General features: G+C 57.0%; 116 protein-coding genes and 2 pseudogenes (2 of these 118 only partly in view). 39 read left to right on the plus strand and 79 right to left on the minus strand.

Features of this window, described 5'->3' with window-relative positions:
- Both uvrD and NH398_RS11485 read left to right on the plus strand, forming a co-directional pair.
- A protein-coding gene (gene uvrD / locus NH398_RS11480; RefSeq protein WP_253018663.1) for a DNA helicase II crosses the window boundary here: on the plus strand, positions 1-75 show its final stretch. It extends 2,124 nt beyond the left edge of the window; only the last 75 of its 2,199 coding nucleotides appear in the window; its start codon lies beyond the left edge, outside the window; its stop codon occupies positions 73-75.
- Positions 76-220: 145 nt separating this feature from the next.
- Positions 221-1,309, plus strand: a complete 1,089-nt coding sequence (locus NH398_RS11485; RefSeq protein WP_253018665.1) for a TRAP transporter substrate-binding protein — start codon at positions 221-223, stop codon at positions 1,307-1,309.
- A 70-nt stretch (positions 1,310-1,379) separates the two neighbouring features.
- On the opposite strand, the gene NH398_RS11490 is transcribed toward NH398_RS11485, so the two are convergent.
- Positions 1,380-1,793, minus strand: coding sequence for an acyl-CoA thioesterase (locus NH398_RS11490; RefSeq protein WP_159343590.1), 414 nt, complete (start codon positions 1,791-1,793; stop codon positions 1,380-1,382).
- A gap of 131 nt (positions 1,794-1,924) precedes the next feature.
- Between NH398_RS11490 and NH398_RS11495 the strand changes: the two genes are divergently transcribed.
- From NH398_RS11495 to cysZ, 6 genes are all read left to right on the plus strand, one after another.
- Entirely contained in the window at positions 1,925-2,872 is a 948-nt protein-coding gene (locus NH398_RS11495; RefSeq protein WP_253018667.1) for a PstS family phosphate ABC transporter substrate-binding protein, read from the plus strand.
- A 95-nt stretch (positions 2,873-2,967) separates the two neighbouring features.
- Complete coding sequence (locus tag NH398_RS11500; RefSeq protein WP_253018669.1) at positions 2,968-4,086, plus strand: ABC transporter permease subunit; 1,119 nt, start codon at positions 2,968-2,970, stop codon at positions 4,084-4,086.
- Positions 4,086-5,498 carry a phosphate ABC transporter permease PstA gene (gene pstA / locus NH398_RS11505; protein WP_253018671.1) on the plus strand — a complete coding sequence of 471 codons (1,413 nt, stop codon included), beginning with the start codon at positions 4,086-4,088 and terminating at the stop codon, positions 5,496-5,498. The genes NH398_RS11500 and pstA overlap by 1 nt, the downstream gene beginning before the upstream one ends.
- Positions 5,492-6,304: a phosphate ABC transporter ATP-binding protein PstB gene (gene pstB, locus NH398_RS11510; protein ID WP_159343593.1), complete on the plus strand. Its 813-nt coding sequence runs from the start codon at positions 5,492-5,494 to the stop codon at positions 6,302-6,304. The genes pstA and pstB overlap by 7 nt, the downstream gene beginning before the upstream one ends.
- A 30-nt stretch (positions 6,305-6,334) precedes the next feature.
- The gene (gene phoU, locus NH398_RS11515; protein WP_159343594.1) at positions 6,335-7,060 is read left to right on the plus strand and encodes a phosphate signaling complex protein PhoU; all 726 of its coding nucleotides are present in this window, start codon (positions 6,335-6,337) and stop codon (positions 7,058-7,060) included.
- Positions 7,061-7,129: 69 nt separating this feature from the next.
- Positions 7,130-7,861 (plus strand): sulfate transporter CysZ, encoded by a 732-nt coding sequence (cysZ, locus tag NH398_RS11520; protein ID WP_159343595.1) that lies wholly within the window; start codon positions 7,130-7,132, stop codon positions 7,859-7,861.
- Positions 7,862-7,934: 73 nt separating this feature from the next.
- On the opposite strand, the gene NH398_RS11525 is transcribed toward cysZ, so the two are convergent.
- From NH398_RS11525 to NH398_RS11550, 6 genes are all read right to left on the minus strand, one after another.
- On the minus strand, positions 7,935-8,255 hold the full coding sequence (locus NH398_RS11525; RefSeq protein WP_159343596.1) for a hypothetical protein: 321 nt from the start codon (positions 8,253-8,255) through the stop codon (positions 7,935-7,937).
- A gap of 566 nt (positions 8,256-8,821) precedes the next feature.
- Positions 8,822-9,118, minus strand: a complete 297-nt coding sequence (locus tag NH398_RS11530; protein WP_253018792.1) for a hypothetical protein — start codon at positions 9,116-9,118, stop codon at positions 8,822-8,824.
- 353 nt (positions 9,119-9,471) lie between these two features.
- Entirely contained in the window at positions 9,472-10,764 is a 1,293-nt protein-coding gene (phoR, locus tag NH398_RS11535) for a phosphate regulon sensor histidine kinase PhoR (protein ID WP_159343597.1), read from the minus strand.
- A 2-nt stretch (positions 10,765-10,766) separates the two neighbouring features.
- Positions 10,767-11,456 carry a phosphate regulon transcriptional regulator PhoB gene (gene phoB, locus NH398_RS11540; RefSeq protein WP_253018673.1) on the minus strand — a complete coding sequence of 230 codons (690 nt, stop codon included), beginning with the start codon at positions 11,454-11,456 and terminating at the stop codon, positions 10,767-10,769.
- A 111-nt stretch (positions 11,457-11,567) separates the two neighbouring features.
- Positions 11,568-12,458 (minus strand): 4-hydroxybenzoate octaprenyltransferase, encoded by an 891-nt coding sequence (ubiA, locus tag NH398_RS11545; RefSeq protein ID WP_253018793.1) that lies wholly within the window; start codon positions 12,456-12,458, stop codon positions 11,568-11,570.
- A gap of 38 nt (positions 12,459-12,496) precedes the next feature.
- On the minus strand, positions 12,497-13,069 hold the full coding sequence (locus NH398_RS11550; protein ID WP_253018675.1) for a chorismate lyase: 573 nt from the start codon (positions 13,067-13,069) through the stop codon (positions 12,497-12,499).
- 87 nt (positions 13,070-13,156) lie between these two features.
- On the opposite strand from NH398_RS11550, the gene NH398_RS11555 reads away from it, so the two are divergent.
- From NH398_RS11555 to NH398_RS11565, 3 genes are all read left to right on the plus strand, one after another.
- Positions 13,157-14,353, plus strand: coding sequence for an FAD-dependent oxidoreductase (locus NH398_RS11555; RefSeq protein ID WP_253018677.1), 1,197 nt, complete (start codon positions 13,157-13,159; stop codon positions 14,351-14,353).
- A gap of 101 nt (positions 14,354-14,454) precedes the next feature.
- Positions 14,455-14,727: an HU family DNA-binding protein gene (locus tag NH398_RS11560; RefSeq protein WP_018918476.1), complete on the plus strand. Its 273-nt coding sequence runs from the start codon at positions 14,455-14,457 to the stop codon at positions 14,725-14,727.
- On the plus strand, positions 14,727-15,083 hold the full coding sequence (locus tag NH398_RS11565) for a hypothetical protein (protein ID WP_253018679.1): 357 nt from the start codon (positions 14,727-14,729) through the stop codon (positions 15,081-15,083). Before NH398_RS11560 ends, NH398_RS11565 begins: the two co-directional genes overlap by 1 nt.
- Positions 15,084-15,154: 71 nt before the next feature.
- On the opposite strand, the gene NH398_RS11570 is transcribed toward NH398_RS11565, so the two are convergent.
- Positions 15,155-16,378: an MFS transporter gene (locus tag NH398_RS11570; protein WP_253018680.1), complete on the minus strand. Its 1,224-nt coding sequence runs from the start codon at positions 16,376-16,378 to the stop codon at positions 15,155-15,157.
- A 159-nt stretch (positions 16,379-16,537) separates the two neighbouring features.
- Here NH398_RS11570 and yccS point away from each other — a divergent pair, with 159 nt between their 5' ends.
- Entirely contained in the window at positions 16,538-18,745 is a 2,208-nt protein-coding gene (gene yccS / locus NH398_RS11575; protein WP_253018681.1) for a YccS family putative transporter, read from the plus strand.
- Between the two features lie 27 nt (positions 18,746-18,772).
- On the opposite strand, the gene recG is transcribed toward yccS, so the two are convergent.
- Both recG and NH398_RS11585 read right to left on the minus strand, forming a co-directional pair.
- A complete protein-coding gene (gene recG, locus NH398_RS11580) occupies positions 18,773-20,851 on the minus strand; it encodes an ATP-dependent DNA helicase RecG (RefSeq protein WP_253018682.1) in 2,079 nt (692 codons plus the stop codon).
- Positions 20,848-21,777 carry a hydrogen peroxide-inducible genes activator gene (locus NH398_RS11585; RefSeq protein WP_159343604.1) on the minus strand — a complete coding sequence of 310 codons (930 nt, stop codon included), beginning with the start codon at positions 21,775-21,777 and terminating at the stop codon, positions 20,848-20,850. Before NH398_RS11585 ends, recG begins: the two co-directional genes overlap by 4 nt.
- A gap of 144 nt (positions 21,778-21,921) precedes the next feature.
- Between NH398_RS11585 and NH398_RS11590 the strand changes: the two genes are divergently transcribed.
- Positions 21,922-22,803 (plus strand): SDR family oxidoreductase, encoded by an 882-nt coding sequence (locus NH398_RS11590; protein ID WP_253018683.1) that lies wholly within the window; start codon positions 21,922-21,924, stop codon positions 22,801-22,803.
- Positions 22,804-22,900: 97 nt separating this feature from the next.
- Here NH398_RS11590 and NH398_RS11595 read toward each other — a convergent pair whose 3' ends face one another.
- From NH398_RS11595 to gmk, 4 genes are all read right to left on the minus strand, one after another.
- Entirely contained in the window at positions 22,901-23,290 is a 390-nt protein-coding gene (locus tag NH398_RS11595) for a RidA family protein (protein ID WP_159343606.1), read from the minus strand.
- Between the two features lie 94 nt (positions 23,291-23,384).
- Complete coding sequence (locus tag NH398_RS11600; RefSeq protein WP_159343607.1) at positions 23,385-25,517, minus strand: RelA/SpoT family protein; 2,133 nt, start codon at positions 25,515-25,517, stop codon at positions 23,385-23,387.
- A gap of 26 nt (positions 25,518-25,543) precedes the next feature.
- A complete protein-coding gene (gene rpoZ / locus NH398_RS11605; RefSeq protein ID WP_159343608.1) occupies positions 25,544-25,804 on the minus strand; it encodes a DNA-directed RNA polymerase subunit omega in 261 nt (86 codons plus the stop codon).
- Between the two features lie 88 nt (positions 25,805-25,892).
- Positions 25,893-26,525 carry a guanylate kinase gene (gene gmk / locus NH398_RS11610; RefSeq protein WP_253018684.1) on the minus strand — a complete coding sequence of 211 codons (633 nt, stop codon included), beginning with the start codon at positions 26,523-26,525 and terminating at the stop codon, positions 25,893-25,895.
- Positions 26,526-26,660: 135 nt separating this feature from the next.
- Between gmk and NH398_RS11615 the strand changes: the two genes are divergently transcribed.
- The gene (locus NH398_RS11615) at positions 26,661-27,356 is read left to right on the plus strand and encodes an extensin family protein (RefSeq protein WP_253018685.1); all 696 of its coding nucleotides are present in this window, start codon (positions 26,661-26,663) and stop codon (positions 27,354-27,356) included.
- Between the two features lie 9 nt (positions 27,357-27,365).
- Here NH398_RS11615 and NH398_RS11620 read toward each other — a convergent pair whose 3' ends face one another.
- A complete protein-coding gene (locus NH398_RS11620) occupies positions 27,366-27,617 on the minus strand; it encodes a hypothetical protein (protein WP_159343611.1) in 252 nt (83 codons plus the stop codon).
- A 75-nt stretch (positions 27,618-27,692) separates the two neighbouring features.
- Entirely contained in the window at positions 27,693-28,898 is a 1,206-nt protein-coding gene (locus NH398_RS11625; protein ID WP_253018686.1) for an MFS transporter, read from the minus strand.
- A gap of 207 nt (positions 28,899-29,105) precedes the next feature.
- Between NH398_RS11625 and NH398_RS11630 the strand changes: the two genes are divergently transcribed.
- Complete coding sequence (locus NH398_RS11630; RefSeq protein WP_253018687.1) at positions 29,106-29,717, plus strand: DNA-3-methyladenine glycosylase 2 family protein; 612 nt, start codon at positions 29,106-29,108, stop codon at positions 29,715-29,717.
- Between the two features lie 6 nt (positions 29,718-29,723).
- Here the strand turns inward: NH398_RS11630 and NH398_RS11635 are convergent, their stop codons facing one another.
- The 3 genes from NH398_RS11635 to NH398_RS11645 form a co-directional block, all read right to left on the minus strand.
- Positions 29,724-30,599 carry a pirin family protein gene (locus NH398_RS11635; protein ID WP_253018688.1) on the minus strand — a complete coding sequence of 292 codons (876 nt, stop codon included), beginning with the start codon at positions 30,597-30,599 and terminating at the stop codon, positions 29,724-29,726.
- Between the two features lie 98 nt (positions 30,600-30,697).
- Positions 30,698-31,273, minus strand: coding sequence for a histidine phosphatase family protein (locus tag NH398_RS11640; RefSeq protein ID WP_253018689.1), 576 nt, complete (start codon positions 31,271-31,273; stop codon positions 30,698-30,700).
- 39 nt (positions 31,274-31,312) lie between these two features.
- A complete protein-coding gene (locus NH398_RS11645) occupies positions 31,313-32,353 on the minus strand; it encodes a zinc-dependent alcohol dehydrogenase family protein (RefSeq protein WP_253018690.1) in 1,041 nt (346 codons plus the stop codon).
- Positions 32,354-32,500: 147 nt separating this feature from the next.
- On the opposite strand from NH398_RS11645, the gene NH398_RS11650 reads away from it, so the two are divergent.
- Complete coding sequence (locus NH398_RS11650; RefSeq protein WP_159343616.1) at positions 32,501-32,980, plus strand: Lrp/AsnC family transcriptional regulator; 480 nt, start codon at positions 32,501-32,503, stop codon at positions 32,978-32,980.
- A gap of 302 nt (positions 32,981-33,282) precedes the next feature.
- Here NH398_RS11650 and NH398_RS11655 read toward each other — a convergent pair whose 3' ends face one another.
- Positions 33,283-34,032 (minus strand): hypothetical protein, encoded by a 750-nt coding sequence (locus tag NH398_RS11655; protein WP_253018691.1) that lies wholly within the window; start codon positions 34,030-34,032, stop codon positions 33,283-33,285.
- 89 nt (positions 34,033-34,121) lie between these two features.
- Between NH398_RS11655 and NH398_RS11660 the strand changes: the two genes are divergently transcribed.
- The 3 genes from NH398_RS11660 to NH398_RS16820 all read left to right on the plus strand — a co-directional run bounded on the left by NH398_RS11660 (position 34,122) and on the right by NH398_RS16820 (position 37,064).
- Positions 34,122-35,834, plus strand: coding sequence for a hypothetical protein (locus tag NH398_RS11660; protein WP_253018693.1), 1,713 nt, complete (start codon positions 34,122-34,124; stop codon positions 35,832-35,834).
- Positions 35,835-35,903: 69 nt separating this feature from the next.
- Positions 35,904-36,104 (plus strand): AlpA family transcriptional regulator, encoded by a 201-nt coding sequence (locus NH398_RS11665; protein ID WP_253018695.1) that lies wholly within the window; start codon positions 35,904-35,906, stop codon positions 36,102-36,104.
- 426 nt (positions 36,105-36,530) lie between these two features.
- Positions 36,531-37,064, plus strand: coding sequence for an inovirus Gp2 family protein (locus NH398_RS16820; RefSeq protein WP_366070523.1), 534 nt, complete (start codon positions 36,531-36,533; stop codon positions 37,062-37,064).
- A gap of 502 nt (positions 37,065-37,566) precedes the next feature.
- Here NH398_RS16820 and NH398_RS11670 read toward each other — a convergent pair.
- The 4 genes from NH398_RS11670 to NH398_RS11685 all read right to left on the minus strand — a co-directional run bounded on the left by NH398_RS11670 (position 37,567) and on the right by NH398_RS11685 (position 41,837).
- Positions 37,567-38,607, minus strand: a complete 1,041-nt coding sequence (locus tag NH398_RS11670) for a L,D-transpeptidase family protein (RefSeq protein ID WP_081195058.1) — start codon at positions 38,605-38,607, stop codon at positions 37,567-37,569.
- Positions 38,604-39,434, minus strand: coding sequence for a prolipoprotein diacylglyceryl transferase (lgt, locus tag NH398_RS11675; RefSeq protein WP_253018697.1), 831 nt, complete (start codon positions 39,432-39,434; stop codon positions 38,604-38,606). The genes NH398_RS11670 and lgt overlap by 4 nt, the downstream gene beginning before the upstream one ends.
- Before the next feature lie 18 nt (positions 39,435-39,452).
- On the minus strand, positions 39,453-40,313 hold the full coding sequence (locus tag NH398_RS11680) for a F510_1955 family glycosylhydrolase (protein WP_253018699.1): 861 nt from the start codon (positions 40,311-40,313) through the stop codon (positions 39,453-39,455).
- Positions 40,314-40,409: 96 nt separating this feature from the next.
- Positions 40,410-41,837 (minus strand): multicopper oxidase family protein, encoded by a 1,428-nt coding sequence (locus tag NH398_RS11685; RefSeq protein ID WP_253018701.1) that lies wholly within the window; start codon positions 41,835-41,837, stop codon positions 40,410-40,412.
- A gap of 496 nt (positions 41,838-42,333) precedes the next feature.
- Between NH398_RS11685 and NH398_RS11690 the strand changes: the two genes are divergently transcribed.
- From NH398_RS11690 to NH398_RS11710, 5 genes and pseudogenes are all read left to right on the plus strand, one after another.
- Positions 42,334-42,531 (plus strand): hypothetical protein, encoded by a 198-nt coding sequence (locus tag NH398_RS11690; RefSeq protein ID WP_253018703.1) that lies wholly within the window; start codon positions 42,334-42,336, stop codon positions 42,529-42,531.
- Between the two features lie 148 nt (positions 42,532-42,679).
- Positions 42,680-43,249: a Spy/CpxP family protein refolding chaperone gene (locus NH398_RS11695; protein WP_096921764.1), complete on the plus strand. Its 570-nt coding sequence runs from the start codon at positions 42,680-42,682 to the stop codon at positions 43,247-43,249.
- Between the two features lie 79 nt (positions 43,250-43,328).
- Positions 43,329-45,608 (plus strand): heavy metal translocating P-type ATPase, encoded by a 2,280-nt coding sequence (locus NH398_RS11700; protein ID WP_096921765.1) that lies wholly within the window; start codon positions 43,329-43,331, stop codon positions 45,606-45,608.
- Positions 45,605-45,799 carry a DUF2933 domain-containing protein gene (locus NH398_RS11705; protein WP_253018705.1) on the plus strand — a complete coding sequence of 65 codons (195 nt, stop codon included), beginning with the start codon at positions 45,605-45,607 and terminating at the stop codon, positions 45,797-45,799. Before NH398_RS11700 ends, NH398_RS11705 begins: the two co-directional genes overlap by 4 nt.
- A 231-nt stretch (positions 45,800-46,030) precedes the next feature.
- Positions 46,031-47,332, plus strand: a pseudogene (locus tag NH398_RS11710) (IS1380 family transposase).
- 263 nt (positions 47,333-47,595) lie between these two features.
- Here NH398_RS11710 and NH398_RS11715 read toward each other — a convergent pair.
- From NH398_RS11715 to NH398_RS11740, 6 genes are all read right to left on the minus strand, one after another.
- Positions 47,596-48,012, minus strand: a complete 417-nt coding sequence (locus NH398_RS11715; RefSeq protein WP_253018707.1) for a hypothetical protein — start codon at positions 48,010-48,012, stop codon at positions 47,596-47,598.
- Positions 48,013-48,142: 130 nt separating this feature from the next.
- The gene (locus NH398_RS11720; RefSeq protein ID WP_253018794.1) at positions 48,143-48,868 is read right to left on the minus strand and encodes a copper resistance protein B; all 726 of its coding nucleotides are present in this window, start codon (positions 48,866-48,868) and stop codon (positions 48,143-48,145) included.
- A 54-nt stretch (positions 48,869-48,922) separates the two neighbouring features.
- Complete coding sequence (locus NH398_RS11725) at positions 48,923-50,803, minus strand: copper resistance system multicopper oxidase (protein ID WP_253018709.1); 1,881 nt, start codon at positions 50,801-50,803, stop codon at positions 48,923-48,925.
- A 68-nt stretch (positions 50,804-50,871) separates the two neighbouring features.
- Entirely contained in the window at positions 50,872-52,206 is a 1,335-nt protein-coding gene (locus NH398_RS11730) for an ATP-binding protein (RefSeq protein WP_253018711.1), read from the minus strand.
- The gene (locus NH398_RS11735; RefSeq protein ID WP_159341611.1) at positions 52,193-52,858 is read right to left on the minus strand and encodes a response regulator transcription factor; all 666 of its coding nucleotides are present in this window, start codon (positions 52,856-52,858) and stop codon (positions 52,193-52,195) included. The genes NH398_RS11730 and NH398_RS11735 overlap by 14 nt, the downstream gene beginning before the upstream one ends.
- 14 nt (positions 52,859-52,872) lie before the next feature.
- Positions 52,873-53,373, minus strand: a complete 501-nt coding sequence (locus tag NH398_RS11740; protein ID WP_016915529.1) for a plastocyanin/azurin family copper-binding protein — start codon at positions 53,371-53,373, stop codon at positions 52,873-52,875.
- A 196-nt stretch (positions 53,374-53,569) separates the two neighbouring features.
- Here NH398_RS11740 and NH398_RS11745 point away from each other — a divergent pair, with 196 nt between their 5' ends.
- The 3 genes from NH398_RS11745 (at position 53,570) to NH398_RS11755 (ending at position 55,497) form a co-directional block, all read left to right on the plus strand.
- Positions 53,570-53,719: a hypothetical protein gene (locus NH398_RS11745; protein ID WP_253018713.1), complete on the plus strand. Its 150-nt coding sequence runs from the start codon at positions 53,570-53,572 to the stop codon at positions 53,717-53,719.
- Positions 53,716-54,153: a DUF411 domain-containing protein gene (locus NH398_RS11750; RefSeq protein ID WP_253018715.1), complete on the plus strand. Its 438-nt coding sequence runs from the start codon at positions 53,716-53,718 to the stop codon at positions 54,151-54,153. The genes NH398_RS11745 and NH398_RS11750 overlap by 4 nt, the downstream gene beginning before the upstream one ends.
- A gap of 87 nt (positions 54,154-54,240) precedes the next feature.
- A complete protein-coding gene (locus NH398_RS11755; protein WP_159341613.1) occupies positions 54,241-55,497 on the plus strand; it encodes an ISL3 family transposase in 1,257 nt (418 codons plus the stop codon).
- Positions 55,498-55,519: 22 nt separating this feature from the next.
- Here NH398_RS11755 and NH398_RS11760 read toward each other — a convergent pair whose 3' ends face one another.
- The 15 genes and pseudogenes from NH398_RS11760 to NH398_RS11830 all read right to left on the minus strand — a co-directional run bounded on the left by NH398_RS11760 (position 55,520) and on the right by NH398_RS11830 (position 67,885).
- Complete coding sequence (locus NH398_RS11760) at positions 55,520-57,832, minus strand: heavy metal translocating P-type ATPase (protein WP_290441470.1); 2,313 nt, start codon at positions 57,830-57,832, stop codon at positions 55,520-55,522.
- Positions 57,825-58,283, minus strand: a complete 459-nt coding sequence (locus NH398_RS11765; RefSeq protein WP_044630612.1) for a hypothetical protein — start codon at positions 58,281-58,283, stop codon at positions 57,825-57,827. Before NH398_RS11765 ends, NH398_RS11760 begins: the two co-directional genes overlap by 8 nt.
- Before the next feature lie 27 nt (positions 58,284-58,310).
- Complete coding sequence (locus NH398_RS11770; RefSeq protein ID WP_008958468.1) at positions 58,311-59,648, minus strand: APC family permease; 1,338 nt, start codon at positions 59,646-59,648, stop codon at positions 58,311-58,313.
- 220 nt (positions 59,649-59,868) lie between these two features.
- Positions 59,869-60,213 (minus strand): hypothetical protein, encoded by a 345-nt coding sequence (locus NH398_RS11775; RefSeq protein WP_022522184.1) that lies wholly within the window; start codon positions 60,211-60,213, stop codon positions 59,869-59,871.
- Positions 60,214-60,253: 40 nt separating this feature from the next.
- Positions 60,254-60,430: a DUF2933 domain-containing protein gene (locus NH398_RS11780; RefSeq protein ID WP_008958470.1), complete on the minus strand. Its 177-nt coding sequence runs from the start codon at positions 60,428-60,430 to the stop codon at positions 60,254-60,256.
- A 201-nt stretch (positions 60,431-60,631) separates the two neighbouring features.
- Positions 60,632-60,824, minus strand: a pseudogene (locus tag NH398_RS11785) (glutaredoxin); the annotation flags it as partial.
- Between the two features lie 111 nt (positions 60,825-60,935).
- Complete coding sequence (radC, locus tag NH398_RS11790) at positions 60,936-61,433, minus strand: DNA repair protein RadC (RefSeq protein ID WP_159341616.1); 498 nt, start codon at positions 61,431-61,433, stop codon at positions 60,936-60,938.
- 89 nt (positions 61,434-61,522) lie between these two features.
- Positions 61,523-62,134: a lambda exonuclease family protein gene (locus NH398_RS11795; protein ID WP_159341617.1), complete on the minus strand. Its 612-nt coding sequence runs from the start codon at positions 62,132-62,134 to the stop codon at positions 61,523-61,525.
- Positions 62,135-62,171: 37 nt separating this feature from the next.
- Positions 62,172-62,921 (minus strand): ERF family protein, encoded by a 750-nt coding sequence (locus tag NH398_RS11800; RefSeq protein WP_159341618.1) that lies wholly within the window; start codon positions 62,919-62,921, stop codon positions 62,172-62,174.
- 22 nt (positions 62,922-62,943) lie between these two features.
- The gene (locus NH398_RS11805; RefSeq protein WP_159341619.1) at positions 62,944-63,114 is read right to left on the minus strand and encodes a hypothetical protein; all 171 of its coding nucleotides are present in this window, start codon (positions 63,112-63,114) and stop codon (positions 62,944-62,946) included.
- A gap of 119 nt (positions 63,115-63,233) precedes the next feature.
- The gene (locus NH398_RS11810; protein WP_253018717.1) at positions 63,234-64,202 is read right to left on the minus strand and encodes a DUF932 domain-containing protein; all 969 of its coding nucleotides are present in this window, start codon (positions 64,200-64,202) and stop codon (positions 63,234-63,236) included.
- 98 nt (positions 64,203-64,300) lie between these two features.
- On the minus strand, positions 64,301-64,639 hold the full coding sequence (locus NH398_RS11815; RefSeq protein ID WP_253018719.1) for a hypothetical protein: 339 nt from the start codon (positions 64,637-64,639) through the stop codon (positions 64,301-64,303).
- Positions 64,640-64,847: 208 nt separating this feature from the next.
- Positions 64,848-65,168: a hypothetical protein gene (locus tag NH398_RS11820; RefSeq protein WP_253018721.1), complete on the minus strand. Its 321-nt coding sequence runs from the start codon at positions 65,166-65,168 to the stop codon at positions 64,848-64,850.
- A 336-nt stretch (positions 65,169-65,504) separates the two neighbouring features.
- A complete protein-coding gene (locus NH398_RS11825) occupies positions 65,505-66,755 on the minus strand; it encodes a site-specific integrase (RefSeq protein ID WP_253018722.1) in 1,251 nt (416 codons plus the stop codon).
- Between the two features lie 251 nt (positions 66,756-67,006).
- On the minus strand, positions 67,007-67,885 hold the full coding sequence (locus NH398_RS11830; RefSeq protein WP_253018723.1) for a YicC/YloC family endoribonuclease: 879 nt from the start codon (positions 67,883-67,885) through the stop codon (positions 67,007-67,009).
- A 119-nt stretch (positions 67,886-68,004) separates the two neighbouring features.
- On the opposite strand from NH398_RS11830, the gene rph reads away from it, so the two are divergent.
- The gene (rph, locus tag NH398_RS11835) at positions 68,005-68,742 is read left to right on the plus strand and encodes a ribonuclease PH (protein WP_253018724.1); all 738 of its coding nucleotides are present in this window, start codon (positions 68,005-68,007) and stop codon (positions 68,740-68,742) included.
- 88 nt (positions 68,743-68,830) lie between these two features.
- Here the strand turns inward: rph and NH398_RS11840 are convergent, their stop codons facing one another.
- On the minus strand, positions 68,831-69,598 hold the full coding sequence (locus NH398_RS11840; RefSeq protein ID WP_054640729.1) for an exodeoxyribonuclease III: 768 nt from the start codon (positions 69,596-69,598) through the stop codon (positions 68,831-68,833).
- Positions 69,599-69,739: 141 nt separating this feature from the next.
- Between NH398_RS11840 and pyrE the strand changes: the two genes are divergently transcribed.
- Positions 69,740-70,405, plus strand: coding sequence for an orotate phosphoribosyltransferase (gene pyrE / locus NH398_RS11845; protein WP_253018725.1), 666 nt, complete (start codon positions 69,740-69,742; stop codon positions 70,403-70,405).
- Positions 70,406-70,407: 2 nt separating this feature from the next.
- Here the strand turns inward: pyrE and NH398_RS11850 are convergent, their stop codons facing one another.
- Entirely contained in the window at positions 70,408-70,878 is a 471-nt protein-coding gene (locus NH398_RS11850) for a tRNA (cytidine(34)-2'-O)-methyltransferase (RefSeq protein WP_253018726.1), read from the minus strand.
- Positions 70,879-70,986: 108 nt separating this feature from the next.
- Between NH398_RS11850 and rep the strand changes: the two genes are divergently transcribed.
- A complete protein-coding gene (gene rep / locus NH398_RS11855; RefSeq protein WP_253018727.1) occupies positions 70,987-73,056 on the plus strand; it encodes a DNA helicase Rep in 2,070 nt (689 codons plus the stop codon).
- Between the two features lie 119 nt (positions 73,057-73,175).
- Here the strand turns inward: rep and NH398_RS11860 are convergent, their stop codons facing one another.
- Positions 73,176-74,009 (minus strand): c-type cytochrome, encoded by an 834-nt coding sequence (locus NH398_RS11860; RefSeq protein ID WP_253018728.1) that lies wholly within the window; start codon positions 74,007-74,009, stop codon positions 73,176-73,178.
- Between the two features lie 268 nt (positions 74,010-74,277).
- Positions 74,278-75,168: a GNAT family N-acetyltransferase gene (locus NH398_RS11865; protein WP_253018729.1), complete on the minus strand. Its 891-nt coding sequence runs from the start codon at positions 75,166-75,168 to the stop codon at positions 74,278-74,280.
- Between the two features lie 60 nt (positions 75,169-75,228).
- Here NH398_RS11865 and NH398_RS11870 point away from each other — a divergent pair, with 60 nt between their 5' ends.
- From NH398_RS11870 to NH398_RS11880, 3 genes are all read left to right on the plus strand, one after another.
- Positions 75,229-75,903: a response regulator transcription factor gene (locus tag NH398_RS11870; protein ID WP_159343628.1), complete on the plus strand. Its 675-nt coding sequence runs from the start codon at positions 75,229-75,231 to the stop codon at positions 75,901-75,903.
- Positions 75,900-77,300, plus strand: coding sequence for an ATP-binding protein (locus tag NH398_RS11875; protein WP_253018730.1), 1,401 nt, complete (start codon positions 75,900-75,902; stop codon positions 77,298-77,300). The genes NH398_RS11870 and NH398_RS11875 overlap by 4 nt, the downstream gene beginning before the upstream one ends.
- A 120-nt stretch (positions 77,301-77,420) precedes the next feature.
- On the plus strand, positions 77,421-78,038 hold the full coding sequence (locus tag NH398_RS11880; RefSeq protein WP_159343630.1) for a CBS domain-containing protein: 618 nt from the start codon (positions 77,421-77,423) through the stop codon (positions 78,036-78,038).
- Positions 78,039-78,158: 120 nt separating this feature from the next.
- Here NH398_RS11880 and nhaD read toward each other — a convergent pair whose 3' ends face one another.
- The 5 genes from nhaD to NH398_RS11905 all read right to left on the minus strand — a co-directional run bounded on the left by nhaD (position 78,159) and on the right by NH398_RS11905 (position 84,976).
- On the minus strand, positions 78,159-79,625 hold the full coding sequence (gene nhaD / locus NH398_RS11885) for a sodium:proton antiporter NhaD (RefSeq protein WP_159343631.1): 1,467 nt from the start codon (positions 79,623-79,625) through the stop codon (positions 78,159-78,161).
- A 155-nt stretch (positions 79,626-79,780) separates the two neighbouring features.
- Positions 79,781-81,607, minus strand: coding sequence for a glutamine--fructose-6-phosphate transaminase (isomerizing) (gene glmS, locus NH398_RS11890; RefSeq protein ID WP_253018731.1), 1,827 nt, complete (start codon positions 81,605-81,607; stop codon positions 79,781-79,783).
- A 53-nt stretch (positions 81,608-81,660) separates the two neighbouring features.
- Positions 81,661-83,028, minus strand: a complete 1,368-nt coding sequence (glmU, locus tag NH398_RS11895; protein WP_253018732.1) for a bifunctional UDP-N-acetylglucosamine diphosphorylase/glucosamine-1-phosphate N-acetyltransferase GlmU — start codon at positions 83,026-83,028, stop codon at positions 81,661-81,663.
- A gap of 1 nt (position 83,029) precedes the next feature.
- Positions 83,030-84,148 carry an FAD:protein FMN transferase gene (locus tag NH398_RS11900; protein ID WP_253018733.1) on the minus strand — a complete coding sequence of 373 codons (1,119 nt, stop codon included), beginning with the start codon at positions 84,146-84,148 and terminating at the stop codon, positions 83,030-83,032.
- 27 nt (positions 84,149-84,175) lie between these two features.
- Entirely contained in the window at positions 84,176-84,976 is an 801-nt protein-coding gene (locus tag NH398_RS11905; RefSeq protein ID WP_253018734.1) for an undecaprenyl-diphosphate phosphatase, read from the minus strand.
- Between the two features lie 201 nt (positions 84,977-85,177).
- Here NH398_RS11905 and NH398_RS11910 point away from each other — a divergent pair, with 201 nt between their 5' ends.
- Positions 85,178-86,371: a cation diffusion facilitator family transporter gene (locus NH398_RS11910; RefSeq protein WP_253018735.1), complete on the plus strand. Its 1,194-nt coding sequence runs from the start codon at positions 85,178-85,180 to the stop codon at positions 86,369-86,371.
- Between the two features lie 6 nt (positions 86,372-86,377).
- On the opposite strand, the gene mgtE is transcribed toward NH398_RS11910, so the two are convergent.
- From mgtE to argC, 19 genes are all read right to left on the minus strand, one after another.
- On the minus strand, positions 86,378-87,760 hold the full coding sequence (gene mgtE, locus NH398_RS11915; RefSeq protein ID WP_253018736.1) for a magnesium transporter: 1,383 nt from the start codon (positions 87,758-87,760) through the stop codon (positions 86,378-86,380).
- A 125-nt stretch (positions 87,761-87,885) separates the two neighbouring features.
- Positions 87,886-88,314: a F0F1 ATP synthase subunit epsilon gene (locus tag NH398_RS11920; protein ID WP_044628606.1), complete on the minus strand. Its 429-nt coding sequence runs from the start codon at positions 88,312-88,314 to the stop codon at positions 87,886-87,888.
- 24 nt (positions 88,315-88,338) lie between these two features.
- Entirely contained in the window at positions 88,339-89,718 is a 1,380-nt protein-coding gene (gene atpD, locus NH398_RS11925) for a F0F1 ATP synthase subunit beta (RefSeq protein WP_044628605.1), read from the minus strand.
- A gap of 76 nt (positions 89,719-89,794) precedes the next feature.
- Entirely contained in the window at positions 89,795-90,682 is an 888-nt protein-coding gene (gene atpG, locus NH398_RS11930; protein WP_159343638.1) for a F0F1 ATP synthase subunit gamma, read from the minus strand.
- Positions 90,683-90,747: 65 nt separating this feature from the next.
- Positions 90,748-92,292, minus strand: coding sequence for a F0F1 ATP synthase subunit alpha (gene atpA / locus NH398_RS11935; RefSeq protein ID WP_253018737.1), 1,545 nt, complete (start codon positions 92,290-92,292; stop codon positions 90,748-90,750).
- Between the two features lie 16 nt (positions 92,293-92,308).
- On the minus strand, positions 92,309-92,842 hold the full coding sequence (locus tag NH398_RS11940; RefSeq protein ID WP_253018738.1) for a F0F1 ATP synthase subunit delta: 534 nt from the start codon (positions 92,840-92,842) through the stop codon (positions 92,309-92,311).
- 11 nt (positions 92,843-92,853) lie between these two features.
- Positions 92,854-93,324 carry a F0F1 ATP synthase subunit B gene (locus NH398_RS11945; protein ID WP_044628601.1) on the minus strand — a complete coding sequence of 157 codons (471 nt, stop codon included), beginning with the start codon at positions 93,322-93,324 and terminating at the stop codon, positions 92,854-92,856.
- A 76-nt stretch (positions 93,325-93,400) separates the two neighbouring features.
- The gene (gene atpE / locus NH398_RS11950; RefSeq protein ID WP_007112217.1) at positions 93,401-93,628 is read right to left on the minus strand and encodes a F0F1 ATP synthase subunit C; all 228 of its coding nucleotides are present in this window, start codon (positions 93,626-93,628) and stop codon (positions 93,401-93,403) included.
- 65 nt (positions 93,629-93,693) lie between these two features.
- Positions 93,694-94,521 (minus strand): F0F1 ATP synthase subunit A, encoded by an 828-nt coding sequence (gene atpB / locus NH398_RS11955; RefSeq protein WP_058577370.1) that lies wholly within the window; start codon positions 94,519-94,521, stop codon positions 93,694-93,696.
- Between the two features lie 16 nt (positions 94,522-94,537).
- Positions 94,538-94,930 carry an ATP synthase subunit I gene (locus NH398_RS11960; RefSeq protein ID WP_159343641.1) on the minus strand — a complete coding sequence of 131 codons (393 nt, stop codon included), beginning with the start codon at positions 94,928-94,930 and terminating at the stop codon, positions 94,538-94,540.
- Between the two features lie 220 nt (positions 94,931-95,150).
- Positions 95,151-96,080, minus strand: coding sequence for a ParB/RepB/Spo0J family partition protein (locus tag NH398_RS11965; protein WP_159343642.1), 930 nt, complete (start codon positions 96,078-96,080; stop codon positions 95,151-95,153).
- A 54-nt stretch (positions 96,081-96,134) separates the two neighbouring features.
- Positions 96,135-96,902 (minus strand): ParA family protein, encoded by a 768-nt coding sequence (locus NH398_RS11970; protein WP_159343643.1) that lies wholly within the window; start codon positions 96,900-96,902, stop codon positions 96,135-96,137.
- Positions 96,902-97,567, minus strand: coding sequence for a 16S rRNA (guanine(527)-N(7))-methyltransferase RsmG (gene rsmG, locus NH398_RS11975; protein WP_253018739.1), 666 nt, complete (start codon positions 97,565-97,567; stop codon positions 96,902-96,904). Before rsmG ends, NH398_RS11970 begins: the two co-directional genes overlap by 1 nt.
- On the minus strand, positions 97,564-99,468 hold the full coding sequence (gene mnmG / locus NH398_RS11980; protein WP_253018740.1) for a tRNA uridine-5-carboxymethylaminomethyl(34) synthesis enzyme MnmG: 1,905 nt from the start codon (positions 99,466-99,468) through the stop codon (positions 97,564-97,566). Before mnmG ends, rsmG begins: the two co-directional genes overlap by 4 nt.
- 577 nt (positions 99,469-100,045) lie before the next feature.
- Positions 100,046-100,804: an amino acid ABC transporter ATP-binding protein gene (locus tag NH398_RS11985; RefSeq protein ID WP_159343646.1), complete on the minus strand. Its 759-nt coding sequence runs from the start codon at positions 100,802-100,804 to the stop codon at positions 100,046-100,048.
- A gap of 10 nt (positions 100,805-100,814) precedes the next feature.
- Positions 100,815-101,486 carry an amino acid ABC transporter permease gene (locus NH398_RS11990; RefSeq protein WP_213262497.1) on the minus strand — a complete coding sequence of 224 codons (672 nt, stop codon included), beginning with the start codon at positions 101,484-101,486 and terminating at the stop codon, positions 100,815-100,817.
- A gap of 105 nt (positions 101,487-101,591) precedes the next feature.
- Positions 101,592-102,359, minus strand: coding sequence for a transporter substrate-binding domain-containing protein (locus tag NH398_RS11995; protein ID WP_253018741.1), 768 nt, complete (start codon positions 102,357-102,359; stop codon positions 101,592-101,594).
- Positions 102,360-102,508: 149 nt separating this feature from the next.
- Positions 102,509-102,862, minus strand: coding sequence for an iron-sulfur cluster insertion protein ErpA (gene erpA / locus NH398_RS12000; protein ID WP_083025782.1), 354 nt, complete (start codon positions 102,860-102,862; stop codon positions 102,509-102,511).
- 102 nt (positions 102,863-102,964) lie between these two features.
- Positions 102,965-103,999, minus strand: a complete 1,035-nt coding sequence (argC, locus tag NH398_RS12005; protein ID WP_253018742.1) for an N-acetyl-gamma-glutamyl-phosphate reductase — start codon at positions 103,997-103,999, stop codon at positions 102,965-102,967.
- 170 nt (positions 104,000-104,169) lie between these two features.
- On the opposite strand from argC, the gene NH398_RS12010 reads away from it, so the two are divergent.
- From NH398_RS12010 to NH398_RS12030, 5 genes are all read left to right on the plus strand, one after another.
- On the plus strand, positions 104,170-105,969 hold the full coding sequence (locus tag NH398_RS12010; protein ID WP_253018743.1) for a chloride channel protein: 1,800 nt from the start codon (positions 104,170-104,172) through the stop codon (positions 105,967-105,969).
- Positions 105,970-105,997: 28 nt separating this feature from the next.
- Positions 105,998-106,429, plus strand: a complete 432-nt coding sequence (gene hemJ / locus NH398_RS12015) for a protoporphyrinogen oxidase HemJ (RefSeq protein ID WP_159343651.1) — start codon at positions 105,998-106,000, stop codon at positions 106,427-106,429.
- Entirely contained in the window at positions 106,429-107,238 is an 810-nt protein-coding gene (locus NH398_RS12020) for a hydroxymethylpyrimidine/phosphomethylpyrimidine kinase (protein WP_253018744.1), read from the plus strand. The genes hemJ and NH398_RS12020 overlap by 1 nt, the downstream gene beginning before the upstream one ends.
- A gap of 36 nt (positions 107,239-107,274) precedes the next feature.
- Positions 107,275-108,555 carry a glutamate-1-semialdehyde 2,1-aminomutase gene (hemL, locus tag NH398_RS12025; RefSeq protein ID WP_058577319.1) on the plus strand — a complete coding sequence of 427 codons (1,281 nt, stop codon included), beginning with the start codon at positions 107,275-107,277 and terminating at the stop codon, positions 108,553-108,555.
- Positions 108,556-108,642: 87 nt separating this feature from the next.
- Positions 108,643-109,020: a hypothetical protein gene (locus NH398_RS12030; protein WP_253018745.1), complete on the plus strand. Its 378-nt coding sequence runs from the start codon at positions 108,643-108,645 to the stop codon at positions 109,018-109,020.
- A 50-nt stretch (positions 109,021-109,070) separates the two neighbouring features.
- On the opposite strand, the gene NH398_RS12035 is transcribed toward NH398_RS12030, so the two are convergent.
- From NH398_RS12035 to NH398_RS12060, 6 genes are all read right to left on the minus strand, one after another.
- Positions 109,071-109,829, minus strand: coding sequence for a hypothetical protein (locus tag NH398_RS12035; protein ID WP_253018746.1), 759 nt, complete (start codon positions 109,827-109,829; stop codon positions 109,071-109,073).
- A 58-nt stretch (positions 109,830-109,887) separates the two neighbouring features.
- Entirely contained in the window at positions 109,888-110,388 is a 501-nt protein-coding gene (locus NH398_RS12040) for a hypothetical protein (RefSeq protein WP_253018747.1), read from the minus strand.
- 273 nt (positions 110,389-110,661) lie between these two features.
- Complete coding sequence (locus NH398_RS12045) at positions 110,662-111,492, minus strand: CsgG/HfaB family protein (protein ID WP_253018748.1); 831 nt, start codon at positions 111,490-111,492, stop codon at positions 110,662-110,664.
- A 73-nt stretch (positions 111,493-111,565) separates the two neighbouring features.
- On the minus strand, positions 111,566-111,979 hold the full coding sequence (locus NH398_RS12050; RefSeq protein ID WP_253018749.1) for a curli assembly protein CsgF: 414 nt from the start codon (positions 111,977-111,979) through the stop codon (positions 111,566-111,568).
- Positions 111,979-112,488 carry a curli production assembly/transport protein CsgE gene (locus NH398_RS12055; RefSeq protein WP_253018750.1) on the minus strand — a complete coding sequence of 170 codons (510 nt, stop codon included), beginning with the start codon at positions 112,486-112,488 and terminating at the stop codon, positions 111,979-111,981. The genes NH398_RS12050 and NH398_RS12055 overlap by 1 nt, the downstream gene beginning before the upstream one ends.
- A gap of 19 nt (positions 112,489-112,507) precedes the next feature.
- Positions 112,508-112,830: the end of a LuxR C-terminal-related transcriptional regulator gene (locus NH398_RS12060; RefSeq protein WP_253018751.1), read on the minus strand. The gene runs 370 nt beyond the window's last position; 323 of the gene's 693 nt are visible here — the last part of the coding sequence; its start codon lies beyond the right edge, outside the window; it ends in the stop codon at positions 112,508-112,510.

The raw sequence follows: 112,830 nt of genomic DNA on the forward strand, positions 1-112,830 counted from the left end.
CGGGTACAAGTCAGCTTCGATGGCGAGGGCGTGAAGTGGCTCGTACTGGGGTTTGCCAAACTAACGCCGCGTTGAACCGACCGCCCCGATCAACCCAAAAAAAGGGCAAGGCAAGACAGAGACTTGCCCTATAAAAGCGGCTTAGCGCATACTGGCGGGCGGACACTGCGCTCACTGCGCTTATAAAAAAACAGCCTATAATTTCGGAGTCATGCCCGCCATGCAACGCCGCCAATTTTTGAAAACCGCCGGCCTGGGTGCCGCCGGTGTCGCTGCTGCCCCTTTCGTTTCTACCGCTAGCGCTAACGAAACCTACACCTGGGACATGGTCACCTCCTGGCCGAAGAATTTCCCCGCCCTCGGGACCGGCGCCAACGACTTTGCGCGTCGTGTGGAGCAACTCTCCAACGGCCGTATGCGCATTCGTGTACACGGTGCGGGCGAGCTGGTACCGGCACTGGAAGTGTTTGATGCCGTCGCCGCTGGCACGGCTGAAATGGGTCACTCCGCATCTTACTACTGGCGCGGCAAAGTGGCTGCGTCCCAGTTCTTTACCGCCGTGCCGTTTGGCATGACCACCACCGAAATGAACGCGTGGCTGTACCACGGCGGTGGCCAGGAGCTGTGGGACGAGATCTACGCCAACCACAATCTCAAGCCATTTGCCGTAGGCAACACCGGCACCCAGATGGCGGGCTGGTTCAAAAAAGAGATCAACTCCCTCGAAGACATGCAGGGCCTGAAGCTGCGCTTGCCGGGGCTTGCCGGGGAAGCCATGAACGGCATCGGTGTGAGCACCGTGAACATGGCCGGTTCTGAGATCTTCACCTCGCTGCAAACCGGTGCGCTTGACGCGGCGGACTGGGTGGGCCCCTACAACGACCTGGCCTTTGGCCTGCACCAAGTGGCGGACTACTACTACACGTCCGTGTGGAACGAGCCCTCTGCCGTCCTCGAAGGCACCATCAACCTGGATGCGTGGAACGCGCTGCCGGCGGATCTGCAGGACGTGATCCGTGAAGCGGCACGCGCCTCTAACCTCGCAATGATCAGCGAGTTTGCCTACCGCAACGCCCAGGCCCTGGAAACACTGGTGGAAGAGCACGGCGTGCAGCTACGCACGTTTCCGGAAGACGTTATGGCCGCGCTGTACGAATCCTCCAAGCAGGCGATTCAGCGTCAGGTAGAGAGCGATGAAGAGTCTCGCCGCGTTTACGAATCCTACTCGGCCTTCCAGAAAGTGGTGCGCCCGTTTAGCGACGCGGGTGAGTACGCTTACCTGAAGAGCCGCGACAACGTCGGCGCCTAACCTACCGGCCAACGTCAAAGGGCGCCTCGGCGCCCTTTTTGCTGCTGTGAATGGCTAAGGCGAGGGCGTACTAGCCATGCACGGCGCGGATACGGCCATTGTCATCCAGCGCCACCATGACAAAACGCGCTTCGGTGACTTTCTGGCGCTCCTCGATGTGGCGGCCATGGGGTGGGCGTACCCACACCTCGACATCGATTTTGATCGAGCTGTGGCCAATCTCCTGCACTTGGGTATAGACGCTCACCATGGACCCTACTCGCACCGGACTCAAAAAGTCCATGGCTTCGATGGCGACCGTCGCGGTGCGGCCACCCGCTTCACGCCCGGCTGCCAGCTCCGCCGCCTGATCCATATGATTGACCAACCAGCCGCCAGGAATATCGCCGTAGAGATTGGTATCTTGCCGAGAAGCCAGTAACTTTAAAGTGAGCTGCCCTTTAGGGGCCGGTACGTCGTCCAAGTCGGTGTCCAGCGGTGTCATAAGGTGGTCGCTTTGTAAGGTTATTGTTGTGGTGAAGGTCGGTCGGTGGCACGGAGGAGCGTAGCGTTGCTGCATCGCAACAGGTTGGGGATAGTTAATCATAAGAGGGGTAACGTTTGAAGGGCAATCGTTTGACGCGCCATTGTGGGCGGATTCAGCGGTGTTATCGCCTCTTGGTGGCGATCGCCTGGCTGCTTTGCTGCACGGTTGCCGTGGGGCAGCCAACGTCGGTCAGTGGCACCTTGGGCGCCGTTGGCTCCGATACCATGGCCGGACTGATGCTCCGCTGGGGGGAAGCGCTCGATCACCGCTATCCCGACATTAACCTGCAGTTTCAAGCGGGCGGCTCCGCCAGCGCGCCCACCGCGTTGGTCGCGGGGACGACACGCTTTGGCCCTATGTCGCGCCCTATGTCCGACACCGAACGCCAGCAATTCATCGAGCGATATGGATACCCGCCCCGAGAGTTGAAGGTGGCCCGAGATGCGCTGCTGCTAGTGGTGCATCGCCATAATCCGCTGGCATCGCTCACCCGCGAGCAGGCCGACGCGATTTTCTCCACCTCGTTAGATTGCGGTGGGCTGCGCCCCATCCGGCGCTGGGAACAACTGCTGCCCAGCGACCAGTGGCCCTACGGCAAGATTGCGCTGCATGGTCGCAACCTGGCCTCCGGCACGCACGGGCTGTTTCAAGACCGCGCCCTGTGCAATGGCCAATTTCGCCGCGATATCAGCGAACACCCCGGTTCTTCGGCGGTGATTGCCGCCGTGGGTGAGTCACCCAACGCCATGGGCTATGCCGGCTATAACCACCTGAACCCCATGGTCCGCGCGCTACCATTGATCGACGACACGGGCCACGCCATCCGTCCAAGCGTCGCGACGATTCAGGACGATACCTATCCACTATCGAGAGATCTCTACCTATACGTTAACCTCCCGCCCGGCGACACGCTGCCCCCGGCCGAGCAGGCGTTCATTGAACTGATCTTCTCTGAGGAGGGTCAGCAAATCGTTCAAGCGGCGGGATTCGTGCCGTTGCCCCAAGCTCAGCGCCAGCCGCCGCTACTGGCTCCCTGAGCTGTCACTTAACTGTCATAAACATACCGTAGGGTGGGACGCTTCGGCCATGTACGTACTTTTTGCCACGGCACTCGTTTCTTTATGATGTCGACATGACTCCCCCACGGCTACCTCTTTCGCGTCAGCCGCTGCGCCTCATTCACGACCGTATCGCTACCGGATTGATTACCGCCGGTGGCATCGGCGTTCTGTTGGCCATTCTTGCCATTGGCGTGTTCCTCGTGTGGGAAACGCTGCCACTGCTGACGTTTGGCGACGCCTTATCACTCAATACCTTATCGCCCCTGGCCTGGGGCACACTCAAAGCGGCACTTGCCGCCATGCTGTTCGCCACGCCTATCGCGCTAGGTGCCGCCATGTACTCGGCGCTATTCATGTCGGCTCGGCTGCGTGGCCGTATCAAACCTATGCTGGAGCTAATGGAAGCCATTCCCGGCGTAGTAGTAGGTTTCATTGCCGGACTACTGTTAGCCCCCTGGGTGGAACAACACTTGGCCAGCACCCTACTGGTGCTGGTGTGGCTGCCGCTAAGCGCGGGCTTGGCCGGTATTCTCTGGTATGTTGCCAGCGCCAAGGTGCGCCAGTGGCTGCCGCTCTCTTGGGCGGGCGTGTGGCTAATGCCGTGGCTCGCCATCATGATCACACTCGCACTATGGCTAGCCCCGCTCTTGGAGCACGCATGGTTTGGCGGCGACCTGCGCCGCATGCTCGACCAGCAGTACGGCCTGGACTACGCCACCCGCAACGCGCTGATCGTGGGGATCGCCATGGGGTTTGCGGTGATTCCCAGCATCTACTCGCTGGCAGAGGATGCCCTCGCCGATGTGCCCGCCAACTTGATGGAAGGTGCCCAAGCGCTCGGCGCGAGCCGCTGGCAGGCGCTCTGGAAGGTGGCCCTTCCTACGGCCGGGCCAGGGGTCTTCTCGGCGGTCATGATCGGTGCCGGGCGCGCCGTGGGCGAAACCATGATCGTTTTGATGGCCAGCGGTAACACGGCGCTCTTTAGCGCTAGCCCCTTTGAGGGACTGCGCTCCCTATCGGCGTCGATTGCCATCGAGCTGCCGGAAGCCTCCCCCGGTGGCATGACCTACCACCTGCTGATTTTTGCTGCTCTAGCGCTGTTTTTGTTCACCTTTTTAGTCAACACGCTCGCCGAGGTGGTTCGCCAGCGGCTGCGTCAGCGCTATCAACGACTAGGGGGTAACCGCTAATGCGTTGGCTCCCACGTCCGCCCCGCCTCACGGCCATGGGCAGCCTGCTATGGCCATGGCTATGCGCGGCCAGCGTTGCATTATCGCTGTTGATGTTGGCGACCCTGCTGACGCTGCTGGCCGCCCGTGGCCTTGGCCACTTTTGGCCCGCCACGCTGGAAGAAGTCACTCTACGCTCCGGCGAGACGGTGATCGGCCAGGCGGTGCGGGAGGCCCCACTGCCCAATGCGGCGGGCACAGAGCGGCTCTACTTTACCGGCAACCGCGATATCGACGGTAATAGCTGGCGCTGGGTGGCCTTGGACGACATCGCCACCGTCGCCGTACCCAACGACCTCATCCGCCTAGAACGGGCCCCCTGGGGCGACTTCATTGGCCGCCTGGAAACCGTCGAGAGCGATGGCCAGCGTTTCGAGGGAGATGCCGCCTGGGCATTTGTCGCCCAGGCCATGGCGCTTCCCGAGAGCCAGCGCCCCGTCGCCCAGCTACGGCTCACCGCTGCCGATGGCCATCGCGTGACCCAACCGTTGGCGGGCGTCATGCGCTTCCAAGCGCCCAACGCCATGTCCTGGGGGCAGAAAGTCGTCGTCTGGAGTGAGCGCATTTGGCAATTCCTCAGCGAAGGCCCGCGTGCAGCCAATACCGGTGGCGGCGTTTGGCCCGCTATTTTCGGGACGGTGCTGATGGTGATCCTGATGTCGGTCATCGTGACACCGTTCGGCGTGCTGGCCGCCATTTATCTCAACGAGATCGCGCATCAAAACCGCCTGACCCGCTTGGTCCGTATCGGCGTACGCAACCTTGCTGGCGTGCCGTCGATCGTATATGGGGTATTTGGCTTGGGGGTCTTCGTTTACGGTATCGGGGGCTCCATCGATAGCTGGTTTTTCGAAGATGCGCTGCCGTCGCCCACGTTTGGCACGGGCGGCCTGCTCTGGGCATCGTTGACCCTGGCGCTGCTGACGCTGCCCGTCGTCATCGTCGCCACCGAAGAGGGACTGGCGCGCATTCCTGACGCTCAGCGAGAGGGGGCGGTGGCGCTAGGCGCGACCCGCTTAGAAATGCTGACCCGCGTGGTACTGCCCATGGCGACTCCAGCGATGCTCACCGGGGTCATCTTGGCCGTGGCCCGGGCCGCCGGAGAAGTGGCGCCGCTGATGCTGGTCGGCGTGGCGAAACTGGCCCCACAAATGCCCGTCGATGACGAATTTCCCTATTTGCACCTAGAGCGCAAATTCATGCACCTCGGCTATCATTTATTTGATACCGCGTTTCACGGCGAAGACGTTCAAGCCGCCATCCCACTGGTGTTTGCCACCGCCCTGCTGCTCGTGCTGATCGTGCTAGTGCTTAACTTAACTGCCATATTTCTGCGTCATTATCTAAGGCGTCAACGAGGGAACGAATGCTAGCGTTATCGTCCGCCCACCCGACTCAAACACCGGTGACTCGCTTTACTGCCGAAACCTGCTGTTTGAGCATCAACCAGTTTCACCTCGCGTATGCGGGGAAAACGGCGTTGCGCGACCTAACGCTCGATGTGCCTCGCCATCGGGTCACCGCCTTCATCGGCCCGTCGGGCTGTGGCAAGTCGACCCTGCTGCGTGCCATCAACCGGCTGCACGATCTCAACGAGTCGGTGACGCATCAAGGCCAGATTCAGCTGGAGGGCCAGGACATTCACGCCCCACAGATGAACGTCACCGAACTGCGCCGCCGCGTGGGCATGGTGTTTCAAACGCCCAATCCGTTCCCGATGTCCATTTATGAAAACGTTGCCTTTGGGCTGCGTTTACAAGGGCGCATGCCCAAGCGCAAACGGGATGACATCATCGAGTGGGCGCTAACGTCTGCCGCCTTGTGGGATGAGGTGAAAGACCGCCTTCATCGCTCGGCGTGGCAGTTATCCGGCGGACAGCAGCAGCGTTTGGTGATTGCCCGAACGCTCGCCGTCCAACCCGACGTCCTGCTGCTGGACGAGCCCGCCTCGGCGCTGGATCCGATCTCGACGCTGAAAATCGAAGAGTTGATTCGTAACCTGAAATCCCAGCTCACGCTGGTACTGGTTACCCACAATATGCAGCAAGCCGCACGGGTATCCGACTACACGGCTTTTTTGCAGCAAGGTGAACTCGTTGAATACGGGCCAACGGATCAAGTGTTCACCAACCCGCGTTTACAACGCACCGAAAACTACATCACCGGCCGCATGACCTAGGCCCAACCGACGTTACGTCAGGAGTGCTCAATGGATATTACGAGCGATACCCACAGCCAGCATATCTCTCGCCAGTTCAACCAGGAGCTGGAAGAGCTGAAAACCCACCTGATGGCCATGGGCGGTCTGGTGGAAAAACAGGTACAAGACGCCGTTCACGCTCTGCTGGAAGGCGACAGCCGCCTGGCCGAAAAAGTGCGTGACAACGACCGCCAGGTCAACGACCTGCAGCTTCAGATCGATGACGAGTGTACCCGCGTCCTGGCACGTCGCCAGCCGGCCGCCTCTGACCTGCGCTTGGTACTTGCCGTCATTCGCGCCACCTCGGATCTCGAGCGGATCGGTGACGAAGCCAGCAAAATCGCCCGTAACGCGCTGCTGCTGAGTGAAAGCAGCAGCGGTATTCGCGGTTTGGTGGAAGTGCGCCATATCAGCGAACACGTGCGGAAGATGCTGCGCGATGCGCTGACGGCCTTTGCCCGCTTCGATACCGAGCTGGCCATGCAGGTCGTGCGGGAAGACGAGTCCGTGGACGACGAGTATGGCAGCGCCATGCGCTCTCTAATGACGTTCATGATGGAAGACTCGCGCTCAATCAGCTCAGTGCTCAGCATCATGTGGGTACTGCGGGCACTGGAGCGCGTCGGCGACCACGCCAACAACTTGGCGGAGTATGTGGTCTACCTGGTGAAAGGCTTGGATATTCGCCACAGCGATCCCGACACCCTAGATCAGAAGGTACTGAAAAAGTCTTGACCTAGCAGGCCATTCCTCCTGCAATACGCCCAGATGATTCATCTGGGCGTTTTTTTTAAAGGAGTAAGCATGGTGGATGCCATCACGGCGTTGAGCCAAGGCACGCGCTTGGTGTACCAAAAAGGGCTGCGGCGCTATATTTTCCTACCGATCCTGGTCAACCTCATCGTCTACGCCAGTATGCTCAGCGTCGTCTTTCAGCGCTTTTCAGGCTGGTTGGATAGCGCCATGACCATGGTACCCGGTTGGTTGGAGTGGCTCTCCTGGCTGATCTGGCCGCTCTTCTTCGTTAGTCTGCTGGTGGTGATCTTTTTCACCTTCACCCTCGTGACTCACCTGATTGCCGCACCGTTTTACGGCTTTCTTGCCGCAAAAGTCGAGCGACAAGCCACCGGGCGAGAACCGCTGGATGATCGCGGACTGGCTAAAACGGCCGTCGACGCGCTGGGTCGCGAACTGGTCAAGCTCGGCTATATTCTGCCGCGCATGGCGGCACTGTTCATTCTCAGCTGGATACCCGGCCTCAATCTGTTGGCACCGATCTTGTGGGCCCTGTTTTCTGCCTGGGTGATGGCCATCACTTACCTTGATTATCCGATGGATAACAACAAGGTCACGTTTCGCGATATGCGCAACCGTCTCTCACGACGCTGGTGGCCCAGCCTCACCTACGGTGGGCTGATCATGCTGGTCACCTGGATTCCCCTGGCCAATCTGTTCTTGATTCCCGGCGCCGTCGCAGGGGCGGTGCTCATGTGGGATGGTCATTACCGCGGCACGCACGATGTGGCTACCCCTTAACGACGCGACAGGCAGAGGCATCGCCACAAAAAACCCCGCCTAGGCGGGGTTTTTTAGGGATATAGCGCTGAGCTTACCAACGGATACCGTCACCTTCGTCGCGGTTCAGCTCATTGGCGTCATAGCCCGTTTTGCTGGTCGCTGTGTCGGTTGAATCGTTGGCGCTGCTAGACGTGGAGTAATCCAGCGTGTCGCCTTCGTCATGGGTCAGGTCGCTAGTGGAGTACTGGGCAGGGCCTGACGTATTGTGCGAGCTTGGCTCGATGATGTCGTGACCTGCAGAGCGGTCTTTATTCAATTCAATGGACGTGTGGGCAAAGGCCATTGGGCTTGCAACCAAACCGAACGCAACGCCTAGAACAGCCGTCTTTTTCGCTAACTCGTTGAATAACATTGATACGTACTCCTTTAACATGGAGCCAATCGGCGTAGGCGAGAACCAATGAGCGTCTACGACTAATGGCTAACTTTACACCTAGCTTTTGCATGCAGGATGCCATTTTTCCAAAAAAAAAATAAAAAACCAATAAAAACAAATATTTATTAAATTTAAATAGTGCACAATATAATGTTGCAGCGTCAAAAATACCTCAAAAATATTGTGCAACAATGACACATGCGCCTTCTAAGTGACGCAAAATGACTCACTTTCCCAGAACGCCTCCACAGTCCTTTCATGCTGACGTGCCTCGTAGAGCACTTCGCGTATGTCGTAGGCACAAAAAATTAGACCCCGCAGGGCGGGGTCTTGATCACTCTTACTTGTGAACGATACCGACGTCTGGCTTCCTGTCCTTTTGCGGGATTCCAACCTTGGAGTTCACCCTAACCGGCGTATTGATCGTTGTATGATTCATTCCTTGAATCTTCGAGCATCCTTGCTGTGAGACATCCTTGCCTCTTAAATGCTCAACCTTAAGCGTAAGAGTTTTTTACAGCTTTGCAAATAAATGTTAAGAGTTACATGCCGCTATTTTCTTCCGGCAGCTCCTCGGTGCTGTCATACGTCGCATCCGAGTCGTCGCTCATGGAATTCGGCTCCATGTCGCTGGCATGATCGCCCTCGTCATGGGTTAAATCCTGGTTGTCATGATCAGATGACATGGCCGAGCCGCTGGATTGAGATTCAACCGGTTGCTCATCTGGAGAGATGTTATCGGCCGGGTCGGCAGGCTCTTGGGCAAAAGCCAGTGGGCTCGCTACCAAACCAAACGTTACACCTAAAATACCAGCTTTCTTGAGTAGTTCCTTGGACATCATATTCCGCCTCCTCGATCGCTGTGAAATACCGCTTTAAAAGGAAGAGTGACTTCGTGTCTTACCAGTTCCTGCGGTAATCTTCCTTACTCATAACGTTGCAGCCGATATGCCAACAATCCGCGCATCAAAAAAAAGACATTAAAATACAAATACTTATGAAAAATATCACCGTGCCAAAAGTAGGCTTAGCATGGAATCGAAAGCGAATACGGTGGCTACATATGGCACATGCGCGTTGTTTGACCATGCTTACATGCCAATATGGCACACTTATACATAGATTATGCAAACCAGAGAGAGGGCAGTAACGCGTAGGTGAGGAGAGAGGCGCAGGTGGCCCGATCGACGCGTTAGTCGTGGACTACCCGCGTAGCCGGGAACACGCAGCGGAACAGCGCTCCCTCACCGGGCAATGACTCCACTTGGAGCTGCGCGTCGTGGCGTAGTAGAACGTGTTTCACAATGGCAAGGCCCAGCCCAGTGCCGCCGGTGGCCGTACTGCGCCCCTTATCGACACGGTAGAAGCGCTCGGTGAGGCGCGGAATATGGACAGGATCGATCCCTTCACCGTCGTCGTCCACTTCGATGCAGGCACTGCCATTGGGCAGCGCCGCCCAGCGGAGGGTGATCTGGCTTCCCGCTGGCGTGTAGCGCACCGCGTTGAACGCCAAGTTGGAGATCGCACTGCGCAGCTCCTGCTCGCTGCCGACTAGGCGCGCTTCGCAATCGAGCACGACCTGCACGCTGTGTTGCTGGTGAGACAGCGCCAGCGCATCGCGGCGAATACTCTCTAGCATCGGCCCTACGGCAAGCGGCTGGTGATCTTCTCCCCCTCGGTCGATTTCGAGCCGAGAGAGTAGTAGCAGGTCGTTGACCAAGTTCTGCATGCGCTTGGTCTGCTCTTCCATCTGACCGATACCTTTGCCCAATCGAGGCGGCAATAGCTCTTTCAAATCGCCGTACGTTTCCAGGTAGCCCGAAAGGACGGTCAGTGGTGTGCGCAGCTCGTGAGACACGTTGGCCACGAAGTCGCGACGCATCTGTTCCAGGCGATGCAGGCGCGTAATGTCCCGGGCCATGACCAAGCGCTCGTCATCACCATAGAGCGTGATTTGATACTGTAAAATGCGTCGCTCGTCGATGGGCGAGGTGAGGGTCAGCGGCTCGCTGTATTCACGGGCATTAAAGTAGCTGATAAAACGCGGGTCGCGCAGCAAGTTGGTAATGTGCTGACCGCGGTCATGGGCCGTTTGCAGGCCGAGCATGTCGGTGGCGGCACTGTTCCACCACTCTAAATCTCCGTGGCGATCCAGCATCACGACGCTATCACGCATCGCCTCAGAGGACTCTTGAATACGCGCGAGGGTGGCTCGCAGGCGGCTTTGCGTTATGCGCTGGCTTTTTTGGTAACGATAAAGGCGGTCGAAGAGTTCGCCCCACATGCCAGTGGCCGCAGGTGGCTCATCGTGGGGGTTCAGCGTAAGCCATTTGAACAGGGCTCTAAGCTGACGAAGTTGATAGACTAAACAGAGCGTCAGACCTGCCGCCAAGCCGAAACCGGGGTAGCCCAGCAACCATCCCAGGCACATCCCTAGGAAAGCCAGCCAGATGATTCGCCACAGTTCACGGCTCCACAGGCGCACGATTACACCCGAGCAGAGAAACGATACCCAGTGCCCCGCACTGTTTGAATCAGATTCTGGTGCGCTTCACCCAGCGCTTTGCGCAACCGGCGAATATGCACGTCCACCGTGCGCTCTTCGACGTATACGTTGCCGCCCCACACCTGATCGAGTAACTGGCTACGGGTATAAGCACGCTCTTGGTGGGTCATGAAAAACTGCAGTAAGCGGTACTCGGTAGGGCCCATCTCCAGGGCCTTGCCGTACGCGCTCACACGATGGCTCACCGGATCTAACAGCAGGCCATTGATTTCGATGGGGTCTTCCACACCACGCGGGGTCGCTCGGCGCAGCACGGCTTTCAGGCGCGCCACCAATTCACGGGGCGAAAACGGCTTGGTGATGTAGTCATCCGCGCCCGCTTCCAGACCCTGAATCTTATTGTCCTCTTCGCCCTTGGCGGTCAGCATGATGATCGGCAGCTCGGCCGTGGCCTCTTCACGCTTGAGACGACGGGCCAACTCGATGCCGCTGGTGCCCGGCATCATCCAGTCCAGCAGCAGCAGGTCGGGCTGGTGATCGACCACCATCGCGTGAGCATCCTGGACGTTGTCCGCTTCAAGCACGCGATAGTCAGCCATTTCCAGCGCCACAGCGATCATCTCGCGAATGGGCGCCTCATCATCGACGATCAGTACGGTCTTGGCGGTCATTCCAGGGCCTCACGGTGTTCTAAGAAAGCTCATCTATGCGAAAACAGTTCAATGACATGTCTGTGACGATAACACCATGACTTAATGACAATTCTATGACACCCAGCATAATTAGCCAGTCACCGGCCACCCGCTAAGCGCGATGCCAGCAAAAACCAAAAGCCCGGACCAGTGATTGTTCAGAAACGCCTGGAAGCAGCGGTCACGTTCCCGATGAGCGATCAACCGCTGCTGGTGGGCAAAGGTAGCCGCCATGCCGATCAGGCCTAGCCAGAAGAAACCGCCTAGCCCAAGCCGTAGCCCCACCCAGGCCAGCAGCGCCAGGGTGGCCAGCTGCAGAAGACCGATGATGGCGCGATCGGCACGACCAAACAGCACCGCCGTGGATTTAATTCCGATCTGTAAGTCATCGTCGCGATCCACCATGGCGTACTGGGTGTCATACGCGACCGTCCAGAGCACGTTGGCACTGAACAGTATCCACGCGTCTAACGGCACCTCACCAAGTACGGCACCAAACGCCATCGGGATCGCCCAGGAGAACGCCGCCCCGAGCACCACCTGGGGAAAATGGGTGTAACGCTTCATGAACGGATAAATGGAGGCCAGCAGCACACCCCCAAGCGAAAGCAGCACGGTAAACCAGTTGGTCAGCAGTACTAAAATAAAGGCGGCGGCCACCAACGCCACAAACAGCAGTTGCGCTTCGGTTTCGCTAATCCGCCCCGTTGCTAAAGGCCTCTGCTTGGTGCGCTTAACATGACCATCAAAGTGGCGGTCGGCGTAGTCGTTCACCACGCAGCCTGCGGCGCGCATCACATATACCCCAGCGATAAAAATCAGCAGCACATCGCGGCCCGGCACGCCCTCGGAGGCGACCCACAGCGCCCATAGCGTTGGCCACATCAACAGCCAGGTGCCGATGGGTCGGTCCAAACGCATTAGCTGTAAGAAATCGGTCAAGCGGGCCCACCCGGTCGGGCGCAACAGAGAACGGTCCATGCTCATGCTTACCTCGTCGAAAAAGTCGCTGCGTTAGCCTAGCGCGACGGCAGGCCCAGTGCATCTGCCATGGTGGATAAAAAATACTCTTGCACGAGTAGCGATAGCCCACCGTGCTCAAAGACCGAGCGCCGCCCCCATAAACTCTGGGCCGCCAGCCCCGGCTGCGAGCGGATAAAGCGCGGCCGCGTCGCCGTCGCTTCTAGCGGGCCGCGCACCAAGTCGGGCTGCTGAAACAACCAGCTGCCTAGCGAGCGCTCACCCAACTTGCCCAGCCCTTTGCCCTGTAGCTGGTGAAGCGGGGCCACCGAACGCGCCACGACCCACGGCGTTTCATCGATACACAGCGCCACCTCGCGCAGCCACGCGTAACGGCGAGGCGCGATGCCAAGCGCCAGGGCTTCATCGCGCTGGGGCAAGCCGATGGTTTGGCGCAGCAAGCGCACCCGAAAAGCGCCCGGCTCACCGGCAGCCATCAGGCGAGCGGTCAATGAATCGGTGGAGGCGACCCACTGCCACCAAACCGTGCTCATGGCTGGCTGAGCGGCGGCTACCGGCAACCACTGAGGAAAGAGCGAAAAAGCAGAAGCGGATAACTCGGGGGCGGTCACCAAAGCCTCCAGGGCAGTCAATTCAGAGCGGGCTAGTGTAACATGGTGCCTTGACTGGCTTTTGTTCCACCGACGTTTGGGGACGGTATGCCCAACTCACACACGACCTATTCCACGCCATCTCACCACTCAGCTGCGCTGGTGATCGTGGGAACCGGTATGGCTGGCGTGGGGCTAGCGCGCGCCCTACGACGCCAGGGAGATACACGTACCATCACCCTGGTCAGCGCTGACAGCGGTGATGACTACAGCAAGCCGCTGCTCTCCACCGGCTTTGCCAAACGCTTGAGCCCCGACAAGCTCGCCCAGCGTGACGCGACGGCGCTGGCCGACGAGCTCGATGCCCAGGTCATTACCCACACCCAAGTCACGCATCTGGATGTGGATAACCAAACGCTGCAGCTGAGCAGCGGCGACACGCTGCGTTACGATAACGTGGTGCTCGCGACCGGCGCGGCCCCCCGCAGGCCGTTCAGCGTGCCCAGCACACTGGCGGAGCGCTGCTTCACCGTCAACGATTTGGACGACTACCGACGCCTGCACGCAGAGCTCGTCCAGCCAAGCCGAGTGGCCATCATCGGAGCCGGGCTCGTCGGCTGCGAATTTGCCAACGACCTGCACGCGGGCGGGCACCTAGTCACCGTGATCGCGCCGGAGAGCGCCCCACTGCCGCGACTGCTACCCGAACCGCTGGGCCATGCGCTGGCCGACGCGTTTCACACCGCTGGCATTCGCCTCGCATTGGGGCGCAGCCTAGACACGCTTTCCCAAGATGCCGATAACGCCCTAGCGCTGCAACTGGATAACGGCGAGCGGCACACGGTGGACCTCGTCCTGTTCGCCACCGGCCTGGTGCCGCGCACGGCGCTAGCAGAGGCCGCTGGCCTCAACGTGAGCGCCACCGGCATCCACGTCGACCGCCAGCTACGCACCCACTCGCCTAACGTGTACGCCCTGGGCGATGCGGCCTGTATCGACGGTGTGAATGCCATGTACGTCCAACCGCTGCAAGCCAGCATCAAAGCGCTGGCGGCGACTCTGACCGGCACACCCACCTCGGTCAGTTTTGGCGCTTGGCCGGTGGTGGTGAAAACCCCACTGCTGCCCGTGGTGGCCTACCCACCCGTGCAGCCTCCCGAGCGCTGGCGAATCGAAGGCGATGGCGACGACTTGACGGCACTGGCGGAAGATAAAGACGGACGTTTGATTGGTTTTGCGTTGACAGGCGGCTGCGTGAGAAGGAAAGTGGAGCTTTCCAGAGCGGCCCCCGCCCTGCTAGGCTGATTTTCGCCGCGTTCGCGACTAGGCTAAAGAAGCTCCGCCTGCTGGGGTGAGCTGAGCTACCAACAACATTGATATCTGTTTTTCACAAGGGAGATTCCTTTATGCGCAAACCTGAACTCGCTGCCGCCATCGCTGAAAGTGCTGACCTGTCCAAGGACAAAGCGGGCCAAGTGCTCAACGTCATTTTGGACGAAATCACCAACAGCGTCGCCAAAGGCGAAGATGTTGCCCTGATCGGTTTTGGCACGTTTACCGTTCGCGAGCGTGCTGCTCGTACCGGCAAAAACCCGCAAACCGGCGCGCCGCTGCAGATTCCGGCCAGCAAGAACGTGGCATTCAAGCCAGGCAAAGCGCTCAAGGACGCCGTTTCCTAATGAAGCTTTCGCTGACGCTGTGGCTGCTGGGCTTTATGCTCAAGCGAGCCCTGCGCCGCAAGCCGCGCTTTCGTGAGCAGCTTGAACGCATGCGCGGCCTCGACTGGGGTGTGGCCACGGAAGACCTGAGTATTGCCCGCTACTACCGGATGACGCCGAACGGTATCAGTACCGGAAAAGGGCTGCCCGTCGATCTAGACATTGAGCTACGTTTTCGCGACCAAGACGCCGCGCTGCGCATTCTCAAGAAGCCTACCCAGCAGGCGTTCCTAGACGGCATGGTAGCGGGAGACGTCCGCCTCGTCGGCGACTCCTCCGATATGAACAAGCTGCAAAAGCTGCTGAAGTATTTGTAGGCTCGCCCACGTAGCCTAAAGCAACACTCGAACCCCGCCGCTGTCATGCTGCGGGTTTTTTTTGTGCAAATTTATGTCGCTGCCCTGTGAAGCGCCGATGACGACACCGAGCGATCAAAGAGCAGTAACCACACCACTACTGCCAAGGCAGCCACGCCTGCTAGGGCTAAAAAGGCGGCTTCATAGCTTAGCCAGCTGGCAATCACACCGGCGTAACTCGCGCTGAGTGCTGCACCTATGCCCTGAATGGTCATGACAGCCCCCAGCCCCATATTGACCCGCCCGGTGCCACGCAGTATCTGTGCCACAATGCCCGGTGTGGCAACGCCCAGTAATCCCGCTCCGATGCCATCCAGCATCTGTACGGGAATCACCGTCCATAGCCCTGGCACGGTAGCGGCGATCACACCGCGAATCGGCAGCACTACCAGGGCAATTAAAAACAGCAGCCAGTAGCCATTTTTATGGGAGTACCACGCCGCTAATAGCGCCATGGGAATCATCGTCATCTGAGCAATCACTACCGTACCCGCCGTGTAAACCGCCGGGTTCATCACCTCGTTTGCTGCCACGCGCTGGCCGAGTAGGGGCAGCATGGCGGCGTTACCCAAGTGGAATAGCAGCAGCGTGGCGCCCACTACCAGTAGCATGGGGTGGCGGCGAAACACATTCATGATGCTTTCACTTTGATGACTGGTTTTATCCAGGCCCCGAGCCTCGTCGTAATCAATTTCTTCAGGGCGAATCATCAGCACGAGCACGACCGTCACCATGGCCATTAGCGCCATCAGGTAGAACACCGCCTCTACCCCATACACATAGCCTGCCAAGGCCGCCAGTACGGCAGCGGTGGCATTACCGGCGTGGTTATAGGCTTGGTTTTGGCCCAACTGGTGGGCAAGCCCAGACTGCCCCACCAAGCCAAGCGTCAGGCTGAGGATGGCAGGGCCAATGGCCGCTGCGGCAATCCCGGTGGCAATTTGTGAAAAGGCGATGAACCACGTTTGCGGCCACAGCAGCAGCACTAGGTTGACGACCGCCACCAGCAAGGCACAGACAATTACCAGTAAACGTTTAAACCGTGTCGCATCTGCTAACATCCCAGCAGGCGTGGTGGCCAACAGGCTGGCGAGCCCGGCGACGGTCATCACGAACCCGATTTCATCGGGTGCCCAGCCCAAGCCCACTAAATAGATACCTAAAAACGGGCCTAAACCGTCGCGAACGTCCGCCAGTGAGAAGTTCAGCATCGACAGCGTACGGGTTGAACGGAGCGAGGCGGCACGTGGGCTCATGGCGCTATCCTATTGTGTGCAGGGAGAGTTTTCCTTATAACAGATTTTTACAAACATCGTACAAGACGGCGTTTAACGTCTCATAGGCGAGTACCGTAGCCACGTGACGCCACACTATTTATACTAAAGTCTAACAATAGCAAACTCACAAGAGCCTCTATGCCCCTCTCCCTTTCCCTGCGCCGCCTTTGGACATTGGACAAGTTCGCCTACAGCCTGCGGGTGTTTATCGCCTTCAGCGGGGCGCTGCTGTTTAGCGGGCTGGCGGGGGATGTGGCGCTGGTCATTCCGCTGTTTCTGGGCATTATTGCCAGCGCCTTATCAGAAACCGACGACAGCTGGCAGGGGCGTTTACAGGCCTTAGCCGTCACGCTGCTCTGCTTTGCCTCGGCGTCGTTTGTGGTGCAGTGGCTGTTTCCGTGGCCGTGGCTGTTTGCGGTGGGTTTGGCGGTCTCGACGTTTACGCTGATTATGCTGGGGGCGATTGGCCAGCGTTACGCGACGATTGCCTCCGGCACGCTGATTCTTTCGATCTACTCCATGATCAATATTGAACAGCACGGCGGTGTGGATGAGGACGTCGCCTCCCGCCAGCTGCTACTGTTGGCCGGTGCCGCCTGGTACGGAGCGATTTCGGTGGTGTGGTGCGCGCTGTTCTCCCGCCAGCCGGTGAAACAGAGCATGGCGCGGGTGTATAAAGCTCTGGGCGAGTTTTTGATTTTAAAATCGGCGCTGTTCGAGCCGGTACGGGGCGTCGATGTAGAGGCCCGCCGCGTGGCGCTCGCCCGCCAGAACGGCAAGGTGGTGGATGCGCTCAATCAGGCAAAAGAGATGATCTTTCGCCGCCTAGAAGGCCAGCGCGGCAGCCGTAAGCTCAACCGTTATCTGCAGATTTACTTTATCGCTCAAGATATCCATGAGCGGGCTAGCTCCACCCACTACCCCTACAGCGCGCTTACTGAAGCCTTTTTCCACCATGACGTGCTATTTCGCTGCCAGCGGCTGCTGGACCAGCAGGGCCGTGCCTGCCGCCAGCTAGCCAAGTCGCTGCTGCTCAACCGTCCTTTCAGTCACGAGCAGAGCGAGCAGGCGCTGGCCGACCTACGCGCTTCGATTGATAACCTCAGCGAGCGCGGCAAGCCGGAGTGGCGGCCTCTCATGCGCCCATTGAATGCGTTAGCAGACAACCTCACCACGCTCGAGGCGCAGATTGCCAGCGCCCACAACCCGGACACCGGCAGCGAGCGTCGGGACAGCGCGCTTTATGACCGCTCGCCTTCGAGCCTGCTGGAAGCCTGGAAACGGGTGCGGCTGAACTTCACGCTGGGCTCGCCCACCTTTCGCCACGCGGTGCGTTTGACCACCGCGCTGGTGGTGGGCTACGGGCTGTTACAGTGGATCGACCCGCAGCAGGGCTTTTGGATTTTGCTCACCACGCTGTTTGTGTGCCGCCCTAACTTCGCCACCACCCGGCGCTTTCTCTCCCAGCGGATTCTGGGCACGGTGCTTGGGCTGATTGCAGGCTGGGCGTCTATCAGCCTGTTCCCCCAGCCACTCATCCAGAGCATGATTGCAGTGGCGGCAGGCGTGTCGTTCTTTGCCAACCGGGAAAAGCACTACGTGATCGCTACCGCGTCGATCACCCTGCTGGTACTGTGCAGCTTTAACCAAGTAGGCGATGGCTTCGACCTGATCTGGCCGCGGCTATTCGATACGTTAATTGGCTCGCTGATTGCGGGGCTGGCGGTGTTCTTCATTCTGCCGGACTGGCAAGGCCGCCGCCTGTACCGGGAAGCGGCCAAGGTGCTGACCAATCACCGCCGCTATTTGGACGAGATCGTTCACCAGTATGAAGAGGGCAAGCAGGATGATCTGGCCTACCGCTTAGCACGGCGTAACGCCCATAACGCGGATGCGGCGCTCTCGACGCTGCTCACCAACATGCTCCATGAGCCGGGGCACTACCGGAAGCAGGATGCCGATAACGGGCTGCGCTTTTTGGTGCTCTCCAACACGCTGTTGAGCCACCTCTCCGCGCTGGGGGCCCACCGCCATCGGCTGGCAGACGATGAGGACGATGCCGCCTTCGTGCCTCAGGCCAAGCGGATCAGCGCCCTGTTAGAGCAATTGGCCGAACAGTTGGATAAACGCCTGCCTGTGGAGCCGCTGAGCGAGCCTGCCAACGAGCTGCTGAGTCAGTTAGAGGAGCAAAGCGGCGCAGCGGAAGAGAACGCCGTCACGCTCTATCGGCCCATCCAAAGCCAGCTGCGCCTGATTGCCAGTCAGCTTGGCCCGCTAAGCGACGCCGCCAACCGCTTGACAAGCCCAAGCGCCGAAAAGCTCCACGAACCTAACGCAGCGGCTTAGCACCGCGCGCATACCCACGCCCTGCCGCTACACCTGCCCGTAGCGGCCTGCCGCTTCACCCAGCCAGCGGCGCACCAACACGGCCGTCACCTCGGCGTTGCCCTGCAACGCCTGGGCCAGGGCGGTCACCCGCTCTAGCTGGTCGGCATCACGCTCTAAATCCGCGATCTTCATTTGGGCAAGGCCGGTTTGGCGCGTGCCCAGCACTTCGCCAGGGCCTCGAATCTCCAGGTCTTTTTCGGCAATGCGGAAGCCATCGGTGGTTTCCCGCATCACGCCGAGCCGTTCCCGGGAGCTTTTGGAGAGCGGCGGATGGTAAAGCAGCACGCAGAAGCTTTCGGTGCTGCCGCGCCCTACCCGACCGCGCAGCTGGTGAAGCTGGGAAAGCCCCAAGCGCTCCGGGTTTTCGATGATCATCAGGCTGGCGTTGGGCACATCTACGCCCACCTCGATCACCGTGGTGGCCACCAGGAGATCCAGCTCGCCGGTCTTGAAGGCATCCATCACTTCGGCCTTTTCCGCGGCTTTCATGCGCCCATGAATCAGCCCAATGGCCAGTTCCGGTAGCGCCTGGGTCAGCTCGTCGCGCGTCACCTCGGCGGCCTGACACTGCAGCGCCTCAGACTCCTCGATCAGCGTGCACACCCAATACGCTTGGCGGCCGTCGCTGCAGGCATTACGAATCCGCTCGACCACTTCCGGGCGGCGCTCGTCAGAGACCACCACGGTTTTCACCGGTGTGCGCCCTGGCGGCAGTTCATCAATCACCGACACATCCAGATCCGCGTAGGCGCTCATGGCCAGCGTGCGGGGAATCGGCGTGGCGGTCATGATCAGCTGATGGGGGGTTAACCCACCCGCTTCGCCCTTTTCCCGCAGGGCAAGGCGCTGGTGAACCCCAAAGCGGTGCTGCTCATCGATAATCGCCAGCCCCAGGCACTGGAAGTGCACGTCGTCTTGAAACAGCGCGTGGGTACCTACCACCATACGCGCCCGCCCATCGGCAATGGCGGCTTTGGCATCCAGCCTGGCTTTGCCCTTCAGCTTGCCTGCCAACCACGCGACTTCGATGCCCAGCGGCTCGAACCAGGCCTTAAATGCGCGGTAGTGCTGCTCAGCGAGGATTTCCGTCGGTGCCATCATCGCCGCTTGGCAATTGCCCGCCAGCGCCGAGAGTGCCGCCATGGCGGCCACCACGGTTTTGCCAGAGCCCACATCCCCCTGCACCAGCCGCAGCATGGGCGCGGGGCGGGCCAGGTCGAGGGCGATCTCTTCCAGCACCCGGCGCTGGGCGCCGGTGAGCGCAAACGGCAGTTGCGCTAAGAAGCGCGTTTGCAGGCTGCGCCCAGAGGGCAGCTCTGGCGCGCCGTCAGCTTGAATACGCAAGCGCACTTCTCGCAGGCTAAGCTGATGGGCCAACAGCTCTTCCAAGGCGAGTCGCCGCGTAGCGGGGTGAAGGCCGTGGGCAAGCTGCTCTAAATCCACATCCGGCGGCGGCTGGTGCAGTAACTGCAAGCTGGCGTGTAGCCCCGGCAGCTGGAAGCGCTGGCGCAGCGCATCGGGAATCACATCGGGCAGCGTTTCGGGCGCTTGCTCCAGCAGGCGCAGCGCCTGCTGGGTCAGCGCTCGCAGACGGGTTTGGTGAAGCCCCTCGGTAGTCGGGTAAATAGGCGTGTAGTACTCCTCGACCGGCGTTTCGCTACCGCCGCTAAGCCGATACTCTGGGTGATAGATCTCTAGCCCCGTGGCGCCTGCCCGCGCTTCGCCAAACGCCCGAACGGTCACGCCGGGGCGAAGCTGCTGCTGTTGAGCGGGCGAGAAGTGGAAAAAGCGCAGGCTCAAGATGCCGCTACCATCGCGCAGACGAATCAGCAGGCTGCGCCGACGGCCTTTAACGATATCGCTGGCCGTCACTTCCCCCTCGACCACGGCTTCATGCCCTGCCCGCAGCAGGCCAATGGGGGTGAGCCGCGTACGGTCTTGGTAACGCAGCGGCAGGTGAAACAGCAGGTCACTGACACGCTCGACCCCCAGCCGGGCCAGCTTGATGGCCAGCGCTTCGCCTACGCCCTTCAGCGCCGTCACCGGTGCGGACAGCTCACTCATGAGGCGCGATTCACCTTATGCACCGGCTGCTGGCACTGGCTGATCGCTTTGGCCAACGCATCGATGGCCTTGGGACGCGGAAAACTGGCTCGCCAAGCAATGGCCACCGTGCGTGAAGGTGCCGGCTCGACGAACGGGCGGCTGACCAGCATGGCGTTCTCGTACTGGTCGGTGCCGAGCGCCGATTGCGGCAACACGGTGATTCCCAGCTTGGAGGCCACCATGTGGCGAATCGTCTCGAGCGAGCCGCCTTCGGCAATCAGCGTGTTGTTGGGGCTGTTGAGCTTCTGGGTAATCGCCGGGCAGGCTTCCAAAATTTGATCGCGGAAGCAGTGGCCTTCACCCAGCAGCAGCAGCCGCTCTTCCAATAGATCTTCTTTATGAATCGCCTCCCGCGCCACCCATGGATGGCTGGCGGGCATCAACACCTCGAAATGTTCGTCGTAGATCGGTTTGGTGACCACATCGGTTTCGGTAAACGGTAGCGCGACGATGATCACGTCCAGCTCGCCGCTGCGCAGCTTGGCCCGCAGCGTACCGGTCATGCCCTCTTCGATGTAGAGCGGCATTTGCGGCGCAGCACTCGCCAGTGCCGGTACCAAGTGGGGGAACAGATAAGGCCCAATGGTGTAAATCGCGCCAATGCGCAGCGGGTTGGCGAGCTGGTCTTTGCCAGCGCTGGCCAGCTCGTAGATCAGCCCACTCTGCTCCAACACGCGCTGCGCCTGAGCGACGATTTTTTCACCCAAGGGGGTGACTTGCACGGTGGATTTGGAGCGTTCGAACAGCGGGATCTCCAGCTCGTCTTCGAGCTTTTTCACGGCGACCGAGAGCGTCGGTTGGGAAACATGGCAGCGCTCGGCGGCGCGGCCAAAGTGACGCTCTTGGGCAAGGGTTACGATGTAGCGAAGTTCTGTTAAAGTCATAGCGGTGCCAGTGGCATCCTCTCGTTGCAGCTCGAGTCATCGTGTTAGCGAGACGGAAAAGGACAGACAAGCCCTATTGAAGATGGCACATCTCATAGGGACTTTGTATCTGATAGGGAATATTTATCAAGAGGGGTGAGCAAGGTGAAGCTAACGGTACTGATTATCGGCTGTGGAGACATCGGCGTCACGCTTGGACAAGAGCTGCTGGACGAGGGGCATCGGGTGATTGGTGTGCGCCGCCAAGCCAAGGCGTTGGAGTCTACCGGCATCGAGCCATTAGCCCTCGATCTCAACAGCCTGGACGGGGCCGATGCCAGCGCCCTACCCCAAGCCGACTACGTGATTTACACCGTCAGCGCAGACCGCTTTGAAGAGAGTGCTTACCAAAGCGCCTATCCAGACGGTCTCAAGCGTGTGCTCAGCGTTCTGGAACAGCACGACACGCCGCCGCGGCGCATCTTCTTCGTCTCCTCTACGAGTGTCTATGGCCAGCAAGAGGGCGAAGTCGTCAACGAAGAGAGCCCCACGGAATCCACCAGCTTCTCCGGCAACCTGATGTGCGAAGCCGAACAGGCACTGATGAATCATCCGCTCCCCGGCACCGTCGTGCGTTTCTCTGGCATCTATGGCCCGGGGCGTGATCGTTTGATTCACCAAGTGGCCGAGGGCCGCATTGCTGCGGTGACGCCCGTGATCTACTCCAACCGCATTCACCGCGACGACTGCACCGGCATTCTGGCGCACCTGATTCGCTGCCAGGAGAGCGGCTCACCGCTGGCCGACCTCTACCTGGGCAGCGACTGCGAGCCGGTCACCATGCATAACGTGATGGCATGGCTGGCCAAGCAATTGAAGGTGGAGTCGACCGATACCATGCAGTCGCCGCTGCGCCGTCGCGCCAGCAAGCGTTGTGACAACCGCCGCATTCTCGAAACCGGCTATCAATTCCGCTACCCCACCTATAAAGAGGGGTACGCCCAGGTATTGAAAGAGGGTGGATTTCTAGAGCTGCAAAAAGCCTAGTTACCCTAGCGCTATCCAAACGCAAAGAGCGAGCTGATCACAGCTCGCTCTTCTTTTATGCAGCGATTCAACGCCGCGCCTAGCGTAAGCGTGGCGATTAGTCGCCAATCACCATCACGGCTTCGGCTTCTACCTGGCTGCCTTTGGGCAGCGCTTTAACACCCACTGCCGCGCGAGCGGGGAACGGCATGGCAAAGAACTCTTCCATCACCTTGTTCACGATCGCAAAGTTGTCCAGATCGACTAGGTAGAGGTTGAGTTTGACGATATCGCCCAACGAGCCTGCGGCTTCTTCACACACGGCTTGCAGGTTGGTGAACACCTGACGCGCCTGAGCTTCGAAATCGTCGGAGACGATCTCCATGGTGTCCGGGTCGAGCGGAATCTGGCCCGACAGGTAAACCGTGTTGCCGGCTTTGATGGCCTGGGAGTACGGGCCGATGGCGGCAGGGGCTTTTTCTGTGTTGATAACCGCTTTATTGCTCATAGGGTGTCATGCTCCTGTAGGAATGAAACGTTGATTATTATCGCCATGGCCTACGCAGGCTGGCGTGCATCGCCAGCGGTAGGCACAGGGGCGTTTAGTTAGCGGTGCGGGTAATCTTGCCAACGTTGGGCAGGTTGCGGATGCGTTTGATGATACGCGCGAGGTGAACACGCCCTTTGACTGCCAGCGTGAGATTGACGGTGGACAGGCGCGCATCGCGCTCTTCGATCCCAATGCGCTCGATGTTGGCATCGGCATCGGTCACCAGTCCCGCCAGCTCGGCTACGAGGCCGCGACGGCTTTCGATCTCAATACGCAGCGCCACCGGGAAGTCTTCGTCGATATGCTCGGACCACTCCAGAGCAAACAGCTTTTCGGGGTCGTTTTTGCGCTCGGCGAGGTTTTTGCACTCGCTACGGTGTACCACCAGCCCTTTACCGACCGACAGATGTCCTACCACCGGGTCGCCGGGCAAGGGGTGACAGCAGCGAGCGAAGTTGATCACCATCCCTTCACTACCGCTGATGACCACGGCCTTGTCGCCGTTGTCGGAAAGCGTCTTATCAAAGCTGTCGCCATGGGCGACATCCACCAAACGGCGCGCCACTACGTGCGCCATGCGATTGCCTAACCCCAGCGACTCGAGCAAAGCGTCTAGCGACGCTACATCCAACTCTTTGAACGCCTGCTCGAAGATGCTCTCGTCCAGCTCTTCCAGACTCGTTTCGAAGGGCGCCAGGGCTTTATTGAGCAGCCGCCGCCCGAGCATCACCGCTTCCGCCTGCTGCTGATGCTTCAGCGCATGGCGAATGGCAGAGCGCGCCTTGGCGGTGGTCACGAAGTTCAGCCACGCCAAGTTGGGCCGCGCGCCGGGGGCAGTGATGATCTCCAGCGTTTGACCGCTTTCTAAGCGCGTCGAGAGTGGCGCAAGGTGGCGGTCGATTCGGCAGGCAATGCAGTTATTGCCGATATCGGTATGCACGCTGTAAGCGAAATCGATCACCGTGGCGCCCTGGGGCAGCTCCATGATGTCGCCCTTAGGCGTAAACACGTAGATATCGTCGGGGAAAAGATCGTTCTTGACGTGTTCGATGAACTCCAGCGAATCCCCGGCGTGGCGCTGCATCTCCAACAGGCCCTTCACCCAAGCGCGGGCGCGGGCGTGGCTGCCTTCGGCAATCGGATGCGCCGTCTGCCCGGCTTTGTAGAGCCAGTGGGCGGCAATGCCGTTGTTGGCCATAGCTTCCATCTCACGGGTGCGGATTTGCACCTCGATGGGCATGCCTCGCTGACCAAACAGCGTGGTGTGCAGGCTTTGATAGCCGTTCGCTTTGGGGATCGCGATGTAGTCTTTGAAACGCCCCGGCACCGGCTTATAGAGATTGTGCACCACGCCGAGAATGCGATAACAGCTCGCCACGTCTTCGGTGATGATCCGAAAACCGAAGACATCCATGATTTCGATGAAGGGCTTACGCTGGTCGCGCATCTTCTTGTAGATGGAGAGCAGGTGCTTCTGGCGACCAATCACCGTGCCTTTCAGTCCTTCGTCGTCGAGGCTCTGCTGCAGCGATGACTGAATTTCCCGCATGGCGCCACGGCGGTTGCCCCGCGCACTGGCCACGGCGCGCTTGATGCGCTCGGCCCGCATGGGGTGAATCGCTTGAAACGAGAGGTCTTCCAGCTCGACGCGGATGGTGTTGATCCCCAGCCGCCCGGCAATGCGCGCATAGATTTCCAGGGTTTCCCGAGCAATGCGGCGTTTTTTATCCGGCCGCAGCGCCCCTAAGGTGCGCATGTTGTGCAACCGGTCGGCGAGCTTGACGATGATGACGCGGATATCCCGCGACATCGCCAGCACCATCTTCTGAAAGTTCTCCGCCTGGGCGACGGCTTTATCTTCAAAAGTGATCTGGGTCAGTTTGGAGACGCCATCCACCAGCTCGGCGACGGGCTTGCCGAACTGCGCCGCCAGGGCCTTTTTGGAGACGCCGGTATCCTCGATCACATCGTGCAGCATGGCGGCCATCAGGCTCTGATGGTCCATGTGCATGTTGGCGAGAATATTGGCGACCGCGAGCGGATGCGTGACGTAGGGCTCGCCAGAGCGGCGGCGCTGGCCGTCGTGGGCCTGCTCTGCGTAGTAGAAGGCGCGCTTGACCTGCTGGATCTCGTCCGGGGGTAAGTAGCCGCCGAGTCGGTCGGCCAGGTCATCAATGGTGAACATGTACCGCGCCCCTAATCGGTGCTAGCTTAATCGTCGATGTGAGCGCTAGGCGTCATGGCAGGACGCGCACGCACGGGCGCTTCGACCGGCTCGTCCAGAACGGTGTGGTCCACCAGGCCCGCCGCAATTTCGCGCAGCGCCATAACGGTGGGCTTGTCGTTTTCCCAGGGCAGCAGCGCATCGCGGGAGCCGCGAGCCAGCTGGCGAGCACGCTGGGTGGAAATCATCACCAGTTTGAAGCGGTTTTCTACATTTTCCAGACAATCTTCAACGGTTACGCGAGCCATGGGGCCTTCCTGTAATAACGACGCCGGGCCGGCGTTGTTGGATAACGCCGCCGACCCAGCGAAAAGAGTGGTGGTAGGACCTGATAGATTACTCGACGCTAGGCGCCTGTGACAAGAGTGCATCGAGCAAGGGTGCGTGGCGTTCTTGCATGGCAACACGCGTGAGACGGCGGCTAATGACCAGCGACTGGAGTTCCTGCAGCGCCGTGGTGAAGTCGTCGTTGATCACCAGATAGTCATACTCGTCGTAATGGGACATCTCACTGACCGCATCGCGCATGCGCCGGGCAATGACCGCGTGCTCGTCGGTGCCCCGGCTCGACAGGCGGCGCTCCAATTCGCTGCGCGACGGTGGCAAGATGAAGATCGACACCGCAGAAGGCATCTGTTCGCGCACCTGCTGCGCGCCTTGCCAGTCGATTTCCAAAATGACGTCCTGCCCGGCGTCCAGCAGCGTTTGGACCGCCTCGCGCGAAGTGCCATAGTAATTGTCGAAGACCTTGGCATACTCAAAGAAGTCGCCACGGGCGATCATCGCCTCGAAATCATGCACTTGGGTAAAGTGGTAATTCACGCCATCGACCTCACCGTCGCGCTTGGCGCGCGTGGTGTGCGACACCGACACCTGAATGCCATCCAGGCTTTCGATCAGCTCGCGAACGAGGCTGGTTTTACCCGCGCCCGACGGGGCAGAAACAATAAACAGCGTACCCTGGGACATGAAGCGCTTCCCTAGTTAGTCAAAATGGTCGTTCGTCATCACGCAGGCCGGCCACCGCCGACATTATGGGGAGCGCAGTATCGCACACCCATAGCAGGGACTGTAGCGTTTCGATACGGCCACAAGGAGGTCAGCATGCGCGGCACACTGTTCATTTTAGGCCTGATTGCGCTGGGGGTCGCGCTGCAGAAAGGCATCATCGACATTCCCCGCCACTGGACGCCCTGGGCGCCGCTATACGTGGATGACCCCATCACGCCCGTCACCCAACTGAAGCTCAAACGCTTGAACGATGACCGCGCCGCCTGCCTAGCCGCGCTGGATACCGTGCCCGAAGACGAGCTGCGCTACACGCCGTTGGCCGATTACACGCCTACTGCCAGCTGCCCGCTCACCAACGTCGTGCGCATGCAAAGCAGCAGCGTGCGCTTTAACCAGAGTTTCGTGGCCTCCTGCCCGCTGGCATTGGCCTGGGTGATGTATGAACGCCATGCACTGCAGCCTGCGGCGCAGGCGATTATGGGTAGCCGGGTCGCCCAGGTGAACCACGTGGGTAGCTTTGCCTGCCGCAACGTCTATGGCCGAGACACCGGCCGACGCAGCGAGCACGCCACCGCCGACGCGCTGGATGTGGTGGGGTTTCAGTTCGAGGATGGCCGGCAAATATCGCTGATTAACGACTGGGATGACGCGAATAACGCGGGGAAGTTTTTACGCGCAGCGCGAGATGGCGCGTGTGATACCTTTGGCAACGTACTGGGGCCCGAGTACAACGCCGCGCATGCCGACCATTTTCATTTAGGCATGCGCGGCTTCAGGCTGTGCCGCTAGTGCGTTGGGTTATTCGAGGTTGATGTCCTCTTCATCGGTGGCCGCTCCCGTGGCAGCACCCACGCCACCACCAATCACGGCGCCTTGAGTGACGCTGCCGCCCGTGACGGCAGCGGCGCCTGCGCCAACGGCGGCCCCCACTCCGGCACCGCTGGTCGCCCGCTCACCCGTGGTCGAACCACAGCCCGCTAACGCGATGATCAGTGCGGCCATGGCACTTAACGTCACAACACGCGATGTCTTCATTACTGGGTTATGCATAGGTCACCTCCTTATGGGTTGCACCTATATACCCTAGGAACGATACGCGCATTTCGCCACTGCTTATGCTTTTTGCTAGCCCCGCGCGACGGCAGGTTTGGCGGGGTAGGTGCGTTTTTCCAGCCACCGCCCCCAAGCGAAAATCACTAGGCCGCATAGCGCAAGCCCCGAGCCTACCAGCCCGGTGCTCGACCAGCTGAACCCAGCGCTAATCGCCAAGCCCGCCAGCCACGCCCCCAGCGCGTTCGCCCCGTTAAAGGCCGCATGATTCATGGAGGCCGCCATGGTTTGGGCGTCTTCGGCCACGTCCATCAGGCGGGTTTGCAGCGACGGCGCAAGCGCCATGCTGGTGCCCACCAAGCCTACAAATAGCAGCCCGGACCACACCTCGTTCGCAGCAAAGTAGAACAGCCCCTGCACCACCGCGCACCACACCAAAATGGTAGGAATGGCCCGCATCAGGTTTTTGTCCGCCATGCGCCCGCCCACCAAGTTACCGGCGATGGAGCCCAGACCAAAAATCACCAGCACCAGCGGCCCTAGCGCCTCGCTCATGCCCGCCTGCTGGGTCAGCGTCGGCATCACGTAGCTGAAGATCGAAAACATACCGCCGCAGCCGATACAGGCAATGGCAACGGTGACCAACACACGCTGTTTCACCAGCGCCGAGAGCTCTCTCAACGGGCTGGCATGGGCATCGAAGGGCTGTACCGGCACCCACACACGGATTAACAGCGCCGTCAGCAGTGCAATGCCTCCAACCGCCGCAAACGCAATTTGCCAGCCCAATAGATTGCCTGCCCAGGTGCCCAGCGGAGCACCAATCAAAATAGCCACTGTCAGGCCCAGCATGACCCTGGCGATGGCCCGCGCCCGCTGGTCGACCGGTACCGCTCCGGCTGCGACCAGCGCCGCCACGCCAAAGTAAGCACCATGGGGCAAACCGGCGATAAAACGCAGGCCCACAAACGACCAGAACCCCGGTGCCATGGCGCTGGCAATGTTGCCCACGGCAAACACCAGCATCAGCGCAATCAGCAGCGCCCGTTTAGGCACCCGCGCGGCCAGCGCGGAAATCAGCGGCGCGCCCACCACCACGCCCAGTGCGTAGCTACTAATCGCATAGCCCACTTGCGGCACCGTCACGGCTAAATCCTCCGCCACGCGGTTCATCAGCCCCATAATGACGAATTCACTGGTGCCAATGCCAAACCCGCCCAGCGCCAGTACAAACTCTGCCAATCGCGGGTTACGCGCCAGCCCCGTTGACGACTCTTGCATACCTCTCTCCCCAGGCGCTGGATAAAACGCCTGCTTATCAAAACGGTCTTAGATTGTGTCAAATGATGGCAGGATTAGACGAAAGTAGGAATATATGACGTTAAAAAAGTTAGCGTGCAAAGGGGTAACCCGTGGACACTGACGCGGCAGCAACCAAGAGGCAACTGCTAGGATGTGACGATTATCTTTTCATTAAGAGGGCCGGTTATGACCTCCAACACCATCGAGCACGCCATGCAGGCACTGGCCAATGCCGACCCCGACATTGCCCGCGCGTACCCCTTAGTCGGCGCGCCCAACCCTCGCCAACGCGATCCAGGCTTTGCGACCTTCTTCTCGACCATCGTCAGCCAGCAGATATCCACCGAAGCCGCCCGGGCGATCATGGGCCGGGTGAATACGCTGCTGCCGGAGCTACATGCCAAGGCAGTGATGGAGGTGGAAGGTCAGGCGCTACGCGATGCGGGGCTATCGTGGCGTAAAATCGAGTATGCCAAAGGGCTGGCCGACGCCGAGCTTTCGGGCACGTTTAGCGCCGATGGCTTAGCGCATCTTAGCGATGACGAGGCCATTGCCGCGATTACTCAACTGCGCGGGTTTGGCCGCTGGAGTGCGGAGATCTACCTGATGTTCTCGCTCCAGCGGCCCGATATTTTCCCCGCCGACGACCTCGCCCTCAGGGTAGCGCTAGGCCGCTTGAAGGGTATGGAGAACAAACCCACGCCGACACAGGCGCGCCAAATGGTGGAGCACTGGGCGCCCTGGCGCAGCGTGGGGTCGCTGTTTTTATGGCACTACTATCGCGGCGAGCCGGTGTAGCGGTCTTTAAAGCGTAAGCCCGCCAAATTTACCGTTCTGGTAATCCTCCACCGCCTGGACGATCTCATCGCGGTTAGTCATCACGAAGGGGCCGTGAGAATACACCGGCTCGTCGATGACGTCGCCATGGCCAAACAGCAGGCGCGTATCGCTCGCTGCTTCAATGCTCAAGCTTTCACCGTCACGGTCGACTTCGATCAAATGGTGCGCCTTGGCAGGCTCGCCACCCACCGTCACGTCGCCACTCACTACGTACAGGAACACCTGCCGGCCAGGAGCCACGGGTAGCTGCTCACGCGCGCCCCCAGGCAGCGCTAGCGTCGACATGAACACGCCCGTCAGCGATTCAATCGGGCCTGCTTGCCCCTGCCACTCCCCGGCAATCAGGTTGAGCGTACCGCCGCCTGCCAGTTGAACAGCGGGGATGCCCTCTTGCTGCAAGCCCACATAGCGCGGCTCGCTCATCTTCAGCCGTGACGGCAGGTTGACCCACAGCTGCAAGATTTCCAGCGGGCCGCCCTCGCGCAGAAACTCCTCCGGCGAAATTTCAGCATGGACGATGCCGCTACCGGCGGTCATCCATTGCACACCGCCTGCGTGAATCACGCTCTGGTGCTTGGCGCTGTCGGCATGGGCCAGCGAGCCTTCTAAAATAAACGTCACCGTTTCAAACCCACGGTGCGGGTGCGGCCCAAAGGGCAGCCCGCGGTTGTTGGCCGGGTAAACCTGCGGGCCGTGATGATTCAAAAACAGAAACGGATCGAGCTGATCCAACCCCGGCCCCGGCAGCGGCCGGCGGGTGACCAAATCACCGATATCATCCCGATGGGCAGGATGCTGAGCGACCACGCGGCGAACGGATGGAGTATTGGCTGATGACATAATGCTCTCCTTATCAATACGCCCAGCGTAAAACCTCAACTGACGGATGAGGAGCGAATAATTTGCCCCGGTTCATTGAAGGAAATGAATAGAAAGCCTTAACGGCTGGGAACGCTCAGCCGCCCCACCACCGTGAAACCCTCCTCTTGCGGGCGCACGACCACCATTTCCCCAGAGCTAACGCCGCCACCGGTCAGCGCCGTGATATTCACCTGATGCGTCACCAGCAGCATATTCCCCGGCCCCTGCCACCCCGCCATACGCTCACGAGCCGCTTGGGTAATGGCCACCTGATCCCCACGCCCACGAAAGAACGAATTCAGCCAAGGCGCAGGCACCACCGACCCCAGCGCCATCAGCTCAGCGGTTTCCAGCGCCCGGCACCACTCGGAGCTGTACACCGCATCAATCGCCACGCCCCGCTCCCGCAACGCCTGCCCCGCTGCCACCGCATGGGCACGCCCTTCGCTGGAAAGGTTGCGCTGGGTCTCGCACGCCTCCAACACAAACCCCGGCGGGTCGCCGATACCGGGGGCCAAGGAGTGGCGCATAAGGATGACCAAACCGCCCTCTTGGAGCGCTTGCCAGGTGGCGGTGTTGGCGTGGGTGGTGAGGGGTAAGAGGCTAAACAGACCCGAGAGCATGCACAGGGTGAAGAGACGCAGGTTGAACACGGGCAAGCCCTCTGGTGAGAACGGTGTCCCCCTCTTTTATCAGAATTCCGTGACGACGGTGACCCCAACGCCTTCAAACTTATCCATGTTGATCAACGCTTGCACCGACTCCTCTAGCGTGATCCGGCGGCCAATCAGCTTTTCAGGCGCCAGCTTGCCCGACTGAATCATCACCAGCATGGCACCGTAGCGATGGGCCTGCATACCATGACTGCCCAGAATTTCCAGCTCATTAGCAATCACCTTGCTCATGGGAATGGCAGGCGTGCTGTGATCTGCCAGCATCAACCCTACCTGGACATGCTTGCCGCGCTTTCGCAAATTGCTAATAGAGTTGAAGCAGGTGGTGGGGTGACCCAGCGCATCCAGCGAGACGTGCGCGCCCCCTTGAGTGATCTCCACCACCGCCTCCACCAAATCGGCCACGTGGTTGGCATTTACCGTGGCCACCGCGCCCAACTGACGCGCCAGGGCGAGCGCCTGTTCGGAAATATCCACCGCCACCACGTTCGCGCCCGCCGCGCTGGCGATCATGATGGCAGACAGCCCCACACCACCACAGCCGTGCACGGCCACCCACTGCCCGGGGGACACGCGTCCCTGATCCACCACCGCACGAAAAGAGGTCACGAACCGGCAGCCCAGGCTGGCGGCGGTGTCGAACGCTAGGGTATCTGGCAGGGCGACTAGGTTCACATCGGCGTAGTGAATGCCCACATACTCGGCAAACGAGCCCCAGTGGGTAAACCCTGGCTGGAATTGAGCATCGCATACCTGATGGTGGCCTGCGTTGCACTCCTGGCAAGTGCTGCAGCCGCCCACGAACGGCACGGTCACACGATCCCCGACCCGCCACTTCGTCACGTCCTTACCCACCGCTTCCACCACACCGGACAGCTCGTGCCCCGGCACATGGGGAAGTCGGATATCCGGGTCGTGGCCCATCCAGCCGTGCCAATCACTGCGGCATACGCCGTTAGCCATGACTTTGACCACGACGCCGTGGGGTTCGGGAGTCGGATCTGGCACCTGCTGAATAGTGGGCGGGGCGGAAAACTGCTCAAATACGACGGCTTTCATGGGCCACTCCTGAACGTTTAGGCTGCGGATTCGCTAACGCTACTATAGCGAGCCTAGTCTGAAATGAGCTTTCCATATCGTGGACAACACTCATCAATGTGAAGCACTCTTTCTCTTTATGGTGTTGATAAGAAAGAGGCTTGCAATATGAGCGCATTGGATAAAAAAGACGCCAAGTTAGCAGCGTTACTCCAGATTGATGGCAGAATGCCCAACGCGCGACTGGCCGAACAGCTGCACCTGAGCGAAGCCACCTGCTGGCGACGGCACAAACGCCTGGAAGAACTGGGGGTGATCGAGGGCTATCAAGCCATCTTCAATCGACGCAAAGTTGGCGCCAGCGTATTAGCCTTCGTGCAGATTACCTGCACCCAACACAGCGAAGCCGCGACGGCAGAGTTCGAGCGCATCATCCAATCAAGCTCTCGGGTGCTGAGCTGCCACAACACCACCGGCGAGGCCGACTTCCTGCTGCAAGTGGTCGCCAAAGACCTAGACGACTACAGCCATTTCGTCGAAACGGTGCTGCGCCAGCTGCCTGGGGTATCGAGCATCCGCTCCAACCTCTCGCTTAGAGAAATGAAGGCGACCAGTCACTTGCCGGTTGAGGAGTTGTTGGGGCTGTGAGGGAGGCTCTTTACGAAAATCCGTAATTGACGATCACTTTGCCAAGTGTGGATATCGAATCCTAGCCTGCCCCCCCCGGCATCATCGCCACGTGCTCGACCCGCTCGGCTGCTACTTCTCACTCAATATTCTGAATCTTAAAATTGATCAAAAAAAATATCCCTATAAATATCAAATACTTATTCAGAATAAAGCGTCATAAAATCAATATCACTACCCATTACACTACCCAATCGTCACAAGAGTGGTCCCCAGCAGAGTACTTGTACTGGCATGGCGAGCACCGTCCATGGCATCTCATGTTAGCCATTATCCTCACTGCCATGGTTGAGCACGTTGCGCTCATATAAGCAAACTCTTTCATCCATCATCTCCTTCAGAGATGGCCCCACATCTGCGCGTCTCATTTGCAGCCTCGATAGTGTTGGTGCAAGGCATGCAATACTTTTGTCTACTAGATCGCGGTATGTGTCCAAGTCCGCGCTATCCAGTAGAGAACTGTCAGTATCACCTAGTGCCACCTCATAACAACAGCGCTTATCAAGCTCTTCGGCAAAAGCACTCATCAAAGCCGCAACAGATTTTTTATAGATCTGCTCGACTTGTTGCGCTTCTTCTTTTTGCTTCTTTAGCTTTTCCTCAAATTCTTTTCGCTGCCGTTGTATCTTTTCTGCCTCATCTTTTCGTTCTGATACTGCACCGCTGATTATTTTATCAAGTGTCTCTACCTGGGATTGACCATTTTTTTTAGCTAATACCTTTAATTGATTTTGTGCCATTTCAGACACCTGAATCGATACAGGCCTACCCTTCTTTTGGCGATGCTTGTGCACCCTCCAAGCGTTTTCTATCTGCGCACTAATCTTGTAGAACCCATCGTCGTTTGAATAATTTTTCAAGAGCTTTACGGTTTCAGGCCCACCCAAACGATTGATAATGTCCATCAAAAAAAAGGATAGTTCCCCCGCAATATTTTTGCGCGCCAAATAGTTTGCAATCCAATCAACTTGCTCAGCATCTTCCAAAACAATCCAATCAAATGGTCTTTTCATAAATCAATAATTTCTAAATTAGTGATAAAGAATTGGCTTGCCTGCAGCTAACAACAACACACTAGACTACAATTACCATGTAATATTACATGGTAATTGTAGCAGATAATACTGTCCGTGAAATCGGCGCTTTATTTGGCTGTAGATGCTCTATACTGTTCTCTATGTATGCACCCATCCTGACCTATAAAAACTCTAGACTAACCCCCGAAGCTAGGTGGTTACTGATGCAGTGGGCGTGCGTATTTGGCATTGACCAAAGCGTTGTTTGTCCTTTGCAAACCCTCTTCAAGCGTCTCGGTCTAACCGAGACGCAGGGACGGCGTGCCTGGAATGTCCTCATTGGCAAGAGCAGTGAAAGACAAGAACGTTTCATTGAAATCGAGCGGTTGCCTTCCGTAGGACGAGGGCGGCCAAGATCGCGTTACCGTTTATCAACTGAGCTTGTACAGTCACTGCAAATGAGCACATCAATTTCTGATCATCACGCTTCAGAAATCTCCACGCTCACACAAACGACCTTACTGTCTGCTGAAAATAAAACGAAAGATTTGGTAAGAGATGGCCGTCGCCGCCGCTCAAGGTTGACCTTACCTAACCGGTGGCTACTGATGGTGTTGCTAGCTCATGCTGATACGCCAGGCGTCATAACCAGTCTTGGAATATCAAAAATGCGCTCCATGACAGGGATGTCACGCTCTCGCATCGATAGGCAGTTAAAGAAACTGGTAGATCTAGAGATCATTGCGCACTATCAACCTGGACGTTATGCCTCCCAGGCTAATGCTCGCAGAACATCAATCTATTTGCTTAATTTAGCGCACCCACTATTTCGCCGTTTCAAAGCAAAACCTTTCTCTATCATGTCATTTTCTCAACCCACGGAACCTAAGCAAACGGAGCTGGTGGGGGGAATTGTTGATGCGGCGATGACTGCAGTGGTAAGTAAGCTGCAAATTAACGCCTTGCTGAAGGAGTACGAGGATTCAGTCAGAAGCTCTGAAGGTATTGCTGTAGGCGACGACTCGCTCCCTACCGATACTCGTCACGTCGAAACAAAGGATTACCAAGCCATTCACAATGGGCTAAGAAGAGTCTATAAGAACGCAATGGCACTTTTACCAGGCGGGCGTTTTCTTAACGACAGAACAGAAGAACTACTTAAAAGCTATGACGCAGATGATGCTGGCTGGCTACTAACCAACGTACATATTGATGCCTGCCAACTACTTTCCTACGCCTGGGGACCTTTGAAAGAGGGAAAGGTCAGTCCTGAACGGCCATGCCACCGCATCATAGTCAACACTACTCAACGCTTAGGATTGGGGCCTGTGGGTTCGATTGAAGCAAGCGTTGACCGTAATCCAAGCAGCCCTCATGGAGAAGAGGATCAATGCATGCTGAATGAGCATGCCTGCTTTACTATTAAGCGTTCAACTTCCGCACAAGACTCCTATCAGCCATTGGCCCTCTTGTCTTACGCTTTGTCTTATTACCTTGCTAGGGAGCTACAAAAAGCACTTGCAACCACTAAAGTATTGGAAGTAGAAGCCATCAACTACATGCTCGTCCCTGTTGCCCTTGAACATTTAAGCGGTCAGCAGCAGCCTGCATATGAGCTACGTAGCTATGGCTTTCACAAAAAGAGGGTTTGTAGACAACGATCCATAGTGATTTTTACAGCGCCTGTCGATGAGGACTTACATTCTTATTGGCGTACGCATCGCCAGGACAGCCTTTTTGCCAGCAGCGAGGAATCAGGTGATGCCGTGCCAGGGACTGACGCTCCTACCACCTCATAAGCCAAAGCCACTCTCCAATTAAAAAATACTCACCAGCCTCATCTCATGAACGAATAACAGGAGTTCGTCATGAGCAACCGATTAATCCGCATCAAAGACGTCATGGATCGCACTGGGCTGGCTAGATCGACGGTCTACAAGTACATCAGCCTTGGGCAGTTCCCTCAGCCAATCAAGCTGGGCACTCGGGCTGTTGCCTGGGTCGAGCGTGAAGTGGAAGCCTGGATCTGCGAAAGCATCGAGCGCAGAGATCAAGCAGTGCTGAAGTAACTCAACCTTTCCTCATTTAATTGAAGAGTGATTATTCGCTAACGGCGACTCACTCCCACCAGCAACCATCAGTACCTATCGGTCACTACCCATTCCCAAGAACCTTGTTTAATTATTATTAGTTAAATCAAAGGGTAATGGGAGGGGCATCAAGCCCCGTACCTGAGTAGCGAGCGTAAAGGTAGTCATCCCACGTATCCGTCTCAATGAATCCAGCCTCCGCTGGAGGCTTCGTCGTGCCTGACATACATGCTCATACCTCCGAAGGCATGAGTCGATCTCACTATCGAGGTAATTAAAATGCTTCAACGACACCCATCAAACGCTAATTTGTGCTTGAACACTGCTCCTACCTTCAACGGGCTTGCTCTCCAAGTAAAACATCTCCCAATGGCCGATGAATACCTTCAGGCCCTTTACAATACAATGCACAAGGCTCTCGCTGACTACCCACGCGTGCTAGCCTTCAGGGTCGATCCTGTCATTCCTACAACGATAAGTGACCGGATGAGGCCGGAGGATCACAAAGGCCTTATCGCAAGGTTCATCGCTTCCTTGAAAGCGATTATCAAACATGATCGTGAGAGTAAACGCCAAGCTGGCTGGGTGCCTGACACTAAGGTGCGCTACGTGTGGTGCCGGGAGATTGGCCTTAACGGCAAGCCGCACTATCACTTCTTCTTCCTACTGAATCGTGACGCGTATCACATGCCAGGTAAGGCAGGCTCTCAAAACGAGAACCTTATCAGCCGGGTGTCACGTGCTTGGTACAGCGCGCTGGGAATCACGTGGAACCCTCAAGAGCCATGGGTACACGTCCCTGATAACCCGTACTACTGGATCGACCGAGGTGACCTGACTAGCTTTGAGCAGGCTTTCACACGAGCCTCTTATCTCTGTAAAACGAATACAAAGCAGTACGGGCTAGGTGTACGAGCGTTTGGCACCAGTCGTCACTGAAAGCCTCATCATGATCATTAAGCAAGGCTGCTAAGCAGCGCTTTGCCCACATGCCCCCACACCGCTAAACTCGGCTCACTATTCTTGTGGGGGCTAGGTATCAGCCATGTTCAGGGTTATCGCATATATGAAATCTTCAATAAGCCACGCCATTACACCGCCAGCGTTGGCACCCCCCAGTAGGACTTGAACCTACGACCAAGGGATTATGAGTGCAACCAAACAAACTTTGGGATCGCGCCTGCAATGCGGAAACCAAGAATTATCAATACGTTATCTTTTCCAGGGATTACATTACTCACATGTCTTTCATCCTGTTAGCAGCCAGATGACAACCAGGCGGCGACCATATATCTGTGATATTGGCCTACCCTAAGAACATGAAGGACAACATAACACTTGCTGAAAACCCTATTTCACATATGATTAATATCGACTTTATTCGGGTGCCTGGGAAGCTTGGCTGACTTTTCTCAGCATCCCAAACACCCTTATGAAAGCGTTAAAGACCCACCTCATAAAGCAATATCAAGGGTTGTGCTTGTTCTTCTAGAAGCTCATCCTGAGTTGGCGTATCGATGGGCACTACTTGACCGTCGGATCTCTCCAGCAGTTCTTGGAGTTGTGCATAATTTACCGATTGATCCAAGATGTACTGATTGAGCTTCGGCTGCATCTCAAGCAGTGCTTGTCTGCCGTGGTTCTGATTTTCAAGAAACTGATATACCTGCACGAACGCAGTGCCATCGTCCCAGCCGATCTTGACGGGCTGATCGACGATATTAACCTGAGTGCCTAAAGGCACAGCACCGAATATTGCTTTAACATCTTCCGGAAACATGCGTATGCAGCCACGGCTGGCGCGCATGCCAATGCCGTCCGGATCATTGGTACCGTGAATTAGATAACCAGGAATATCGAGCAGGATGGCATGCTTGCCGAGCGGGTTATCGGGACCCGGCGGCACCACTGAGGGTGCCGGTTCGCCTCGCGCCGCCGCTTCTTCACGCATGGAACGTGGCGGATACCAGGCAGGATCCTCAAGCCGCATGGTAGTGGTGGTAATTCCCAGTGGGGTGTTATAGCCATCTCGACCGATACCGATCGGATAGGTCTCGACTCGCGGCACCTCACCTTCGCCTATCTCCGGAAAATAGTAGAGACGTAACTCGGCGATGTTAATTACAATGCCAGTCCTCTCGGCATCGGGCAGGATATACTGGGCTGGCACGAGCACTTCTGTTCCGACGCCCGGCACCCAAAGACTGACGTTCGGATTAGCCCGACGGATTTCCTCGTAGCCCAGGTTATGGGTACGGGCGATATCGAGGAGCGTATCCGCCTCGTTGTCTACCACTACCTTATAGGCCTCACCAATCAGGTCACCGTACTCAGGCAACCTGTAGTGGCCCTGCGGCCACTCCCCCACGTCTTCAGCAAGCACAGGCGAAGTGCTCAGCAGCGTAGCGATAAGCAACGCCCCTAGCCCCGTTTTAATAATAATGGCAGTAATGGTGTTGGAGTGCCCAAGCGATAGTATCATTGTGTCCTCCTCTCTCGGCGGCGCAGATATAAACCGGGTTGGCTATGATTATCCACCGGTTGTTGGCGCGACCAGGTGATCAGCGCCATGCCGACCAGTATCATAGGGGCAGTCAGCAGCATTCCCATGGTGACCCAGCCAAACGCGAGGAAGCCGATGTGTTCATCCGGCAACCTCACGAATTCAACTGTGAAGCGAAACACGCCGTACAGCAGCAAAAAAAGACCAGAGATCAGACCTCGCCGCCTCGGTTCAGCGGAAAGCCACCACAGCAGCACGAACAGCACCACCCCTTCCAGGGCGAATTCATAAAGCGCAGAGGGGTGTCGTGGCTCTGGGCCCATGTGGGGAAACGGCATCGCCCAGGGCAGGTTGCTGACGCGCCCCGGGAGCTCGTGATTGATGAAATTGCCGATTCGCCCTGCACCAAGACCGATCGGCACCAGTGGTGCGATGAAGTCGGTTAGGGCAAAGAAGCCGAGCCGATGCTTTCGCACAAACCATAGCGTCGCCGCCAGCACCCCGAGCAGTCCACCATGAAAGCTCATACCGCCTTCCCAAACTTTGAACAGCCATAAGGGGTTGGCCATAAACTGTTCTATTCCATAGAACAGGACATAGCCCAACCGGCCACCAACCACTACGCCTACCGCGGAGTAAAAGATCAGGTCGCTAATGTCATCGTGGGTTAGCTTAAGCCGATTAGCTCTAAGGCGCCCAAGCCACCAGGCGGCGCCGAAGCCCACCACATACATCAGGCCATACCAGTGAATCGCGAACGGGCCGAGGCTGATGGCCACTGGATCAATCTGGGGATATTGCAACATGTCGTATCTCCCAATTCATTAGAGGTGCGACCAATCGCGCCCACCGTTATTACTGATCAGCAGTTGATTGAGGTCATCAACCGCCACCAAACGCTGGGAGTCGTGCGGATCCAGCGCCAGATGCATCAGATAGCGCTCTTCCCAGCCACGCTTGACTACCTCCCAATCCCGGCTGCCCTCCCCAACTCTCAGCAAGCCTACCCCTATCATGAAGGCGTAAAGCTCTCCTTGGCTGGCCACCACCAGGCTCGTAGGGCGACGCTCATGGTATACTTGTCGCCATCGTTCGCCTCCGTCAGGACTCATCAATAGCCCGGTTTGGGTGGCGGCATAGAGTTGTTCGGGATCACGGCTCGAGGCAGCCAGTGAAATCAGCCCGGCCGGCGCCTGGGCGCGAATTTGCCAATTGGCTCCACCATCCTGGCTGACTTGGAGCTGGCCACCATTAGCCCCATAGAGCACGTCGGGATTGGCCTCACTGATGGTCATCTGATGAAAGTCCACCGGGCCATCAACGCCGATAGCTAATTGTGACCAGCTGCGGCCTGAATCCCGGGACTTAACCACGCCGAGGTTGCCTCCCCTGGCCGGGTGGCCGCTGGCAAAGAAGGTCTCGGCTTCTTCCGGGTGAGGAGCAAAACCCATGAAGTCATGGGTCTCCTCCGAGACCCGGCGGGCCATTCCATCACTACCAACGGCATAGAAGCCATGATGGGTGGCCAACCATAGTCGTTCGCTATCCGCTCGATCGACGGCCAGGCCGTGAATATGGGTCTGCTCTCGCAGTTGCTCAAGACTGATACTACTCGGTTCTCGGGAGCAACCTGAAAGCAAGGTAAGCAGGAAGGCCACGGCGAGTGGCCAGCGATAATAGGTCATGACATCACGTCCTTATCAGTCGTCAGGTGGACAAGCACCACGCAAAGCCAACGCGCAACGCCAAAGCAAAACAAGGCAAGGCAAGGCAAGGCAAGCTCAACTCACACGGATCGTTGCCATCATGCCTAGCTCTTCGTGTTCGATGATGTGGCAGTAGAACAGCCAATCGCCGGGCTTGAGGAACACCATGCGCAGCCTGAGACGCTGATAAGGAGCCAGGTTGACGGTGTCCTTCCAGGCCAGCCAGGGCGCGTCTCGCCATTCCCTGTCAGCATCGCGGGTAGCGATCACCTGAAAGTGGGTGCCATGCACATGGAAGGGGTGATCCATATGGGAGTTATTGAAGACTTCCCACTCCTCTACCTCGCCAACCTGCCCCTCAAACAGGACGTCGTTCATGGCAAAGGCACGGCCGTTGATCAGAAAATCCACCTTGGGTCGAACCGCTCTATCATCGTCGCTAGCGTGACTCGCCCCATGCCCCGGCCCATGGGTTCCGTGATGGCTGTCACTGCCGCCGTGGCCGGCATGCGGATCGCCATTCACCGCACCGTGATTGTCATGGTCTGGCATCACCTCGGTCAGTTCCACTTGACGTCTCACCACTGGTTCGCCCAGGGGTTCGATATGGGACAAGGGGTCAGGTAACGCGACGGCGGGGTATACGCCAGTATTTAGGGTATGAATCGATAATAGCGAAGCAATCTCGTCCAGATGTGCCGGCTTAACCCCCATCCAACCACGTGTATAGGGATGACTCGCCAGCTCAAAACTCCTTTCAGATTTCTCGCTGATGCGTACTAGCAGATCGACCCGCTCACCCGGGGTGAGCAGCAACTCTTCGAGTGGTTGTGGTCGCTCGATCAGCCCGCCATCGGTACCGATCAGGGTCAACTCGTGATCTTCCAAGCGTAAACGCAAGTACCGGCCAGCACAGGCGTTGACCAGCCGCAGCCGCAGAGTAGTGCCCGGCGCCACATCAAGACGTGGCTCGCGTTGGCCGTTGACCAACAGAAGCTCCCCCTCGCGTCCATTCATCCAATCTTCGCTGGTATGGGGCGCCACTTCGCCATTCATATTCAGGCGCAGGTCGCTGACCACTAGCAAATGCTCTTCCACCTCCGCGGGCAACACGCCTAATCGGGGCCTGACCAACAATGCACCCGCTAAACCATGAGCTACCTGACGCGCAGTACCTTCATGTGGGTGGGGGTGAAACCAGTGTAACCCTGCACTCCCCCTATGAAAAACATAACGATAATGTCGTGACTCTCCTGGTAATACGGCTTCCCAGGGTGCCCCATCTTGCGACTGGGGCACCGGTACCCCATGCCAGTGCAGCGTCGTTTCCTGCTCAAGCTCATTTATCAGCGTAATGTCTAACTCATCCCCCTCGCGCACCTCAATCAATGGCAACACTTTACCGTTGTAGAGCCACAACTTTGCCTCCAGCCCATCGCTCACTGGCAGCGCATGGGCAGCGGGGGTTAACACACTTTGAAAGCGCCCAACCTGATCACTCAAGTTTGCAATCCGAGGCAATGGTTGAAGGGGTTGTCCTGCAGGGATGCTAGCGTTATCTAGCAGAGCTGTTGGTGACGCCTGTGTATGCCGTCCGGCCAAAGCGTGAACCAATAGGCCAGACCCAGATAGGGCAATACCACCCAGGGTGGTGTAGCGAAGAAATTCGCGACGTTTCATGGCTATTCCTCGTGATTAAAATCATCATCTTGGCCCGCCATAGGCGAGCTGAACGTTCAGCGATGAAGGTTTAAACGCGAGGAGGGCGATCAAAGAGCGCGCGCGGAGCTGGCGACCAGTTGACCAGATAACGAGGCAAGGTCGACGTGGCGAAGGTTGCGTCTTCGATAAGCAACGCGAGATTTACCGCACACTGAGCACAGGGCATACAGTACTCTGCCATATGGGAGGCATCGTGGTCGCCAATGCTGACCGACCCAACAACTTCGATCGCTCCACTGGCTAGATCAATGTCAGTGAACAGACAAGGTTCATCTTCATGATGATCCATCGCCACGACTATCAATGGCTGCGCCAAGACAAGGCTTATCAGCAAACAAAGCAGCCATTTAAAAGTGGAGCAATTCATGACAAAGAAGTAATCACTATCGAGTGGAGGATATTAAGAGTATTTCATGGCTTCACAGACACACGCAACCCAAGTGCAGCAGGCAGGTTGCCGAATTACCAAAATTGATACAGGTCAACAAACTGCTTACTTTCACGCCCTGAGATGCCTTAGGCATGCCTGAATGCCATATTGAGAATTGACCTGGGTGCTACACATAGCCTCAACACTTCAGGCATCGGCCTTTGATATAGGCCTGTCGCTAAGGAGAACGACCATGGATATTCGCAAGCACACTCTCGCCTTCGGACTCACCCTGGCCCTCGCAGCCAGTGGTACCGGCATTGCTTTCGCCCAGGGAATGATGGGTGACCAAGCGGGCCAGGGACGCTCCATGATGGAGGGCGGCATGGGTTCCGGCATGATGGGCGGCGGCCAAGGCGGAATGGGGCCCGGCATGATGGGGGAAATGATGGGCGGCGGCATGATGCCCTGCCCGATGATGGGCGGCGCCGGCATGGACATGATGTTGATGCTCGATGATGATCAACGCAGCGAGATGCGTGAGCTGATGCAGGAGCACCGACCTGCCCAGTTCGAACGCATGGGGCGGATGATGAACCTACGCGACGACCTGATGGCGGAGATGCACGGCGATCGCCCAGACCCTGATGAGGTTCAGGCGCTACACGGACAGATGGCCGAGTTGCACGGTGAGATGATGGCCGAGATGGTGCGCATGCGAAATGCCATGCATGACCTGATGAGCGACGAGCAGCGCCAACAGCTTGAGCAGGCCACACCCGAGGGCGGCGTCGATCCTGACGACCATGACGCCCACCACTGACCGAGATGTCACTGCGTAGGCATTAGGACGGACGGCCAACCCTGGCCGTTCTCTCATCAACTCCAGCAGGAGGTACACGATGTCCGATTCGACCCCGAACACAATCACCCTGACGGTGCCCGGCATGGGCAGCGACCACTGCGCCGGCATTGTGCGCAAAACGCTCGAACGCCTTGATGGCGTGGGCGTGATTCAGACCAATATTGCCAATCACCATGTCAGTGTGACCATCAAGGCAAGCGGGCCCGACGGCGACACCTTGAAGAAAGCCGTCGAAGGAGCAGGCTATGACGTGGCTGCCGTGCAGAGTGATCAGGAGGACGCCGAGAGCGACTCCGAGATCGAGGAGGCCTATCTAAGTCAGGCTCGCAGGCGACTGATCATCGCCGCGATACCCACCACCCTGATCATGCTGCTAATGATTCCGCACATGTTCTGGCAGCCAATTCCCGGCTATCTGGCCATCGTGGCACTGCTAGCCTTCCCGGTGGTATTCCTCTATGGCGGGGCAGCCACCCACAAGTCGACCTGGCGCTCGTTGAAAAACGGAACCTTTAATATGGATGTGCTGATCTCCATGGGCAGCCTGCCGCCCTACCTGATTGGCCTGGTCGGCTTTTTCTACACCATGACCTCGTTCATTGAGATGGCTGCCACCATCATGACCTTCCACTTGCTGGGCCGTTATTTGGAGGCACTAGCCAAAGGGCGCGCCTCCCAGGCTATTCGTCGCCTGATGACGCTGGGCGCCAAGACAGCGCGGGTGGAGCGCGACGGCGAGGAAATTGAAGTGCCGGTGAAAGAGCTCACGCCCGGTGACATCATGATCGTGCGCCCCGGCGATAAAATCCCCACCGACGGCGAAGTGGTCGAGGGTGAGAGCCATCTCGACGAGTCCCTCGCTACCGGCGAGTCGATACCGGTCTACAAGAGCACCGGCGACAGCGTGATCGGCGCCACCATCAACAAGGAGGGCCGATTGCGGGTCAAGGCGACCCGCGTCGGCGCCGATACTTTTCTCTCCCAAGTGGTGCGTCTGATCGACCAGGCTCAGGGCTCACGGGTGCCAATCCAAGAATTCGCCGACCGTATGACCGGCCGCTTCGTGCCAGCGGTACTGGCTATTTCACTGGCTAGCCTGATTGCATGGGCGCTGTTTCCAGACGTCCTGCGGCCGATTCTGGACTGGGGCGCGACCTTCCTGCCTTGGGTGAATCCAGATGCCAGCACACCAACGCTAGCCCTGATTGCCGCCGTCGCCGTGCTTGTCATCGCCTGTCCCTGCGCCCTCGGCCTAGCCACCCCCACCGCGCTGATGGTGGGCTCCGGTATCGGTGCCGAGCGCGGCATCCTGATCCGCTCCGGCGAAGCGATCCAGACCTTCAAGGACGTCAAAGTGATGGTGCTCGACAAGACCGGCACCATTACCCGCGGCGAGCCGAAGCTCACCGATGCCGTCACCGCCGAAGGAGTCGAGGAAACGCGCCTGCTGACCCTCGCCGCGAGCGTGGAGAACGCCTCGGAGCACCCCATCGCCCGGGCCATCGTGGATGGTGCCAAGGAACGCGATGTGAAGCCCGGTGAAGTCAGCGATTTTCGCTCCACCGGAGCGCGGGGCGTCTCGGGCAAGGTGGGCGATGAAACCGTGCTGATCGGCAATCGTCGACTGCTGGAAGAGGAAGGCGTGACAGGCCTTGAGGCTCTTGATGACGCCATGGCAGAGCTCGAGGGCAAGGGGCGCACCGTTGTGATCGTCGCCGCCGACGGTCAGGCCCTGGGCCTGGTGGCAGTGGCCGATACCCTCAAGGAAAAATCCGTAGAGGCCATCCGCGGCATGCATGACCTGGGCCTGCACGTGGTGATGATCACCGGCGACAACGAGCGCGCCGCCCGTGCCGTAGCAGACGAGGTGGGCATCGACGAGGTTCAGGCCGGGGTGTTGCCGGAAGGTAAGGTCGATGCCATCCGTAAACTTCAGGAGAAACATGGCAACCACGTGGCCATGGTCGGCGATGGCATCAATGATGCCGCGGCGTTGAAGCAAGCCAACGTTGGCATAGCCATCGGCGCGGGGGCAGATGTGGCCATTGAGGCCGCCGATGTGACCCTGGTGCGCGGCGAACTGACCGCCGTGGTGGATGCCATGCACCTATCTCGCGCCACCTTCGGCAAAATCGTCCAAAACCTGATCTGGGCCAGCGCTTATAACGTGGCAGCCATTCCCATCGCCGCGATTGGTCTGCTGCACCCGATGATCGGCGTCATCGCCATGACCGCAAGCTCTCTCTCCGTCATTGGCAACTCGCTGCTACTCAAGCGGCGCTTCGCCACAAACAACCCACAAGGAGACGCCAAATGAACCGCATTCACCACTGGATGATGACTGCTTGCTTAGTAATTATGAGCGTGGCCATGTTCTTTCTAATGTGGCGCGGCCAGTCACTGGGCACTGGGGCCTGGCTGTTGCTTCCCCTGACACTCTGTCTTGGCATGCATTTCCTCATGCATCGCCATTTCGGTCATCATCAAAGAAATAAGGATGAGAAGTGAGCCAGCGTCATTGCGTTCATGAAATCGATGTCTTCGGCATCAAATATAGCCAGTACTAGCTTCAGTCTTCCTTAAAGAGACAGGTGGCCAAGTAGTGACCACCTGCTATTTAAATATATAGATTTTGCTGGACTAGCCTGGATTTCTCACAGGGTATAAAAGAAAGCGGCTGAAAGTGCTATGATTTCAAGAACCTAACCAATCCATCAAGCACCAACAGCCGCTTCCAAAATGGTACCTGAAAAGCTGACCTTCTCGCCACTCTCACGCCGCCAAATTGAAGCCGACTTCTCCGGGGGCCACATCACGTCGGACGCCGGATTACTCCTGCTTCGTGAAGTCGATAAACAGCATCGCCTGACACGCCGCTTGGCCGCCGTGCTTCATGATCCCCGTGCACCGGAACAGGTTCGTCATAAGCTCGACACTCTGGTTCGTCAGCGGGTGTTCGGTGTCGCCGCTGGCTATGAAGATTTCAACGACCATGAGGCCCTGCGCTATGATCAGGCCCTTCAGACAGCGCTCGGTGAAGAGGATACGCTGGCAGGCAAGTCGACGCTGTGCCGGGTGGAGCAGAACGCCGATCGGCAAGCAATAGTGAAGGCCCATGAGTTGCTGTGGCATCACTTCATTGAACAGCATGACGAACCACCAAAGGAGATCGTGCTGGACTTTGATGGCACCGACATTCCCGTGCATGGCGAGTAACCCGGCAAGTTCTTTAACCGTTATTACGATCACCACTGTTACTTCCCGCTGTATGTCTTCTGTGGGCGCCACTTACTGGTGAGCTATCTGCGCACCAGTGACCGCAGCGACAGCCGCCATAGCTGGGCCATCCTCGCCTTACTGGTACGCTTTATCCGCCAATACTGGCCCGATACCCGCATCGTGTTACGAGGTGATAGCCACTTTTGTCGTCCCCGGCTGCTGAACTGGTGCGATCGGCATCACGTCGACTACATCGTGGGAATCGCCAAGAACAGCCGGCTGATCAAGGAAGTGGATGTGCCCATGATGCTGGTACGCAAGACCCAATGGCAGGTGGGAGGGAAAGTGGCAGAGACGTTTCGCTTTCCGTATCAAGCACACTCCTGGAAATACCCTCGCTGGGTGGTGGCCCGTCTAGAAGAAGGCGAGCTGGGCTCTAATCCCCGGTTTATCATCAGTTCCCGTTACGATGACGGCTTCAAGCTTTACTACGAGCAGTACTGTGCCCGGGGTGACATGGAGAACCGGATCAAGGATCAACAACTGAGCCTGTTCGCTGACCGTACCTCCAGCACGCACTGGTGGGCCAATCAGTGGCGGCTGATCTTGTCGGGCTTCGCTTATACACTGTTCGAGCGGTTACGGACTTACCTGAAGCACACGCCCTTCGCGTGCATGAGTCCGAGCAACCTGAGGCTCAAGCTCATCAAAGTAAGCGCGGTCATCATCCGCAATACGCGTCGAATCCGCGTACTCATGAGTGACAGCTACCCCTATAAAACGGCGCTATCCGATCTCGTCAGGCGGTTGGTGCCGAACTGACTGCTCGGGCGCCCCCGGCCCGACGCAATGGGGGGAAGGGGGAAGTGTGTCTGAACGCCGGAAAGTGGTTAAAAAGTAGCCGATGTAAGTCGAGCCAATAGGTGTTTAGCGGTGTTAGAGCCTGAGTGCGGTACTGGCTGAGGTGCTATGAGAAATCCAGGCTAGCTACGGTTACAAATAGGCTTATGCAACGATAGACATGCCTGCTAAATAAAAGGGCCAGCATGAAGGCTGGCCCTATATTTTAAATCATTGACTATATATTAATAGTCAACATGTAACTCATAGCGGTTATTGTCCTTTTCTTTAGTACCTCCCAATGCATTACCTGTTACTTCAAGCTGATAATTACCTGGCTGCAATTGGCGAACCATTTCAAAATGGCCACGGGGGCTGGATGCTTCTGCCACCTGCTGTCCAGCTGCATTGTAAAGCACAGCAGAGATACGGTTACCAGTGCTGGTTGCGCCTGGGAAGTGCTCACTTGCTATCTTCAGCGTAGTCGCTTGTTGAATGTTGATATTGAAACGCTTTGATTGGCCTTGGGCCAGCAATTGTGTAGAAGAGACACCTCTTTCAAGGAGAGGCAGGTCTTGGGTGTTCGTGCCAAAGTTAGCCAATGCTGGCGTTGAAAAAATGCTAGCGACAAGCGCTCCAAAGAGAATTGATTTAACTTTCATGATAACTACTCCAGTGGTTGGTTACATGGTTATATTAGCTGTGATTTTTGAAATGAAGCTGAATTTAGTGGTTTATTAGCAAAAAAAAACGCCACCTTTCGGTGGCGCAAGTTATAGAGTGCTTAACGATTTAAAACATTAACCTGACACCTGCCACCACGCCGGTATCTTCGGTATTATTCCCGCCAGCACGAGAAAGGTCAGCGGTATCGCCATACTCTTTTACCCAGTAAGCGCCCACGTAAGGCGCAAAGCGTCTGGTCACTTCGTAGCCCAGGCGCATGCCGACACGCACTGAGTTAAGGCCCTCACCCACACCAAACTCCTCAACTTCACTGGCGGCCACGGCAATTTCGGTGCGCGGCTGTAGGTAGAGCCGCTGAGTCAGGCGCAGATCGTATTCGCCTTCAAAACTGGCGGCTACGTCGCCATCTTCACTCACTTGTAATGCCACGTCGGTTTCAATGCCGTAGGGCATTACGCCTTGCAGGCCGACAACCCCATAGGTGCGTTCAGCGTGATCATCGGAGAAAACACCGCCTTGATAACCGATCCCCCCCTGTAACTCCCAAAAATCAGCCACTAAACGACTATAGAGTAGTTCCAAAGACTCAAACTCAGCATCTTCGCCGTCGCCCTGGACATTTTCGCCTTCTGACTTTAGGTAAATGCGGTTGATATCGCCGCCGTACCAGCCTTGAAAGTCCCATACCACGGCTTCTGGGCCTTTATCAGGCACGCTATATTCGAGCCGATCAAACAGTGCCATACCCATATTATGTTCCTCAGTGGGCGCTGGCCAACTGTCTGGTGCCGCATAGCCATCTTCGGCTTGAGTGGTCGTGGCGGCAGCCATGCCAAGGGCGGCGCTGGCGAGGGTTAAGTAGCGCTTAATTTTCATACTGCCTCCTTAAGAAACTTGAACAACGCGGAACATGCCAGCATCCATGTGATAGAGAAGGTGGCAGTGGAACGCCCAACTGCCCTCTGCGTCTGCGGTGATCAACGCAGACACGCGCTCACCAGGCTTCACATTTAGGGTGTGTTTGCGTGGTATCAATTCCCCTTGGCCGTTTTCCAGCTCCATCCACATACCGTGGAGGTGGATAGGATGCTCCATCATGGTGTCGTTAATGAGGATTAGGCGCAGCCGCTCATCTTTCTCAAAATGAATAGGGCCGGTCACTTCGCTAAACTTCTTACCGTCGAACGACCACATATAACGCTCCATATTGCCGGTCAGGTGCAGCTCAAGCTCACGGCCTGGCTCGCGGCGATCAGGCCATGGTGTGAACGCTTTGAGATCCCGGTAAACCAATACGCGTCGTTCGTCGGGATCAATGCCGATTCCCGCCTGGTTATAGCGAGAACCCGGCTGAGCTTCACCGGCGAGAAGCAAACCATTTGCACCTATTTTGGCCTGCTCGGCTGCCATCCCCCCCATAGTAGAGTGATCCATGCCTTGCATGTTGGACATACCAGAGTGATCCATCCCAGCCATGCTGGAATGATCCATGCCTTCCATATTCGACATCCCAGAATGATCCATCCCCGACATGTTGGAATGATCCATGCCTTGCATATTGGACATCCCAGAGTGATCCATCCCCGCCATGTTGGAGTGATCCATACCGCCCATGCCGTGGGCACCCATGGCTTCCATACCGCGGTCTGCAATTTGACGGCGTTCAGGAATCTCCGCCTGCATGCCTTCACGTGGAGCTAGCGTGGCGCGTGCATAGCCGCTCCGATCCATGGCTTCGGCGAAGATGGTGTATGCCCGGTCGTCTTCAGGTGAAACCAGCACATCGTAGGTTTCAGCCACGCCAATACGGAACTCATCAACAGGAACGGGTTGCACCGGCTGTCCATCAGCGGCCACCACGGTCATCTTCAGGCCAGGAATACGGACATCGAAAAAAGACATGGCTGAGCCGTTAATCACGCGTAGCCGTATCCGCTCACCAGCTTTGAACAAGGCATTCCAGTTTTCTTGAGGAGAATGTCCGTTGAGAAGATAGGTATAAGTACTACCGGTGACATCGGCGATATCCCGCGAACTCATGCGCATTTGAGCCCACATGCCACGCATTTCAGCGGTCTGAGCAAAACCGTTGTTACGAACATCGGCAAAGAAGTCAGCAATCGTGCGCTCTTGGAAGTTGTAATAGCCTTCCATGGTTTTCAGATTTCGGAACACCGACATCGGGTCTTCAAAAGTCCAGTCAGTGAGCAGTAACACATGCTCACGGTCGTAACGGATAGGCTCACGCTCGGCAGCGTCGATAATCAATGGCCCGGCATGGCCAAGCTGCTCCTGCATACCGGAATGACTGTGGTACCAGTAGGTACCGTTCTGACGGACGGGAAAACGGTAGGTAAAGGTTTCACCGGGGGCGATACCTGCAAAGCTAACGCCAGGCACACCATCCATTTCCGGCGGTAGAATGAGACCATGCCAGTGGATGGAGGTGGGCTCGTCCAGCAGGTTGGTGACACGCAGTACTGCGTCTTGACCTTCTTTCAAACGAATCAGCGGGCCAGGACTGGTACCGTTAATGGTAATGGGTTGGGCTTCTTGTCCGTCAATAGGCAACGATTCACGGCGGATCGCCAGCGATACTTCGGGCCCTTCTTCAACGCCCTGAGCATAGACATTGGTACGGCCCCAGGGGTTTGCCCAGGCGGGAGTTAACCCCATTGCCGCAGCAGAACCTAAGCCTAAGGCAGCGCCTCCTTTTAACACTTGCCGACGAGAAAGAGGGCGAGAAATGATACTTGAGCGTGCCATGTGTAACTCCCATCAATGGTGAATAGCACTATCTTGATGGAAGAAGCTGAATCAAAGCTGAATGATGATTAATTGACTACTTCGCCCGTCAAGGGCAAAGCAATCGTTACGCGTAAACCACCCAGCGGGCTTCGCTCAAACTGAGAGTAACCCGAGTAGCGGGCAACTAACTGTGCAAGAATCGAAAGGCCTAAACCGTAGCCAGGGCGGCGCTCATCCAGACGTGTACCACGCTCTCCCAAGCGCGAAAGTTCCTCGTTTGCAACGCCCTGACCATCATCATCAATCGTTAGCGTGAGTGCAGTTACAGTGACGGCAACATCGCAATGAACGCGCCTGCTCGACCATTTTCCTGCGTTATCAAGCACGATGCCTAATATTTCTGAAAAGTCGTGAGATTCAATGGGAACTTGTTCTTCCTCACTTGCTGAGTGAGTCAGGTCGAATATACGCTCAGGATAGAGGCTACGAAACATCTCAATCAGCCGTAAGCTATCACGAGTAACGTTGGCCATTCGTCCCGCATTAGGACCTGCGATACGTGAACGACGCAGCTCCGCATCCAACTGGGCGTTAATGTCTTCAATACGGCTGAGTAGTTTATGGCGCCGGTTGTCATCAATAGGCCGGTTGCCACGCAGTACTTGAGTCACGGCTGCCAGCGGTGTTTTTAATGCATGTGATAGGTTGGCGACCGATTCTCGCGAGCGCTTTAGACGAAGATCGATGTCGTCCATGAACCAGTTCAACTGGTCGACTAATTCATCTAGCTCCGAAGGGGCTACTAATGACAAGCGATCTCGTTTGCCTGAGCGCAATGCTTCAAGTTGTTGGCGCAGTTGCCAGAGTGGTATGAGTCCACGGTTAACCGCCAGCATATTGAGTAAGATGAGCATCCCTAAAAGCACGGCGGCAATCCCACCGACCCACCAGTGCAAGGTCGCAAGTCCTGCTTCCACCTGTGAAAAATCCTCACCCACCAGTAGCACACCCTGTGTGCCCTGCCACTCAAAATGGCGACGATAGACGAGCATGTGCTGCGTTCCGCGATTCACGTCTATTAGGGCATCGCCGCTCTCATCTAGCAACGGAGCCAGCTGTTGCTGCCATTGCGGGTCAGAAGCGCTGACCGAGCCATTGAAACGGAGTACGTAGAGATGATGAAAGACTTGATAGCCTTGGCTAACCGAGTCGAGCGCAGTCGGTACAGCCGTTTGGTCTTGCTCTAGCTGCGCGACCGCGTGGTTTGCTTCACGTTGTAAGCGTTCACCTAAAAAATCCCTTGCCAGGCTCTGTAAAAAGATCCCGTGCAATAGCCACGTGGTGACCACCACCAGTAGCGCGACGCCGCCTAACCATGCGAGTAGCCGAATGCGTAAACTGCGTCTATCAATGTGAAGCAAAGAAATACCCCTGACCACGTCGCGTTTGAATGACTGATTTACCGAGATAACGGCGCAGACGAGCGATGTAGACTTCCACCAAGTTAGGTGCGGCAGCGTCCTGCTCCAAGGCGTAGAGCTGCTCTAGTAGCTGATCTTTCGAGTGAATACGGTCTGGATGAAGCATTAAGTAGCGCAGTAATCGAAACTCCGTTGCTGTTAGCGAACGCCACGTTTCCCCTTCTAAGCACACACGTTGACCCGCCTCATCCAACGAGACACCGTTTAGCGTAATCACCTGAGATAACTGACCAGACTGCCTACGCAGCAAGGCCTTCAGGCGGGCCATGAGTTCGGCTTCGTGGAAGGGCTTGGTGAGATAGTCATCGGCTCCCGTTTCAAGTCCAATCACTTTATCTTCCCAGGTATCGCGCGCCGTCAAAATCAAAATAGGCGTACTGCGCTTCTGCTTGCGCCAATGAGCGAGAAGATCTAACCCCGATCCATCGGGCAAACCGACATCTAAAATAGCCAGCTCATAATGCTCGGTTGCCATCAGCGACTTGGCCGCTTTCAATGAAGCGGCCAAATCAACCAGGTAACCGTTGTCCTTGAGACTCTCTGCCAAGCTTTCTGCTAACAAATCATCATCTTCGAGTAGCAACAGTTTCATGGGTCTGCGTCAGATTAGAGAGAAAAATTACCGTACATGCCGGATTCATAATGACCAGGAATGTTACAGGCATACTCTAGCTCGTTAACATTGTCAGGGACACTCCATAATAAAGTCCCGGTTTCACCAGGCGCAATGGTGACACCTGCCATGTCCATGCTGGCCATATCGTGACCGCCGCCGTGTGACATATTCGACATATCGTGGCCTCCGCCGTTGGCCATGTTTAGCATCATTTGACGATGTTCTTCTTGGGCTTCTTTGCTACCAATCACAAACTCATGTTCTAAATTGCCGGTGTTGGTGATTTCAAATTTAACAATTTCACCCGCCGCCATTTCTAGTGTTTCAGGGTCGAACCACATATCGCCAGCATCAAGAGTGATCGTGCGGTCAACGTCAGCGTCGGTCAGGCCACTGTCACCGCCGCCATGGCCGGGCGCAGCCCATGCCGCGCTTGTTACTAGGCTTAGTGAAAGAGCAAGCAAAGGAGTTGTTAAAATGGTGTTGCGCATGGTCATTTACCTCAAAAGGGTTGTTGTCACTGCTTATTTATACGGTGTTAACCTGAAACGAGCCTGAACCCAGCGGGCAGAATATGATCCATAGCAACTTTTCATTTTTTACAAGGTTACAAGGCTTGACCTTGAGGTAGCCCTAGAGTCGTACACTCAGGGCGTAATTTCTAACTTGCTTGATCGGAGGCTTACCATGATGAATGCCGATTGCTTAGCCTTTATGAGCTCAATGGGCTGGTACGGCTGGCTGATGCCCCTGCTTTTTCTTTTGCTCGTTGGCTTAGGTATCGCGTCGCTCGCCAAATACTTGTTTAGCCACACAACGAAGGGAGACCTTCCATGAAGCATCTTACCGCTACTATTCTATCAAGTGCTTTGGCTCTCGGGGCTACATCGGCTCAGGCTGCACTGCCGGACGAAGCTACACTGTACAAAAATCCTCAGTGCGGATGCTGTGATGAATATGCTCGCCACCTGGAAATGCTAGGAGTCGATGTAACTATTGTCGATAACGTTGAGCTCGGCGATATCAAACAGAAGGCTGGCGTCCCTTATGGTTTGGGGTCGTGCCACACCATCGAAATAGGAGACTACTGGATTGAGGGGCACGTGCCGATGGAGGCAGTCGAGGCATTATTTGAAGAGCAACCTGACATAGGTGGGATTGGCCTAGCAGGAATGCCCATTGGTACACCAGGCATGCCAGGGCCTCAGAGTGAGCCTTACGAGGTCTATATGTTCACTGACCACAAAGACGATTCGTTTATGACTCTGTAGTAGATTTTTGGCTCTTCGACGTTGGGTGTGGAATTCGCCCCCTGAGCTGGGCCAGAATATGACCTCCACAGCGGCAGGAGGTATGACATGGACGGCACCCAGATTCTAACACTCGGCCTGGGCTTGGAAGCGCCCTGGATCCTCAAGAACCAGTACCTGGATACCGCCGTGTCGCCCCACCGCTTGGACCTCTATGTCGAGGCGGAGCGAGGCAGTCTCTATCCCTGCCCAGAATGTGGTAAGGCCTGCCAAGCTCATGACTTTGCCGACAAAACCTGGCGGCATCTGAACTTCTTTCAGCATCACTGTTACCTGCATGCTCGCGTGCCGCGCACGAAGTGTCCTGACCATGGCGTCAAGCGCATAGAGGTGCCCTGGGCCCGGCCGGGCAGCGACTTTACCCTGCTGTTCGAGCAAGCGGCCATGTCACTGGTCAAGGAGATGCCGGTACTGGCCGTCTCCCGCCAGTTGGAGATTTCCGACAAACGACTATGGCGCATCGTGCACCGCTACGTTGGCCGCATGTTGGGGGAACTGGATCTGTCCAAGGTGGTGACGGTCGGCGTGGACGAAACCGCCTCCCGGCGCGGTCATCGCTATGTCACGGTGTTCCTCGACATGCAGCGCAAGCGGGAACCGGTTATCTTTGCCGTCCCAGGCTGCGGCAAGGATGCCATCCAGGCTTTCAGCGCCTTCCTGGCGGCCCATGGCGGCGACCCGAATAATGTGGTCGAGGTCGTCTGCGATATGTCGCCAGCCTTCCTTAGCGGCGTGACCGAGCACCTTCCCAAGGCCGAGGTAACGGTCGACTGGTTCCATATCGTACAGACCTTCACCAAGCGGCTGGACGAGGTACGCAAGAAAGAGCGCCGGGAGCAGGGGCACCCCAAGTCGCTGCGCTGGGCCCTGCTGAAGAACCTGGATAACAAGAACCTGACACCCAAACAGCTTTCGGCGCTCCAGGAGTTGGTGGCCGATCAGAGCGCCACGGCCGATGCCTGGGTGATCAAGGAGAAGCTACGCTGGATCCAGAAGGCTCCAACGCCCAGAGCGGCTCGGTGGCGCATCACGAACTACCTCAAGGTCATGCAGGCGGCGGTGTCTGAAAAGCCACTGCTGAAGCCGATGGGGAAAGCCCTGGCGACGCTTGAGCGGCACCCCGACGCGGTGGTCAGACGCTGGCTCTCGGGACTGACGAACGCAAGACTGGAAGGAATGAATGGTCTGTTCCAAGCGGCTCGGTCACGAGCACGTGGCTACCGGAACGAGGCCAACTTTATCGCCATGATCTACCTGATTGGCAGCCCGGTGGGCCGCCTATTCGATCAGGCCAAATCCACGTGAAGTGACGAAGAACCAGATATTGTTACTTAATAGCAATCATCCTAAGTCGTAAAGCATTGCCAATCACGCTCACTGAAGAGAGTGACATCGCCGCCGCCGCGATAATCGGTGATAACAGCATACCTGTGAAGGGGTACAAAATCCCTGCGGCAATGGGGATGCCTGCCGCGTTGTAAGCAAAGGCAAAAAAGAGATTTTGGCGAATATTACGCATGGTGGCTTTTGAGAGCTTATGCGCCGTGGCAATACCGGTAAGATCTCCTCGCAGTAGAGTAACCCCAGCGCTTTCTATCGCCACATCGGTGCCGGTTCCCATGGCAATGCCGACATCCGCTGTAGCCAGCGCAGGTGCATCGTTCACGCCGTCGCCGGCCATGACAACAATGCGCCCTTCATCACGGAGACGCTGAATCACTCGGCCTTTATCCTCTGGAAGCACTTCAGCTTCGACCTCATCAATGCCTAGCCGACGTGCCACAGCGTTGGCGGAGGTGCGATTATCGCCTGTCAGCATCACCACTCGAATGCCGCCAGCCTGGAGTGAACGAATGGCTTCTTCGGTGGTTTCCTTGACCGGATCGGCAATGGCGAGCAGCCCAGCTAAATTCCCGTCGATGCTCGCAAAGATGACAGTAGCACCGTCGCTGCGCAATTGATCGGCATGTGTGTCTTGAGACTGGGTGTTAACGCCCTCGCTTTCCATCAATAGCCGGTTGCCCAGGGCAATACGCTTGCCATCTATCTGGCCTATAACGCCCATGCCATTGGGAGCCTCGAAGTCCAACGCTTCTGTTAATTTTACCTCTGCCTCTTTAGCCTTTTCGACTATTGCATGGGCCAAGGGGTGCTCGCTGCCTCGCTCAAGACTAGCTGCCAAGCGCAAAAGCTCCGATTCAGCAATGCCTTCAGTGAGAATCAACTCGGTCACTCGTGGTTTGCCTTCGGTAAGCGTGCCGGTTTTGTCGACGACGACGGTGTCGACCTTCTCTAGACGTTCAAGAGCTTCGGCATCGCGAATCAACACGCCTAACTGGGCACCTCGCCCTACACCGACCATAATTGACATGGGGGTAGCAAGACCTAGCGCGCACGGGCAGGCAATGATCAGAACACTAACCGCCGCAATAAGGCCAAACGCCATCGGCGGGGTAGGGCCCCACAATGACCAGGCGATGAAAGCCACAACAGCAATGAGAATAACGACGGGTACAAAGATGCTGGCGACTTTGTCGGCAAGCCCTTGAATGGGTGCGCGGCTGCGCTGGGCGCTGGCGACCATTTGCACAATCTGCGACAGCATCGTGTCCTGGCCCACCTTGTCAGCGCGCATGACAAAGGATCCTTGACCATTGATGCTGCCGCCAATGACGCCATCGCCGACTTCCTTTTTCACCGCTAGTGGTTCACCGGTAACCATGGATTCGTCAACGTTGGAGCGACCTTCCATCACTTCGCCATCTAATGGCACCTTATCGCCGGGGCGCACCCGGAGACGATCCCCTACCTGAACCTGGTCAAGAGAGATATCTTCCTCATTGCCCTGATCATCAAGGCGTCGAGCGGTAGCAGGCGCCAAGTCGAGCAGAGCACGAATAGCGCCAGAGGTTTTTTCACGAGCGCGTAGCTCTAATACTTGTCCCAGTAAAACTAAAACGACAATCACTGCCGCTGCTTCGAAATAAACGGCCACCGAACCATCGGCTTGACGGAAGGCGTCGGGAAAGATGCCCGGTGTGAGGGTGGCCAGCAAACTGTAGAGCAACGCGGTGCCGGTACCGATCGCGATTAGCGTGAACATATTAAGGCTGCGATGCACTAGCGAACGCCATCCGCGTACAAAGAATGGCCAACCTGCCCAGACGACTACCGGCGTTGCCAGCAGCAGTTGAATCCAGTTAGAGGTTTGCTGGGAAATAAAATGCATAAGGCCAAACACGTGGCCACCCATTTCTAGGGCAAACACGGGGAGGGTCAGTACTAGGCCGATCCAGAAACGCCTGGTCATGTCCTTGAGTTCGTCCGAAGGGCCGGTGTCAGCAGAGACGGTCTCAGGTTCCAGCGCCATGCCACAGATTGGACAGTCGCCTGGGCCTTCTCGTCGAACTTCTGGGTGCATCGGGCAAGTATAAATAGACCCCGAGGGTACTGACGCTTGTGACTGTTTGCTTGGCTCAAGATACGCATCAGGCTTGGCAATAAACTTTTCCTGACACTTTTCTGAGCAGAAGTACCAAGTCTTACCCGCGTGATTGGCACGGTGGCGGGAGGTATGGGGATCAACGTCCATGCCACAAACAGGGTCTTTCACCTTTGTCTCGTTATGGTCTTCAGACATCGTTCATTCTCCCCGTTTGTCGAACAAGGCGCATGGCTTCGTGCTCTTCAAGTGCTAAAAGGGAATCTAAGAGCTCTTTAGCCTCAGGAATTTCCGCTTTGCCAACGAGGGTTCGATAAAGGTTTATCGTTTGTTCATGGAAATCAAAAACCTCTCGGCAAATGTCGTCAACACTTAGCGTGGAATAGGGCGCATCGCAGGTACGATGCGTACGGATAGGTTTATGCTCCAAATAGTCATAAACGTAGGTTTTTAATGCTTTCGCGTCAACAGTCTGTTCAAAGCGCGCCACAACGCGCTGCATTTCCGCTTCCTGTGCAGCTAAGTAATTGAGCAACATGCGAGCGCGCTCTTCTTCGTGTATATCGGCGCAATGAGCAAGGCAAGCTGCAAGATGCTCGTGTAACTGACGGGTCCAATCGATCAATTCACCAAAGGTTCTAACGTCCATTTGGTACCTCCTATAACGCTATTAACGTTAATGAGTGTGAGAGTGCTCGCTATCATTTGAAGCGTCGCGTTTGGATAGGAAAATCCATTCGCCGAGTAAAAGAGTAGCCATTACTACGCCAGCAACGATGAGCACCATGGGGTCCGAGATGGCTTTTACCCATAAAAAGCCGATTAACACGACAGCATCTAGTAGTATGGCAATGCTAGGAATAACAGGATTAGCCCCCACTCTGTCCTTGAGATGACGAAGCACACCCCAGTGGATGGCCATATCCATGATCAGGTAGAAAATGATGCCTAATGCTGCGATGCGGCTCAGGTCAAAAAAAGCGGTGAGCACTAAGCCAAATACGATGGTGTACACCAGTGTATGCTTTTGTACACTGCCGGGCATGTGGAAATGGCGGTGAGGAACCAGCTTCATTTCTGTCAGCATGGCGAGCATGCGTGAAACGGCAAAGACGCTGGCGATGATACCGCCCGCCGTTGCCAACATGGCGAGAATGACGGTAAACGCAACTGCCGCTTCACCCAGTGCGGGACGGGCAGCGGCGGCCAGGGAGTAGTCTTGGGTTTCGATAATTTCAGGCAAAGATAGGTTGCTGGCAACGGCAAAACCGACAAGGGCATAGATCACCACGCATAGCGCAATCGAGATCGTGATAGCTTTGCCAAGATTCCGCTTAGGATCTTTAAGCTCCGAACCACTATTGGTAATCGTCGTGAAGCCTTTAAATGCCAGTATGCCGAGCGCCGTAGCACCTAAAAAGCCCGTTATCGTAGGCGTAGGTGCATCGTTGCCAGCACCCATTTCGATGGAGTCGGCAATAAACACGCCGACAATACCAAACACTATAATGCCACCTATTTTGATAAATCCGAGCACCGAGGCGACGGTCTCGATCAAGCGGTTGGCGGATAAATTGATCAAAAAGGCTATTAGCAGTAAACCAACCCCGAGTAGGGGCACAAATAGTGAACGATCCCCCAGGTCAAACAACTCAAGCGTGTAGGAACCAAACGTTCTCGCCAAAAAACTCTGTGCGATCACCATGGAAAAATACATCAGGAGGGCATGAAAGGCGGTGGGAAGCGTCGGGCCATACGCTTTCTGTAAATACATGCCAATCCCACCTGCTGATGGGAAGGTATTGGACATTTTAACGTAAGAATAAGCGCTGAAAGAGACAATGACGGCAGCGGCCAGAAAGGCTAGAGGAAATAGCCGACCAGTCATTTCGGCCATTTGGCCGGTTAGCGCAAAAATACCGGCCCCAATCATCACGCCGGTGCCTAATGCAACGGCACCGACCAACGAAAGACTGTTTTCTTTATATTGTGGCGTTCTATCCTGCCCAACCATGAAAGCGACTCCTTGTATTAACGGCAACCACAGCAGCAATAACTGCCAAGGACTCCTGTGCGGTGTTTTTTGATGCTATATAAATTAAATATAGAACCTATGTGCAGCCACATGGCAAATGACTAACGGAAGGTCTGATTTTGCGAGGCCACAGGCAAGCAGCTCTTACCCTAAACTAGCTAGTCTTGCTCCTGGTTGTGTCATGTAGCCGTTATGACTATTAATGACAGCTCCAAGGTTCCTGTTTAGCGTTGTCTTTAACGTTCTGATCGACGAAACGGTAATACTCCTTCTTAAAGCGGTTCCACCGATCAGCGCTGACCTGTATGTCATGGAGCTTGAGAATTTTTTCAACGTCATCGATGCAGAGCCTCAGCGCATCGTAAGCAAGGCTGATATTTCGGTTTTTCTCGTTGTAGACCACCTTATCCATTCCATAGAGTCGGTCGATATCTGACAGCGCTTCTTCAATGCGTTTGGATTTACTAGGCTTGATTTTTAAATTCCGAGTCACCAGTGTGTTTTTGGAAACACCCAAGCGGTGCTCTTGTTGTGTCGTTTTCATGGTCTTTCTCCCAGGCGCGTACATGTATATATAGAGTGGTTCAGTCCTTGTCTATTTTGTCCTTATGACCGCCGTGGTGTTTATGCATGAAAATATGCATCAGTGGGCATGCTGCCAAAAAGAGGAAAGGTAAGAACTGAAATAGGTGGAGACGGTGCTCGGTTCCAATCAGGTATCCCGCCCAAATGACAAACCCAGCAAGTGGCACCCACAACATCAGCAAACGACTACTTGTACTGTTACTCATAATCACCTCAGTAACTCGCCCAAAGAGCCAACAGCAGTTAAGGCCGTTGGTTTGGGAAAAATCAAATAAATAACCCCAATAACATCATGGATGATTTGTCTGAACGCAACCTGAACAGCATCGGAGGGAAATATGATCCTGATCAAGCGCCTCGCAAAAAGTAGGCGATAATTACCCAAGCGGTATCCATAGCCTCATTCCCATCATCATTAGGTTTTCGGTGAGCGATACAAAGCTTAATGGGTATTACTGTTGCCGACACAGGCGCACTTGAGCTCACGTTTATCGAGGTATATCGCTTTAAAGACAGAACCTGTCACACGGTGCCAACGAATAGCGCCAGTGGCGCAGCCAGCCAGATAAGCGTATCGGCCAGCAATTAGTAGCTTCGGAAGTATCTAGGCAAAAAAATAAATTGAGCATTGGAGACAGGTACTGCCCCTGGGGCAGTACCTGTACCTTCGAGTATGAACGTTTACAGATACCCTTTTTCTGCGAATGACGTGCATCCATCACTCCCTACCACCACATGGTCAATCACCCGTATATCCATCAAGCCAAGCGCTTCCTTCAGTCGCTCGGTAATACGCCGATCCGCATCACTAGGCTCAGGGTCACCGCTGGGGTGGTTATGCACCAGAATGACAGCGGCGGCGTTGTAGGCGAGCGCTGCTTTTAGCACTTCCCGTGGGTACACGCTGGCAGAATCAATAGTGCCGCGAAACAGCTCTTCAAAGCGGATGACGCGGTGCTGGCTGTCGAGGAACAGCACGCTGAACACCTCATACTCATAGTCCTGAAGCAACAGCTGCAGATGCTCAAACGCTTGCGAAGGCTGAGTAATCTTGCGGCCTTTGGCGAGCTTGCGGCGTGCGAACCGCTTGGCCATGGTGATGATGTCGGTTTCTGTGACCGGCGAAGTGACTAAGTAGGTGCCCGCCACTTCACCGGCTTTGAGTTTGCTATGGGGCATGATGACCTCCAAAAAATAAAGATGCCGGGGTGGTGGCCCCGGCATCTATGTCGTTAATGGTTGAAAGGAATATCTGTGAAAGTGACCGTTCACGCAGCCATCACTTGGCTCATGCGCCGCTCCATCTCCTCATGAAATGCTTCGACTCGCTCAACAATCGTGCGGATCATGATGTCGTCACGGTAGGCACGTTTAATAAACAGCGGCATGCCAGGCCAATAACTCACAAAGTCGATCCACTCCCGCTCGCTAACCCACAGTCCACCTTGGCACTGAGCAACATGCTCGGCGGGAATCTCCCCGCTAAGCAGTACCTCTATTTGGAATTTGGGCAGCTTGGTTTTGATTTCCAGTAGGCCGTTATCACCTACCAAACTGTCTGGTGAGTAGCCCACCTCGTGATTGAGGATAATGCCCACTTCCTGTGGTTCCGGTTCACCAGCGGCATCGCAATAAAGCGTGCGTGCCACGCCTTCCAGCTCATGACCACGACGGGTATGCGCATTACCCTGAAATGGCTCGGCCAGTTCGCCGGTAATCCGCTCGCCAATCAGCTGATGCATATACGAAAAAGCCCCAGTGCCAAATCCACCGGGGCCTTTCCCGTTAACCAGCAGCGTTTTTAGCTCCGACATGGTGACGTGGCCTAAGCGCGCCGCCAGCCATTCAGGGGAGCCTTGCTCCATGTTGAGTATCTGCATGGATGCCTCCTTTACTCAGGTAGGGTTAGTACGCCGTTTACTTAACAGCTCGCTTAGTGAGGGACGCCCGCAGCTTGTCGAAGTCCGCCTGAGGCACCTGAACGGCAGAACCGTACTTGCCGCTGAACCACTCCTGGGTCGTGGCGGGGCATTGGCTGATCAGCCGCTGGATCTGCCCCGCCTGAAAGGGCGTTACTAGCTTTACTCTAGTGCTGGTGTTGCCGTTATCGTCCTGGCCTCGCGTGGTGATATTAAGCAGGGCACTCAGCACGTAGCGTTTGCCATAGCTAGTAGACGAGCCAAAGGCCTGTACTGCGTTTTTGTTGCCGCTTATATCCGCAGGCAGAAGCATACTGGTCTCTTCACGGTGGCCGTCCTTGTGCATCAACACACCGGTGACCTGAATGCCGCGCTCCTGCGTCTGAATACGGAAGCTCACTGCAAAGCCATGCTTCTGCATAATGGGCCGCACGGTATCGACGATATCTTCCAGCGTGGCGTATTTACCGTTATTGCCTTGGCCATGTTCTTCGATGCTGGGTAACTCGGTCTGCATCGCCGCCATCGCGGCGCTATAGGCCATCATGGCTTGTCGATCCATCACCCGTTCCTGCATTTGCAGCAAACGCTCCATCTTGTCGATATCAACGTCTGGGTTAAGCGCCGCACGCTCAATGACCTGAATGATAGCGGTGCTGTCGGCATGTGCCGGGGCTGAATTAGCCGGAACGGCCTGGAGGGAAGTGGTCGTTGTGTCGCGATTTACCACATTAGTGTTTGTTGCCATGGGGAGGCTCCTTGAACAGTCTTTAAATATCGCTGGGTAGTTCGTTGGGAGAAATAGGCGTTAAGCGCAGCTCAGCGCGGTAGAACTGGCCTTTAGCCATCACATAGGTTTCAGCGTGGGTTTGCTCTTTGGTGAGCAGGCGCTCGGTGAGCTGAGTGAGGGCAATATCGAGATCACGGTGAAGCAGTGCCATGGTGTACTCCTAACCAATAAAAACGCCCAGCCGGTAAGGGCTGGGCGTATGGTGTGATAGTGGAAAAACGTTAAACGATTATGAGAACCTGCGTTCCGGAGCGATAAAGCCAACGCCGGTCAGCTGACCAAGGCCAGCGCTGTATTCAGAGCTTCCTGCTTCAGCTGTGCGCCTTGGCCAAACCATGCAGAATCCATGCGGGTATCGTTACTGCGTGCCCGCTTGTCGTGATCGACGTACTCCGTTACGGCATTGAGCAGGCCCCAGGCCGTGTCTTTAGCGGTGATCAAGTGAGAACCGCGTCCTTCCCCCTGATACAGCTTCTGCACCTTATTCAGCGCCCGGTAATTCGGTAGCTTGGAAGGGTCATCTATTGGCTTATCGATACCGCAGAGCACCGACTGAAAATACTGCTGCGCCTCGCGGTGATCGATCTTACGTTCCGCCAGTGCTTTCATCTGGTACATGAAGTCGTTCCACTGAGAGACCGAAATCCCCAGCTGACGCTTCACCGCACGCGGATCGAACTCTGAGCGATGCGGCACCTTCACCGCTTGCGACGTGCCATCAACGGCAATTTGCAGCGTGTTATTGCACACCACCCGCACCGTGGTGGGCGTGGCCATGGTGGCAAGCGTGCCATCGCAGGAAGTGGCCAACAGCAGATAGTCATTGACCTCATCCTGACCTTTGAGCGACGTGCTTAAGCCGCTACGCGCCAGGGCCCAGAACTTACGCCCGCCTTTGAGCACGCCCGCTGTCTCCAGCTCATACCCGGCGTATTCCGTCAGGTCGCGATAGAACTCCAGGATCTCTTTAGGCTGTACCACCTTATAGCGCTGAGACACCACCGATAGCGGTGCTTTGGTATCTGAGCGGTAGAGCACCTTTTGCTCAGGGAACGAGTGAATGCTGCCAAGGTGGCTAGCTCCTTCGGCGATAAAGCGCACCGGCGCTTCTTCGATATGCCAGTTCATACCGGCCTGTTGCTGCCAGACCTCCAGCGGTTGATGACGAGACAGCTGTTGCCCCAGGCCATGCCAAGGGGTATCGCCTACGTAAGCCATGTGTTCAACGAGATGTGCCATGAGTCATTCTCCAGACATAAAAAAAGCGCCGACCAAAGGCCAGCGCGCGAAAGTGAATAGGCGGATCATTCGCCCCACACAGGGCGAACAACGATAGGTTAAGCGTTAGGTGCTAAAGGCGGGTAGGCGTCGCGGTAAGTGCAGCCGCAAGACAAGCATAACCATGGTGTCCCGCTACCTACTGGCAGCCACTGCTCAAACAATGAGGTGGCGATGCGCGAGCCGGTTTGACCACCGGCCACGGCACCCATCAGGGCGGCAGGCAGCTTTGCTAATGGAAAACGAGTCACAGTTAGCGGCAGTGGGCCGGTGATGGCCGTCGCACGCCATGCGCCAATAGCACCGCCGATCAAGGTGCTGCCCACCACGCTCACGCGTTGGGCTGTATCCAGGTTCAGCATGCGCGTTGATGCACAACGCTTACAGGGTGGGGACATATTGAAGCTCCTATGCAGCGGAAAAAAGGTTCCAGTGGGGTGGATGCATAGGAGTGATATAGGTCTGAAATTGGTTGGGTTTCTAGTTTACACTAAGTGTTGACACATAGTTAACGCAGCAGTCACTGAACACTTAATAAAAAATTAATTAATTTTAGAGATGTAAATTAGCCCCATAAAAAGCAGGCTAATTTCATTTTTATTCAAATTAAGTTTTTGCTTTTTTAAGTTTGGCCATCAGCATTTTTTTCATAACTAAAGATGAACGCTCGACAAACATTTCCTCTGTTTCTTGCTTACGAGGTTCACCAATAGCATCACTTAGATCTTTAACAAAACCATCATCTTCCGCCACCGACTTGGCCAAGCTGTATAATTTCTGACCTTTAACTTCTTTTGGTAAATCAGAATTTTTCGCTTGAGCAGACACGTTATCAGCTATTGCTGCAGGAAAAGAGTTATTACTAGTAAGTAACAGCTGGTTTGAAGGAGCTTTTTGAAATTGATAATACGCATAAAAACTGCTCATTTCGCGTCTCCCATACCAGCAGTACCGACATCAGGATCATTAGAAGATTGCGTCTGGCTACCATTTTGCTGTCCTGACTCTTCATAGCGTTTTTTCTAGTAGTAACTACGAAAAGCTCCTTGGAAAGCCTCTACAATCATATCAACGATTTTTTCTTTGGTCCCTGTATCTAATTTTGAAAAAAACCAAAAATTTTAGATAAGACCCATGAAATGGGGTTTGCCATATGCCCTCCTAGTATTTTCATATCGTAACCAACGAAATTACGAAATAAAAATAAACTAACTGTGAGCCATATGCAACATGCTTAAAAAAAGCTCCAAAAATAAAATAAAATCAAATACTTGGGTAGTTATTAAGTGTTCGATCAGCCGACTTTGTAGCATCTACAAAGAGTTCAGCCACTCGTATCAAAGCATGTTTCCGCTCTTCATAGTAATCATAGCGATCATAAACACCTTCCACACCCTTCAGCTTGTGATTCAAGCAACGCTCAGCCACATGGCTAGGTACGCCGGTCTCAGCCAACAGACTGCGGCAAGTGCGCCTAAGGTCATGCACCGTAAACTCGGGTAGATCACCCATTCTATTTTCAGGTTGCTGCTTCTTGCCTGGTTCTTTACCAAATAGCTTAGCAATGGCGCGATTGAGTGTATCCCTGCCCATATGGGGCTGCTTACTGCTACGACGGCTAGGAAATACGTAAGGTGAACCACAAGCACGGATGTGAAGCTCCTCTAACCACTCGACTGCCTGTGGTGGCAAAGGAATCGCCATTCCCACACCCGATTTGCTGCGCTCTCCGGGTAAGTTCCATTTCGCATTGTTCAAGTCAAATTCTGACCACGTGGCTTCAGTGAGCTCTGTTTTACGCACTCCAAGCACAACAAGCAGTGCGCATGCGAGATAGTTGTCACGCGTAAAGCTAGTGCGATTTTCTCTGAAAACCTCAAAGGCAAACCTGAGCTCCTCAACGCTAAGTGCTCTATCACGGCTTTTCTCGACCCCGCCCGCATCGTTGACGTTGAAAGCAGACGCAGGGTTATAGGTCAAAAACCCTAGCTTGATGCCATGGTTAAATAGCTGTTTTAAGTACATCAAAGCGTCATTTGCAACGGTTGGGCGACCGCTGTTAGTTACCCTTCTGATAATGGTACGCACATCCATAGGGGTAACGCTAGCCAGCGTTAGCGAACCGATGGCAGGAGCAATATCCTTTTCAAAGACGCGTTTAGGGATGTTGGGATGCTTGAGTCGCTTCTCGAGCTCCTGATACCAATCGTCAAACAGATCCTGCACCGTGCTAATGGTTATTTTTTCTTCACGTACGCGCTCTACAAGAGGGTCTGTACCGCTACGAATGGCTTTCTGAGTCTCAACCACTTGCTCACGCGCTTCGAGCAAGGAGAGTTCAGAGCATTTACCCAGTGTCATGCCACGACGCTTACCCGCGAAGGTGTAGCGGCACATCCAATAGGCCGCTCCTGACTTCGGAATCATCAAGTACAAACCGTTGCCATCACCGTAGCGCCCAGGCTTGGCTTCTCTGATCAATGATTGAGTTTTCTTGGCAGTAAAACTCCCCATCGCTCTTTACTCCCCCTCCGCCAACGCCTAAAAACCATATATTTATTTATATTTCAAACACTTATATTAATATTGGGTAGCAAAACCTCAGAAATACGCCCGACTGGTGGATAGCATGGCATTTTACTACCCACTTTACTACCCACTTGGCGGTGGATTAAGCGGGATTTCGGTGGACGAGCATAGACAAGAATTTTATTAAAAAATATATAAAACAGTGTCTTATAGATTTAAAAAAACGACCATAGGCATCACTCAATATTCTGAATCTGCTCCCGCATCTGCTCAATCAGCACCTTCAACTCCACCGCGCAGCGGGTCGTTTCTGCTACCACGGATTTTGACGAGAGCGTATTCGCTTCGCGGTTCAGCTCCTGCATCAGGAAATCCAGTCGGCGGCCTTTGGGGCCTTTTTGGGCGAGCTGGTGGCGCACTTCTTCGATGTGCGCGGTGAGGCGGTCTAGCTCTTCGTCCACGTCGGCTTTTTGGGCCACCAGTACTAGCTCGGCTTCCAGGCGTTGGGGGTCGAGTTCGGTTTTGGCGACTTCTAGACGCTCTAGCAGTTGGGCGCGCTGGCGTTCCAGAATCTGCGGGAGCAGGCTGCGTACGGTGGTCACTTGCTCGCTCACCGCGTCTAGGCGGGTGGTGATCATCTCGGCCAGCTTATCGCCTTCGCGGGCGCGAGCGTCGATCAGCTCATCCAGCGCTTGGTCAAACAGTGTTTTGGCGGCGGCTTTGATAGCGTCTTGGTCCAGGTGCTGGGTTTCCATCACGCCGGGTTGGTTGAGCAATGCCAGCGTAGTGGGCGGCACGGCGCTGGGCACCTGCTGCTGAATAGCGGCCAGGGCATCGGCAATCTCTTTTAGGCGCTGGGCGTTCACTGCCGGTGCCTGGGCGGTGTCGGCGCTCTCGAACCGCACGCTGCACTCTACCTTGCCTCGGGCCAGGCGCGTGCGCAGTGCTTCGCGCAGCACCGGTTCTAAATCTCGCAGGCTTTCATGTAGGCGAAAGTGCGGCTCTAGGTAGCGCTGGTTCACCGAGCGAATCTCGACCTGCAGGGTGCCAAACGGGGCGGCCTGCTCGGTGCGGGCGAAGGCGGTCATGCTGTGTACGCGGCGGGAAGCGGCCATAAGTCGATGCATCCTTTCCATCAATGTGATTCCGAACAGTCTAACCGATAGGCCCATCCGCGCACGCTCAGACGTGTACAATAGAGGGCTTTTCCACTTTAAACATGATGTGAGGTGCTATGCGTCCTGATGTAGTTCGCCCCAGCGGTCGCGAGGCCAACCAGCTCCGTGAAATTCGCTTGACCCGTGATTACACCCGCCATGCGGAAGGCTCCGTGCTGGTGGAGTTTGGCGATACCAAGGTGCTGTGTAACGCGAGCGTGGAAGCGGGCGTGCCGCGTTGGCTGCGCGGTAAACATCAGGGCTGGATTACTGCCGAATACGGCATGCTGCCCCGCGCGACTAATACCCGCAGTGGCCGCGAAGCGACCCGTGGCAAACAGGGTGGCCGCACGCTGGAGATTCAGCGCCTGATTGGCCGCAGCCTGCGTGCGGCGGTGAATTTGAAGAAGCTGGGCGAGTTCACCATCACCGTGGATTGCGATGTCATCCAGGCCGATGGCGGCACGCGCACGGCGGCCATTACCGGCGGCTGCGTGGCGCTGGTGGATGCGCTTCGCTACCTGCAGCGGGAAAAGAAGATCAAAGGTGACCCCTTCAAGCAGCTGGTCAGCGCGATCTCGGTGGGCATCTACAAAGGCGTGCCGGTGCTGGACCTGGATTACCCCGAAGATAGCAAAGCCGACACCGACCTGAACGTGGTGATGACCGAAAGCGGCGAGCTGATTGAAGTACAGGGCACGGCGGAAGCGGGCGCGTTCAACCGCAAAGAGCTGAACGCGATGCTGGATTTGGCCGAGAAAGCCGGTGATGAACTGCGTGAGAAGCAGAGGGAAGCGCTGGGGATTCGCGGTTAAAGGAGCCCAGCATGACTCGGGCCCTGAAACGCAACAGGCCAGCGGTAAGCTGGCCTGTTGGCGGTGCGACGCGGGAAGTAGCTAACGCTTAAAGCGCTAGATCATACTCAACGATCAGCGGTGCGAACTCAGAGAAGGTCGCATCGTAATCAATCCACGCGTCCACCACGTGACGACGGAAGTTGGGGCCGACCAGTTGGTAGTCGATCCGCCAGCCTTCTTGACGGTCACGGGGCACGTCTTGGTCAAGCTTTGGCCACCAGGTGTACTCGCCTGCATCGCGATTGATTTCGCGGAAGGTGTCGATAAAGCCGGTGGGGCCAAGCACTTGATCCATCCAGGCACGCTCTTCCGGGCGGAAGCCGGAAGTGAGCTGGTTGTCTGACCAGTTGGCCAAATCGATGGTTTTGTGGGCAATGTGCCAGGTACCGCAGATGATGTATTCGCGGCGTTTGCGCGACATCTTCGTCAGGTACTCCTGATACTGCTCCATAAACGCCTGTTTGGCTTTTTGGTCACTGCCATCAGGCATCAGGAAGGTGGCAATACTGAAGCGGTCGTAATCCGCCTGCAGAAAGCGCCCTTCGTGGTCGCACTGAGGGAACCCCAGGCCGTACATGATGGCTTTGGGGATTTTGCGGCAATAGAGTGCCACACCGGAGAAACCATCTTCCTCGGCATCCAGGAAGTAGCCTTCGTAGCCTTCCGGATAAAGGATGTGGTCACCCAGTTCAAAACTTTTCGCCTTGATGTTCTGCACGCAGACCACGTCGGCATCCTGCTGAGCCAGCCAGTCCAGGAAGCCACGGTCGACGGCATCACGTATACCATTGACATTAATGCTGGCAATTTTCATAAATCGTCCCTTTTGCGTCGCTGCTGTATGATACCCGACGTTTAGACGTTTGGGTAAAGGCAGCGAGTAAAACTTGCCATTTACCCTACTTTTATTGTTGCTTTCGTGCCGATTGAAACCTACCGCTTAGTGAGGAATGCCGTGGCCACCACTCTACAACCCTACCAGCGCGATTTCATTGCTTTTGCCATTGAACAGGGCGTACTTAAGTTTGGCGAGTTTACGCTGAAATCTGGCCGCGTTAGCCCCTACTTTTTCAATGCCGGGCTGTTCCAAACCGGTCGGGCGCTGGCCAAGCTGGGCCGCTTTTACGCCCAGGCGATTGTGGATAGTGGCTTGAAAGCCGACGTGCTGTTTGGCCCGGCCTACAAAGGCATTCCGCTGGCGGCGGTCACTGCGGCGGCGCTGGCCGACCACCACGATCTGGATATGCCTTACTCCTTCAATCGCAAAGAAGCCAAAACCCACGGCGAAGGTGGCAACATTGTGGGTGCGCCGCTTTCAGGCGATATTTTGATCATCGATGACGTGATCACCGCAGGCACCGCGATCCGTGAAGTGATGAGCCTGATCGAGCAGAGCGGTGCCCGTGCCGGTGGGGTGATCATTGCCCTCGACCGCCAGGAGCGCGGCCAAGGCGAACAGAGCGCCATTCAAGAAGTACAGGCCCAGTACGGCATGCCGGTGGTCAGCATCGTCACCCTTGAGCAAGTGCTGACGTATCTTGAAGAGCACGCAGGCGGCGAGATGCTCGCCTACGCCGATGCGGTACGCGCTTACCGCGACCAATACGGCATTGCCGGGTAAGTCTAAATCTCGAGGGCGCCGGCGTAATCCTGCTGGCGCCACGCTTCATAGCTCACCACCGCTACCGCGTTGGAGAGATTCAAACTACGGTTATTAGGCTGCATGGGGATGCGCAGTTTATGCTCCGCCGGAAGCATGGCGTGCACTTCTGGGGAGAGCCCGGCGGTTTCTGAACCGAACAGCAGTACATCCCCCGGTGCGAAGTTAGCATCGCTGTGGGCGCGGGTGCCCTTGGTGGTAATCGCCCAGATGGTGCGCCCCTGCATGGCGGTGTAAAACGCCGTAAAATCCGCGTGGCGGGTCACGTTGGCAAGGTCGCGGTAGTCTAAACCAGCGCGGCGCAGCTTTTTCTCTTCGAGATCAAAGCCCAGCGGCTCGATCAAATGGAGACGGCAGCCGTTGTTCGCCACTAGGCGCATAATGTTGCCCGTATTGGGAGCCATGCGCGGCTCGAATAGCGCTACTTCAAACATCACCACCTGCCTATGAGTTACCTGCTGTATTTGCCTGCTGCGCCTTCGTCAGCGCCGCTGATTGTAATAGAAATTGCCCTGAAACACTTGTAGAGGTCACCCTTCGCCATGACGCCCCAACCGCCAAAGAGCATTCTTAGCCGTATCAAAGGGCTCAACCCACGCCAGCAAGAAGCGGTGCGCTACATCGATGGCCCTTGCCTGGTACTGGCGGGCGCGGGGTCGGGCAAAACCAGCGTGATCACCACCAAGATTGCCTACCTCGTGCAAGAGTGTGGCATGAGCGCGCGCAAAATTGCCGCGGTGACCTTTACCAACAAAGCTGCCCGAGAGATGAAAGAGCGGGTGGGCCAGATGCTAAAGGGCAAAGAGGGCCACGGGCTGACGGTCTCTACGTTCCACAACCTGGGGCTCAATATCATTCGCGGCGAGCTGAAAACCCTGGGCTACAAGCCGGGGTTTTCGCTGTTCGACCCTGAGGATGCCAAGGCGCTGCTGCGGGACCTGATGAACAAGGATGCCCAGGTGGATGCCGAGCAGATCAACGCCGTGCAGGCCAAAATTTCGACCTGGAAAAACGACCTGGTGCTGCCAGGGGATGCGCTCTCGTTCGCGGCCGACGATGACGAGCACTTCGCCGCCCGCGTCTATGAAGCCTACGTTCGTCACCTGAAAGCCTACAACGCGGTGGATTTCGACGACCTGATTCTGCTGCCGGTGGTGCTCTTACAGCGCGACCCAGAGGCGCTAGCCCGCTGGCGGCGTAAAATCCACTACATGCTGGTGGATGAGTATCAGGACACCAACGTCTCCCAGTACCTGCTGGTAAAGCTGCTGATGTCGGAACGCGCCACCTTTACCGTGGTAGGCGACGACGACCAGTCGATTTACGCGTGGCGGGGCGCGCGGCCAGAAAACTTGGTTACGCTGGGGGAGGATTTCCCCCGTTTGAAAGTCATCAAACTGGAGCAGAACTACCGCTCCACCGGCACTATCCTGCGCGCCGCCAACACGCTGATTGCTAACAACCCCCACGTCTATGACAAAACCCTATGGTCGGATATGGGCGACGGCGCGCCGATTCGCGTGGTGGTAAACCGCCATGAAGAGGCCGAGGCCGAGCGGGTCGCCAGTGAGATGCTCACCCGGCGCATTAAAGAAAAAGCCGAATGGCGCGATTTTGCGGTGCTCTACCGGGGCAACTTCCAGGCGCGGCTGCTGGAGTTGAAGCTGCAGCATTACCAAATTCCGTACAAGCTCTCCGGCGGCACGTCGTTTTTCTCTCGTAACGAGATCAAAGACGCCATGGCGTACCTGCGCCTGCTGATTAACCCCGCCGACGACAACGCCTTTTTGCGCATCGTCAACGTGCCCCGCCGCGAAATTGGCCCCGGCACGCTGGAGAAGCTCGCCAACTATGCCACCGAGCGCTCGATTTCGCTTTTCGCCGCCTGCCATGAATTAGGGCTTGAGCAAACCCTACCTACCCGCGCCGTGGAGCGGCTCGCGCGCTTCACCCACTTTATCGATGGCGTGCGCAAACGGATGGATCAGGGTGATGCCATTGCCGCGATCCGCGACATGCTGCGGGAGATGGATTACGAAGCGTGGCTCTACCAAAACGCCAGCGCCCCTACTATTGCCGAGCGGCGCATGGCCAACGTGTGGATATTGATTGATCAGTTGGAGAAGTCGCTGAACCGCGACACGGAAGACGCGACAGATTCCACCGAAACAGAAACCGACGGGGTGGAAGCGGCCATTTCGCGCCTAGTGCTGCGGGATATTCTCGAACAGCAGGCAGAGGAGGATGACTCGGATCGGGTTCAGCTGCTCACCATGCACGCCTCCAAAGGGTTGGAGTTCCCCCATGTGTATCTGATGGGCCTGGAAGAGGATTTGCTGCCTCACCGCAACGCCATCGAGATGGATACCGTAGAGGAAGAGCGCCGCTTGGCCTATGTGGGCATTACCCGCGCACGGCGTACGCTAACGCTGACGCTGGCCCGCCAGCGAAAGGCCTATGGCGAGCTAATGGACTGCCAACCCAGCCGCTTTTTGGATGAGCTGCCCGCGGATGATTTGGAGTGGGAGGGCCGCGCCGATAAAGAAGACCCGGAGAAAAAGCAGGCACGCGGTAAAGATGCGATTGCCGGGCTGCGCTCGCTGCTGGGATAAGCGGGCAGGGCAAGCGCGATGTATCGCACAAAAAAATATCCACAGGGAGTTTGGAGCACCCACCTGTGGATAGTTTATGACGCTTGGCTTACCCGCTCATGAGGGCGGGCCGCTCGCCTTTACTGTGCTTGCGAGACCATGTAATCCACCACGGCCATAATCTCTTCATCGGAAGCGCTGCTGCCACCACGCGGCGGCATCACGCCTTTACCGTTGAAGACGCTTTGGTAGAGTGCGTCGGTACCCTGCTCAATACGCGGGCCCCAGGCTTCCGCATCGCCCAGCTTCGGTGCACCGGCAACGCCAGCACCGTGGCACGCCGCACAGCCAACGCTGGCGTAGAGTGCTTCACCGTCTAAACCGCTGTCGCCACCGGCAGCTTCTTCTTCATTGGCGGCGGCGGCTTCGCTCGCAGACTCTTCTTCTGCAGCGTCGTCGGCTGCTGCCATGTCGTCGCTCGCACTCTCTTCAGAGGCTTCTGCTGCGGCTTCTTCTTCACCGCCCCCTAGCTCAGGCACTTCCATGACGGGCTCGACCATATAGGCAACCGCGGCTTCCATCTCTTCATCAGAGAGGTTCGGGTTGCCGCCACGGGCAGGCATCGCGCCAATACCGTTAATGGCATGGTCTAGCAGGGTGGCAAAGCCTTGCTCGGTACGCTCTGCCCAAGCGGCTTCGTCACCGCGTACCGGCGCACCGGCCGCGCCGGTTTCGTGGCACGCCATACAGACGTTGTTGTAGATACCCTCGCCATCTACTTCACCATCACCGCCACTGCTAGAAGCCGCGGGGGCTGCTGCCGTGCCGCAGTCTTGGCCTTGAAGGCAGAGTTGTCCTACCGGCGCTAGGCGCTCAGCGATTGCGTCACGCGCTGCATCTTGGGCATAAGCACCGGATGTGCCTGCCATGACGCCGAGGGCCGCCAGCCCGCTCATGATCAGCTTAGATTTCACTCTCACCACCTCTTGAGTTTTATGTAGTAAACGCGTTGCGCTTCAAAACGAGTGCGTCCGTTTTTTGCTTATGCTGGATACCTAGCGCTTGGAGACACCGCTCTTACCGGGGTGCGGCCGTGCCACTTCCGATGGACGCTGCCACCGGGGCACCGAAACGCCAAGACATACGTATAGAGTTAGTATACCGAGAACATAAAGGGTAAGAAAATGCTACTAAGCGCGGCAATTCAACCCACGGCCGCCATACGCGGGTCGAAAGCCCGTTTCAGTACCAACCCAGGAGGCGCTCACGGCCCAGCGCTTCGAAACCCGCCTGGTCGTATACCCGCCTAGCTGGCGTGTTCTGCGCATCTACCGTCAAACTGAGGTAGTGTGCCCCTGATTGAGCGGCCAAGGTTTGCGCATGGCGAACGATGGCTCGTCCTAATCCTCGCCCCCGCCAGTCGGGCAGCAACCCCATCAGTTGCAGGCTCCAGTGCGAAGAAAGGGTAGCGAGCAGCAATACTCCTACCGGCTTTTCTTGGTGTTCCAACCAATACCAGTGCGGCGGGTGAGCCGATGCCGCTTGGGCTTGGAACCCCGCTAGCAGCGTCTTCACCGGCAGCGCGTCGCGCAGCGCCGGGCAGTCCAACGACGCTTCCCCTACTCGCGCCAACAGCGCATGCTGCTCGGCCAGGGGTAACGTCGTGAACGGGCGTAATCCTAGCGATGCCTGGGGAGCAACGGGGGGTTGGCACGCCCATACACGATGCTCCAACGTAGCCATGGCCCGCATCCCCCCATTGACTAACACGTCCTCCCACGCGGCCCACGGCGCAGGTAGCGCCACATGGCAAAGCGTGATGGGCTGGCGATGTACCCACCCTTGCAAGGCACTCAGCAGCGATGGGACAGCAGCGTCGTTGTGCCGGGGGAGCCATAGCTGCGCCGTGTGGTTCGCCAGCGGCTGCACCCAGGCGGCCGCGCGTATGTGTTCGTCTTCCATCGCGACCCACAGGCCGCGCCAAGCGTCCGCACTGGCCGTGGTGAGGGCATGTTGCAACCCAGCCTGAAGGGCAGGATCGTGGACGGCGGCCAGATGCAGCAGGGCTTCACGCCGCCGGTGCTCTGGACAGGGCTGAACGACAATGTGGCTGAGTAACGAACAACGTGTCATGTTAGATAACCGGGTAATTTGAAAAAGCCCCTATGCGTCAAGGAGGGTTCATCCCACGTTATGCGCCTCTTATTAGTAGAAGACGACCCCAGCTTAGCATCGGGAATTCGCATCGCCCTAAAACCCGAACACTATACGGTGGATCATCTTACCGATGGAGATGCGGCGCTTAGTGCTCTTCAAAGCGAACCCTTCGATGCAGTGATTTTGGACCTCGGTTTACCTCACGTGGACGGCATGGACGTGTTACGGACGATTAGGCGCCTGGGCAGCCAAGTGCCCATTTTAGTGCTCACTGCCCGTGACGCCGTGGACCATCGCATCGAAGGGCTCGATGCGGGGGCCGATGATTACCTCACCAAACCATTTGAGGTGGATGAACTCAAGGCGCGTTTACGTGCCCTGCTGCGTCGTAGCCAAGGTCAAACCAACGGCGTGCTCAAATTTCGTGGTATTAGCCTGGACCCTCAAACGCTGATCGTGACGTACCAGCACCAGACGGTTCCCCTCTCACGCCGTGAGCTCGCGCTTCTGCAAGAGTTCATGAGCCATCCTGGACGTGTCTTTACCCGCGATACGCTCACTCGGTTGATTTATGGATGGGAAGAGGATGTCGAGAGCAATGCCATCGAGGTCCATATCCACCATTTACGACGTAAGCTGTTTCCCGATGTGGTGCGAACGGTACGAGGAATCGGCTACGTCATGGATAAACCCGAGCAGGCCGCGCCATGACATCCATTCGCCGCCGCACGTTAGGCCTCGTCCTGCTCGTCTTTGGCATTAGCATGCTGATCATTGGCTACATTAGCTACCGCTATGCCGCGCGCGAAATCGAAGCGTTGCACGATAGGAGCTTAGCGCAAAACGCCGCGTTGTTAGAGGGACTACTGCAAGCCCCGCTGCCTGCGCACGATCAGTCGTTGCTTATTAAAAGCCTGGAAACGGCGCTCTCAGCCCCCAATCAGCGTGCTGCAACGCCTCTAGACGGCAGCCTACGTGAACTGGCCTTTCAACTCTGGGAAGAGGACCGTTTGCTGCTACGCTCTGCCAGCGGACCCAGCACGCCACTGGTGCAGCAACCCGTTGGCTACTCGACGCTGACGGTGGATGAGTACGCTTGGCGCGTCTATGTGCTCGACGTACCTGGCAGCACCCAACGCGTGGTGGTCAGCGAGCGCGCAGACGTGCGCGGTGAGCTGATCAGCGCCGTGGCGCTGCGTACCCTGCTGCCCGATTTGATTGGGCTACCCTTTTTAACGCTGCTGCTATGGTGGTCCATTGGCTGGGGGCTGGCCCCCCTGTCTCGCATGGCAGAGCAGATCCGTAACCGCGACCCGCACAATCTAAAACCGTTACCGCTCTACCCGCTGCCTCAAGAGCTGGGCACCATTGCGGGGGCGTTGAACCGGCTGCTGGAGCGGCTGCGCCAACTGCGCGTGCGCGAAAAACGCTTCATTGCCGACGCCGCCCACGAGCTGCGCACTCCGCTGGCCGTGCTGGATCTTCACGCCCAAAATGCGCTGGCGGCCGAGAACGCCGAAGATCGTGAAGAGTCGCTTCATCACCTGCGCAGCGGCGTCGCCCGCTCGACACGGCTGGTCTCCCAACTGCTGACCCTGGCCCGCCTCGACCCCGAAGAGGAGCCGCTGCCTGAGCTGCGCTACGCCAACGTGCTGCTGGAAACTCAGGAGACACTGGCAAAGCTCTCGCCGCTGGCCGCCGAGCGCCAGCAGCAGTTACTGCTCACTGCCGATGACCACGCCGATTGGCGTATGGAAGAGGAGCCTGGTGCCATTGAAACCTTGGTACAGAACTTGGTCGGCAACGCCCTTCAGCATGCTCCCGAGCAGAGCACCATTACCGTGACCCTCGAAGCCGCCCCGCAAAGCATTACGCTGATGGTGGACGACCAAGGCCCCGGCATCCCTGCCGAAGAGCGCAGCCGGGTGATCGAGCGCTTTCAGCGAGCGGGCCCAGGTGCCGGTGCGGGGCTGGGGTTATCCATCGTTGAACGTCTGGTCAAACGCCATGAGGGCCAATTGCACTTGGAGGACGCCCCGGGCCGCGGCCTGCGCGTTCGAGCAGTATTGGCAAGAGAAGCGCTGACACTGCGCCATGCGAAAGAATGAGAAAAAATGTAACGTCGGCAGACTCTTAAGATTGTGATAAGAATTCCGTGCAAATGTGAAGGTACAGAGCAGGCGCGTAGTGAATGACCTGCTTCTTCACAACCACGGAGGTACCCCACGATGAACCAATCCCTGCACTCCCATAAGCCGCTCGTTCAGTTTGGTGCTACCCCGCTACTCACAACCCCGGCACCCAAGCAGCTCACTCCCGACAGCCCGGCCATGTCGGTACTCACCGACTTTACCCACGTCATGCCGCAATCCATCGCGGGCGACACGCCCATCGATGAGGCTCATTTGAAAATGCGTCATGGCGGTATCCGCCTGCTGTTCGTGATGGACAAACAGTCTCACTGCGTGGGCGTGCTCACCGCGAAAGAGGTCATCGGCACCCGGCGCATCAACCTGGCCATGCAGCAGCGCAATTTGGAGCGCTCCGAAGTGACGGCCGCGATGATCATGACGCCTTGGGAGAAACTCAGCGCCATGCCGCTGGAGCAGCTCGCCTCGCTCACCATCGAAGACCTCGTGCTCTCGATGGAAAGCTTTACCGAACAGCACCTGCTGATCACCGAACGCAAGCCGAACGAAGAGCTGAGCGTGAGAGGCATCATCTCCGCCACCGATATTCAAACGGTGATGGGAAGTCGAATCCCAGCCAAGCTTCCAACGACGGTGGTCCCCATGGCTCGAAGCTTCGCCGATATCTGCCAGGTGATTACCGGACACGACCTGTAACCCTCGCAAGGCACATTACCCGTCAGAATTTAATCGCTTTATCACGCAAACGCCCCTTATCGGTTCGATAAGGGGCGTTTTTTGCCTAGCCATATGGCTAGGCAAACGTCCAAGCGACGCTTAGAACAGGTTGGCGTTGATCAGCAGATGCGCTGCAATGCTGGCGGCGTAGCCCAACAAAATGGCGGGCACCCAACGCAGATGGACCGCGAAGGTGTAGATGCCTCGAGCTTGGCCCATCAGCGCCACCCCGGCAGCAGACCCCATGGAGAGCAGACTGCCCCCCACCCCTGCCGTCAGAGTAATCAGCAGCCAGTTGCCTTCCGACATATCCGGGGCCATGGAGAGCACCGCGAACATCACTGGGATGTTATCCACTACCGCTGAAATCAGCCCCAGCACGACGTTGGCCCAAACCGGGTCCCAGCCGCCGTAGAGCGTCTCTGACAGCAAGCTCAGGTAGCCCATGAACCCAAGGCCACCGACACACATCACGACCCCGTAGAAGAACAGCAGCGTGTCCCATTCGGAGCGGGCAATTTTGCTGAAGATATCGAACGGCACCACGCTGCCTAACTGCTCGAGCTTCTTCCAGTCGCCCCGGCGTGAGTAACGCTCACGTTTGCGCTCCAGCGAGCGGGGCAGACTGCGACGCAGGTAATAGCCAAAGAATTGCAGCAGGCCTAGACCAAACATCATGCCCATGGCGGGCGGTAAGTACAGAATCGAGTGGCACAGCACCGAGATCGCCACGGTGATCAAGAACAGAACGATGATGCGCCGGGCACCACGCTTCAACCACACGTTTTCGATCAGCGCAGCGGGCTGACGATTGACGATGAAGAAGTTCATGATCACCGCAGGCACCATGAAATTCACGATCGCGGGCACCAACAGCGCGAAGAAACCTTCGAACGGCACCTGACCGGCCTGCCATACCATCAGCGTAGTGATATCGCCAAACGGACTGAACGCACCACCCGCGTTGGAGGCCACCACCACGTTCACGCAGCACAGGCCAATGAACTTGTTATCCCCCTCGGCCACCTTCAGCACCACGGCACACATCAGCATGGCGGTGGTCATGTTGTTGGCGATGGACGAAATACCGAAGGCCAAACAGCCGGTAATCCAGAACAGGCTGCGGTAGCTAAACCCCTTACGCACCAGCCACGCGCGCAGTGCATCAAACACGCGACGCTCTTCCATGGCATTGATATAGGTCATCGCCACCAGCAGGAACAGCAGCAGCTCGGTGTACTCGAGCAGTGTCTCCTTGAAGGCGCTCTCTGCCTCATGGGGCATACCCGCCTGCACGTAGACCCACGCCACCATGGCCCAGATCAGGCCAGCGGCCACCAGCACGGGCTTGGATTTACGCATGTGGATGATTTCTTCACTCATGACCAGGGCATAGGCCAGAATGAAAATAGTGACGGAGGCAATACCGGTCAGGGAGGCGGTGAGATCGAGAGGGCCGGCAGCAGCAAAGGAGAGCGATGGAAAAGCGAATAGGCAGAGTGCGGTCAACAACCAAGCAACGCGGCAAGCAGGATGCCGAGTTGCAAGGGCGTTAGGTGGTTTCATAGCAGCGTGATCCTGGCAGGGTTAGAGAATACCGCCACGATAATAAGCACACTAACTATGTGCTGCAACGCAGCGATGGCGCATAAGATGCGGCCATTTGCCGCATCTTGTAAAGCGCTTTATTCATCCAATTGCAATTATTTGTGACGCACCGATCATTCGACGGTCACGCTCTTGGCAAGGTTACGCGGCTGGTCCACATCGGTGCCTTTCAAGACCGCGACATGGTAGCTCAGCAGCTGCAGCGGCAAGGTGTAGAGCAGAGGAGCCAGCGCTTCGTGGACGTCTGGCAGCTCCAGTACGCGAATGTCGTCTTGGGGGCTGATGCCTACCTTGTGGTCGGCAAACACGAACAGTTGCCCCCCTCGGGCGCGTACTTCCTGGAGATTGGATTTCAGCTTTTCCAGCAGGTCATCGTTGGGGGCTACCGAGATGACCGGCATCTCGCTATCCACTAGCGCCAGCGGGCCGTGTTTTAGCTCGCCGGCCGGGTAGGCCTCGGCATGGATGTAGGAGATCTCCTTGAGCTTCAGTGCGCCTTCTAGAGCAATCGGGTAGTGCGCTCCACGCCCCAGGAACAGCGCATGATGCTTTTCAGCGAACGCCTGGGAAAGCGCTTCGATTTGCCGGTCGAGCCCCAGCACCTGCTGACAGATCGCGGGCAGCGTCTGCAGGGCACGAATGATCTCTGGCTGCTCGGGCTGGCCCTTCGCTTTGCTGATGGACAGCGTCAGCAGCATCAGCGCAATCAACTGGGTGGTGAAGGCTTTGGTCGAGGCCACGCCGATTTCGGGGCCTGCGCGGGTCATCAGCGACATGTCCGACTCCCGCACCAAGGAGCTGCCGGGTACGTTGCAGATCGCCAGCGAGCCAACATACCCCAGCGTCTTGGCAAAGCGCAGCGCCGCCAGCGTATCGGCGGTCTCCCCGGACTGAGAGAGCGTTACGAACAGCGTGCCTTCCGGCACGACCGGATGACGGTAGCGATACTCGGACGCCACCTCGACCTGTACCGGTACCCCGGCGTAGCGCTCCAGCCAATAACGCGCGACCAAGCCAGCATGATAGCTGGTGCCACAAGCGATGATATGCACCTGGCGCGTCTTCTGAAACAACGCCTGGGCGTCCGGTCCAAAGCTTTCGACCAGCACGCTGCTAGCGCTTAGCCGTCCTTCCAGGGCGGCTTCGATGACCTTGGGCTGCTCGAAAATCTCTTTGAGCATGTAGTGACGATAGTCACCTTTGCTGGCCGCACCGTCGCCGTGTTCGAACGTTTGCACGGGGCGCTCGACCGGGTTGCCTTGCCGGTCGACGATGCGAAGGGCGCCGCCCTCACGAAGCTCGACCACGTCGCCCTCTTCCAGGTAGATAAAGCGGTCGGTGACCTGCAAAAGCGCCAGCGGATCCGAGGCTAGAAACGCTTCGCCGATCCCGACCCCGACGACCAGCGGGCTGCCTTGGCGTGCGCCCACCACCACCTCGGGTTCGGCTGCGCTCATCACGCCGAGCGCGTAAGCGCCACCCAGGCCATGCACGATCTCTTGGGTCGCGTCGAACAGCGTCTTCCCCGTGGCGAGTTTTTCCGCCAGCAGGTGGGCGATCACCTCGGTATCGGTGTCCGAGGTGAAGGCATAGCCGCTGCCTTGTAGCGTCTCTTTGATCTGCTCGTAGTTTTCGATGATGCCGTTATGCACCACGGCCACGTGATCGCTACTGTGGTGCGGATGCGCATTGGCCTCGGAGGGTTTGCCGTGGGTGGCCCAGCGGGTGTGGGCGATTCCGCTGTGGCCCGGCAGCGCTTCGGCATCCAACCGCTCGGCCAACGCCGAGACTTTGCCCAAGGCGCGGTGCCGTGTTAAGTCACCGCCGTTCAGCACCGTCATGCCAGAGGAGTCGTAGCCGCGATACTCCAAGCGTTTAAGGCCTTCCAGCAAGATTCCCTGCACATTGCGCTGTGCAACCGCTGCGACGATGCCACACATAACTCTTTCTCCTAGGGCGTTCTCACGCCGTGTTATTCAACGTGTCGATGCACTTATTTAGTCGTTTTCACCGGGCGAGGCCAGTCGGGCTTTTCTAGCTGTCGGCTGCGCGTCACGGCTAGGGCGTGCTCGGCCACGTCTTTGGCGATCGTGGAACCTGCACCGACGGTGGCTCCTTTACCCACCGTGACGGGGGCTACCAACGCGGTATTGGAGCCGATGAAGGCGTTATCGCCTATCTCGGTGCGATGCTTGTTCACACCGTCGTAGTTGCAAGTGATGGTCCCCGCGCCCACGTTCACATCGCGCCCCAAGCGAGCATCACCCACGTAGCTTAAATGATTGATTTTGCTACCTTCACCCACATCGGCATTTTTGGTTTCGACAAAATTACCGACTTTGGCTTTGACCGCCAAGCGCGTGCCGGGACGCAGCCGCGCGTAGGGCCCCACCTGATTCAGGCCCGCCGCCACGGTCGTATCGATCACGCTATGGCTGTGAATCTCGCTTTCCGCGCCTATGGTGCTGTTCTTGATGACGCAGTAGGGGCCAACGCGCACGCCTTCGCCAAGCTCGACATCCCCTTCGAACACGCAACCCACGTCGATGAAGACGTCGTGACCGCAGGTGAGTTTACCGCGCACGTCGATGCGTGCGGGGTCGGCCAAGGCAACGCCTTGGGCCATCAACGTCTCCGCTATCTGCTGCTGATAGGCACGCTCGAGGCGGGCCATTTGCGCACGATTATTGACCCCTTCTACCTCGATAGCCTGCTGCGGCTGCGCGGTGGCCACCTTAATGCCCTCACTGGCCGCCATGGCGATCACATCGGTCAGGTAGTACTCACCCTGGGCATTCTCTGCCGACAGCTGGGGTAGCCAGCGCTTCAATTGGGCGCTGGTCATGGCCATGATGCCGGTGTTGCACTCGGTAATCGCCAACTGCTCGTCGGTAGCATCTTTCTGCTCGACGATCGCCACGGCGTGGCCATCGCTATCGCGCACGATACGCCCATAGCCGCTGGGGTCATCCAGCGTGACGGTGAGCAGTCCTATGTGCTGCTCATCCACCTGGGTCAGCAGACTCGCCAGCGTCTCGCGGCGAATCAGCGGCACGTCCCCATACAGTACCAGCACGATGCCGCTGCCCAGTTGAGGCTGCGCCTGGGCGACCGCGTGTCCGGTGCCCTTCTGCTCTTCCTGCAACGCAAACGAGACCTTGAACTCCGCCAGCGCCTCACGCAGCTGGTCGGCACCGTGACCAATCACCACGTGAGTACGGCTAGGGTTCAAGCCGTTGGCCGTTTCCAGCACGTGCTGCACCATGGGCTTGCCCGCCAGCGTGTGCAGCACTTTGGGAAGTTGAGAGCGCATCCGTGTGCCTTTGCCCGCCGCAAGGATGACGATATCGAGGTCGTGCATGTTATTCACCTGTCTCCGTTTGGCGATTCGCCGTGGGCGCCGCCCAGGGTTCGATGCCCAATTCGTCGATCAGCGCATCACCGAAATAGTTGACGAAGGCCGGACTCGCCAGGCTGCGCCAGCGATCCCCTTCGCGTACTAGCATCAATATATTGAGATTGTTCTCGACGGCCAGCTGCATCCCCTGTTCGCTCCCGACGACGGTGAGTGCCGTGGCCCAGGCATCGGCCCAGGCGTTCGAGGGGTGAAACACCGATACCGACGCCAATTGATGCTTGATGGGCCGCCCGGTTCGCGGGTCCAGAAGATGGGAGAAGCGCTCGCCGTCGACGTCGAAGTAATTGCGATAATCGCCGGAGGTGGCCACCGACATGCTCTCCAGCGCTATCACGTGCTGTGCTTCCGGCACGCCGCTTTGCGGCACTTCGATGCCGATACGCCAGGGCGTCTGCGCATCGATATCGCGGTAACCGCGGGCAATCAGCCCGCCACCAATATTGACCAGATAGTTGTCGATGCCTTGCTGGTCTAGATACGCCGCTACGCGGTCAGTAGCGTGGCCTTTCGCCACGCCAGAGAGGTCGGCGAAGACATCGCGTAAGCGGCGCGCCTGCATCCGCTGGGTATCGACCTCTACCGCATCGAAGCCAACGGTCGCCAGGCGCTCGCTGAGTTCGGCATCGCTGGGGACTTCCTCGGGCCGCGCTTCGGGGCCGAAGCTCCATAGATTGACGACGTCGCCAATGGTGATGTCGAACGCTCCACCGCTGGCTTCTGCCACCGAGCGGCTAATGGCCATCACTTCGATCAACTCGTTGGAGAGCGGCTGCCACTCGCCAATCGGCGCACCATTGAACGCGACCAGTTCAGAGTCGTCGCGGTAGGTCGACATGGCCTGGTCCACGTCTTCCATCTCGGCCAGGATGCCCTCTTCCAGCGCTTTGGCATCGCCTTGGGTGAGCGGGTCGACCAGCGTCACTTGGTAGTAGGTTCCAAAAATGCCGCCTTCGAAGCGCACTGGCGACTCCAAAGGACGGTCACTCTCCGAGCAGCCTACCAGTAGCAGCCCGACCAGTGCCACGACCCCCACACGCCCACACGCGGTTTGATAGCCCTTCATCCGATTTCCTTAGTTGAACGCGCCGGGTCAGAAGTGAAAAAACCAGAGTAACCAAGCACCAAACAGTATTCGATAGACCACGAACGGCTGCATGCCTAGCTTTTTAATCACCACCAGGAAGTAGTGAATACACAGATAAGCGCTGATACCCGATAACAGCGCCCCTACTAGCATAGCGGGTACGTCGATCAGGTGAGGCGCTTTGAGCAGGTTCACCGCTTCGAGCCCACCGGCCAGTACGATGACGGGAATCGAGAGCAAAAACGAGAAGCGCGCAGCGCCTTCTCGGCTCATGCCGACCATCAGCGCCGCAGTCATGGTGATCCCCGAACGCGACGTCCCGGGAATTAGCGCCAGCACTTGAGCACCGCCGATGATCAGCACGTCTTTCAAGGTCATCTGGTACTCGCTGCGAGTGCCGCGCATTTTCCAGTCGGCGTAGCCTAGCAGTAAACCGAATCCGATCAGGCTAAGGCCGATGATCAGCGTCGAACGCATGTAGCCTGCGATCAGGTCGTGGAGTAAAAAACCGACGATGCACACCGGCAAAGTGGCCACGGTGACCCAAAACGCCAAGCGCGCGTCGTCATCGACGCCGTTGCCTTTGACCGCCGTGAGGCTGCTGGCGATCATTTGCCAAATTTCTTGACGAAAATAGATCACCACGGCGCTCAAACTGCCCAAATGGAGCGCCACATCGAACGCGAGACCTTGATCTTCCCAGCGGGTCAGCACCGGCACCAAAATCAGATGGGCAGAGCTAGAAATCGGTAGGAATTCAGTGAGCCCCTGCACCACCGCCAATACCACCACTTGGAGCCAATCCATAGGTCGTCCTGTCTATGTTCTGTGTTCGATGTGTCGTTATGAAAGGAGGTTGTCTCACCTGCAGCGGCGCTTAGGATACACATCCCGCCCTGCCTTGTCCGCACCGGCAACGCCTGCGAATTCACAATAGGGTATAGAGCTTGCCCGGCGGTAAGCTACAATGGGCGTCTATTGGAAGTGTGCGTCCCTGCAAGGTACCTCATGACTCAGACCGTAGAAACGCCAGTGGTTCCCAACCATGAGCTGGATAGCCAAGAAGCCAAGCGCGTGACCTACATCGGCGCTTGGCTAGACGGTTTACTGAGCGTCATCAAAGTGGCCGTGGGCTTTTTGGTCGGCTCGGCCGCGCTCATTGCTGACGGCATTCACTCGCTCTCCGACCTCGTGACCGACGGGTTCGTACTGGCAGCCATTCATTATGGCCGCCAAGAGCCGGATAACGACCACCACTACGGCCATGGCCGTATCGAAACGCTGACCACGCTGCTACTGGGTAGCGTGCTGATTTTCGTGGCTGGGGGCATTGCCTGGTCGAGCCTCGATCGCCTATTCAGTGGCGCAGAGGTCAACGCGCCTGGACTCATCGCCATCGCCATCACCGTCTTGGCACTGCTCAGCAAAGAGTGGATTTTCCGCTACACCATGCGCGTGGCAAAGCGGGTGAAGTCCAAACTGCTCGAGGCCAACGCTTGGCATTCGCGCAGCGACGCGCTTTCCACGGCGGTGGTGCTGGTCGCACTGGTAGGCGCGCAATTCGGCCTGGGCTGGCTGGACGCCGTCGCCGCGATCATCGTCGGCCTGCTGGTCGGCAAGGTGGGTTGGGATCTGCTGTGGGAATCCGCCCGCGAGCTGGTCGATACGGCTTTGCCAGAAGATATCCAGCAGCAGATGCACGACGTTGCTTGCAGCGTACCGGGGGTCGACAGCGTTCACGATCTGCGCACCCGCCAATCTGCCGGGTGGGTGATGGTGGATCTGCACGTGGTGGTCGGGCCGAAGATCACCGTGTCAGAAGCCCATGAAATCGGCAACGAAGTGAGCCGTCGCCTGCGCCATGAATTTCCTTTATTGACCGACGTGATTTTCCACGTCGACCCGGAAGATGACGCCGGCGAAGGCGACCCCAGCCGCCTGCCCGGCCTGCCGCTGCGCCCGGAAGTGGAAGCGGCGCTGAACGAGCGCTGGTACCGCCACCCGGTGTGGCGCACGCTGAACGAACTACAGCTGCACTACTTGGACGATAAAGTGTCGGTATCGCTGATCATCGGCGATGCCGTTCACCAGCCGCCTCAGTGCCTGGCGAGCCAGCTCAAGGCGCTGGCCAGCGACATCGAGTGGCTGGGCCATGTGGAAGTCATGTTCATCACCCGTGCTGCCAGCAGCGCCATGCGCTAGGTTCGGCTAGGCGCTGGCCAACACGGCGGTGGCAATGCTGAAATAGATCAGCACCCCCGAGGCGTCGATGAGCGTGGTCACCAGCGGCGCAGACGCGGTGGCCGGGTCCACGTTGAAGCGCTCCAGCACGAACGGTAAACACATGCCGATCAAGCTGCCAAACAGCACGATGGTCACCATGCTGAGCGCGACGATGATGGCCACCGCTTCACCGCCGCGCACGATCCCAATCGGGGCAACGGCAATCGCCATGGTCAGCCCTAATGATCCCGCCACCAACAGCTCACGTCCGAGCATCTTGCTCCAATCCTTTACGCCCACATCGCCAGTGGCCATGCCACGCACCATCAGCGTCGCTGCCTGCGCCCCCGCGTTGCCACCGCTGCCAATCAGCAGCGGTAAGAAGAAGACCAGCGCCACTTGCGCGGCGATGATGTCCTCGAAATAGGCAATGCCGGCCCCTGAAAAGAGGTTGGCAAACACTAGCAGGACTAGCCAGAACACCCGCTTGCGATAAAGGCTCCACAGCGGTACCCGGCTCACGCCATCCTCTAACTGCCCGATGGACATGCCCTTGTGGATATCTTCGGTGGCCTCCGATTCGGCGACGTCCATGGCGTCATCGTGGGTGACGATGCCCACCATGCGACCATCGGCATCGATCACCGGCAGCGCCAGCAAATCGTAGCGGGCGACGATTCTGGCCACTTCCTCCTGCGCTTTGTCCACGGGCGTTTTGATCACATCCTTGATCATGATGTCGTCGACCATTGCGCCAGGTCGCGCGACCATCAACTGGCGCAGTGACATGGTGCCGATCAGATGGCCGTCGCTATCCAGGACATAGAGCTGATACACCGTTTCTGCATCCGGGGCGGTCTGGCGAACGCGCATCATCGCTTGTGACACCGTCATGCCACTGGCTATGGCCACATAGTCAGAGGTCATGATGGCGCCAGCGGTGCCCTCTTCATAGCTCGCCAGGCGTTTGAGATCCTCACGCTCTTGGTGCGCCATACGACGCAGCAGCGCTTCGCGGCGATCTTCGCCGAGCAAGTTGAACAAGTCCGCCCGCTCATCGGAGCCCATCTCTTCGAGCAGCTTGAGCACCTGGGTATCGGTCAGCTCTCCCACGACTTCGAGCTGGCTCTCTTTGGGCAGGTAGCCCAGCACGTTGGCCGCACGCTCGGCGGAGAGTATCGCCAACACAGCAAGGGCTGCCGACAGCGCGTCGTCCTCCTCGATCAGCTCTTCCAGCACCTCGCCAATATCCGCCGAGCGAATTTCCGCGAGCCGCTCTGCTAGCCGTGCTTTATTCGGCGCGTCTTGGGTCAGCTCTTCCAGCAGCTCGCTTTTTAGGGCTTGTAAGGCTTCTTCGTTGAGTGCCATCGCCATCTCCTTGTGTGCAGACCAGCGCCATACTGAAATTTGTCTTCTTTACTATCGGACAAAAAAAACGCCCCTTGAGCCCAGTGACGGGCTCAAGAGGCGTTTTAGTCACGCAGCGCGTGTCGTTAGCCTTTACCCGCCTTCTTACGCAACTGCTGAATCGTTCGCAGTTGGGCAACGGCTTCGGCGAGTTCAGCGGCAGCGCGGGTATAATCCAGCTCCGCTGACTTCTCGTTAAAGGCTTTCAGCGCCTGCTGACGCGCTTCTTCAGCAGCGGCCTCGTCGAGGTCGCTGGCACGCGCCGCAGCGTCTGCCAGGATCGTCACGACATCTGGCTGAACTTCCATGAAGCCGCCAGAGACAAAGAAGTTCTCTTCCTTGCCATCATCGTGGATCACGCGGATCGGGCCCGGCTGAAGCTCGGTCAGCAGCGGGGCGTGCCCCGGCAAAATGCCGAGGTCACCCATAATCCCGGAAGCAATCACCTGCTCAACCTTACCTGAGAAGATGGATGCTTCTGCGCTGACGATATTGCAAGTGAAGCTATTCGCCATAGCGAATCCCCCTAATGGACGGGATTACTTCTTCATCTGGTTGGCTTTTTCGACAGCTTCGTCGATGGAGCCGACCATGTAGAAGGCCTGTTCCGGCAGATCGTCGTAGTCACCCGCGAGGATGCCCTGGAAGCCACGGATGGTGTCTTTCAGCGACACGTACTTACCGGGCGAGCCAGTGAATACCTCGGCCACGAAGAACGGCTGCGACAGGAAGCGCTGGATCTTACGCGCACGGGCAACGGCCAGCTTGTCTTCGTCAGACAGCTCGTCCATACCCAGAATCGCGATGATGTCCTTCAGTTCCTTGTAACGCTGCAGAACGTTCTGAACGCCACGGGCAACTTCGTAGTGCTCTTCACCGACGACCAGCGGATCCAGCTGACGCGAGGTGGAGTCCAGCGGGTCGATCGCGGGATAGATACCCAGCTCGGCGATGGAGCGTGCCAGTACCACGGTCGCATCCAGGTGCGAGAAGGTGGTCGCCGGCGACGGGTCGGTCAAGTCATCCGCAGGGACGTAAACGGCCTGTACGGAGGTGATAGAACCGGTTTTCGTGGAGGTGATACGCTCCTGCAGAACGCCCATCTCTTCGGCCAGCGTCGGCTGATAACCTACCGCAGACGGCATACGACCCAGCAGGGCGGATACTTCGGTACCGGCCAGGGTGTAACGGTAGATGTTATCGACGAACAGCAGAACGTCACGGCCTTCATCACGGAATTTCTCAGCGATGGTCAGACCGGTCAGCGCGACGCGCAGACGGTTGCCGGGCGGCTCGTTCATCTGACCATAGACCAGCGCTACCTTGTCGATAACGTTGGATTCGGTCATTTCATGATAGAAGTCGTTACCCTCACGCGTACGCTCACCAACACCGGCGAATACAGAGTAGCCGCTGTGCTCGGTGGCGATGTTGCGGATAAGCTCCATCATGTTAACGGTTTTACCTACACCCGCACCGCCGAACAGACCGACCTTACCGCCTTTCGCGAAGGGGCACACCAGATCGATGACTTTGATACCGGTTTCCAGCAGCTCGTTAGAGGCTGCCTGATCGGCATAGCTCGGGGCCTTGCGGTGGATCGGCATGCGCTCTTGCTCACCGATCGGGCCAGCTTCATCGATCGGCTCGCCGAGCACGTTCATGATGCGACCCAGCGTTTCCTTACCGACCGGTACGGAAATCGCGGCACCTGTGTTGGTTACGTCCAAGCCACGTTTCAAGCCCTCGGTGGAGCCCATGGCAATGGCGCGTACTACGCCGTCGCCCAGCTGCTGCTGGACTTCGAGGATGGTCTCAACGTTGGAGACCTTCAGCGCGTCGTAGACCTTGGGCACAGAGTCCCGCGGAAACTCTACGTCAATCACCGCGCCGATGATTTGTACGATACGTCCGCTCATCTTGGTTCCTCTCAAAAACCTGCAAATGAAACCTGTCTGCCGGGAGCCACCTAAGCGATGGCAGGCTCCCTAGGCGTTATACGGCTGAAGCGCCGCCGACGATCTCGGAAATTTCCTGGGTGATGGCGGCCTGACGGGCCTTGTTGTACACCATCTCCAGATCGTCGATCAGGTTGCCCGCGTTATCAGTGGCACTCTTCATAGCGATCATTCGGGCGGCCTGTTCGCACGCACCGTTTTCGACTACCGCCTGATACACCTGCGATTCGATGAATCGAACCAACAGGCTGTCTAGCAACGCCTTGGCATCCGGTTCATACAGGTAGTCCCAGCTTCCGGGACGGGCGTTTTCTTCGTCATGCTTAGCGTCTGCGCCCATATCGGACGACAGAGGAAGAAGCTGACGCACGACGGGCCGCTGGGTCATGGTGTTCACGAACTCGTTATACACCACGTACAGACGGTCCAAGCGTCCTTCGTCATACGCTTCGAGCATGACCTTGACACTACCGATCAAACCCTCGACGGTCGGTGCTTCCCCTAACCCGCTCTTGGCCGCAATCAAATTGCCGCCGTAGTTGCGGAAGAAAGCGCCGGCTTTCGAACCGAGGGCGCAGAAGTCTAGCTCAGCGCCTTGCTGCTTCCAGGCAACGGCGTCTTTCACCACTGCCTTGAACAGGTTGACGTTCAAGCCGCCACACAGGCCGCGGTCGGTGGAGACCACAATGTAACCAACGCGCTTCACCTCGCTACGCTCGACCATGTAGTCGTGCTTGTACTCGGGGTTTGCGTCGGCAATGTGGCCTACCACGTTACGAATCTGCTTGGCGTACGGCTGGCCAGCCTTCATCAGATCTTGCGCTTTACGCATTTTCGATGCAGCCACCATTTCCATGGCGCTGGTAATCTTCTGCGTATTTTTAATGCTCCCGATCTGGGTGCGTATCTCTTTTGCAGCTGCCATAGCGATCTACCTTTCGTTCGTGGCTCTCAGAAAGCATGCAAGCCCGCCCGCAGGCGGGCCGGACATTACCAGCTCTGAGTCGCCTTGAACTTCTCGAGACCTGACTTCAAGCCGTCCTGAATCTCGCCGCTGTAGTCGCCGGTCTGGTTGATCTTGTCGAGCAGCTCGCTGTGCTCGGACTTCATGTAGTCGTGCAGGGCACGTTCGAAGTCCAGCACCTTGTCGACGCTCACGTCATCCAGGTGACCTTCGTTAGCGGCGTACAGCGACAGCGCCATTTCTGCAACTGACATCGGCGAGTACTGCTTCTGCTTCATCAGTTCGGTAACGCGTTGACCGTGCTCGAGCTGCTTGCGGGTCGCTTCATCCAGGTCAGAAGCAAACTGCGAGAATGCCGCCAGTTCGCGGTACTGAGCCAGAGCCAGACGCACACCGCCACCCAGCTTCTTGATGATCTTGGTCTGCGCAGCACCACCTACACGAGAAACCGAGAGACCTGCGTTGATCGCCGGACGGATACCGGAGTTGAACAGGTTGGTTTCCAGGAAGATCTGACCATCGGTGATGGAGATAACGTTGGTCGGAACGAACGCCGATACGTCACCACCTTGCGTTTCGATGATCGGCAGTGCGGTCAAGGAACCGGTTTTGCCCTTCACTTCGCCGTTGGTGAACTTCTCGACGTAGTCGGCGTTGACGCGCGCAGCGCGCTCCAGCAGACGTGAGTGGAGATAGAACACGTCACCCGGGTAAGCTTCACGGCCCGGCGGACGACGCAGCAGCAGCGATACCTGACGGTAGGCAACGGCCTGCTTGGAGAGATCGTCATACACGATCAGCGCGTCTTCACCGCGGTCACGGAAGTACTCGCCCATGGTGCAGCCAGAGTAAGCGGCCAGGAACTGCATCGGTGCAGGGTCGGCAGCGCCAGCAGCCACGACGATGGTGTGTTCCATCGCGCCGTGCTCTTCAAGCTTGCGCACCACGTTGGCAATGGTCGACTGCTTCTGACCGATGGCGACGTAGACACAGGTCACGCCTTTGCCTTTCTGGTTGATGATCGCATCGATGGCAATGGCAGATTTACCAATCTGACGGTCACCGATGATCAGCTCACGCTGACCACGACCGATTGGCACCATGGCGTCGATGGATTTCAGACCGGTTTGGATCGGCTCGTCAACGGACTGACGGGTAATAACGCCAGGCGCTACTTTTTCTACCGCGTCGGTCAGTTTGGCGTTGATGTCGCCTTTGCCGTCGATGGGGTTACCCAGCGCATCGACCACACGACCCACCAGCTCGGGGCCTACCGGCACTTCCAGAATGCGACCGGTGCACTGGGCGGTCATGCCTTCTTCGAGCTGCAGGTAGTCACCCAGGACAACGGCACCGACGGAGTCACGCTCCAGGTTCAGTACCATGCCGAAGATGCTGTTGGGGAATTCGATCATTTCACCAAACATCGCGTCTTCGAGGCCGTGAATTTTCACGATACCGTCGGAAACGCTGACGATGGTGCCCTGATTACGGGCTTCGGATGCGACGTCAAGCTTCTCGATTCGCTGCTTGATGATGTCGCTGATCTCGGAAGGATTCAGTTGCTGCATGCCATGTCCCTCAGACTCAAGCGGTCAGCGCTTCGGAAAGTCGGTTCAATCGACCACGCACCGAGCCGTCAATGACGGTATCGCCGGCACGCAGGATGACACCGCCAATCAGCGCCTTGTCCACCTGAGTAGTAATGGAGATTTCGCGATTCAGACGTTTCTTGAGCGCGTTTGCTAGCTTGGTCTGCTGTTGGTTGTCCAGCTCGTAGGCGGACGTGACCAATACCTCGACCCGCTGCTCATGATCGGCACGCAGGTGCTCGAACTGTTCAGCGATGAAGGGCAGAGCCATCAGACGACCTTGGTCGGCCAGGGTATCCAAAAAGCGCGACACGTCGGTGCTCTGCTCCGGCAACATATCGGAGAGCAGGGCGACCTTTTTGTCGTTCTCGAGCTTTGGACTGCCCAGCAAGCGACGTACATCGCTGTTGGCAACCGCTGCGCTTAAAAAACCCAGCGCTTTGGACCAGCTATCAAGCGCCTCATGATCACGCGCGTATTCAAACGCCGCCTTAGCGTAAGGACGAGCGACGGTAAGTAATTCCGCCATGGGTCACCTCCTTACAGTTCAGCAGCAAGCTCATCAAGTAACTTGCGATGTGCTTTCTCGTCGACCGAAGCTTCGAGGACACGCTCGGCACCTAGGATGGCGAGGTGAGAAACCTGGGCACGAAGCTCGTCTTTTGCACGATTCACTTCTTGCTCAATTTCGGAACGAGCGCTTGCCATCAGGCGTTCGCCTTCAGCGCGAGCCTGTTCGCGTGCTTCTTCGATCATTTGAGCAGAGCGCTTGTTGGCTTGCTCGAGAATTTGAGAAGCCTGCTCCTTGCTTTCACGCAGCGTTTGCTCGGCACGCTCTTGAGCTAGCTCAAGGTCGCGCGTCGCACGGCTGGCTGCGTCCAAGCCATCAGCAATTTTCTTCTGACGCTCGTGAAGCGCGTTGCTGATCGGAGGCCACACATACTTTATGCAAAACCAGACAAAGATCGCGAAGGCGATCGTCTGCCCGATAAGCGTCATGTTGATATTCACAGGGATGTACCTCTGACAAGTTCGTGGCGACCGGAGTGAAACAAAACCGAGCGGATGGCCGCTCGGTCAAGCTGCATTAACCGGCGACAACGAAGATCAGGTACATCGCGATACCAACACCGATCATCGGAACGGCGTCCAGCAGACCGGCCATGATGAAGGTTTTGGTTTGCAGCTGGTCACCCAGTTCCGGCTGACGCGCAGTCGACTCAAGCAGTTTGCCGCCCAACAGAGCGAAGCCAATGCCGGTAGCCAGTGCGCCCAGACCGATGATGATGGCAGCTGAGAGATAAACCATTTCCATGATGTTGCTCCTGAGTTTAAGTTTTGGTTAAGGGTTGAGGGTTAATGAAAACGTCGTTGCTTGGTTTAGTGGTGTTCGTGCGCCGCGCTGAGGTAAACCACCGACAGCGTGGTGAAAATAAAGGCCTGCAGCGTTACCACGAGGATGTGGAAGATGGCCCATGGCACGTCCAACAGCCAGATTGCCCAGAACGGCAGTAGCGCAATCAGGATAAAGATAACTTCACCGGCAAACATGTTACCGAACAGACGCAGGCCGAGACCCAGCGGCTTCACCAGCAGGCCGATCACTTCAAGTACCAGGTTGAAGGGAATCAGCGCCCAGTGATTGAACGGCGTCAGTGACAGCTCTTTGGCGAAACCACCGGCACCTTTGACTTTGATGCTGTAGTAGATGATCAAACAGAACACGCCTAGCGCCATACCCAGCGTGGCATTCGGATCCGTCGTCGGTACGATTTTCATGTACTCAACGCCCAGACGCTTGAAGAGCTCGGGACCATAGTCGACCGGGATGATCTTCAGCGTGTTCATGAGCAGAATCCACACGAACAGCGTCAGCGCCAGAGGAGCAATGATGGGGTTGCGGCCATGGAACGTGGCCCGTGTGAGGTTTTCGATGAACTCAACGACCATCTCAACGGCATTTTGCAGACCGCTGGGAACGCCGGTGGTCGCCGCTTTACCGGCTTTACGGAAAATCCAGATGAACAGAAGGCCCATGGCGATGGACCAGCCCATGGTGTCCAGGTGAATGGCCCAAAAGCCCATTTCACGAGCTTCTTCGGCGGAGTGCGCCAGCGACCAGCCATTCTCTGGGTGTTTACCAAAGGTCAGGTTCTGCAAGTGGTGCTGGATATAGTAAGTCGACGAGACTTCGTTTCCTGCGGCCATAGACATGTCACCTCAATCAGTTGTGCGATTTTCCAGGCATTAACCAAGGCGCAAGCCAATGCGTTAGAACAACCGCAACATAAGCACTAAAAAAGAAAGCGGGGTTTGAGGGGGGCACTACCACGAACACCAGTGCAAACAGCGCCACCGTCAAACCAAACTTGCCTGCTTCGGCGCGAAACAGGTCCATCGCAACCGATCCCCGGCGCGTATTACGAAAAATTCCCAACCGCTGTATGAAGAAAGCGTGCGGTAGCAGAGCTACCAGGGCTCCCGTGATGACCGATACGACTCCAGACACCTGAGCAGCGAAGTAAGCGAGCAGCGCACCGAAGAGCATGACCACGAGCTGGGCGCAGATAAGCCGGACAACGTAGGCTCGCCGACGCTGGGTTTCAATTCGCTGCATATGCATTCAACATCGTGCCTGTTGGCACGTGATTCCTCAGCGCGTTAGACAGGCTGCTGGGGATACGCCTTTCGACACACCTGTCAGCAACCTGCACAAATCTTGCGCGATTATAGGGAAGCGCTATCACACCTTCAACCGAAGTTGCACGGATTTCGCGCGTTTCAGCGCCGACTTGCGACCAAAGGGTGAAAAACTGACCGTATCTTTCATTAGCCTGCTATTTAATGTGCGACAGGATGCCGTCCAATTCTTCGAGACTGGTGTAGCGGATGGTGACCTTCCCCTTGCCTTTTTGGCCATGATCGATCGACACCGGCGCGCCCAGCAGTTCACCTAAATGTGTCTCGAGTCGGGCGACATCCGGCGTTTTGGGCGATTGTTTGGTGGGGGCAACAGGCGCCTGTTGCGTTTGTACCTTTTTCACCAACGCCTCGGTGTCGCGTACGGTGAGGTCTTTATTGACCACTTCATGGGCGACCTGGCGCTGTTGGGCGCTGGTGAGCGATAGCAGCGCTCGGGCGTGGCCCATATCGAGATCTCCTCGCTCCAGCAGCGTCTGCACTTCCGGGTCGAGGGCAAGCAGGCGCAGAAGATTGGCGACCTGAGTGCGGGATTTCCCCACCGCGTCGGCGATCTGCTGCTGCGTCAGCTCGAACTCCTCGCCCAGGCGCTTCAAGGCCAGCGCCTCTTCGATCGCGTTGAGGTTTTCCCGCTGAATGTTCTCGATCAGCGCCAGCGCCAGCGCTACCTCATCGCTGACGTAGCGGATCACGGCAGGAATGACGTCAAGCTCGGCCAGCTGTGCCGCGCGCCAGCGGCGCTCACCGGCAATGATTTCGTAACGGTCGTTGCCAATGGGACGCACGACGATGGGCTGCATCACCCCTTGGGCGCGAATGGAGTCGGCAAGCTCTTCCAACGCTTCAGGCTGAATGTCCCGACGCGGCTGATACTTGCCCCGCGTCAGTTGCCCAAGCGGCAGGCGTTCTAAGCGTTCGGCGGTTGCATCATCCGGCATGCCCTCGGGCAGCGGCGTCTCTGCATTCTCCAGCGTCGTTCCGCCGGTGAGATCCAAACTGTCACGACGACGGGCGCCCGCACCAATCAGGGCATCCAGGCCACGTCCTAGCGCGCGTTTACGCGTCATTCGCTTTCCCTCGTACTGTTTCGTTACGTACTTTGAACGCCATGGCAGCCACCGTTACAACGACAGGCGCCGAATCATCTCTTTGGCCAGCACGCGATAGGCCTGGCTGCCCCGCGAAAAACGGGCATATTGGGTCACAGGAACGCCATGGCTCGGCGCTTCAGCGACTTTGACGTTGCGCGGAATGGTCGTTTTGAGCAGCGCGTCGCCAAAGAAGTCGCGCAGCTGCTTGTCCACTTCCCGAGTAAGGCTGGTGCGTTTGTCGTACATGGTGCGCAGAATGCCGGAGACGGCAAGCTCAGGATTCACGCTCTGCTTGATCTGCTCCACGGTATCCAACAATGCCGAGAGGCCTTCCAACGCATAAAACTCGCACTGCAGCGGAATCAGTACGCCGTGGGCTGCCGTCAGGGCATTCACGGTCAGCATATTCAGCGACGGCGGGCAGTCGATCAGCACCACGTCGTAATCGTCGGCGACGCTGGCAAGGGCCAACGACAGCCGGCTTTGGCGCTGTTCGCTATCCAGTAGCTCCACTTCCGCCGCGGTCAGATCACCGTTACCGGGCAGCACATCGTAGTGCACCGGCAGCCCGCGCACGATGACGTCCCGGGCGGTGGCTTCACCAAGCAGCACGTCGAGTACGCTTTTCTCGAGGTCGTACTTGTCGATCCCGCTGCCCATGCTGGCATGCCCTTGGGGGTCGAGATCCACCAGCAGCACGCGGCGATCCAGAGCCGCTAGGCTCGCGGCCAGATTAACGGCTGAAGTGGTCTTGCCCACGCCGCCTTTTTGGTTGGTCAGGGCAATGATCTGGCTCACTACTCAACTCCTTTTGGGGTCAGGATCAACAGCTGCCGCTCGGCGGTTTCGAAGGGTACATTCAACAGGTGGCGCTCACTCAGTGCAATGCCTTCGGGCAACTCACGCAGCTCGTCATCGGCACCGGGTCCTTTCATCGCTAACCACTGGCCGTGGGCGGCGGGCAGCGCGCGGGTCAACGTCACGAAGTCGACCAAGCTAGCAAACGCCCGTGAGATGACTTGATCGAACGACTGCCCGGCGAACTGCTCGACGCGGGCTTGGGTCGGGGTCACGTTGGTCAGCGACAGTTCCATCACTGCTTGGCGCTGAAAACGTACTTTTTTGCCATTGCTATCCAACAGCGTGACCTGCAGCTCGGGATTCAGAATGGCCAATACCAACCCCGGCAGTCCTGGCCCCGCGCCCACGTCGAGAAGCGCTGGGCCATGAACGTAGGGCGCCACGGCGGCGCTATCCAGCACATGGCGCGAGACCATCTCTTCGACATCGCGCACTGCGGTGAGGTTATAAGCCCGATTCCACTTGTGCAACAGCGCCAGTAGCCCGAGCAGCTGCTTTCGCTGTGCTGCCGTCACGGATACGCCCAAATCGGCCAGTCCTTGATCCAACTTGGGCGCTACGGGGGTGGGCAACAGATCGATCAATGGCTGTAGTGCGCTCATCCGTTGGCGACCTCGGTATGGCTGACCAAGCGGCGCTTTTTCAGGTGAATCAGCAGAATCGATACTGCCGCTGGCGTCACACCGGAAATACGCGCGGCTTGCGCGAGGGTTTCCGGACGCGCTGCGCTGAGCTTCTGGCGAATCTCATGGGACAGCCCTTCCACCTTCTGATAATCCAGCTCGGCGGGCAGTGGGGTCGCTTCATGGCGCTTTAGCTTATCGATCTCATCCTGCTGACGGTCGATATAGCCTTGATATTTGGCTTGAATTTGCACCTGTTCGGCGACCGCGTCGTCGTCGATACCGCCGTGTTCCATGCCGGGTAACGCTGCGATATCGGCATAGGTCAGTTCGGGGCGCTTTAGCAAATCACTCAGGCTGTACTCACGCGGCAGTGGTTTACCGGTCTTTTCGGCAATCTTTGCGGCTGCCGGGCTGTTGGGCTGCACCCAAGCAGTGGCCAGGCGCGCCGTTTCGCGTTCGATGGCGTCACGCTTTTGGCTGAAGGCTGCCCAACGGGCGTCGTCGACGAGACCCAGCTCGCGGCCCTTTTCGGTTAGACGCAGATCGGCATTGTCTTCGCGCAGTAGCAGACGGTACTCCGCACGGGACGTGAACATACGATAGGGCTCTTTGGTGCCCATAGTGATCAAGTCGTCTACCAGTACGCCCAAGTAAGCCTCATCGCGACGTGGATACCACGCCTCGAGTTGCTTGGCGCGGCGAGCGGCGTTCAGGCCCGCTAGTAGCCCTTGGGCACCCGCTTCTTCGTAACCGGTCGTGCCGTTGATCTGTCCGGCAAAAAACAGGTTGTGGATAAATTTCGTTTCCAGCGAGTGTTTCAAATCCCGTGGATCGAAGAAATCGTACTCAATGGCGTAGCCAGGACGCGTGATGTGCGCGTTTTCTAACCCTTTGATCGAGCGCACCACCTGCAGCTGCACATCAAATGGCAGTGAGGTCGAGATGCCGTTGGGGTAGAGCTCGTGGGTATCCAGGCCTTCCGGTTCGATGAATACCTGGTGGCTCGATTTGTCGGCAAAGCGGTGCACTTTGTCTTCAATCGAGGGGCAGTAGCGCGGGCCGATCCCTTCGATTACGCCGGAGTACATTGGCGAGCGATCTAGGTTACCCAGGATGATCTCGTGGGTACGCTCGTTGGTGTGCGCGATATGGCAGCTCACCTGCTGGGGGTGCATTTCCCGCGAGCCGAGATAAGACATCACTGGCGTTGGCGTATCGCCCGGCTGCTCTTCCAACTGCGAAAAATCGACGGTCTTGGCGTCGATACGCGGCGGCGTGCCGGTTTTGAGCCGGTCAACGTGAAACGGCAACGCACGTAGACGTTCCGCTAACGCGTTGGAGGGCGGATCACCCGCTCGGCCGCCTCGGCTTTGATCCAACCCGATGTGGATCACCCCACCTAGGAAGGTGCCGGTCGAGAGCACGACGGACTCCGCGTGAAAGCGAATGCCGGTTTCAGTCACGACGCCGCGTACGGTGTCGTTATCCACAATGAGATCGCCAGCCGCCTGCTGAAAAATCGTCAGGTTGGGCTGGTTTTCCAACATGCCGCGAATGGCGGCTTTGTAGCGAATGCGATCGGCTTGAGCACGAGTTGCGCGTACTGCGGGCCCTTTACGTGCGTTGAGCACGCGAAATTGGATGCCGCCTAAATCCGTGGCTAGCCCCATTGCACCGCCGAGTGCATCGATCTCTTTCACCAAATGGCTCTTGCCAATGCCGCCGATGGCGGGATTGCACGACATTTGGCCGAGCGTCTCGATGTTGTGGGTGAGCAATAGGGTTTGACAGCCCATACGAGCAGAGGCCAGTGCGGCTTCAGTTCCCGCATGGCCACCGCCGATGACAATCACGTCAAAGCGGTCGGGGTAGTTCAAGAGACACCTCGTCTTGCGCCTGTTGGCACGGATGATGTGGTCAGCGATTCAGCGCTGTTGGAATAAGCCCGCCAGTATAAACCTCCTGTGGGTAACCGTCAGGTTTTTCCACACCCCAATCTAAGGGTTCAGTCTTTATTAATAACAAAATAAAAATAAATAAGAGAAGTTCTGTTGATGTAGTAACTAATGGTGTGGACAAAATCTGTTGATAAGTGAGTATATCTTATATTTATCAATATCTTACATTGTTGAGCTTTACGTGATTAAAGCGCGGAGTCCCTGCGTAGAAGCGGTGATGGAGCTGTGGATGAAACGTCGACTTACCCACAGCGCTGCCTGACAACGGGTTATCCACCTATGAATACCGCGCTTGTTACCGCACCTGTGAACAAGTGCGTTGGCATTACCGTCGTGCTTGGAGAAGTGCACATGCTGGGGGCTGTGGCGATATAGCGGGGTGTGTGTAAAAAATAGTATCCACAGGCAAAAAAATGGCCTGTCAGGAAGACAAGCCATCGGGTGAGTCGCTTTTTATGCTTTTTTTGCCCTGAACAGAGCGGAAATCGAGAGCGTATTAGTGTTTGAGTACGCGCGCCAAAAACGACTGGGTGCGCTCGTGTTGAGGCGCATCAAAGAGCTGTTCGGGTGGGCCTTGTTCGGCAATTTCGCCCTTATGAATAAAGATGATGCGGTCGGCCACCTCACGGGCAAAGCCCATCTCGTGGGTAACGATCACCATGGTCATGCCCTCTTTGGCAAGCTCACGCATGGCATCCAGCACTTCACCAATCATCTCGGGGTCAAGGGCTGACGTTGGCTCATCGAACAGCATGAGGCGCGGCTCCATCGCCAACGCACGGGCCAGCGCCACACGCTGCTGCTGGCCGCCGGAGAGCTGGCTGGGGTACTTGTCGGCCTGATCGGCAATGCCGACACGTTCCAGCAGCCGCTTGGCAGTCTCTTCGGCGTCCTGACGGCTCCAGCCGCGCACCTTCATCGGTGCGAGCGTGATGTTGTCGAGCACGCTCAAGTGGGGAAACAGGTTGAACTGCTGAAATACCATGCCCACTTCGGTGCGGATGGTTTGCAGCGCCTGACTGCTTTTACCGTTGGGTAGCAGCGTATTGCCGTCCACATCCAGGCTGCCTGACTGAAACTCTTCCAAGCCGTTGATACAGCGAATGAGTGTGGATTTACCGGAACCGCTGGCTCCGATGACCACGACGACTTCACCCGGCACGATCTCTAGGTCGATGTCATTGAGTACGTGCAGGTTACCAAAGTGCTTGTGGAGCTTTTGCATACGCACAATAGGCGTTTGAGTAGAGGTCATTGTGCGCTCCTTATTGTCCGGCGAGGCCGCGGCTTTCGAGTTGACGCAGCACCAGTGAGAGGGTCCAGGTAATGGCGAGATACATCAATGCCACCATGAAGTAGACCTCCAGCGCGGTGAAGGTGGTGGCGATATAGATCTGCCCTTGACGTACCAGCTCACTGACCCCGATGACGGAGAAGAGCGAGGTATCTTTGATACTGATAATGCCCTGGTTGCCTAGCGGTGGAATCATACGACGCAGTGCTTGGGGCCAAATGACATAGCGGAAGGCTTGTACCCGGGAGAGGCCAAGCGATAGCGATGCTTCCCGCTGGCCGCGCTCGATGGACTGCACGCCGCCGCGCACGATCTCAGAGATATAGGCACCGGAGTTGACGGCAATGGCGGCAATACCGGCGACCAACGCGTTGATAGGCCCGCCCAGGAGCTGTGGCAAGCCATAAAAAATGAATAGCACCTGCACCAGAATGGGCGTACCACGGAACACTTCGATATAGACGATGGCTGGCCAGCGTAACCAGCGCACCGGGCTAATGCGCAACAGGCCAAAGAAAATGCCGATGAAAAAACCAATCGCCAGACCACCAAACGAAATCAGTAGGGTCCAGGGAATACCGGGTAACAAATAGGGGATCGAGCTAAACGCAGCCGACCAGTCGAACTGAAAGTTAACGTCCACGCGTTATCTCCAGGCAAGAGGAACAACGACACAGGGCCGGGGGAAATGGCCGCCCGGCCCTGTGGTGAGAGTCGCTTTAAGCGTTGATGATGGCCTATGCGCTACTTACTCAGCGCTGGGGGCTTCACCGAACCACTTCGTGTAGATCTCATCGTAGGTGCCATCTTCGCGCATGGCAGCCAACGCTTCGTTGGTCGGCTCTACCCACTCGCTGCCTTTGTGGAACACGATGCCGTACTGCTGACCCTCATACAGCGGGCCGACCACTTTGGTGCGGCCTTCACCACGGGTTTGCGAGAAGTAGGCAACGTTCGGCGCATCGTAAAGCACGGCATCGACGTTGCGGCCCAGCAGTGCCATGTACATATCGGCGGTGCCGGGGTAAGGCGTGATGTCGGCGTCTTCGCCGAGCTCTTGCTGGAGGAAGTCGTAGCTGGTGGAGCCGATTTTGGTTGCCACCGCCAGACCTTCTAGGTCGTCGATGGAAGACACCTCTTCGTTATCGGCGCGAACGATGATGCGCAGACCAGAATCGTAGTAGGGGTCAGAGAAGTCGACGACCTGGGAGCGCTCGTCGGTGATGGTGGTACCCGCGATGGCGATCTCCTGGCTGCCGGTTTGTACGGCGGGAATAATGCCAGAGAACTCCATAGTGGTGAGGTTGACTTCAAAGCCAGCGCGCTCAGCAACTTCGTTGATGATGTCCATGTCGAAACCGATCATTTCGCCGGTCTCGGGGTCGAGCATCTCGAAAGGCACAAAGCTTGGGTCAGTGGCCACGTTAACGGACGGCGTTTGTGCAAACGCGGTGGTACTGCCCAAGCCCAGTGTGATGGCGGTTGCCACGGCAGAGGTAGTGAATAAGTGTTTCATTAGTTTCCCCATGTTTTATGTGGTTTGCCGCGCTGTTTATAGAATTTTTTTTCTTATAAATCGGGCAAGCAAACGTTATTGACCTTTCAACCTTGGCGAGAAACCGCCAAGGCGTCAAGTCATGGGGAAGGGGTTGCCACCAACGTTGGTCACACCATAAACGAGGCACCGCACCCGCAAGTAGTGGTGGCATTTGGGTTTTGGACACGAAAACGTGCGCCCGCCAGGCCCTCTTCATAATCGACTGTGGAGCCGACCAAGTACTGATACGAGAGCGGGTCGACGACCAGCGTGGCATCGCCAAACTCAATCAGCGTGTCGTCTTCGGCAACGTTGTCCGCGAAGTCAAAACCGTATTGAAAACCTGAGCAGCCGCCACCGGTAACGTACACGCGCAGTTTCAGCGCCGGGTTACTCTCTTCAGCCATTAACGCTTTGATGCGCTTGCGTGCGCTGTCTGACAGTAACAGAGGGGTTGGAACAAAAGCTTCTGCACCGCTCATGGGTACCTCCCGCGAGCTTTAAGAACGAATAATCCGCATTGGGGGGTGATTATGGGTAATTCCCAGCAAATTGGTCAACTATTGCTGGGAATTCCTCAAACTTTAGGGCATCAGTGCAGGGGCGTTGAGCCCCATGTGCTCGTCAAAGCCAAACATTAAATTAAGGTTTTGAATGGCTTGACCAGAGGCGCCCTTCACCAGGTTATCAATGACCGAGAGCACCACGACCGTATTGCCGTTACCCGGGCGGTGGACCGCGATCCGGCAGGTATTGTTGCCTTTGACGCTGCGGGTTTCCGGGTGGCTGCCAGCGGGCATCACATCCACGAACGGCTCGTTGGCGTAACGCTGCTCGAACAAGGCCTGTAAGTCGTCGGGCTCGGCGGTCAGCGTGCTGTAGAGCGTGGCGTGAATGCCGCGGATCATGGGCGTTAGATGGGGCACAAAGGTCAATCCCACCGGGTTGGGCTGCATGTCGCCCAAGCCTTGACGAATTTCCGGCAGATGGCGGTGGCCGCCCGCGCCGTAGGCTTTCATCGATTCGCTGGCCTCGGCAAGCAGCGAGGCGACCTTAGCGCCGCGGCCAGCACCGGTCACACCGGATTTACAGTCGGCAATCAGCTGGTTTGGATCAATCAAGCCCGCTTCTAACAGCGGCAGGTAGCCGAGTTGAACGGCGGTGGGGTAGCAGCCAGGAACGGCAATCAAACGCGCTGTTTTGATCTTTTCGCGGTGCATTTCGGGCAGGCCGTAGACGGCTTCTTCCAGCAGTTCCGGCGCGCCGTGGGGCTGGTCGTACCAGCGGCTCCACTCGTCGGCATCCCGCAGGCGGAAATCGGCGGAGAGGTCGATTACCCGGGTTCCGTTAGCCAGCAGCTCGCCTGCAAGCGCATGGGCAACGCCGTGGGGTGTGGCGAAAAAGACCGCATCCATCGCGCCCAGCGCTTTGGCGTCAGGTTCGCTAAACGCCAGCGTGTCGTAGTGGCCGCGTAAATTGGGGTACATGTCGCACACTTTCACGCCCGCCTCTGAGCGAGAGGTGATGGCTTTCACGCTTACCTGGGGATGCTGGGCCAGCAGCCTGAGAAGTTCGACGCCGGTGTAACCGGTGCCGCCTACAATGCCAACGTTAATCACAAACCACTCCTTGTGTGCTTCGCACAGCCAACGCTTGAATAATTAACAGCCTAATGAGTGTGGCCAGGCTGTTGAAGTGTATCCAGCTATGATACACAAGAGAGCCAGCGCTTAAGAGCGCTGCGCAACGCGAGACAATGAAACGAACAACAAACGCAAGGACGGACGTTGTGGCACGTTTTTCTCGGTCAGATTTCACTCTAGAGAGCTTTCGCCGCCAGTTGGCGAACGTGGATGCCTTACCGCAGCTGTGTGTGCTGGGGTTGGTGTCTGGGGTGATTACTGGGGCAGTGATGGTGGCGTTTCGCCTGCTGCTTGAAGCCGGGGCGGTACTCTATATGCCGCAGGGGGATCCGGAAGCCTTCGAAGGATTGTCACCGTGGCTGAGAGCACTTCTGCCGATCGTCGCCGTCACGTTGATTGGCCTGTTGCTATATCGGCAGCGCTCCGCTGCGCGCAAACTCGGGGTCAGCCATGTGATCGAGCGTCTCACCTATCACCAGGGGCGTTTCCCACTGCGTAACTGGCTGAACCAGTGGTGGGTGGGGGTCGTCTCCGTGTTGGGTGGCTTGTCCGCTGGGCGCGAAGGCCCTGCGATTCATTTAGGTGCGGCGGCTTCCAGCGGGTTAGGACTAAAGCTGCGGCTGCCCAATAACAGTTTGCGGGTGCTGGTGGCCTGCGGCACGGCAGCAGGCATTTCGGCCTCGTTCAACACGCCCATTGCTGGGGTGATCTTCGCCATGGAAGTGGTGATGATGGAGTACACCCTGATGAGCTTTATGCCGGTGATTTTAGCCTCCACCATGGGCGCGCTGGTGGCGCAAGTGATGTATGGCAACGAACCTGCCTTTCGGATTCCGGAGGTGGCGTTAGGCTCGCTGATGAATCTGCCCTGGATCGTGGTGATTGGCCTAGTGATTGGTTTAATGGCAGGGCTCTTCATCCACATTTCCCGCAGCCAACGCTTACAAAAATTGCCGTTGTGGTTGAGATTAGGAGTAGTGGGTGTGGCCACCGGGGCGTTGGCGTGGTGGTTCCCTGAGATTCAGGGGATCGGCTACGACAGCGTCGCCGCAGCACTGAATAATCAGCTGACGATCACGGTGCTGCTGGCGCTGATGGTGGCCAAGCTGCTGATGACGGCGATAACCGTGGCAGGCGGTGTGCCCATCGGCATTATCGGCCCGGTGCTGGTGGCGGGGGCGGCCACTGGTGCGCTCGGCGGCATGCTCGGCGGTTGGTTATGGCCCGAGAAAGCTGCCGATCCGGGCATTTACGCCATGCTCGGCATGGCGGCGATGATGGGGGCTGTCCTTCAGGCGCCTCTTGCTGCACTAATGGCGCTATTAGAATTGACGCATACACCCAATATTATGCTGCCAGGAATGCTGGTCGTGGTGGTGGCCTGCTTGACGTCGCGCCAGCTGACGGGCTGTGAAGGTTTCTTCATTAGCTCGGTGCGCTACGGTTTACACCCGCTGCAGCAGCCGCTGATGCAGGCGCTCTCCCGAGTATCGGTTCCGGCGGTGATGGAGCGCCAATTGGTGCGTACCGAACGGATGATTACGCCAGACCAAGCCCGCCGCTTGCTGGAAACCAACCCCATGTGGCTGGTGATCGAGCGCTCCAGTGACGACAAGCCCGTGCTGGCGCTGAAGGCAGCGGAGCTTGCCCGCTGGCTGCTGGAGCACGATGAGGCACTCGATGGCGAAGCACCGCCGGAGGATGAGCTGGTAGATCTGTTGGAGATTCCCGGCCAGCGGCTGGAAATGGCGCCGATTGGTTTGCAGGCCACGCTATCGGAGGCGTTTTTAAAGCTTCAAGACAGTGCGCTTGGGGCACTGTACGTCGTACATGGCTATCGACCAAAGCAGCAGCGAATTTCAGGTATCATTACCCGGGGCGCGATCGAGCGTTATTACCACTACACTGACGCTCGACAGCCGGATGTCCGTGACACTGAGCCCTAGCAAAAAGCCCACCGCCTAAGGAGAGACCATGTACGAATGGGTAAAGGCCATTCATTTGATGGCCGTTGTGACTTGGTTTGCCGCACTGTTCTACCTGCCAAGACTTTACGTGTACCACGCCATGGCCCGGGACAAAGGCGATGAGCAAGCAATCACGTACTTCAAAACCATGGAGCGTAAGCTCTATCGCGGCATCATGACGCCATCGATGATCCTGGTGCTGATCTTTGGTGGTTGGATGCTCTATTTGGTGCCCGCGTGGTTTAGCCAGGGCTGGATGCACGTTAAGCTCACGCTGGTCGTGCTGTTGATTGCCTACCACCACGTTTGCCTGATCTATCTGAAACAGTTTGACCAGTCGCGCTGCACCAAGAGTCACGTATTCTTTCGCTGGTTCAATGAAGCCCCTGTGATTGCGTTGGTCGCGATTATTCTCCTGGCGGTTGTGAAGCCCTTTTGATGCGCCAACCCCTTCCCCCCGTCGTTTTAGTGTTAGCGGGCCATGACCCCACGGGCGGTGCCGGACTGATCGCCGACAGCGAAGCCATTGCCGCCTGCGGCGGTTGGGCGGTGACGATCCCCACGGCGATGACCGTGCAGAACTGCCATAACGTCTCTAGGGTGATGCCCGCCGACCCTGGTGCCATGCGGCAAATGGCCGAAGCCGTCGGTGATATGCAGGTTGCCGCGATCAAGCTCGGCCTGCTGGCGGATGAAGCTACGCTACGCGCTGCGGAGCAGATCATTCGCCGTTTTCCTGGGGTACCCGTGGTTGCCGACCCGGTTCTCAAAGCCGGGGGAGGCACTATGTTATCCACAGCTGCTTTGCAGTCGCTCTACCGTGATCGGCTGCTACCGCTTGTGGATATCTTAACCCCTAACCGCTTTGAGCTAGCGGCGCTGACGCCTGAGATCCATGAGCCTTATGACGATACCGCCCGTGCGGTGTCACTACTGTCTCAGGGTTGCCAAGCGGTGCTGGTGACGGCAACGGATGACCCATTACCCGGTACGGCACAGCAAGTGGTGCATACACTGCATTCGCCCGACACCACTCGCCAGTGGCAATGGCCGCGGCTGCCGGAAGTATTTCATGGTTCCGGCTGCACGCTCGCGGCAGCCTTGACAGCGCGCCTAGCGGTAGGTGAGCGCTTACCAACGGCGTGCGAACAGGCGCAGCACTTTACCTGGGAGAGCTTGTCTCACGGCTACCAGCCCCCGAGCGGGCAGTGCTTGCCGAATCGCTTGCCACGCCCCGTGCGCTTTTGATCTCATTGGTAGTAAGTCATTTATATAGAGGATGCCATGACCACATCTGCTGAACTGTTTGACCTCGCGAGTCGCCATATTCCTGGGGGCGTGAACTCTCCCGTGCGAGCCTTCAAAGGGTTGCACCGCCCGCCGGTCTTCATGGAGCGTGCGCAGGGCGCCTACCTCTTTGATGTGGAGGGCAACCGCTACGTCGATTACATTGGTTCCTGGGGGCCAATGATCACCGGTCACGCCGATCAAGACGTGCTGGCAGCCGTGCGTGCGCGGTTGGATAACGGGCTCTCGTTCGGTACCCCCACCGCCGTGGAAACCACCATGGCAGACCTGATCTGCGACATGATTCCCTCCATGGAAATGGTGCGCATGACCAGCTCGGGCACCGAGGCTACCATGTCAGCGATTCGGCTGGCGCGGGGCACCACGGGGCGCGATAAGATCGTTAAATTCGAGGGTAACTACCACGGCCACTCGGATTCCCTGCTGGTAAAAGCGGGCTCCGGTGCCTTGACCCACGGCGAGCCCAGCTCTCCGGGTGTACCGGCCTCGCTGGCCGAGCACACCATCACGCTCTCCTACAACGACCCGGAAGGGGTGGAAGCGTGCTTTGCAGAGATCGGTGAGCAGATTGCTTGCATTATCGTCGAGCCGGTGGCGGGTAATATGAACTGTATTCCGCCTCAGCCAGGTTTCTTGGAAACCCTGCGCCACGTTTGTAACGAGTACGGAAGCATTCTGATTTTTGACGAGGTGATGACGGGGTTCCGCGTAGCATTGGGCGGTGCCCAGGCTTACTACGGTGTCACGCCGGATTTGACCTGTTTGGGTAAGATCGTCGGTGGTGGTATGCCAGTCGGCGCGTTTGGCGGCAAGCGCGACATTATGCAAAACATCTCTCCGCTGGGGCCGGTATATCAGGCGGGCACCCTGTCGGGTAACCCGCTGGCCATGGCCGCCGGGGTGGCGCTACTCACCAAGCTACAGGTACCGGGCTTCCACGATGCCTTGAGCCAGCGCGTACAAACGCTGTGTAACGGCCTGCAAGAGCGCGCCAATGCGGCGCGAGTGCCGATGATGACGCAGTCTGCAGGGGGCATGTTCGGCGTGTTCTTCACCTCACAGTCCCGTGTGGATAACTTTGCTCAAGCCACGGCGTGTAATCCCGATGCTTTCCGTCGCTTCTTTGGTGCGATGCTGGATCACGGCGTGTATCTTGCGCCTTCTGCCTATGAAGCCGGCTTCATGTCCAGTGCCCATACGCCTGAGGATATCCAGCTTACACTGGATGCCGCAGAGAAAGCCTTTGCTGTTATGTAACACTGGGTAACTGGTAATTAGAACGCCTGCTACACTGCAAGAGCCGCTCATGTTGAGCGGCTCTTGTGGTTAATGAGGTAGCTAACCATGAAACAACCATCGGCTTGGCAGGCTTTACGTTTACACGGTGCTCTGTTTACCGCCGTGCTCACCTTTGGCTTTCCCTTAACAGGGCTAGCCGCACAGGAGCAGGATATGACCCAGATCCACATCACCATGAGCGGCTCCCCCGGCGCTGAGTTTTCCGCCGAGTGGCGCATTACCCACAATGGCGACACCGTTGAACACCCTGAAACTCACGGCACGGTGCCTGCAGAATTCACCTTCGAAGGCGACATCCTAGAAGGAACGGTCAAGTTGTTGAGTGACGACGAGCGGCTAGAGGTCGATATCGTCAAAGGCAGCAACCGCTCGCGCTCCTCAACCCAAGGCAAGGGCGGCACGCTGACGGTGGTGGTGCGTTAAGGCATAAAAAAACCGCCCCCGTGGGGGCGGTTGGAAGAGGGAGGCAGTGCTTACCACTGAGTAGAGATAGCGGAGTTGCCGTTGCCCACTTGCAGGTGATTCGCGACGGCAGCGCTTGCGTTTTGGCGGATGGTAGAGACGTTCTCTTTACCATATTGACCCACAGCCGCTGAGTGGCCATCACCGCTTTGATAGATGTAGGAAGCGCTCAGGTCGGCGTTGACTTGCGCGACGGTGGCTTCGTTGTCATTACCGTTTTGGCTCACGAAGCTCCAGGTTTCGTCAGTGCTGAAGGCTTGGTAGACATCAGCGCTGTTGCCGTCACCGGTTTGTTCGATGATGGAGTCACTGAAATCTGAGTTGTAGGCCTGCAGTACGCTAGCGCTGTTGTCATTACCTGTTTGCAGAATGAAAGAGTCATTCAGGTTGCCGCCGAGCTGGCTGACAGTTGCATCGTTGCTATCGCCAATTTGGTAAACGATGGATTCGTGCTGGCTGCCGGTTTGCATGACCGAAGACATGTTTTCGTTACCGACTTGGCCAACGCGAGAGTATTGCTGAGTACCGCCTTGAGTGGTTTCAGCAAAGTTATCGTCACCAGTTTGTACGATCAAGGAAGTACGGGTTGGATCGCGATCAAAACCATTCAGACCTGAGCGGATACCTTCTTGCGCATCAAACACTGGGTTGGCAGTGTTGTTAGCGTCCGGCGTAGTGCTTGAATCTTGATAATCGCGCGGGTCCGCAGAGGCTGAGAAAGCAGTAGCCAGAGCGATAGCGGCAGCGATAGCAGTCATTTGAGTTTTCATGGTGTTTCCCCTTTATCTCGCACTTGCTTTTGGTTATTACTGGGCAACGAGGGTTGCCTCAGTAGGTCTCGACAGTGACGGGTCTTGCATTACCAGAGAAAGCTTGCTGTTCTACGGTAATACTTCGATAGCCACTACCCGATTGTGAAAGCGTTATGTCGCTATTGAATCCTGTTTGAACGACGGACGAATGGTTAATGCCTCGTCCATGACTACGCTGTTCAATAATGGCACTATGGTCGTTACCAAACTGAAGGATGAAGCCGACATTATTTCCAGACAACTGATGGATCGCGCCGTTATTCCGGTTCCCATTCTGATAGATATACGCCAAGTTATTGGCTTGATATCGTGAAGAGCGTGATTGAGACACCTCGGCACTATTATCATTTCCTATTTGTTCGATAATACTCACGTTAGCAGGTGACGAAATGCGACTGTTTTCGATAAACTGTTCAACTCGATTTTGCGAGTTGTAAACATGTGTATTATCAGCTGCTACATGCAAACTCACCATGCTCGCCAAAGCGAAGGGAAGTACAGGGAAGATCTTGTTCATCTTATGTGCTCCCAAGCGATTGAGGTGGTTTGAATGTTCCATTTCTGAACCCTTTTGAAACTTTTTGTATCTTTTGTTTTCCATGTGTTGAGTTTGAACCATCTCAAAGTTTCCGCTATCAGAACTTTTTTTAGATGTGCGTCTGCTTTTTTAATGTTTTTGTAGTCTCTTTTCTTAGTGGGGCTAATGACGCGAGCATGAGCTTTTTAATACGGTGACAATAAAAAAAGCCCTGCATGAAGCAGGGCTTGTGTTCCCTTGTTTATATGTTTTTTATAACAGCGGAGTAGGCGCGTTAAGATAGTCTCCCAGCACGGTATCTTGAAGGTTAACCCCTTGGGCAAGATTCCATAAATTGTTTTCCACTCCGCGTGCAATCAAATGAATGACGGCGGATTCGATGGCTGACATGACGGCCAATTGAACCGGTTCATTGGTCGTAATACCCGCTTCTGCTTCTAGCAAGCGTCGAAAATCGATAAAGCGATACACACCTGCTCTGAGTTCTTTAGAGTAAATGGTTTTCGTGGTGGTAACGTTTGCCAAGATTTCACCCGTGGAGATCTCGACGGCGCGTAAATTAACGGTCACTTGATCCACTTGGTATTGACCCGATGCGCCGATGCCAAAATACTCAGCGCCTGCGCCCCCTGTCCTTACATTCGACTCGTAAGCAATGATGCCCCCTTCAAGCATCACGGAAGCCGCTCTAAGTGATGGCAGAGTATCCGGTTGGCCAAACCGCTCAGATTCCGCACGGATAATACGCCGTTCCGTCAGCAGGTTTTGCAGCCCGACACGCTCAAGAGGAATGAACCAACCAGAATCTGCAAGGGCCCCTGTTAGCATGGCCGCTGCCCCTTGGGTGACGGCCGTCGAGAAAGTGCTTGCCGGTGCTGGGCGGTATTGGCCGGTCTGATCACGGAAATCGTAAACCGAGACGAATATGCGTCCCGCCGGTGGTGGCAACGATACTAAGTCTTGGTAAGTCGCACCTCTAGGGGTTAACGTTGCTTGTGCCCCCTCAAGGTTTTCTGATGTGGCAACCATGCCTGCGCAGCCACTCAGTAGGCTGACGACAAGCAGTGTAGCAATGGCTTTCATGATTGACCCCCTGCGATCTCTCGTTCGTACATTGTGTTGTGGCATGAATGGTGGATAAGCCTTTGCTCACTGCTCAGGGGTTAAATAATCCACCCACACTGATATTGGTGACATCGCCCGTTACTTTATCCACAATGCGTAGGTTGATGAGCCCGCCCTGGTCTTCGATCACAACGCTAAAGTCATCGCTATCGAAACTCCCTTGATCCAGTTCTCCGCTACTGATGTCTCCGATCAATTGCGAAATCAAACGGCTTTCCAAACTTTGTACGAGCCTCTCGGTTGCAGAAAGGGGCTGCGTTCGGCGTGAGTTCGGGTCGGTGTTGGTGTCTTGAGCTTGTGCTTTACCCAGTAGATAACTACCCATAAAAGGATCGCCACCAAACGAGGGGTTGAGCGGTTGATAGACGAGGTCTCCCGCTGTCGCTGTCACGCTCATCGCGACTAGTACCACCGCCATACCGCCACGTTTCAATAAAGCGTTCATCAGAATATCTCCTCTTTTCCTAGATCTATGTCGGAAGACATTGCTGCGGATATTTGCCGTTCAAGCAGTGCTTTTTCGACGATTTCAACAGCTTCTCCCGCCACACGATCGGCTTCGCTTATTCGAGGAGAGAGCTGTGTTCTAAAATACATACGGTTGCCTTCCATCACCCAAATCTGACTACCCCAACGCGCGTCGGGGCGCTCTTGTATGGTGATGGTTGCGCCGTTGATCACGATGTTATCCATCGCACGCTGGCTAAAGGCCCGATAAAACGTTTTCCCGGCCATGGTGATGGTGCGGTCTACCATGACGCCCGTTAACTCGCTGCTAGGGTAGGCCCGGCTTTGAATTGCTGGCCCGTCAGGACTAGAAAGCTGATTGATGGCATTCACTTCCTGTTGATCGTTTGTGCTTTCCTCTTCGCTCGCCATGGCCGCAAGCGCACTCATGGAAAGAGTGACAATGAGCAGAAGGTAATGCGTTGTTCTTTTTAATAAGTTGCCCATGACGTGAGGCTCCTTGCGATTACCGATGCCGCTGTAAGCTGCGTGCCGTTTCGATATTAGGCAGAATCGGACCCAAGTTTTGGTGAATCCAATTCAGTGCTTGAATGCGGTTATGCACATTGATTTTTCTAAAGATGTTGTAAAGATGTGATTTAACCGTGTGCTCACTCACAAAGAGTTTGTCGGCAATTTGTTGATTAGAAGAGCCTGCACTGAGTAATGAAATGATCTCCATTTCACGATTGGTCAAGCCACAAGCAGGACGAAACGCGTTGCTTTGATACTTACGGTAAAAAAGTATCAAGCGGGCCATTAAATCTCGAGACATCCATAGCTCACCTT

Origin of the sequence: Halomonas sp. CnH100-B (assembly GCF_024124605.1) — a bacterium.
Lineage (GTDB): Bacteria > Pseudomonadota > Gammaproteobacteria > Pseudomonadales > Halomonadaceae > Vreelandella.

What these genes read in the sequence shown, in the direction of transcription:
- NH398_RS11485 (WP_253018665.1), top strand. Translation starts at nt 221, where the DNA reads ATGCAACGCCGCCAATTTTTGAAAACCGCCGGCCTGGGTGCCGCCGGT.
- NH398_RS11490 (WP_159343590.1), bottom strand. Translation starts at nt 1,793, where the DNA reads ATGACACCGCTGGACACCGACTTGGACGACGTACCGGCCCCTAAAGGG.
- NH398_RS11500 (WP_253018669.1), top strand. Translation starts at nt 2,968, where the DNA reads ATGACTCCCCCACGGCTACCTCTTTCGCGTCAGCCGCTGCGCCTCATT.
- pstA (WP_253018671.1), top strand. Translation starts at nt 4,086, where the DNA reads ATGCGTTGGCTCCCACGTCCGCCCCGCCTCACGGCCATGGGCAGCCTG.
- pstB (WP_159343593.1), top strand. Translation starts at nt 5,492, where the DNA reads ATGCTAGCGTTATCGTCCGCCCACCCGACTCAAACACCGGTGACTCGC.
- phoU (WP_159343594.1), top strand. Translation starts at nt 6,335, where the DNA reads ATGGATATTACGAGCGATACCCACAGCCAGCATATCTCTCGCCAGTTC.
- cysZ (WP_159343595.1), top strand. Translation starts at nt 7,130, where the DNA reads ATGGTGGATGCCATCACGGCGTTGAGCCAAGGCACGCGCTTGGTGTAC.
- NH398_RS11525 (WP_159343596.1), bottom strand. Translation starts at nt 8,255, where the DNA reads ATGTTATTCAACGAGTTAGCGAAAAAGACGGCTGTTCTAGGCGTTGCG.
- NH398_RS11530 (WP_253018792.1), bottom strand. Translation starts at nt 9,118, where the DNA reads ATGTCCAAGGAACTACTCAAGAAAGCTGGTATTTTAGGTGTAACGTTT.
- phoB (WP_253018673.1), bottom strand. Translation starts at nt 11,456, where the DNA reads ATGACCGCCAAGACCGTACTGATCGTCGATGATGAGGCGCCCATTCGC.
- ubiA (WP_253018793.1), bottom strand. Translation starts at nt 12,458, where the DNA reads ATGGACCGTTCTCTGTTGCGCCCGACCGGGTGGGCCCGCTTGACCGAT.
- NH398_RS11555 (WP_253018677.1), top strand. Translation starts at nt 13,157, where the DNA reads ATGCCCAACTCACACACGACCTATTCCACGCCATCTCACCACTCAGCT.
- NH398_RS11560 (WP_018918476.1), top strand. Translation starts at nt 14,455, where the DNA reads ATGCGCAAACCTGAACTCGCTGCCGCCATCGCTGAAAGTGCTGACCTG.
- NH398_RS11565 (WP_253018679.1), top strand. Translation starts at nt 14,727, where the DNA reads ATGAAGCTTTCGCTGACGCTGTGGCTGCTGGGCTTTATGCTCAAGCGA.
- NH398_RS11570 (WP_253018680.1), bottom strand. Translation starts at nt 16,378, where the DNA reads ATGAGCCCACGTGCCGCCTCGCTCCGTTCAACCCGTACGCTGTCGATG.
- yccS (WP_253018681.1), top strand. Translation starts at nt 16,538, where the DNA reads ATGCCCCTCTCCCTTTCCCTGCGCCGCCTTTGGACATTGGACAAGTTC.
- recG (WP_253018682.1), bottom strand. Translation starts at nt 20,851, where the DNA reads ATGAGTGAGCTGTCCGCACCGGTGACGGCGCTGAAGGGCGTAGGCGAA.
- NH398_RS11585 (WP_159343604.1), bottom strand. Translation starts at nt 21,777, where the DNA reads ATGACTTTAACAGAACTTCGCTACATCGTAACCCTTGCCCAAGAGCGT.
- NH398_RS11595 (WP_159343606.1), bottom strand. Translation starts at nt 23,290, where the DNA reads ATGAGCAATAAAGCGGTTATCAACACAGAAAAAGCCCCTGCCGCCATC.
- NH398_RS11600 (WP_159343607.1), bottom strand. Translation starts at nt 25,517, where the DNA reads ATGTTCACCATTGATGACCTGGCCGACCGACTCGGCGGCTACTTACCC.
- rpoZ (WP_159343608.1), bottom strand. Translation starts at nt 25,804, where the DNA reads ATGGCTCGCGTAACCGTTGAAGATTGTCTGGAAAATGTAGAAAACCGC.
- gmk (WP_253018684.1), bottom strand. Translation starts at nt 26,525, where the DNA reads ATGTCCCAGGGTACGCTGTTTATTGTTTCTGCCCCGTCGGGCGCGGGT.
- NH398_RS11615 (WP_253018685.1), top strand. Translation starts at nt 26,661, where the DNA reads ATGCGCGGCACACTGTTCATTTTAGGCCTGATTGCGCTGGGGGTCGCG.
- NH398_RS11620 (WP_159343611.1), bottom strand. Translation starts at nt 27,617, where the DNA reads ATGCATAACCCAGTAATGAAGACATCGCGTGTTGTGACGTTAAGTGCC.
- NH398_RS11625 (WP_253018686.1), bottom strand. Translation starts at nt 28,898, where the DNA reads ATGCAAGAGTCGTCAACGGGGCTGGCGCGTAACCCGCGATTGGCAGAG.
- NH398_RS11630 (WP_253018687.1), top strand. Translation starts at nt 29,106, where the DNA reads ATGACCTCCAACACCATCGAGCACGCCATGCAGGCACTGGCCAATGCC.
- NH398_RS11635 (WP_253018688.1), bottom strand. Translation starts at nt 30,599, where the DNA reads ATGTCATCAGCCAATACTCCATCCGTTCGCCGCGTGGTCGCTCAGCAT.
- NH398_RS11645 (WP_253018690.1), bottom strand. Translation starts at nt 32,353, where the DNA reads ATGAAAGCCGTCGTATTTGAGCAGTTTTCCGCCCCGCCCACTATTCAG.
- NH398_RS11650 (WP_159343616.1), top strand. Translation starts at nt 32,501, where the DNA reads ATGAGCGCATTGGATAAAAAAGACGCCAAGTTAGCAGCGTTACTCCAG.
- NH398_RS11655 (WP_253018691.1), bottom strand. Translation starts at nt 34,032, where the DNA reads ATGAAAAGACCATTTGATTGGATTGTTTTGGAAGATGCTGAGCAAGTT.
- NH398_RS11660 (WP_253018693.1), top strand. Translation starts at nt 34,122, where the DNA reads ATGGTAATTGTAGCAGATAATACTGTCCGTGAAATCGGCGCTTTATTT.
- NH398_RS11665 (WP_253018695.1), top strand. Translation starts at nt 35,904, where the DNA reads ATGAGCAACCGATTAATCCGCATCAAAGACGTCATGGATCGCACTGGG.
- NH398_RS16820 (WP_366070523.1), top strand. Translation starts at nt 36,531, where the DNA reads ATGCACAAGGCTCTCGCTGACTACCCACGCGTGCTAGCCTTCAGGGTC.
- NH398_RS11670 (WP_081195058.1), bottom strand. Translation starts at nt 38,607, where the DNA reads ATGATACTATCGCTTGGGCACTCCAACACCATTACTGCCATTATTATT.
- lgt (WP_253018697.1), bottom strand. Translation starts at nt 39,434, where the DNA reads ATGTTGCAATATCCCCAGATTGATCCAGTGGCCATCAGCCTCGGCCCG.
- NH398_RS11680 (WP_253018699.1), bottom strand. Translation starts at nt 40,313, where the DNA reads ATGACCTATTATCGCTGGCCACTCGCCGTGGCCTTCCTGCTTACCTTG.
- NH398_RS11690 (WP_253018703.1), top strand. Translation starts at nt 42,334, where the DNA reads ATGATGATCCATCGCCACGACTATCAATGGCTGCGCCAAGACAAGGCT.
- NH398_RS11695 (WP_096921764.1), top strand. Translation starts at nt 42,680, where the DNA reads ATGGATATTCGCAAGCACACTCTCGCCTTCGGACTCACCCTGGCCCTC.
- NH398_RS11700 (WP_096921765.1), top strand. Translation starts at nt 43,329, where the DNA reads ATGTCCGATTCGACCCCGAACACAATCACCCTGACGGTGCCCGGCATG.
- NH398_RS11705 (WP_253018705.1), top strand. Translation starts at nt 45,605, where the DNA reads ATGAACCGCATTCACCACTGGATGATGACTGCTTGCTTAGTAATTATG.
- NH398_RS11715 (WP_253018707.1), bottom strand. Translation starts at nt 48,012, where the DNA reads ATGAAAGTTAAATCAATTCTCTTTGGAGCGCTTGTCGCTAGCATTTTT.
- NH398_RS11720 (WP_253018794.1), bottom strand. Translation starts at nt 48,868, where the DNA reads ATGGCTGCCGCCACGACCACTCAAGCCGAAGATGGCTATGCGGCACCA.
- NH398_RS11725 (WP_253018709.1), bottom strand. Translation starts at nt 50,803, where the DNA reads ATGGCACGCTCAAGTATCATTTCTCGCCCTCTTTCTCGTCGGCAAGTG.
- NH398_RS11735 (WP_159341611.1), bottom strand. Translation starts at nt 52,858, where the DNA reads ATGAAACTGTTGCTACTCGAAGATGATGATTTGTTAGCAGAAAGCTTG.
- NH398_RS11740 (WP_016915529.1), bottom strand. Translation starts at nt 53,373, where the DNA reads ATGCGCAACACCATTTTAACAACTCCTTTGCTTGCTCTTTCACTAAGC.
- NH398_RS11745 (WP_253018713.1), top strand. Translation starts at nt 53,570, where the DNA reads ATGATGAATGCCGATTGCTTAGCCTTTATGAGCTCAATGGGCTGGTAC.
- NH398_RS11750 (WP_253018715.1), top strand. Translation starts at nt 53,716, where the DNA reads ATGAAGCATCTTACCGCTACTATTCTATCAAGTGCTTTGGCTCTCGGG.
- NH398_RS11755 (WP_159341613.1), top strand. Translation starts at nt 54,241, where the DNA reads ATGGACGGCACCCAGATTCTAACACTCGGCCTGGGCTTGGAAGCGCCC.
- NH398_RS11760 (WP_290441470.1), bottom strand. Translation starts at nt 57,832, where the DNA reads ATGTCTGAAGACCATAACGAGACAAAGGTGAAAGACCCTGTTTGTGGC.
- NH398_RS11765 (WP_044630612.1), bottom strand. Translation starts at nt 58,283, where the DNA reads ATGGACGTTAGAACCTTTGGTGAATTGATCGATTGGACCCGTCAGTTA.
- NH398_RS11770 (WP_008958468.1), bottom strand. Translation starts at nt 59,648, where the DNA reads ATGGTTGGGCAGGATAGAACGCCACAATATAAAGAAAACAGTCTTTCG.
- NH398_RS11775 (WP_022522184.1), bottom strand. Translation starts at nt 60,213, where the DNA reads ATGAAAACGACACAACAAGAGCACCGCTTGGGTGTTTCCAAAAACACA.
- NH398_RS11780 (WP_008958470.1), bottom strand. Translation starts at nt 60,430, where the DNA reads ATGTTGTGGGTGCCACTTGCTGGGTTTGTCATTTGGGCGGGATACCTG.
- radC (WP_159341616.1), bottom strand. Translation starts at nt 61,433, where the DNA reads ATGCCCCATAGCAAACTCAAAGCCGGTGAAGTGGCGGGCACCTACTTA.
- NH398_RS11795 (WP_159341617.1), bottom strand. Translation starts at nt 62,134, where the DNA reads ATGCAGATACTCAACATGGAGCAAGGCTCCCCTGAATGGCTGGCGGCG.
- NH398_RS11800 (WP_159341618.1), bottom strand. Translation starts at nt 62,921, where the DNA reads ATGGCAACAAACACTAATGTGGTAAATCGCGACACAACGACCACTTCC.
- NH398_RS11805 (WP_159341619.1), bottom strand. Translation starts at nt 63,114, where the DNA reads ATGGCACTGCTTCACCGTGATCTCGATATTGCCCTCACTCAGCTCACC.
- NH398_RS11810 (WP_253018717.1), bottom strand. Translation starts at nt 64,202, where the DNA reads ATGGCACATCTCGTTGAACACATGGCTTACGTAGGCGATACCCCTTGG.
- NH398_RS11815 (WP_253018719.1), bottom strand. Translation starts at nt 64,639, where the DNA reads ATGTCCCCACCCTGTAAGCGTTGTGCATCAACGCGCATGCTGAACCTG.
- NH398_RS11820 (WP_253018721.1), bottom strand. Translation starts at nt 65,168, where the DNA reads ATGAGCAGTTTTTATGCGTATTATCAATTTCAAAAAGCTCCTTCAAAC.
- NH398_RS11825 (WP_253018722.1), bottom strand. Translation starts at nt 66,755, where the DNA reads ATGGGGAGTTTTACTGCCAAGAAAACTCAATCATTGATCAGAGAAGCC.
- NH398_RS11830 (WP_253018723.1), bottom strand. Translation starts at nt 67,885, where the DNA reads ATGGCCGCTTCCCGCCGCGTACACAGCATGACCGCCTTCGCCCGCACC.
- rph (WP_253018724.1), top strand. Translation starts at nt 68,005, where the DNA reads ATGCGTCCTGATGTAGTTCGCCCCAGCGGTCGCGAGGCCAACCAGCTC.
- NH398_RS11840 (WP_054640729.1), bottom strand. Translation starts at nt 69,598, where the DNA reads ATGAAAATTGCCAGCATTAATGTCAATGGTATACGTGATGCCGTCGAC.
- NH398_RS11850 (WP_253018726.1), bottom strand. Translation starts at nt 70,878, where the DNA reads ATGTTTGAAGTAGCGCTATTCGAGCCGCGCATGGCTCCCAATACGGGC.
- rep (WP_253018727.1), top strand. Translation starts at nt 70,987, where the DNA reads ATGACGCCCCAACCGCCAAAGAGCATTCTTAGCCGTATCAAAGGGCTC.
- NH398_RS11865 (WP_253018729.1), bottom strand. Translation starts at nt 75,168, where the DNA reads ATGACACGTTGTTCGTTACTCAGCCACATTGTCGTTCAGCCCTGTCCA.
- NH398_RS11870 (WP_159343628.1), top strand. Translation starts at nt 75,229, where the DNA reads ATGCGCCTCTTATTAGTAGAAGACGACCCCAGCTTAGCATCGGGAATT.
- NH398_RS11875 (WP_253018730.1), top strand. Translation starts at nt 75,900, where the DNA reads ATGACATCCATTCGCCGCCGCACGTTAGGCCTCGTCCTGCTCGTCTTT.
- NH398_RS11880 (WP_159343630.1), top strand. Translation starts at nt 77,421, where the DNA reads ATGAACCAATCCCTGCACTCCCATAAGCCGCTCGTTCAGTTTGGTGCT.
- nhaD (WP_159343631.1), bottom strand. Translation starts at nt 79,625, where the DNA reads ATGAAACCACCTAACGCCCTTGCAACTCGGCATCCTGCTTGCCGCGTT.
- glmS (WP_253018731.1), bottom strand. Translation starts at nt 81,607, where the DNA reads ATGTGTGGCATCGTCGCAGCGGTTGCACAGCGCAATGTGCAGGGAATC.
- glmU (WP_253018732.1), bottom strand. Translation starts at nt 83,028, where the DNA reads ATGCACGACCTCGATATCGTCATCCTTGCGGCGGGCAAAGGCACACGG.
- NH398_RS11900 (WP_253018733.1), bottom strand. Translation starts at nt 84,148, where the DNA reads ATGAAGGGCTATCAAACCGCGTGTGGGCGTGTGGGGGTCGTGGCACTG.
- NH398_RS11905 (WP_253018734.1), bottom strand. Translation starts at nt 84,976, where the DNA reads ATGGATTGGCTCCAAGTGGTGGTATTGGCGGTGGTGCAGGGGCTCACT.
- NH398_RS11910 (WP_253018735.1), top strand. Translation starts at nt 85,178, where the DNA reads ATGACTCAGACCGTAGAAACGCCAGTGGTTCCCAACCATGAGCTGGAT.
- mgtE (WP_253018736.1), bottom strand. Translation starts at nt 87,760, where the DNA reads ATGGCACTCAACGAAGAAGCCTTACAAGCCCTAAAAAGCGAGCTGCTG.
- NH398_RS11920 (WP_044628606.1), bottom strand. Translation starts at nt 88,314, where the DNA reads ATGGCGAATAGCTTCACTTGCAATATCGTCAGCGCAGAAGCATCCATC.
- atpD (WP_044628605.1), bottom strand. Translation starts at nt 89,718, where the DNA reads ATGAGCGGACGTATCGTACAAATCATCGGCGCGGTGATTGACGTAGAG.
- atpG (WP_159343638.1), bottom strand. Translation starts at nt 90,682, where the DNA reads ATGGCAGCTGCAAAAGAGATACGCACCCAGATCGGGAGCATTAAAAAT.
- atpA (WP_253018737.1), bottom strand. Translation starts at nt 92,292, where the DNA reads ATGCAGCAACTGAATCCTTCCGAGATCAGCGACATCATCAAGCAGCGA.
- NH398_RS11940 (WP_253018738.1), bottom strand. Translation starts at nt 92,842, where the DNA reads ATGGCGGAATTACTTACCGTCGCTCGTCCTTACGCTAAGGCGGCGTTT.
- atpE (WP_007112217.1), bottom strand. Translation starts at nt 93,628, where the DNA reads ATGGAAATGGTTTATCTCTCAGCTGCCATCATCATCGGTCTGGGCGCA.
- atpB (WP_058577370.1), bottom strand. Translation starts at nt 94,521, where the DNA reads ATGGCCGCAGGAAACGAAGTCTCGTCGACTTACTATATCCAGCACCAC.
- NH398_RS11960 (WP_159343641.1), bottom strand. Translation starts at nt 94,930, where the DNA reads ATGCAGCGAATTGAAACCCAGCGTCGGCGAGCCTACGTTGTCCGGCTT.
- NH398_RS11965 (WP_159343642.1), bottom strand. Translation starts at nt 96,080, where the DNA reads ATGACGCGTAAACGCGCGCTAGGACGTGGCCTGGATGCCCTGATTGGT.
- rsmG (WP_253018739.1), bottom strand. Translation starts at nt 97,567, where the DNA reads ATGAGCGCACTACAGCCATTGATCGATCTGTTGCCCACCCCCGTAGCG.
- NH398_RS11985 (WP_159343646.1), bottom strand. Translation starts at nt 100,804, where the DNA reads ATGACCTCTACTCAAACGCCTATTGTGCGTATGCAAAAGCTCCACAAG.
- NH398_RS11995 (WP_253018741.1), bottom strand. Translation starts at nt 102,359, where the DNA reads ATGAAACACTTATTCACTACCTCTGCCGTGGCAACCGCCATCACACTG.
- erpA (WP_083025782.1), bottom strand. Translation starts at nt 102,862, where the DNA reads ATGAGCGGTGCAGAAGCTTTTGTTCCAACCCCTCTGTTACTGTCAGAC.
- hemJ (WP_159343651.1), top strand. Translation starts at nt 105,998, where the DNA reads ATGTACGAATGGGTAAAGGCCATTCATTTGATGGCCGTTGTGACTTGG.
- NH398_RS12020 (WP_253018744.1), top strand. Translation starts at nt 106,429, where the DNA reads ATGCGCCAACCCCTTCCCCCCGTCGTTTTAGTGTTAGCGGGCCATGAC.
- hemL (WP_058577319.1), top strand. Translation starts at nt 107,275, where the DNA reads ATGACCACATCTGCTGAACTGTTTGACCTCGCGAGTCGCCATATTCCT.
- NH398_RS12030 (WP_253018745.1), top strand. Translation starts at nt 108,643, where the DNA reads ATGAAACAACCATCGGCTTGGCAGGCTTTACGTTTACACGGTGCTCTG.
- NH398_RS12035 (WP_253018746.1), bottom strand. Translation starts at nt 109,829, where the DNA reads ATGAAAACTCAAATGACTGCTATCGCTGCCGCTATCGCTCTGGCTACT.
- NH398_RS12040 (WP_253018747.1), bottom strand. Translation starts at nt 110,388, where the DNA reads ATGAACAAGATCTTCCCTGTACTTCCCTTCGCTTTGGCGAGCATGGTG.
- NH398_RS12045 (WP_253018748.1), bottom strand. Translation starts at nt 111,492, where the DNA reads ATGAAAGCCATTGCTACACTGCTTGTCGTCAGCCTACTGAGTGGCTGC.
- NH398_RS12050 (WP_253018749.1), bottom strand. Translation starts at nt 111,979, where the DNA reads ATGAACGCTTTATTGAAACGTGGCGGTATGGCGGTGGTACTAGTCGCG.
- NH398_RS12055 (WP_253018750.1), bottom strand. Translation starts at nt 112,488, where the DNA reads ATGGGCAACTTATTAAAAAGAACAACGCATTACCTTCTGCTCATTGTC.